Genomic DNA, 112,129 nt, shown 5'->3' on the forward strand with positions numbered 1-112,129 from the left:
GTAGTGACTGTCACGGCGATGCCGGTGAGGGTTCCGTGGCAGCGCCCGCGCTGGCCGGCAATCGCACGGTTACGGCCTCGAACCCGACAAATCTGGCGAAGATCATTCGGCAGGGGGGCTTTCCGCCAAGCACGCACGACAACCCCAGGCCTTTCGGCATGCCCCCGTTTCAGAACCTCACGGACCGAGAGGTTGCCGCGCTGATCACCTACATCCGCGCCAGCTGGGGCAATGAGGCGGCGCCGGTCTCCGCGGCCAATCTCCGATAATGCCTTGCCCCGATTTGGCTACATCGTCTCGGTCGGCCGTTCGGTGCCCATCATGCCGGCCAGCGCGGCGTCGAATTGACGCTGGACTTCGGCCGCCTCGGCGCTGAACTGCACCCCCACACCTTGTCGCCGGCGGTTCTGCGCGCCCTTGGGGTTGATCCACGCGACCTTACCGCTGATCGAATAGCGCTGCTTCTCGAAAGTCAGCAGCAGCAGGACTTCGTCGCCGAGCGCGAATTCCGCCGTCGTCGGCACGAAGAGGCCGCCGTGGCGTATGAATGGCATATAGGCCGCGTAGAGAGCCTCGCGATCCGGGATATTGAGGGTCAGCAGTCCCGGCTGACTGGGGGTCTGGCCTTTCTTATCACTCATGCGTGCTCGCCTGCTTGAATGTGGCTGCTCGTGACTGTACATGCAGACCGCGCCAGGACACGAGCAACGACTCGATGGCCAGCTGCGGCTGGGTGTAGCTCTTGATCGCCGCACGCGCGTCCAGTGCCAGGCGATAACCCGCTACGGCGCTGTCCGCGCTGCCGGCCACGGTGTCGCCCCCCGCCGCTGACGCTGGCTGGATGCTTTCGCGCGCGCGCTGCCATTGTCGCGTTGCGAGCCAGTTGAGGAAAGCCAGCGCCGCGTCGCGGTTTTCTGAAACTTTCTTCGCATAATCCGTTAGTTGAGACGGATTCTTCACGGCATCATTGATGACTTGCTCATAGAGCTTGCCGTTGTCGCTGTTCTGTTGTGCCAGGGCATTGAGCGGCTGGCCGGGAAACTGCAGGAGCGCGGTCTCGGTGTCTGCGCACCCCTGTTCTTGCAGCCACTGCCGGGCACTGGCTTCGTCCGGCATGGGCAACTGGCGGATCTGGGCGCGGCTGCGTACGGTTGGTGGCAAGCTCCTCGGCTGCTCGCTGAGCAGCAGGAAGATCGTCCCCACGGCGGGCTCTTCCAGCGTCTTGAGCAGGGCATTGGCGGCGTTGCGGTTGAGCGTTTCGGCCGGATGCAGACGCACGACGCGATGACCGGCGTAATGCCGGGCCAGCGACAGGCTATCGATGACTTCGCGCACGGCGTCCACCGTGATTTCCTGGCCGGCCCCCTGTGCGAGCAGCGCCATGGCATCCGGATGCCCTCGGCTGAGCCATTGCCGGCAGCCGCGGCAGTGGCCGCAGGCGCGTGCTTCTTCCGTCTTCCGGTCGCAGAGAAGCCAGGCCGTGAAGACATCAGCGAAATGCGTCAGACCGGTGCCGGTGGGCGCGCAGAGCAGCATCGTCTGCGGCAGACGATCAGCGCGTACTTCGGCCTGCATGCTGCTCAGCGCCTCCGCGTGCCACGGCAAGGGCTCGAGTGGCGGTGGTGGTAGCTCCATGGCCTTCTTGCTGTCTTCTTCAGCCATCCAGGCGCTCCTCCAGAATCCGCACGATCTGCGCCCACAATGCGTCGGGATCGCGGGCCGCGTCGAGCACGGCGTAGCGTGCGGGTTCCTGTTGCGCGCGTTCCAGATAGCGCTGTCGCACGCGCGTGGCGAAGGCCAGGTCTTCCTGTTCGAAGCGGTCGGCTTCCGAGCGCGCCGCCGCGCGTGCTCGCCCTGCCCCAGGATCAATGTCGAAGATGAGCACCAGGTCGGGTCTCAGATCAGCGCAGACCCAATCCTCCAGCGCCGTCAGTCGGTCATTCGTCACGCCGCGCCCACCGCCCTGGTAGGCATAGCTGGCGTCGACGAAGCGGTCGCTGACGACATCAATGCCGTCTTGCAGCGCCGGCAGGACGCGCTGGTTCAGATGCAGGCTTCGAGCGGCGAAGACGAGCAGTGCTTCCGCCATTGGATCGATGCTGCCGGCGGGCGAATCCAGCAGCAGCTCGCGGACGCGCTCGGCCTCGGGAGGGCCGCCGGGCTCGCGCGTACTCAGCACGCGACGGCCACGCTGCTCCAACCATTGCGTGATTCGAGGAAGCTGGGTGGATTTGCCCGCCCCCTCCCCGCCTTCGAGCACGATGAAACGACCGCGTGGGGTGCTCATTGGCCGCCCCCGCGCTGATAGCGGTCGACCGCGCGGTTGTGCTCGATCAGCGTGTCGGAGAAGACGTGGGTGCCGTCGTTGCGCGAGACGAAGTACAAGGCGGTGCCTTCGGCCGGCTGGGCCGTGGCATTGAGCGCCGCGCGCCCCGGCAGGCAGATGGGCGTTGGCGGCAGGCCACCACGCGTGTAGGTGTTGTAAGGCGTATCGGTGACGAGATCAACACGACGCAGACGACCGCTGCGCTCGGGGTCACGGCCGTACAGGACAGTGGGATCGGTTTGCAGCCGCATGCCGCGGTCCAGGCGGCGCTTAAAGACACCCGCCACGCGCGCGCGCTCAGCGACGGCGCCGGTCTCCTTTTCGACGATGGAGGCCAGTGTCAGCAGTTCGGCGGGCGAATCGATGGGCAGGTCGTCGCGACGCGCATCCCAGGCATCGGACAGAGCGCGCTGCATGGCCGCGTGGGCGCGCTTCAGGATCGACAGATCCGCAGTGCCGCGCGGGAAACGATAGGTCTCCGGCAGGAACCAGCCCTCCGCTGACTCCGCGTCGATTTCGAGGGCATCGCGTAGTGCGGCGTCGGCCTCGCCAGCCGACTCCGGCAACGTGTGGCGCACGGCTTCGTGGCGGCGCAGCGCTTCCAGGGCTTCGCTGAGACGCCAGCCTTCGATGAAAGTGATGTCGTACTGTACGACGCGGCCCGCGACGAGCATGTCCATGAGCTCGGAGAGCGTCACTGCTTCATCGAGGCGATATTCGCCGGAGTGGATTCGGCGTGCCTGACCGTCGAGGCGTCCCCACGCGCGCAGATAAAACGCGTCGCGCGAGTGCTCCAGCCAGCCTTGATCCCGCATGCGCCGCACGAAGGCTTGCCAGCTCTGCCCGCGCTCCAGCTCGAAGGTCGCTGGCAGCTGCGGCGGCGTGATCGACTGGTTCAGGGCGCGCCAGCCATCCGTGGCAATCGCGCCAACGCACAGCAGGGCTAGGACGAACAGCAACTTCAGGGCGCGCATGCCGGTTCAATCTCCTGGGAAAACGGGGGGCCGAGCGCTCGCAGAAGCGCAGCGGCAAGCCTAGCGCTGCCAGGTAGTGTCGTGCCATCGAGTCGCGCCACCGGCCAGATACCGATCAGGCTGTTGCTCAGCAGCAAAGCATCTGCGCGGGTCAGCAAGTTCTCGCCGAGGGCGGATTCCCGAAGGACGATCCCCTGCCCTTCGGCCAGCTCGCAGAGCCGCTCGCGCATCACACCCCGAACGCCGCAATCGACGATCGGCGGCGTGTGCAGCACACCGTCGACGTGCGCGAAGACATTGCTGCGCGTGCCGCAGACGAAGTGGCCGTCACCATCGCCGCACAGCCCTTCATCGGCGCCTGTGGCCGCCAGCTCCTCGGCAGCCAGAACCTGATCCAGACGATTGCAGTGCTTGATTCCGGCCATACGGGGATTGCGCGAAAGCGTGGCGGCCAGCCGCACGACGTCGACGCCCCGCTTCCAGTGCTCCGCCGGATAGTCGGGCAGCGCGTGCGCGTAGACAGCCAGATGCGGTGTGGTTTCCGGTTCCGGCCGATAACCGCGACCGACGCCGCCACGCCACGCGCAGATCTTGAGTGCGGCATCGGCTGGCAGTGCGGGCTCGGCCAGCGCCTGCTCGACGGCTTCCTTGCGCAGCGGAATGCCGATGGCCGCGGCGTCGGCGCATAGCCGCGCGATATGCTGCTCGCGCAGCGCGACTTGGCCGCCGTCCCGGCGCAGGGTCCGGAAGACGCCGTCGCCGTACTGCGCGGCGCGCAGCGTCAGTGGCAACGACGTAGCCGGCGCGCCGTCCAACCAGGCGCCGAGCAGGCTCATGCGCCCAGCCCGGCGAGCAGGCCACGCGCCTTGGCTTCGGTCTCGGCCAGCTCGGCATCGGGATCGGAGTCGGCGACGATGCCCGCGCCGGCGCGGAAGACCAGCTCATCGTCGCGAGCGAGCAGCGAGCGGATCAGGATGCTGCTGTCCATGCGCCCATTGCGTGAGACGTAGCCCAGGCTGCCCGTGTAGCTGCCCCGCCCCACAGTCTCGAGCTCGGCGATGATCTCCATGACGCGCACCTTTGGACAGCCCGTAATCGTGCCGCCCGGGAAGACCGCGCGCAGCACGCGCGCAGCGCCGACATCCGGGCTCAGCTCGCCGCGGATATTGGAGACCAGATGATGCACGCTGGCGTAATGCTCGAGTGCCAGCAACTCGTCCACGCACACGCTTCCGGGCCGGCAGATGCGACCGAGATCGTTGCGCTCCAGATCGATGAGCATGACGTGCTCGGCGCGTTCCTTGGGGTTGCGGCTGAGTTCGCCGCAGAGCGCGGCGTCTTCGTCCGCGTCGCGGCCGCGACGGCGGGTACCGGCTATGGGGCGCGTCTCGACCACCCCGTCGACAACGCGCACCAACCGCTCGGGCGAGGCACTGACGAGGCTGGCGCCATCCTGATGCAGCAATGCCGAGAAAGGCGCGGCGTTGTGCAGACGCATGGCCGCATGCAGTGCTGCGCCGCTGGCCGACTCGGCCAGGCGCAGTCGCCAACCACGCGACAGATTGACCTGGAAAGCGTCACCGGCGTGCAGATAGTCGAGCACCGCGGCCACGCCGTCTCGGTAATGCTGGGGTGCTTCAGCCTCGCTGCTGGCTAGCCCTTCCGCGTAGGGATGCACCGCTGCGCGCGGCTGACCGGTCTCGCGCGCTAGCGCCGCGGCCGTTGCCTGATCGGGCGCCACGCACCAGGCTTGTCCCGTGACCGCATCGACGACAATGGCCTGATCGACGGCCCACACCGTGATGTCCGGAAGCGCTTCCGGACCCGGCCGCGGCAGGCGCAGCTTGGGCTCGAAGCAGGCGGCGGCCTCGTAGCCGATATGAAAAACGTAACCGCCGACGAAGGGCAGCTCCGACGGCATGCCCGGTGCAGCGTGCAGGCTGTAAGCGTCGAGGCGAGCCAGCAACGCATCGGCCTCGGGTGTACCGGCCGCCGCGCTCCCGAGGCGACGCGGCTCTGCGAAGAGGATGTCGTAGCGGCCGGTGCGCTCGGCATGGGCGCCGCTGTTGAGCAGACAGAAGAAGCGCTGCGGATCCGCGGCGTGCAATGCCAGCAGATCGGGGGCGGCAGCGAGCGGCTGGATGACTGGAGCGGCCGGCGCCACAGGCGCCGTCTGCGCGTCAGTCAAACTGCTTGAAGAGCAGCGATCCGTTGGTGCCACCGAAGCCGAAGGAGTTGGAAAGCGCATGAGTGATTCGCGCCTGTCGCGCCTCATTCGGCACATAGTCGAGGTCGCAGTGCTCACCGGCCTCGTGGAAGTTGATCGTCGGCGGCATCACACCGTGCTTGATGGCCAGCACAGTGAAGATCGCCTCGATACCGCCGGCGGCGCCGAGCAGGTGCCCGGTCATGGATTTGGTGGAGCTCACCGCAAGCTTGCGCGCGTGCTCGCCGAAGGCGCCGTGCAGAGCGGCTGTTTCGGCGATATCGCCGGCATGCGTCGAAGTGCCATGGGCGTTGATGTATTCCACAGACTCTGCGTTGGTCGACGCGTCGCGCAACGTATTCTCCATCGCGCGTCGGGCGCCCTCCCCGCTCTCGGGTGGCAGCGTGATGTGATAGGCGTCCGATGACATGCCGAAGCCGGCCAGCTCGGCGTAGATGGGCGCGCCACGCGCCTGTGCCGATTCCAGTGATTCAATGACGATGACGCCGGCGCCGTCACCCAGCACGAAACCGTCGCGGTCCTTGTCCCACGGGCGCGAAGCCTCGATCGGGGCGTCGTTGCGCGTAGAAAGCGCCCGCGCCTGACAGAAGCCCGCCAGCCCCGCCGGCGAGGAACCTGCCTCGGCGCCACCGGCAATGAAGATGTCGGCATCGCCGTACTGAATCATGCGCATGCCGATACCGATGGCGTGCGCGGCCGTCGTGCAGGCGGACACCGCCGCCAGACTCGGACCGGTGATACCAAGATCGATGGAGATCTGCCCGCTCACCATATTGATGATGCTGCTGGGCACGAAGAAAGGCGACATGCGCCGGGGCCCCTTCTCGTGCAGCACGGCGCATTCGCGCTCGATGGTGCCGATGCCCCCGATGCCGGAGCCGACACAGATACCAATGCGCTCGCGATTCGCGTCGGTGATCTCCAAGCCACTGTCGGCCACGGCCTGCTTGGCCGCGGCCACCCCGTAATGGATGAAGGGATCCGTCTTGCGCAGCTCCTTCGGAGACATCCAGTCCTCGGCCACGAAATCGTCGGACACCAGCCCGGCGAATTGCGTGGTGTAGGCGGAGACATCGTACTTGTCGACCATACGGATGCCGCTGCGGCCAGCGCAGACGGCATCCCAGGCGGTTGGCACGCTGCTTCCGACCGGCGACACGATGCCGAGGCCGGAAACGACGACGCGAGACTTGGTCATGGCCTTACCTGCGGGGAGCGGAGCCGTCGAAACGGCTCAGGAAGCCTGGTTGGCGTTGCTCTTGATGTAGTTGATGACATCCTGGAAGGTCACGATCTTCTCGGCCTCTTCATCCGGGATGTCGATCTCGAACTCTTCTTCCAGCGCCATGACGAGTTCTACGGTGTCCAGCGAATCAGCGCCCAGGTCCTCGACGAAGGACGCGTCCGGGGTGATCTGGTCCTCGCTGACCGAGAGCTGTTCAGCGATGATTTTCTTGACCTTCTCTTCCAGGTTACTCATTGAGCCACTCCTCTGTGTTCGATTTGATGCGGTACGCGGTTGGGAAGCCGCTTACCGCGCGCTCCCGCTGAGGCCACCGGTGAATGCGGCGAACCGGCGGCAATTGTAGAAGATTGCCGCGCGTGGCATCCACCGCGCGGATCGCCCGTCGTGACGGGCTCTATGCCATGTGCATGCCACCGTTGACGTGCAGCGTTTCGCCGTTGATGAATGAAGCCTCCGGTCCGGCGAGAAAAGCCACCGCTGCGGCGATGTCTTCCACGGCCCCGAGACGGCCGGTCGGGATCTGCGCGAGCAGCGCCTCGCGCTGCGATTCATCGAGGGCGCGCGTCATGTCGGTCTCGATGAAGCCGGGGGCTACGACGTTGACGGTAATGCCACGGCCGCCCACTTCGCGCGCCAGCGATTTGCTCATGCCGATCAGACCGGCCTTGGCCGCGCAATAGTTGGCCTGGCCGGGGTTGCCCGCCGCGCCAACCACCGAGCCGACTGAGATAATGCGCCCGCCCTTGGCCTTCATCATGCCGCGCAGCACCGCACGCGCGCAGCCGAAAGCGGCGCTGAGGTTGGTATCGACCACCGCGTCCCAGTCATCGTCCTTCATGCGCATGGCCAGGCCGTCGCGCGTAATGCCGGCGTTGTTGACGAGAATGTCCACCGGCGGCAGCTCGCCAACGAGCTTGCGCACGGCCTCGCGATCGGTGACATCGAGCACACGGCCTTCGCCGCTGCTGCCCAGCGCTTCGCCGATGCCCGCCGCGCCCTTCTCGCTGGTGGCGGTGCCGACGACATAGGCGCCGTCGGCAGCCAGTCGCGCGCATATCGCCGCGCCGATGCCGCGGCTACCGCCCGTGACCAGGGCCGTGCGCCCTTCGAGTGCCTTCTGCATATTCGTCTCCTTCAGGATGCGTCCGCCGAGTCGGCGGAAAGCGTTGCCAAAGTTTGCGCGTCGCCCAGCGGCACGGCTGTGACACCCTTCATGCCGCGCTTGGCCAGCCCGCACAGAACCTTGCCGGGGCCGCACTCCACCAGCTGTGTCACGCCTTCATCAAGTAGTGCCTGCTGCGTCTGGGTCCAGCGCACTGCCTCGCAGAGCTGGCGCCGCAGCGCTTCGCGCACGCCCTCGACGTCGCTGCGCGGCTTGGCGTCGACGTTGTGCAGTACCGGCACGCGCGGCGCGCTCAGCACCGCGGCGTCGAGCTCGGCGCCGAAGGCCTCGGCGGCATCGCGCAGCAAGGGGCAGTGGGACGGTACCGACATCGCCAGGCGCTGCAACTTCTTCGCGCCGGCGGCCTTGCCTTCGGCTTCCAGCCAGTCCAGCGCCTCGGCGCGACCTGCCACCACCACTTGTCCCGGCGCGTTGAAGTTGACCGGGAAGAGATCGCCTTCATCGCGCTGCGCGCAGAGCGCACTCACTGCCTCGTCGTCGAGGCCGAGCACGGCGACCATGCCCGCTCCCGAAGGTGCGTGCTGCTGCATGGCCCGACCACGCGCAGCGACCAGACGCAGCGCATCGGCGAACTCCAGCGCCCCGGCGGCGACCAGGGCGCTGTACTCACCCAGCGAATGGCCAGCCATCAGCGCGGGCTCGAGCACGCCCTTCTCCTGGCCCAGCCGCCACAGCGCAATGGAGGCTGCGAGAATGGCGGGCTGCGTGTGCTCGGTACGCTCCAGCTGCTCAGCCGGGCCCTGCGCTATGAGCGCGCGCATATTCCAGCCCAGCGCGTCGCCGGCCTCTTCCAGCGTGCGTGCCACGATCGGCTGCGTGAAACCGTCGAGCATACCGACGCTCTGCGAACCCTGCCCCGGAAAAACCACTGCCTGCGCCACGTTGTCTTCTCCCCTCGTTGGCTGAATCTTCAGCTGCGCCACAGATGCCGCCGCAGCGCCTCTATCCCCAGCAGACCGGAGGCCCCCAACACACCCGCCAGATGCGCCTGATGCGCGATGGCCGCACCAACGCGCTCGGGGTCCGCAAACAACGGTCCGCTGAAGCTTTCGACCAGAATTTTGCCGACAAGATACAGCAGGCAGGCGGCGGCAATCCCGTCACCCGCTCTCGCCTGCGGCAACAGCCCGAGCAGGAAGAGCCCGTGCAGGACGCCGGAAAAGCCGGCGTAGCGGTTGATCTCCGGGGCCAGCGCGACCATGCCCGCAGACACGCTGAGACTTAGCACGAGCAGGACGAGCAACCAGCGCAGCGGCGACCAGCGCGCGTCGCAAAGCAGCGGCCAGATCGCCAGGCCGGCCACGTTCATGAGCAGGTGCCAGTCGCTCCAGTGGACGAAATGCGCCCCGACGAGCCGCCACGGCTGCGCGCTGAAGATTTTGTCGCTTTCCAACAGCAAGGCGTCCCGCAGGCCGGCAAGATGCAGCCCGATCATGAGCAGGGCGAGCCATAGCACCGGCGAGAGAAAAAAGCCGGTGTCGCCGGCACTCTTTGCTATTCTGCGCGTCCAATGCATTACCTATTACCCGGAGATTTCCAAGGTGTCTAGCCTCTCCCACCGTCTGCAGCAGCGCCGAAGGTCCGGCGGTTTCACGCTTATCGAGATCATGGTTGTGGTGGTCATTCTGGGCATCCTTGCGGCGGTCGTCGTCCCGCGCATCATGGATCGGCCGGACGACGCGCGGGTCGCCAAGGCGCGGCAGGACATTCGTGCACTGCAAAGCGCGCTGGAACTGTACCGCCTCGATAATTATCAATACCCGAGCACACAGCAGGGGCTCGAGGCGCTGGTGCGCGAACCGAGCGGCGACCCGCCGGCGCGCAACTGGAAACCCGGCGGCTACATCAACTCGCTGCCGAAGGACCCATGGGGTAACGAATACCTGTACGTGCAGCCGGGTGAACACGGCGATTACGACGTCTTGAGCTACGGCGCTGACGGGCGCGAAGGCGGTGAAGGCGTGAATGCCGATATCGGCAACTGGAACATCGAGTAGTTCATGTCCGCGCGCAACCGCGCGGCGGGTTTTACGCTGCTGGAGTTGATGGTCGTCCTGCTGATCATCGGCGTCATGACCAGTTTTGCGGTGCTATCCATCGGCGGGCGCACGCTTTCCGATCGTCTCGACAACGAGTCGGCCCGGCTGCAGCAGCTCTTCGTGCTGGCGCAGGACCAGGCGTTATTCAACCGCACCGAGCTGGGTTTCTTCACCGACGAAGAGCGTTACGGCTTTCTGGTGCCCGATGGCGAAGGCGGCTGGCAACCGCATTCCCGCAGCGGCCCACTGCGGGTGCGCAGCTTCAGCGAGCCCTTTCGCGGCGTTCTCTTCGTGGAAGGCCAGGCTGTAGCGCCACCGGATGGCGATGAGCTGGAGCCGAGCGTGTTGATCCTGTCCAGCGGCGACATGACCCCCTTCCGGCTGGAGATCCGCGCACCGGATGACGTCGGGCCGGCGATCATCCGCGGCGATGCCCTCGGTCGCATCGCCCGCGGCGAGCCGGAGACGCGGCAATGAACCGGCGCCCGGCACAACAGGGCTTCACATTGATCGAGGTAATGGCCGCAGTGGTCATCCTGGCCATGGCGCTGGCTGCCATCATCGCCGGCTTCTCGCGTCAGGCCCATCTGTCCTCCGAGTTGCGCGATCGCACGCTGGCGATGCTGGTCGCACGCAATCGCATGGCCGAGTACACGCTGGCGGCCGAGTTTCCGGATACCGGCGAGAGCGACGGCGAGCGCCGCTTCGCGGACAACGACTGGATATGGTTCGCCGAGGTCAGTGAGACCGAGGATCCGGCACTGCGGCGCATCGATGTGCGCATACGTCGCGAGGATGACGAGCGCGATCTGGCGACGTTGTCCGGCTTCGTTTCCGAGACCGGCCGCCGATGAGAGGGAACGACACGGCGCGAAACGGCGGCTTCACGCTGCTCGAGCTGGTCGTCGTGCTGGCGATTTTCGGCATCGTCGCCGTCATGGCCTACGGCGGGCTCAACAATGTGCTCAAGGCTCGGGTCGCTATTGAGGACAATCTGCAGCGCGTCTCGGAGCTGCAGCGCGCCTATCTGCGCATGCGCGAGGACTTCCAGCAATTGCAGCCGCGCGCTGTGCGCGACGAGTTCGGCGAGCCGCAGTCGGCCGTGCTCGGCCGCCGCGAAGAGGGCGTCGAGATCATCCATGGCGGCTGGCGCAACCCGGCCGGTCATCCGCGCAGCCAGCTGCAGCGCGTACGCTGGTTCGTCGAGGACGATCAGCTCATCCGCGGCCACTTTCGCTATCTGGACCGTGCGCCCCGCGCCGAGCCACAGCGGCTGCAAGTCCTCGACGATGTCGAGCGCATGACGCTGCGCTACCTGGACGGCAACCGCGAATGGCAGCCTGAATGGCCCCCGAATCTCCGGAGCAATCCGGATGCGCAGGGCGATCCGATGCCGCCGCTGGCGATTGAGGTAACGCTCGAAACCGGTCAATGGGGTGAGCTGACGCTGCTCTTTCCCAGCGGATCGACAGCGGCCGTGCAGGACGCGGCGGGCTCTTCGGGGGGGCTGGGCAACGGCGGACCCGGCGTGGGTCCCGGCACAGGGGTGGGGCCGGGACCCGGTCCCGGCGGCCTGGGCACCGGACCATGAAGGCGCCACATCGTCAACGCGGGGTAGCGCTCATCACCGCTCTGCTGGTGGTTTCTCTGGCGAGTATTGCGGCTGTGGCGGTAGCCACCGCCGGCTTCCAGGCGCTGTCGCGCACGCAGCTTCTGCTCGATAGCGAACGCGCCTGGTGGTACGCGCAGGGCATGGAGGCATGGGCGGTCAGCATTCTGCAACGCGAAGGCGCCCAAACCGAAATCGATCACCTGGGCGAGGTCTGGGCACGGCAGGTGCCTCCGCTGCCGGTCGAGGGCGGCGCCCTGCAGGGGCGGATCGAGGACGCGCAGGGCCGCTTCAATCTCAACAACTTCGCAGCCGCAGCCGGCGACGACGAGGAACTGCAACTGTTGACCGAGCGCTTTATTCGGTTGATGGCGTGTACGGGCGCCGGCGATGACTTCAGAGGGCGCGACATCGTCAACGCCCTCGTCGACTGGATGGACCCTGATGATCAGCAACGTTTCCCGGGCGGCGGCGAGGATCTGCTCTATTTAGGCAAGACTCCGCCCTACCGAACCGGTGCGCAGCCGCTGGCGGCGGCGAGCGAGTTGGCCGCCATCGAGGGTTTCGATAGCGACATGCTGCGTGCACTGCGAGATCACATCATTGCACTGCCCGAGGCCACGCCAATCAACGTCAACACCGCGACGCCGGAGGTGCTCTGCGCGCTTTCCGACAATTCGGACTACCGCAGCCGCATCGACGGCTTCGTCGCGCGCCGGGCCGAGGAACCCCTCGAAAGCGTCGGTGCGGCCTTCGCCGAGACCGGGCTGGTGCCGGGCGGCGTTCCGGAAATCCGCCAATCCGACCTGAGTGTGTCGAGCAGCTATTTCCTCACCGAAGCTGACGCCTTCATTGGCAATGGCACGGCGGTTCTTTATAGTCTCGTCGCGCGCCCGGCCCGCGGCGTGCCCTTCGTGCTGAGACGCAGCACGGCAAGACCCTAGTCCGCCTTGCGCCCAACCCTCTACATCCATCTTCGCGACGCGGAAGCGAATCCGGAATTCGCCTATCGCATCGATGCCGCCGCAACCGGCAGCGTGCAGCACGCGTCGCTCGAGACAATCGCGGCGCGGGCGCCCGGTGCGCGAGTAATCGCGATCGTTCCCGCACACACCCTGCATTTCCTGGAGGTAGACCTCCCGGTACGCAGCCGGGCGCGCGCTTTGGCCGCGGCTCCTTTCGCCTGCGAGGATCGGTTGGCTGAGGACATTGAGCGGCTGCATTTCGCGCATCTCGGTCGCGGCGAGGACACTCGCCACTGTTTCGCAGTGGTCTCGCATCAGCGCATGCGCGCCTGGATGGCACGGCTGCGGGACGCCGGCATCAGTCCCGACGCACTCATCCCCGAAGTGCTCTGCCTGCCGGTTCCGGACGAGGGCGAATGGTGCGCGCTGGCAGAATCGGAAGGCGATCGCCTGCTCATTCGTCAGGCCACCCACGCCGGTATCGTCGCCAGCCCGTCGAATCTGCCCACCATACTCGCGCTTTCCGGTGCCACAGCGCCCCAGCGCATTCGCCTGTTGCAGCTGGACAGTAGTCCCGAGATCGGTGTCGACGCGGAAGTGGAGTTGCTGCGCCAGCCCGAGTTCGGCGCAACGCTGGACGTCATGGTCCGGAACCTGCCGGATCCCGATGCAAGCTCACTGCTGCAGGGGATCTATGCGCCGCAGAGCGGCGTCGCGCGCTATTTCCGCCCTTGGCGACGCGTCGCGGCAGTAGCTGCGCTAGCGCTCCTTCTCGCCCTGGCGCTGCGCATCACCGATACCGTCCGAATGAACGCGATGGCCGAAGCACAGAAGGCCGAGAACATAGAGGCCTTCCAACGTCAGTTCCCCGGCTACAGCGATCCGCAGCACGAGCAGCTCGCCCGCTTTCTGGGTGCCGAAGCGCGCGCGGCCGAGGGCGGCGACAGTCAGCCCCGCATGCTGCCCCTGCTCGAATCCTATGCGCGCGCTGTCTCGGCGGTGGAGGGTCTGCAACTGATGGGCATGCAGTGGCGCGATGATGCGTTGACGCTGAATCTGCGCGGCGAGTCGCTCGAGAATCTCGAGTCGTTGCGTGCCTGGTACCGGGAAGACAACCGCGTTGCCATGGAAGTGCAGAACGCCGACGCGGGTAGCGAGGGGGTGCGTATCCGCATTCGTCTGACCCGGAGCACCGCATCGTGACGCTAAGCGACTTCCCCGGCATCGACGCCCTGGGCGAGCGCTGGAACGCGCTCCGTCAGGCGTTCGATCAGCGCGAAGTGCGTGAGCAACGCATCTTGCTGATAGGCGCGATTGCGCTGACCGTGACCATCTTCTATCTGGCGGTGTGGGAACCGATCAGCATGGCGCGCGCCGAAGCGGCTCGCGAGCTGGCCGATGCGCGCGACATCGCTCAAAGAATCGAGGACATCGCTGCCGTGCGCCCGCAGCAGGGTTCTTCTCAAGGGCGTGGTGGCGCCAGCAACCGCTCCCTGCTTGCGCGTGTCGACCAGCTCGTACGCAGCAGCGCGCTGGACCAGACACCGGAACGCATGACACCGGATGGCGACGATGCCGTGCGCATATGGTTCGAGGAAACCCCTTTCGAAGGCCTGCTGCGCTGGCTCGCAGATCTTGAGCAGCGCAGCGACATGCGGCTGGATAGTGCCGATATCGAGCGCGATGGTGAAGGCACGGCGAGCGCGCGGCTTCAGGTGGAGCGCAGCTCATGATCCGACGCCGCTGGCTCATCATCGCCGGGCTTCTGGCCGCGCTGGTCACCGCGGTGCTGGGCGCGCCGGCACCCTATCTTTTCGCCTGGTTCGCGCCGACGGATCTTCCCGTGACCGTCTCGGGAATGGATGGCACGCTGCGCCAGGGCAGCATTCGCGCGGTCTCCCACCAAGGACGCGTGGTGGCGCGCGATGTCGAATGGGGCTGGCGCCCGAGTTCGCTGCTGCGCCTGGGAACGGGCTGGAATCTCCGCTTCGCCGGTCCCGTGACCGGTGAAGCGGCTCTCGACGTATCGGTGACCGGGCGCCTTTCGCTTTCCAAGCTCCGCGCGGCTGGTGATCTTCCCGGCCTGATGGCGGCAGGCGGCTTCGGTGGCTTGCCTCTGCAAGGACAGATGGCCGCGCGCATCGACACCTTCGCGATCGACGGTGAAGGCCGGCCCAGCAGCCTGCAGGGCCACAGCGAATTGCTGGGACTGAGCTGGGCTGTAGGCAGGGAGCCGCTGGTCATTGGCGATTTCCGTGCCGAGCTCGCAACCTCCGAAGACGGCACCCTCGTCGCCACGATCAGTGCACCGGAGAGGAGCCCCGTGGAAGCCATCGGCGAAGCGCGCCTGCAGCCCGATGGGGTGTATCAGGCGGACGTCCGCGTACGTGCCCGCGACAACGCCAGCGAGCAGGTCCGGAGCATTCTCGGCATCATCGGTCGGCCCGATGCGCAGGGCTATTACCGCCTGCGCCAGCGCGGACGGCTATGAGCGAGGTCGAGGCCACCGAGGCGCCGCATGTCACGGTCGCTACGCTGGTCGAGCGTGACGGCCGCTGGCTCTTCGTGGAGGAGCGCGTCAACGGCGAGCCGGTGCTCAACCAGCCCGCCGGGCACTGGGAGAACGGCGAGAGTCTGATCGATGCTGCCGTGCGCGAGACTCAAGAAGAAAGCGCCTGGCAGGTCACGCCGGAGGCACTGATAGGCATTTACAGCTATCGCCCACCCGCTCTGCCCTACACCTTCCTGCGCATCGCCTTCCTGGCCACACCGCTCGCTTTTGACGCCGAGCAGCCGCTGGACGACGGCATTCTGCGCGCGCTGTGGCTGAGCCCCGAGGAATGCCGCGCCGCCAACGCACGCCACCGCAGCCCAATGGTGCAGCTCTGCCTGGACGACGCGCTGGCCGGCCGGCGGCTACCGCTAGAGGCGTTGCAGCACCTGAAGCAATGAGCGCCGGGCACGTCGTCGTCGGACTCTCCGGCGGGGTCGATTCGGCCGTCAGCGCGCATCTGCTGCAGGAAGCCGGATACCGAGTATCGGGCGTCTTCATGGTCAACTGGACCGCCGACGAGGCCGGCTACTGCAACGCCGCAGAGGATTTCGCCGCCGCGCGCGCCGTCGCGGAGGAACTGGAAATCCCACTGGAGCGCGTCGATTTCTCCGAAACCTATTACGAGGAGGTTTTTCGCGACTTTCTCGCAGCCTACGCGCGCGGGCGCACGCCGAATCCGGACATCCTCTGCAACCGGGCGATCAAGTTCGCCCCCTTCCTGGCGCACGCCCGGCGCCTGGGAGCGGACTTCGTTGCCACCGGGCACTACGCACGTCTCGAGGAAGCCACCGACGGCCCGCGCCTTTACCGTGGAATCGATGACGACAAGGATCAGAGCTACTTCCTCGCTTCGGTCCAGCGCGAGGCTTTCGACGGTGTGCGCTTCCCGCTCGGCGAGCTGCACAAGACCGAGGTACGCGCCATCGCGCGCCAGCTCGGGCTGCCCAACCATCAGCGCAAGGACTCCACGGGCATCTGTTTCATCGGCGAGCGCCGCATGCGCGACTTCCTCGCCGCGTATCTGCCGGCTCGCCCAGGCGAGATCGTGGATCTAAATGGTCGCGTGCTTGGCGAGCATCCCGGCGTGGCCTTCTTCACGGTGGGCCAGCGCCGCGGTCTGGCGCTGGGCGGCGTCACCGGCGCACGCGAGGCGCCCTGGTACGTCGTCGATCGCGACATCGCAACCAATCGACTGATTGTCGACCAGGACCCCCAGCACCCGCGTCTGATGGCGCGGAGGATTGATCTGTTGACACCGCACTGGATCCGTCGCCCGGCAGGTGCCGGCTCCGACACGCCGCTAGCGCTGGATGTGCGCATCCGGCACCGCCAGCGCCTGCAGCGCGCGGAACTGCTTGTGGGCAACGATGGTGCGCAGCTGGAATTCGCCGAGCCACAGCGCGCGGCCGCTGCCGGGCAGTACGCCGTCTTCTACGGCGCGGACGGGGAATGCTACGGCTGCGCAGAGCTCGAGTCGGCCCATCCCCTCGGCTGAGCCCACGACTTTGGTCGCATGCGTGCCCTGCCGAGGCCCGCGCATTCCCGGTCGCCTCGCGCCAGCGCGTATAATCCCGGCCCGCGGCGCGCATGAGACCGCAAGCGCGTCACGACAAACAACTGAACCCAGAAATGAAGAGGCTCGCGATGACGGATAGCTTCAATGTCCGCGCCACGCTTGACGTCGGCTCGAAGCAGTACCAGTACTACAACCTGAAGGCGCTGGAGGACAAGTTCCGAGTCTCCCGCCTGCCCTTCTCCTACAAGGTGCTGCTGGAGAATCTGCTGCGCAAGGAAGACGGCGAATCCGTCACGGTCGAGGACATCGAGACTTTCGCCTCCGCCGACCTGCGCAAGCTGCCCGCCAAAGAGATCGCCTTCACACCGGCGCGCGTGCTGCTGCAGGATTTCACCGGCGTGCCCTGCGTGGTCGACCTGGCCGCCATGCGCGACGCCATGACCAAGCTCGGAGGCGACGCCAAGAAGATCAACCCGCTCTGCCCCTCGGAGCTGGTCATCGACCACTCGGTGATGGTCGACCACTACGGCGCAGCCGATTCCTTCGATCTGAACGCCAAGCTGGAGTTCAACCGCAACAAGGAACGCTACGCTTTCCTGCGCTGGGGCCAGAACGCCCTCGACAACTTCAAGGTCGTGCCCCCGGATACCGGCATCGTCCACCAGGTCAACATCGAGTACCTGTCGCGCGTGGTCTTTGACAACGACGGCGTGCTCTATCCGGACAGCTGCTTCGGCACCGACTCGCACACGACGATGGTCAACGGTCTTGGCGTACTCGGCTGGGGCGTCGGCGGCATCGAGGCGGAAGCCGCCATGCTTGGCCAGCCCTCAACCATGCTCATGCCGGAAGTCATCGGCGTGCGCCTGACCGGCGCGCTGCCCGAGGGCGCCACCGCCACCGACCTCGTGCTCACCGTTACCGAGATGCTGCGCAAGCGCGGCGTGGTCGAGAAGTTCGTCGAGTTCTTCGGCGATGGCCTCAGCGAGCTGACGCTGGCCGACCGCGCCACCATCGCCAATATGGCGCCGGAGTACGGTGCGACCTGCGGCATCTTCCCCATCGACGAAGAAACGCTGAAGTATCTGCGCCTCACCGGCCGCACCGAGGATCAGGTCGAGGTCGTCAAGGCCTACGCGCAGGCACAGGGCATGTGGCGCGAGAAGGGTGAACCCGAGGCCGAGTACAGCGATGTGCTGCACCTCGAGCTCGGCAGCATCCAGCCCTCGCTGGCCGGTCCGAAGCGCCCGCAGGATCGCGTGCTCCTCTCCGACGTGCAGGCCAACTATCAGCAGGCCTTCGAAGCCGATCAGGCCGGCCGTCCCACCAAGGGTTCGGCCAAGGTCAACTACAAGGATCAGGACTTCCAGCTGGATGACGGTGACGTCGTCATCGCCGCCATCACCTCCTGCACCAACACCTCCAACCCGGCCGTGCTCATCGGCGCCGGCCTGCTGGCGCGCAATGCCCGGGCCAAGGGCATCACCGTCAAGCCCTGGGTGAAGACCTCGCTGGCCCCCGGCTCCAAGGTCGTGACCGACTATCTGGAGAAGTCCGGGCTGCTCGAGGACCTTGAGGCGCTGGGCTTCTACGTCGTCGGCTACGGCTGCACGACCTGCATCGGCAACTCCGGCCCGCTGCCCGAGCCGATCGCTGAAGCCGTCACCGCCAACAACCTGTCGGTCGCCTCCGTGCTTTCCGGCAACCGCAACTTCGAGGGCCGCGTCCACCAGGACGTGCGCATGAACTATCTCGCCAGTCCGCCGCTGGTCGTGGCCTACGCACTGGCCGGCAGCGTCGACATCGACCTCAACAAGGATCCGATCGGCGAGAACACGGACGGTCAGCCGGTCTACCTCAAGGACATCTGGCCGAAGTCGCAGGAGATCCAGGATCTCATCGCCAGCTCGCTGAACGCCGAGATGTTCACGACCAGCTACGGCAAGGTCTTCGACGGCGACGACCGCTGGCGCGGGCTCGACGTGCCGACCGGGGACCGCTACGAATGGCGGGACGACTCCACCTACGTGCAGAACCCTCCCTACTTCGAGGGCATGACCAAGGAAGTTCCCGGCCTGCCGGCGATCAAGTCTGCACGTGTGCTGGCGCTGCTGGGCGATTCGGTGACCACCGACCACATCTCCCCCGCCGGCGCCATCAAGCAGGATTCCCCGGCCGGAAAGTACCTCATGGAGAACGGCGTCAAGCCTGCCGACTTCAACAGCTACGGCTCGCGTCGCGGTAACCACGAGGTCATGATGCGCGGTACCTTCGCCAACGTCCGCATCCGCAACAAGATGGTACCGGGCGTCGAGGGCGGCTACACCAAGCACATCCCGAGCGGTGAGCAGATGGCCATCTATGATGCCGCCATGAAGTACCAGGCCGAAGGCACGCAGCTGGTCGTCATCGCCGGCAAGGAATACGGCACCGGCTCGTCGCGTGACTGGGCGGCCAAAGGCACGAATCTGCTCGGCGCCAAGGCCGTCATCGCCGAGTCCTTCGAGCGCATCCACCGCTCGAATCTGGTCGGCATGGGCGTTGTTCCGCTGACCTTCAAGGACGGCCAGAACGCCGAGAATCTCGGCCTGGACGGCAGTGAGCAGATCGATATCGAAGGGCTCGAGCAGGGCGCGAAGGAAGTCACCGTCAAGGCGCACAAGGACAACGGGGAAACCGTCACCTTCACCGCCCGCGTTCGAATCGACACGCCGAAGGAGTGGGAATACAACCGCCACGGCGGCGTGCTCAACTACGTGCTGCGCGAACTCGCAGCCTGATCGTCGACGCCCCGGCCCTTGGCGGCCGGGGCCGGAGCGTCCTGTATGACCAGCAAGATTCTCGTCACCGGGGCATCCCGCGGCATCGGACTCGAAATCGCCAGCGTGCTGGCCGATCAGCAGCAGGCGCTGGCACTTTCGGCGCGTGGTGCCGAGGTTGAGCAGCGCGCCACCGAGCTCGCGAAGGTCAGCAAGGAGACGGTGGTAGGGCTGCGTGCCGATCTGGGGCGACCCGACGATGCCATCGCATTGGCGGATCGCGCTGCCGAGCAGCTCGGCAGCCTCGACAGCTTGGTACTCAATGCCGGTCTGGTGCGTACGTCCAGCCTGGCGGAGACGAGCAATGCCGATATCGCTGCGCTATTCGATGTCAATGTCACGGCAACCATGCTGCTGGTCAAAGCGGCCCTACCCTGGCTGCGCAAATCCCAGAATGCGCGCATCGTCGTGCTGGCTCCGCCACCTACCAGCAACAAGCGCTGGCTGGGCGCTTTCGCGCCCTACGCCGTTTCCAAGCTGTCGCTGTCGCTGGCGGTGGTCGGGCTCGCCGAGGAACTCAAGCGCTACGGTATCGCCGTCAACGGGCTGTGGCCGCACACGCTGATTCTCACCGATGCGATCACGCACGCTCACAATGTCCAGGCCGAGAACTGCCGCACGCCGCGCATCGTTGCTGATGCGGTAAGCGCGCTGCTGGCACTGCCGCCGCGCAGCGAGAACGGTCGCTTCTTCCTTGATGAGGAGATCCTGCGCAGTCGAGGCGTCAGCGACTTCAGCCACTATGCAGTCGAGCCCGGCAAACCGCTGGCCAGCGATACCTTCATTTCCCAGGAGCAGGCCTCATGATTCGCGCGGTCTTCAATCAGAAGGGCGGTGTCGGCAAGACCACCATCGTCTGCAATCTCGCAGCCGTCGCTGCGGCGCGCGGTCTGCGCACGCTGGTAGTCGATCTGGATATGCAGGCCAATGCCACGCGCTACCTGCTGGGCAGTGACAAGCCGGAATCGGGCATCGCCGACTTCTTCGCCAGCACGCTGAACTTCTCTCTGGGTAGCGCATCCTTCGAGAGCTACATCACCCCCAGCCCCTTCGAGCGGCTGGACGTGGTAGCCGCGAGCGATGAGCTCGAGCATCTGCAGAACAAGCTTGAGGCCAAGCAGAAGGTACAGAAGCTACGCCAGGCGCTACGCAAGCTGCGCGGCTACGACCAGATCTTCATCGATACCCCGCCGGCACTGAACTTCTACAGCCGCTCGGCGCTGATTGCCGCTGACGAGGTATTGATTCCCTTCGACTGCGACGACTTCGCGCGCCAGGCGCTGTACGCCCTGCTGGAGAATATTGCCGAGCTGCGCGAGGACCACAACGAGGATCTCGCTGTGGGCGGCGTGATCGTCAACCAGTTCCAAGCTCGCGCACGATTGCCCCAGCGCATGGTGGAGACCTTGAAAAGCGAGGGGCTGCCGGTGCTGGAGCCGCTTCTGGCCAGCTCGGTGATCGTGCGAGAGTCGCACGAAGCGGCGACCCCCCTGCCCTGGTACGCCCCGCGGCACCGCATGACCGAGGGCTTCGGCGAGCTGTTCAGCGCGCTCTCGCGCAAGAAGCGCTGAGGCTCAGCTTTCGCGATCCTTGGCGGCGCGCCAGCGCGCCTCCATGGCGTCGAGGCGCGCCGGATCGCCCACCGACGGCAACGCCCCCGCCCCCTGCATGACATAGGCGAAGCGGCTATCGAAGCGTTCGCACGCCCCTTCCAGCGCGCGCTCGGCATCCAGATCAAGCCGCTGAGCGAGGCGGGCGATGACGAAGAGCACATCGCCGAGTTCGTCGCTGCAGCGCCTGGCGCGTTGCGCTCCGGCGTCCTGCGCGGCTTCGGCCAGTTCCTCGACTTCCTCGCGCAGCTTGGCGAAGACGCCGTCGAGGTCGGGCCAGTCGAAGCCCTCAGCGGCGGCCGTGCTCTGCGTGCGCTGCGCGCGTTCCCAGCTCGGATTCATGATTTCAGCTTGTTGTGCAGGTTCCACAGCATGCCGGCGGTTGCGCCCCAGACGATACGGTCCTCATAGGCAATCTCGAAGAAAGGCACGCGCAGGCCGTCGCGAGTCACGATGCGGCGGCGAAAACTCTCAGGCAGCAACAGGTGCGACAGCGGGATCTCGAAAATCTCGGCCACCTCGTTCTCGTCTGCACGGAGATCCGGGGGGTCGCTTACTAGTCCCACTACCGGCGTAATCAGATAACGCGTCAAGGTCGGGTAGTCGTCGAGATGGCCGATGATCTCGACGCGGTCACGGGGCAAGGCGATCTCTTCTTCGGTTTCGCGCAGCGCCGTGATGATGAGCTGGTCGTCCTGCGGCTCGAACCGCCCGCCCGGGAAGCTCACCTGGCCGCGGTGTGCGCGCAGATGATCCGCACGCCGGGTAAAGAGCACGGTAAGCCCGCTTTCGCGCTGCAGCAGAGGCACGAGCACGGCCGCCCGCTTGAAGCCTGACAGACGCTTGGGCGTGACCAGCCGGTCGAGCCCCAATGGCAGCTCAAGCTCGCAGAGCGGCCGCACCACATCCGGCGGCAAGGCTTCAGGTGCCGGCCCCAGAGCACCGCGGATGGTCGCCGCGCCACTCACCCCTGCTGGCCACCCGAATTCTTCTCGCGAAGTCCGGCTTTCAACCGCGCTGCGTGATTGCGCGTCAACTCGTGGAAGCGTGGCCCGAGGCCGATATCCTCGAAAATGGGATCGCCCTGCTCGTCGCGCTCGACCACACGATCACCGCGACGATAAGGAAAGCCTCCTTCCAGCTCGTCGAGCGCCGCAGTCAGCAGGTCGCTCAGCAGCTGCCCCGTCGTCCGGCCCGGAAACATCTCGGCGAGCGCCTCCAGACGTGCCGCGTCGTAAATCGGCAATCGCGCACAGTATTTTTCGGCGGTGAGCGGATCGCTGGCTTCAGCCTGCCACCCGTCGAGCAATTCCCTGATCTTCATCGGTCCTCCGTGCATGACCGCAGCGATCTTGCCGCGGAACCCGCAAAGCCTAGCAAAAGCTCCTGAACGATCGGCGAGCGCAACCGCGTGACGGTGTTTGCCGGCTCTGGCGATGCCGGCTATCGTGGTCGGCCCAGGCCGATGCGCGAGCCCGACTTGCCGTCCTCCACGATTCGCGAAGCGCCATTGCTGGCAGCTGCCGACACCACATCATCCCATAGTGGTGCCGCCCTTGCGGAGTCGCTGTCACAGCGCTTGGCAGCCGGACGTCGTCAGCTCATCGCACGCGCGGTCGGCTTGCACCGACAACGCGATCTGCGCGTGCTCGACGCCACGGCAGGCTTCGGTCGCGATGCCATGCTGCTCGCTGCGCTGGGCGCCGAAGTCGATTGCTGCGAGCGGCATCCGGCCGTCTACGCAAAGCTCCGCGAGGCCATCGTGCTTCTTCCGGAAGATGTCGCCACGCGTATGCACTGTCATGCGGTCGATGCCCGCGTGCTCTTCGCCGATGCACGCTGGGATGTCATCTTTCTGGATCCGATGTACACGCCGACGAAAAAGCAGGCGCTACCGCGCGCGGCAGCCCAGGCGCTGCGCGAGTTGGTGGGAGAAGACACCGACGCCGATACGCTTCTGGCGCCGGCGCGCGCGGTCGCGCTGCGACGGGTGGTCGTCAAGCGCGCCCTGCGCGCACCACCGTTGGCAGGATCGCGCCCAATGCAGAGCCTGCGCGGCAACAGCATCCGCTTCGATCTCTACGCACCGACAGCCGCCGAATCATGACGCTCCAACTTTATCTCGTACGCCACGCCAAGGCCGGATTCGCCGATACCGGCATCGAGGATTTCGAGCGCGCGCTCACCGACCGCGGTCGGCGCGACGCGGTACGCATGGCGCGGGAGGCTGCTCGGATGACGACGCAGACACAACCGACGCTGCTCAGCTCGCCCGCGGTCCGCGCCATCACGACCGCCCGTCGCTTCGCAGAAGCGCTCGATGTGGCCCCTCGAGCGATCCGCATAGATGCACGGCTGTACGAAGCCAGCGCGGGTGACTGGATACAGGTGTTGGGCGAGCAGCTCGACGCAACTTCACCGCTGCTCGCCTTCGGTCACAATCCGGGCATCTCCGAACTCGCCGGCTGGCTCTGCGCCGATATTCGAAATGTCTCGCTGCCTACCGCCGGCCTTCTCGGTCTGGAGTTGGCCATTCCGGATTGGTCCGGGATCGACCGCGACTGCGCGCATAGACCGCTGCTGCGGGCTCCGAAGGACCTCGCGCCCGAAGCCTAGCCCGGCGTCTCGAGCCGCTCCCCGGCCGCGCGCTGCTCGCGTGTCAGCGCCACGCGATCACGCACATAGCGGGGTGACAGCCCGTCGGCGCGCATCTGCTCGCCGCGCGCCACTCGAGCCAGTGCGATATCCAGCATGGCGTCGGCTGTCGGCAGTGCTTGCGGCGCGAAAGCGGCCCAGCCGCGCTGCGCGAGCGGCTCGACGCCAGACAGCGCCAGGGCGTTGCCCACCAGCGCGATGCCTTGTGGCTCGATTGCCGCCAACTCGTCGATGCTGGCGGTGAGCCCGCGCTCGACGATGGCCTGCAGCGGCTCGGGCCACGCCGGCTCGCCGACGTATTCACCGGAGTAGACCGCCTGCATGCGCGCATCCAGCAGCACGCGTACGCGCTGCACACCATCCCGGCCGAGAAACGCTGCGGCAGTGCACTCAAGGCTGTCCACCGCTACGACGGGCCGGTCCAGGGCCCACGCCAAGGCGCGCGCGAAAGCCATACCGTTGCGCAGTCCGGCAAAGCTGCCCGGACCGACGCCGATCGCCACCACGTCGAGAGCGCTGGCAGCGAGCCCGGCCTCTGCCAGCAAGCGAGAAGTCAGCGTCGAGAGCGCGCCCCGTTCTTGCGGATCGGACTTGCTTTCGCTTCGCCAGCGCTGCTCTCCATCGACAAGGCCGAGCACCAGCCGCGGCGTCGCGGTGTCGACGGCCAGCAGCTTCATACCGGCGCTTCCATGACGAGGGAGCGAGCGTAGGCCTGCGCCCCGGCGCTATCGGCGCAGCGCGGCATCTCGGGCAACGCGGCCAGCACCTTGCGGCCGTAACGCGCACCCTGGATGCGCGGATCCCCGAGCACGAGCAGGCCGCGATCCGCTTCGCTGCGAATCAGTCGACCCACGCCCTGGCGCAGGCTGAGAATGGCTTGCGGCAGCTGGTAATCCATGAAGGCATTGCCGCCGCGCTTGGCGATGCCGGCGCGGCGGGCCTGCACCACCGGATCGTCCGGCGGCGCGAAGGGAAGCTTGTCGATGACGACGATGCGCAATGCCTGTCCCGGGACATCGACCCCTTCCCAGAAGCTGGCGGCGCCGATCAGCACCGCTTTCTCGCTGCACGCAAAGCCCTCAAGCAAGCGTGCGCGGTCGTCCTCGTTCTGCACGAAGAGCTGGAAGTCGCCTGCGCGTCGCAACAGCGCCGCGGCCTCGCGCACCGCCCGATGCGTGGTCATCAGCAGGAAAGCGCCACCCTCGGCGGCCTGCAGCACCGGCAGGACAGCATCGAGAAGCGCGCGGGTATGGTTGTGGTCGCCCGGTGGCGGCAGATTGTCGGGCAGCCACAGCTGCATCTGCCGCGCGTAGTCAAAGACCGGCGGCAGTACTTCCTCGTGCGCGGCTTCGTCGATGCCGAGCTGGCCGCGGAAGAGCGAGAAATCGCCGTCCACGGACAGCGTGGCCGATACGTAGATCCAGGCGCCGGGGTGGCCACCGGCAGCACGAGCATAGGCCGCGCTGACATCGGCCGGGCTGGCGCAGAAGGCGGCTCCCTGCCCCGCTGGCTCCATCCAGCGAATCAGTTCTTCGGCCTCGTCGCCGCTCCCCCCGTCCTCGACATCCGCCGCCTCCTCCACGCTTTCCGCCGGGCCATCCATCTGCATCAGCCGGGCCAGCAGCGTGGCCTGCTCCGTGGCGCGCTCACCCAGGCGCCGCCCTTCCTCATCGTCGGCAATCGGCCCCAGGTTCTCGCCCACCTCCCTGAGCGCGCTCTGCAAAGCCTTCAGGCTATCGGCCACGCCGAAGCCCTGGACGAAATCGGCCCACGGCACGCGGCCATCGCTTTCCCTGCAGCAAGATTCCAGGTCGCGCAGGGTCATGGCCAGCCTATCCAGGGCTTCGCCCAGGGCGGGATGCTCCGGCCCGGCCCACTGACGCAGTTCGCGCAGCAACTCGGCAATCTGTCGGGTCGACAGCCGTTCGCCGAAGGCCTGGGCAGCCAGCTCGGGGAGTTGGTGCGCCTCGTCGATGATGACGGCCTCGGCGCCGGGCAACAATTCGTTGAAGCCAGCCTCTCGGATGGCGAAATCGGCGAAGAGCAGGTGGTGGTTGACCACGACGATGTCGGCTTCCAGCGCGCGGCGGCGCGCGGCGAAGACGAAGCAGTTGTCGTAATCGGGGCAGCGTGTTCCCAGGCAATTGTCGGCCGTGGAGGTCACGCGCGGTCGCAGCGGGTCGTCGTCCGCCATGCGCCCGTAGTCGGAGAGTTCGCCGCTTTCGGAGGCTTCCATGAACTGCCGCAGCGACAGGATCGCTGCGGTGTCCGGGCCCGGCTGCTCGGCAGCCTGCTTCAGCCGATAACGGCAGAGGTAGTTGGCGCGCCCCTTGAGCAGCGCGGTCCGCACGGGCTGGTCGAGCACGCGCAGCAAACGCGGCAAGTCGCGGTGATAGAGCTGATCCTGCAGATTCTTGGTGCCGGTGCTGACAACGGCGCGCTTGCCGGACAGCAGTACCGGAAGCAGGTAGGCCATGGTCTTGCCCGTGCCGGTACCCGCCTCAAGCAGCAGGGAATCGCCGCCGTCCAGAGCCCCAGCGACGGCCGCGGCCATGCGGCGCTGCGCGTCGCGCTCGCGGAATGCGGGAAGTACGCGGGCAAGCGCCCCACCGGTCACCAGATAATGGTCAACCTCGGCAGCGAGCTTCTCGGCACCCAGGGCTTCAGCCACCGCCGCCCTGGCGCATGCGCGCCTGCTCAGCGCGTTCGTGGGCCACTGCAGCACCGCTCTGATCGCCGCTGCCGCGCCGTGAATCGGCGATGACGCGCCAATTGCGCGCCTCCAGATAGGGATTCCCGCGCGCAAAGCCATTGGCGCGCGCCGCAGTGTTCTCTGCTTGATCATAGTGATCAGCAGCCAGATGCTGCTCGGCTAGCGCCGTCCACACGAAGGCATTGCGTGGCTCGATGCGCAGCGCCCGTTCCAGCAACGCGATGGCCGACGCGTGATCGCCACCGGCAGCGCTCTGCCTCGCCTGACCATGCAAGCTGATGACCGCCGGCCCGCTGACTTCAGCGACGCCGCGCGGATAGTCTTTCTGCAGCGACTCCGGCTCGGAGGCTGGCGGCGTATAGGCCGCGGTGTCGATCCCGCCACCCTCCTGCGTACCGGTTTCCAGGTCGTCCGCTTCGGTGCTGCCCGAGGGCACATCGTCGTCAGGGCGCGAGGTCGGCTCGCGCTCGGGAAAGCTGGCGCAGCCGGCCAGCAACAGTGCCGCTGCCAGGAGCCCAGCGTATCGCTTCATTACCAGAGCCGCTGGAACCATTCGCGTATTCCTCCGGAATCCTTGCCGGCGCATGGCGCCTGCTCTTCGGGGGCAAAGCCCTTGATGAAGGGAATCACCACCACCTGCTCACATCCTTCGCCAGCCAGCAGCCCGCTCTCGCGATCGAGCTGCTGCTCTTGCACGCTGTCAGGCATATAGGGCTCGTAGCTGGCAATTCCAATGGCGTCCATGGTAGCCGACCAGATAGGCAGCGCCCCGCTGGCGCCGGTCAGTCCGCTTCCCGCGTTGTCGTCGCGTCCAACCCAAACCACGCCGACGCGATCGCTGCCGAAGCCGGCAAACCAACTATCGCGGAAATCATCCGTGGTGCCGGTCTTGCCCGCCACACGGGTCGTTGCCGGCAGCTGGCGGTAGACGCCCTGCCCGGTGCCGAAGAGCGTGACCCGCTCCAGTGCCCAGTTGGTCAGATAGGTCGGGCCCTCCTCGAGGCCGCGCTCGACGCGCATGCCATAACGCGTCAGAGGCTCGCCATCCGCGTCGGTGACCTCGCGGATGCTGGTCAGCGGATATCGGTAACCGCCACTGGCCAGCGTTGTGTACATCTGCGTGACCTGCAGCGGCGACAGCGATACCGCGCCTAGCGCCAGCGACGGCACCGCCAGTGGCGGCGTTTCCAGTCCGGCGCTGGCCATGGCGCGAGCCACCGCTTCGGGCCCGATGTCGATACCGAGTCGAGCAGTCGCCAGATTGTAGGAGCGCGCCAGCGCCTCGTAGAGCCGGACCTCACCGTGCTCAACATCGGCGTCGAAGTTGCGCGGCTCCCAGATGTCGCCATTGGGCAGCGGATGACTGATCGCGCGATCCTCGATCATGCTGTAGAGGTTGTAGCGCTCGGGCTGCGCAAGCGCGGCGTAGTAGACGAAAGGCTTGGCCAGCGAGCCAATGGGCCGGCGCGCGTCCAGCGCGCGGTTGAAGCCACGGTAGCCGGCTTCGCGCCCGCCGATCAACGCCTGGATCTCGCCGCTCTCGGTGCGCGCAACAACACCCGCGGCCTCCAGGCTGTCGGCGGCGATGCCTCGGCGCGACTCGATACTGGCCAGACCGTCGGCGACATTGCGCTCCAACTCGGCCTGCACGCGCGGGACCAGCGTCGTGAATACCCGCAGGCCTTCGCTCTGCAGATCGGCCTCCTTGTAATCGGCCTGAAGCTGACGGCGCACCTGCTCGATAAAGGCTGGATAGCGGACCGGGCCGCGATCGTCGCCACCGGAGCGAATTCCCAGCGGTTGCTCAAGCGCACGCTCGTAGGCTGCCTCGTCGATCAAGCCGTTGTCGTGGAAGACCTCCAGAACGAGATCGCGCCGCTGCCGCGCACGCTCGGGATGTCGCCGAGGATTGTAGTAGGAAGCCCCCTTGGCCAAAGCAACCAGAAGCGCTGTCTCCGCGGCGTTCAGCTCCGCCACCGGCTTGTTGAAGTAGAAGCTCGCCGCCAGGCCAAAGCCATGAATCGCGCGCGAGCCGTCCTGGCCAAGAAAGATCTCGTTGATGTAGGCCTCGAGGATCTCTTCCTTGTCGTAGTGCAGCTCCAGCAGTACCGCCATGATCGCTTCCTTGATCTTGCGCTGGAGATTCTGGTCCAGCGTCAGGAAGAAGTTGCGAACGAGCTGCTGCGTGATCGTGCTGCCGCCCTGCACTACCCTGCCAGCGCGGAGGTTGGCGAGCATCGCGCGCCCGATGCCCCGCAGCGAGACACCGAAGTGCTTGTGGAAGTGCCGGTCCTCGACCGCAATCATTCCTTCGGCGAGCAAATCGGGCACCTCCTCACGCTTGAGCAGCAGGCGATCCTCGGCGCGCGCGGCGTGGATACTGCCGATGGCCTGCGGATCGATGCGTACCAGCGCGTGGCTGCTAGCCACCCCCGGCTCGGAAATCTCGCGAATGCCGTTGCCGTCGAAGCGCACGAATAACCGGCGTGATGGCTCGCGTCCATCCCAGTACTCGAACTCGCGACTGATCAGATCGACAGCGCGGCGTGACTGGCTGTAGCTGCCGGGCCGCTTCGGCTGCTCGAGCTTGCGGTATCCCAGACGGTCCAGTTCGCGGGCGAGTGCCTCGGCGTCAATCGCCAGCCCTGGGTAGAGCTCCATTGGCGCAGCATAGACTTTGGACGGAACGGCCCAGCGCACACCCGCGAAACGCTCGCGAATCTCGCGATCCAGATGCAGCAGGTAGAAGCTGCCCGCGATGAGCCCCAGCGCGAGGCTGACCAACAGAAAAAGGCGCAATCGAGCAGGCAAGACGGCTCCGGGAAGAGTGGCGGCGAAAAGCCGCTAGTGTAAAGCCTACTGGGGCCGCGCCCTTTCCCGGGCGATTGCCGCTGTCAGCGCTCGGCGCGGACCACTTCCTCGACTTGCTCCAGCGGGACATAGCGTACGTCGTGGCCCGTCACCATGAAAATGCTGTGCTCGGCCACATTGCGCGCGTGATCGCCGATACGCTCCAGCGCGCGCACGGCCCACATCAGGTCCACCGCTCGCTTGATGTTGCGCGGATCTTCCAGCATGTAGGTCATGTTCAGCCGGATGATCTCCTCGTGCTCGCGATCGACTTTGTCGTCCTCCCGAACCACCTGCAGGGCCGCCTCGGGGTCGAGTCGCGCGAAGGAATCCAGCGAGCCGCGCAGCATCTTCTGAACGTGCTGGCCCAGGTTTTCCGCCTCCGTGAAGGCATCGGCGTGCTTGCCGCGCGAGTCGGTAAGGCGCGTGGCCATGCGGTAGACCTTCTTCGCTTCATCACCGATGCGCTCCAGATCAACGATGACGCGCGAGACGGTCAGCACCAGCCGAAGATCGCTGGCTGTGGGCTGCCGGCGTGCGATGAGCTGAGTGATTGCCTGGTCGATGAAGACCTCAAGATGATTGACCTTGCGGTCCTCCGCCTTGACCTCCGACATGGCATTCGCCTTGCCCGAGGCCAGGGCCTCCACAGCGTCCGCGAGCACGCGCTCGACGATGCCGCCCATGGTGAGCACGCGCTCGCGCAGATCCTCGATCTCCGTATTGAACTGGTGCGAGATGTGACGGCCGAGAGAGGACTTGTCGATCATGGGGTGGCTCCGCGGGAGGGAATCGTTGTTTCAGTAGCTTTCAGTATGCCGGGGTGTGAGCGTGGGGCTTCTGCCGGGGGTGACTGCGTCCCTATCTTGCCGACTACAAGCCACCCGTGGCGAGACGGGCAGTGCCCGGGGAAGCCCCGGCCTGGACATCCATGGCCCGGGCGTGATGCGCGAAGAGCGATGCTGTTGCTACGACCAGCGAGTTCGCCTGCCATCCGTGGCGAAACGTGGATGGCCATGTCGCACCCCCGGCCCGGACTTCCTGTCCGGGCGCTCGACGCGCTGCGAAGCGCCACTGGCGCTTCGGTCGCGTCTCGCCCACTGGCAAATCGGTCGCTGGAGGCACGCGGCCTATTGAGGTTGGTGCTTCGTTGCACCGCCTCGCCAACGGCCGCCGCTGTCACAAAGTTCGGTCTTCCAGACCTCACTAAGTGACCCGGCCCGGGCCATCCATGGCCCGGGCGTGATGCGCGCTGCGATTTGCCACTGGCAAATCGGTCGCGCATCACCCAAACCTTCCCGTGATGTAGTCCTCGGTGGCTTTCTGGCCGGGGTTGGTGAAGATCTTGCGGGTATCGTCGAACTCGACGACCTTGCCGAGGTAGAGATAGGCCGTGTAGTCGGAAACGCGCGCGGCCTGCTGCATGTTGTGGGTGACGATGACGATGGTGTATTGCTTCTTGAGCTCGGTGATCAGCTCTTCCACCTTCGCCGTCGAGATGGGGTCGAGCGCTGAACACGGCTCGTCGAGCAGCAGCACCTCCGGCTCAATGGCGATGGCGCGGGCGATAACCAAACGCTGCTGCTGGCCGCCGGACATGCCGAAGGCGTTGTCGTCGAGGCGATCCTTCACCTCGTCCCATAGCGCGGCGCCACGCAGTGCGCGTTCCACCGACTCGGCCAGTGCGCGACGGTCGTTGACGCCCTGCAGTCGCAGGCCATAGGCAACATTTTCGAAGATCGACTTTGGGAAAGGGTTCGGCTTCTGGAAGACCATGCCGACGCGCCGGCGCAGCTCGGCGGCATCGACATCGGGACCCTGGATGCTATCGCCGTCTATGCGGATATCACCGGTGGTGCGGCAGATGTCGACCAGATCGTTCATGCGGTTAAAGCAACGCAGCAGCGTCGACTTGCCGCAGCCGGAAGGTCCGATGAAGGCTGTCACCTTGCCTTTCGGGATATCCAGTGTGATCCCATCGAGCGCCTGCGTATCGCCGTAAAAGAGATCCAGGTCGCGTACTTCGATGCAGGTCTTCTCGTCTGCCAGCGTGCGCTCGCTGCTCTCTCCGGTGAATTGGGGGGGCATCATCGATGGGGTGGCTGCTTCGGAAGCGGTCATGTCGAAATATCCGGCTAGTCGCTGTCGGCGCGATACTTCTCGCGCAGGCGGTTGCGAATGGCGATGGCGGTGAGATTGAGGCTAATGATGATGAACAACAGGATCAGCGAGGTGGCATAGACCAGCGGTCGAGCTGCCTCGACGTTGGGGCTCTGGAAGCCCACGTCGTAGATGTGGAAGCCCAAGTGCATGATCTTGCGGTCCAGATGCAGGAAGGGAAACTGCCCATCAATGGGCAGCGAGGGCGCCAGCTTGACGACCCCCACCAGCATCAGAGGCGCGACCTCCCCGGCGGCTCGTGCCACCGCCAGGATCAGCCCGGTCATCATCGCCGGGGCCGCCATGGGCAGAATGATGCGGCGCAGAGTCTCGGCCTTGGTCGCCCCCAGCGCGAGACTGCCTTCGCGCACGGCGCGCGGAATCCGTGTCAGGCCCTCCTCGGTCGCGACGATGACGACCGGCAGCGTCAGCAGAGCCAGCGTCAGCGAAGCCCAGAGCAGGCCGGGCGTACCGAATACCGGTTCCGGAGAGCGTTCCGGATAGAAGATGTCGTCGATGCTGCCGCCCATCGTGTAGACGAAGAATCCAAGGCCGAAGACGCCGAATACGATGGAGGGAACACCTGCCAGGTTGTAGACCGAGATGCGCACGATGCGCAGGAAGGTGCCCTGACGCGCGTACTCGCGCAGATAGATTGCGGCGATGACGCCGAAGGGCGTCACCACGATCGACATCAGCATCACCATCGTGATGGTGCCGAAGATGGCGGGGAAGATGCCCCCTTCGGTATTGGCCTCGCGCGGATAGCCAGTCACGAAGTCCTTGAAGCGCTCGACGTAGTAGAGCAGCTTGTCCCCCACCGACATGGCGTTGTTCGCCGACACCTGCACCAGCTTGGAGAGCTGCATGCGCTTTTCCTCCCCATCGGCAGTGCGCATAGTCAGTGCCGTGCGATTGAGTTCCTCCAGAAGTTTGTCGCGCTCTACACGCAGCTCCTGGTACTCGGCGTTCGCGGCCTCACGCTCGGCCTTGATCTCGGCCAGGCGCGCCTCGTACTCGGCCTCGCTCAGTTCGTCGCGGTTGTAGTCGAGCCCCTTCTCGTCGAGTCGCGTCTGCTCGATGCGGTAGTTGATCGCACCGATCTCGTAGCGATCGATCTGCTCCAGTTCCTGCACCTTGCGCCGGTTCTCGGCGAGAAGGGTCTTCAACTCATCGAGCGCGTCGTGGCCGGTGGCGATGACTTCGCCGTCGCGCCGCACGTCCACCAGATAGCCGTAGAAGTTGCCGTATTCGCGCCGCTCCAGCATGACCGCTGTGTCCGGCTTGCTGCGCTCGACGATGCGCGGTCCGAGCACCCACCGGAAATCACGCCCGTAGACGTCACGATTCCCGATCTTGAAGAGATAGCGCGTCAGTAACTCGTCCTCTCCGATGGACTCCGACAACCCGAGTTCCTTGGCCTGCACGGCCGTCAGGGTCTCGGTCTCGACGATCTCGCCGAGCAACGTGGTCGTCTCCTGGCTTCGCGCCTCGCGCACTTCGGCCTCGACCAGATCGGCGGGCCAGAAGTGGCCGAAGCCGCGGACGGCGATCAGCATGATCAGGCCGACCACCATGACCAGACTGATGGACAGGCCGCCCCCCACCATCCAGATCCAGGGGTCGCCGCTGGCGAACCAGTTTCGTGTCGTCGACATGGCGGTTCCCTAGAGGCTGCTGTATCGCTCGCGCAGGCGCTGGCGAACGATCTCGGAAATGGTGTTCACGACGAAGGTGAAGACCAGAAGCACAAGCGCCGCGAAGAAGAGCACGCGGAAATGCGTGCTGCCGACGGCGGTCTCTGGAAGCTCAACGGCAATATTCGCCGACAAGGTGCGCATACCTTCGAAGATGTTGAAGTTCACCACCGGGCTGTTGCCGGTGGCCATGAGCACGATCATCGTCTCGCCGACGGCGCGCCCGAATCCGATCATCACGGCCGAGAAGATGCCGGGGCTCGCCGTCAGCAGCACCACGCGGGTGACCGTCTGCCAGCGCGATGCGCCCAGGGCCAGCGATCCCTGCGTCAGATGCTTGGGCACCGTGAAGACCGCGTCCTCGGCAATCGAGAAGATCGTCGGAATGACTGCAAAACCCATGGCGATGCCCACCACCAGGGCGTTGCGCTGGTCGTAGGTAACCCCGATGTTGGTGAACCACTGGCGCATGTCGCCGCCGAAGAACCACAACTCGACCCACGGGCTCAGCGTGACCGCCACCCAGCCGGTCAGAAAGACCACCGGCACCAGCATCAGCGCTTCCCAGCCGTCCGGGATGCGCCTCAACACGGCTCGCGGCATCTGCCGCCAGAGCAGTGCGGCCAGCAGGAAGCCGAGCGGCAGCCCGAACAGCACCATGAAGACCATCGGGATGTTGGCTTCGACGAAGGGCGCCAGCCAGAGCCCGGCGAGAAAGCCGAGAATCACGGTCGGCAGAGCTTCCATCAGCTCAATGGTCGGCTTCACGGCACCCCGCATCCGCGGGTGCATGAAATAGGCCGTGTAGATCGCCGCAGCGATGGCGATCGGCGTGGCGAAGAGCATGGCGAAGAGCGCCGCCTTCAGCGTGCCAATGGTCAAGGGCACCATCGACAGCTTCGGCTCGAATGTATTGGAGCCGGAGGAGGCCTGCCAGACATACTCCGGCTCCTGCCGCCCCTCGTAGAGCACCTTCGACCAGAGCGCGCCGATCGAGAGGTCCGGATGCTCGTTCCACAGCTCGTAGAGCGTGAGCTCGCCGGCGCTGGTCTCGAAGAGCAATTGGTCGTCCACCGGTGACAGAGCGACCGCCACGATCGCGTCATCGCTGACCTTCTCGCGCAGCGTCGTACGCGAGGAAGTAGCGTAGTGCAGTTGCAATACCCCGTCCGCGTCGGCAGTGGCGAAGCCGCGGCGACCGTGATCGGCAGTGATTGCCGTGACCGGCGCATCGTGGGCATCGAAATCGCGCATATGCCGCAGCCGGAAAGTGTTGTCGGCCTCCCGGGTCAGTGTCCATTGCGCTAGGGCACCGTTCGAACCGCCCACGATCCAGGACTGCGAACCGTTGAGGAAAGCCATGCGCTCGATGGCGACATCACCCTCGAAGGCGCGCACCTCCCCAGCCAGCTGGGCCTGCTCGGGTCGATCGATATTGAAATAGAGCAGCCGACCGTCGTCGGTGGAGGCAATCAGATCCGACAGATTGGTACTGACCATGATCTGCGTGATGAATTGCGGCACCGGCCCCAGATCGTAGGACGTGACTTCGGCAGCGCCTGCCGGCCCGCCGAGGAATCCGCGGCTGGTCTTGACGCGCGCAAACACTAGACGGTTGTCTACGGTGAGCCCGGCAACGACTGCTCCCTCGGTACCTCCGGAGCCCTTCTGAACAGCCAGGCGTTGCAAGGCTTTGCCTTCGGGGTCGACCGTCAGCGGTTCTTCGCCGTAGGGGTACTTGAGCTCCGGAATGAGCACGCGCTCGTCATTCGGGAAGGTCAGCTCGTAATCATCCTCCACCACCACCGCGGTGCCATCCGAAAAACCATAGGCATGCGTACGCGTGCGTGGTTCGCCGCTGCGAAAGGCCGTAACACTCGCACCTTCGGCGCCGCTGACCTTGATCTGTTCGCGCAACTTGTTGTCAGCCAACCGCCAGAAGACGACCGTGCCGTCGCGGGTGAAGCGAGCGCCCAAGTCGCCGTAGCGCTCGAGCATCAGGGTCTGCGACTCCGCCTCAGTGTCTCCCGGCGCGCTCACCGTCTGCGGGTTATCGATGCTCGCGCTGCGCAAGATGGGCGCCACCTCGGAGAAGAGGTAGACGAAGATGAGGCCGAGGGCAATGACGACGGCACCGCCGCCAGCGCCGATCATCCACTTGACAGCTTTATCGGTTGCGTGCCGGCGCCTACGCCTGCGCATCAGCGCTTCCGCCGCTGGCAGATGAGTCGATCCCGCCCCTGTCGAATGCTGCGCCACGCGCGCCCCTTACGATTTCAAGGCTTTGAACAAGGTGGGCATCGCCCATTAGGACAATGCCCACCCACCCTATCGCTGCGTTGCGGCAGCGACTCTACCGCGATACGGACGGGCGCGACGCGCCGAGTCCGAAATCGTCTTCGATCGACCTCTTAGAGGCCGAGCTGCTCGCGCATACGCGCAGCGACCGGCGCCGGCAGCGGCACGTAGCCGTCCTTGGCGACGACTTCCTGACCCTGCTTGGAAAGCACCATCCGGAAGAACTCGCTCACCAGCGGCGAAACCTCTTCGTTGGGATGCTTGTTGACGTAGACGTAGAGCAGACGCGCCAATGGGTACTCGCCGGTGGCCGCGGACTCGCCGCTGATCTCCACGCAGTCGCCGTCGGTTTCCTCGGAGATCGCGATGGCCTTGACGCCCGAGGTCATGTAGCCGATGCCGGAATAACCGATGCCGTTCAGCGACTCGCTCACGCCCTGTACGACCGAGGCCGAGCCCGGCTGCTCGTTAATGCCGGCCTTGTAGTCGCCGCCGCAAAGGGCATTGTCCTTGAAGTAGCCGTAGGTGCCCGAAACCGCGTTACGCGAGTACAGCGCGAAGTCGCGATTATCCCAGGAGCCGTCTAGACCAACCTGGCCCCAGCGCGTGATGTCCTCCGGATGGCCGCAGCGACGCCCTTCCGAGAAGATCGCGTCGACCTGCGGGATCGACAGGCACTGCACGGGGTTGTCCTTGTTGACGTAGACCGCGAGCGCGTCGATGGCGACGCCCATCTTGGTGGGCGGGTAACCGTGCTTCTCCTCGAAGGACTGCACTTCGGAGGACTTCATCTCACGCGACATCGGCCCAAAGTTCGAGGTGCCCTGTGTCAACGCCGGCGGCGCGGTCGAGGAGCCTGCGCCCTGGATTTCGATGGTGACGTTGGGGTAGAACTCCTGGAACTCTTCGGCCCACAGCGTCATGAGGTTATTGAGCGTGTCCGAGCCAATGCTCACCACGCTGCCCGAGATGCCGGATACGGCTTCGTAGTCGGACAGATTCTCGTCAACCTGCGCGGCCGCGGGGAAACTCATGGCCACACCTAGGCCAGCGGCGATTGCGAACTTGCGCATTATCTGTAGCTCCTGATTCGGGAAAGGTGGGGCCCCATTCGTCGCCCCGTGCCGCGTATTGCATGACATCTTTGTTACATCTTGATGACAGCGCTTCAGAAAGCGAGCTGTGCACGCAGTGACAACAGATCAGGCTCGTCACCAACGAGCTCATCCTCGGCCATGCTGTAATTCAGCATGAAGCGCACATTGTTGTTCGGGTAGTAATTCACCCCGAAATCCATGGTCGTGAGTTCGGCGCCCGGTACGTTCTCGCGCTCGGCATACTGGTAGCGCGCTACCAGCTCGAAGGCGCCGATGGAGCCGCCGTCCGGCCGCGGCTTGCGCATGCGGCCCTGGCCAACGTCGTACAGACGCGGCGCCCCCGCACTGAGGGCATAACTGATCTGCCCGTAGTAGCTGTGAAAATCGTCGCTCGGCAGATTGTCGGCGTCGGCCGAGCCGGTCAGCCACTCCGCCTGAGCGGCCAGAGGGCCCAGCACGCCGGCCAGTTCCAGGTTGAGGCGCTCGACTTCGGCGCGCTCGCCAGTGATGTCGAAGAGCTGAAAGCGGCCGTCGTTGGAGCGACCGGCCGGCCGCAGGCGCACGCCGGCACCGTCGTCGTCGCTATTCTCCCACGCGAAGCTGGCGCCAATGTGCAGAGCGCGGTCGCGCTCCGCGAATGGGGCCGCGTAAACGCGCGTGACGGCGCCGAAGCCGTCGTCGGTGGCACGGCTGCCGCCGTCGGCAGCCTCGCGCAGGTTGTAGCCCGAGACCGCCCAACCAATATCGCCGCTGCGCCCGTGGTAACCGACACCGATGGCACGCGCGGTCATGGCATTGGAGACATGGCTGCGCTCGATCAGGGCGATGTCGTTGGAGCTCGTCAGTTCTTCGAAGCCCTGGAACTGCTTGAACTGGCCGATGATCAGGCGACCCGGCCCGAGTACGCGCGCCAGATAGGCATCCTTCAGGTCGGCGGCGTCGGTGGCGTTATCGAAAGTGATGTTGTAGCTCCAGTTGCGGACATGGCCGCTCACCCCGATACGCGCGCGACGGATAAAGGCACCCGAATCACGCTCGATGACGTCGCTGCTGTACATATTGGCGTCGGCGTGCACGCGTGCACTTAATCGCGCCGCGAAACTGCCGTCATCCGCGCTGATGGCAAGCTTTCCATCGGTGTCGATAGTGACTGCAGCCGCCGAGGTACTCATAAGCGCGAGCGCTGAAAAAGCGCCGATTTTCAGGCGCTGCCAATCCGAAGTGGTCATTATTTCTCCCTGAGTAAAGACCGAGTATTCACGCGTTATTTTGATACGTGTCACAAAAGTGTAACGATCTTTCAGTCGGCGTTTTCTCTCTTCCTGACCGACCTATTCCGCACGCGAGATTCGGTAGGACGGAAACCGGCAGATAAAGACACTGCCCTGCCCCGGCGTGCTCTCGACGTCCAACGTACCTTCGTGATGCTCGAGGGCGTGCTTGACGATGGCCAAGCCCAGGCCGGTGCCGCCACTGGCGCGCGAGCGTCCGACGTCGACGCGGTAGAAGCGCTCTGTCAGCCGCGGGATGACCTCCGGATCGATACCGATACCACTATCGGCCACACGCAGGACTGCTTCATCGCCGGATTCGACTGCCCAGCGCAGGTGGATGCGACCGCCCTCGGGGGTATAACGCACGGCATTGCTGAGAAGGTTGCCGACGATGCTCTGCAGCTCGCTCTGGCGGCCGTTGAGCATCAGTCCGGAATCGAGTTCGGCGTCGATCTCATGGGAGCCCGCCGAGAGTTGCCGCGCCTCCGCGAGGCTGCTTTCGATCACGTCCGGCATGTCCACGGCATCGCCGCGGGGAGCGGGCGTCTCAGCCTCGAGTCGCGCCAGCTTGAGCAGATCCTCAAGCAGTGTCTCCATGCGCGTTAGCTGGCGCCGCATCTCATCGAGGGGTGCCGCCCACGGCGCCAGCGGGCCGTCAGCCTTCACAGCCTCGGGTCGCATCATGTCGACGTAGCCGGCAAGCACGGTCAGCGGCGTACGCAGCTCGTGTGAGGCGTTGGCAACAAAATCGCGCCGCATGCGGTCCAGCCGCCTCGACTCGGAAACGTCGCGCGCGATGAGAAGCCGCTGGCCGTTGCCGTAGGGGATCAGGCGCAGGCTGAGTGTGGTCTGCGGGTCCATCGGCGAGGGCAGGTGCAGATCCTCGGCGTAATTCTGGCCGTCAACGTAGCGCGAGAAGCCCGGGTCGCGGATGAGGTTGTTGACCCGGTTGCCGATGTCTTGCGGCGAGCGCAGCCCGAACAGCGTTTGCGCAGCGCTATTGAACCAAGCGATCTCTCCGCGCGGTGAGACGACGACAGCGCCATCGGGCAGCGCGGCGGTGGACGCCTGAAACTCGCTGAGGATCGAGGCCAGCTTGCGCTTGCGACCGCGCGCGCGCCGCTGGGTTTCGTAAAGGGCTTCGAAGATCACGCCCCAGATGCCCGCGGAATCGGGTAGCTCGCTGCGCTGCGGCTGCTGACTCCAAAGCGCGAGGCAATAGAGCTGGCGCAGATGGAAACCCATCAGAAGCAGTAGCGCCGTGGCCATGCCCAAATGCGGCGCTTCCAGCGTCCAGCCGACGAGCCAGCCCAGCGCCAGACTCAGGAGCAGTCGGCGGAATTCGGTCAGCCACGCGCTGCGCATGCGGCGATTGGGCGCCGACCCGCTTGTCTCCCCCTGCGCCATCCGCCCTCCCCAGGCTCAGATCTTGTCCGAGAAACGATACCCCGTACCGCGCACCGTCTGAATCATGCCGTCACAGCCGAAGGGCGCCAGGGCCTTACGCAAGCGGCGAATGTGCACATCGACCGTGCGCTCCTCGACATAAACGTTCTGGCCCCAGACCCGATCGAGCACCTGCTCGCGCGTGTAGACGCGCTCCGGATGGCTGGCAAAGAAATGCAGCAGACGGTACTCGGTCGGGCCCAGACGGACCTGCTGGCCGTTAGCCGTCACGCGCTGGCTGGCGGTATTGACGCTGAGCCCCGCCACGTCGATGCACTCGCTGTCTCCGCCCGGCACCGCACGTCGCATCACGGCCTGGATCCGCGCGATCAGCTCCGGGAAAGAAAAGGGTTTCGTGACGTAGTCGTCGGCGCCGACGTTCAGACCACGCACGGTGTCATCCGACTCGGTGCGCGCCGTGACCATGATCAGCGGGATGTCGCGCGTGGTTGGCTGGGACTTCAGCTCACGCGCGTAGTCCACCCCCGAAGTGCCCGGCAGCATCCAGTCCAGCAGAATGAGATCGGGCCGTTCGTCCGCGACACTGATCCGCGCGACCTCCACATCCTCGGCCTCGATCACTTCATAGCCTTCCCGCTGCAGCGCGAAACGGATCATCTCGCGAATGCCCGCTTCGTCTTCAACTACCAGTATGCGATTGTCAGCCACGGTTATTACGCATTTATTGCCTGGCGGCGAGCGTATTGCGGTTAGGTGACAGTTTCGTGACAGCCGGCTAATCCAGCGCTGCGTCGAGCATCTCGCGCAGGTGCACGGATCGCGTCTTGGTGCGCAGTGTCGCCGCAGCCTCGCGCTGCCAATCCGCCCACGGCGCCTCCAGACGAGCAAAGCCGAGCAACGGCCGGCTCATACGTGCCGCCAGCTGCGGATTGCTGCCGTCGAGGCGCTCCAGGACCTCGGCAAAAAGCGTGTAGCCCGCCTCCGTGTGGAAATGCGCCAGATTCTCGCGCGCGAAGCTGCCTGCAACCGCACGCATCCGGTTCGGGTTCTGCCAGTCGAAATCCTCGTGCGCCAGCAAGCCGCGCAGCGCCTCGACATCGGTGTGCCGCGCCGCAGCGCTGACGGCAAACCAGCGGTCGAGCACCAGCGGTTGACTGCGCCAGCGTTCGTAGAAACTGGCCGAGGCGACCGCCAAGTCGCTGCTGTGGGTCTGCGACAGTGCCGTCAGCGCGCCCAGCGACAGCGTCATATTGGTCGCTTCCGTGCGCTGGCGCGCGAGCGCACGCGTGGAGTCGGCATCGATCAGCACCAGATAGTCGAGCGCCAGAACGGTCAGCGCGCGCTCCCCGGCTTGCTCATCACCGACTGGTTGGCGCTGCGCCCAGACCGACAGCGGCCCGCACAGCGCGCGCGCGATAGCCAGCTTCTGCTGTTCCAGGGCCTCCACGAAGCGCTGCGGATCAACGCGCGGATACTGCTCCCACAGCCAGGCGCTGCGCGGGGCCGCCAGCAACTGTGCGGTCAGCGCCTCGTCTTCGGGCGGGTTTGCCGCAATGCGCTGCAGTGTGTTGAGCAGCGGCTCCAGGACGGTCCCGTCGTCGCGCATGAGCGCAGCGTGCGCGCGCGCCTGCATCTGCTGCAACGCATCCCAGCGGGCAAAAGCATCGCGCTCCTGCACGGCGATGCGCTGCAGCTCCAGGGCATTGAAATCACTCTCGACGATCACCGGCGCCGAGAAGCCGAGCAGGGGCACCGGCAACAACGGCTGATCGCTGGGGACATCCAGCGTCAGTGTATCGGCTTCCATCAGCAGCATGTCCTCGCCGATGCGTGCGGGGTGCTCGGGTAGTGCGACTGGCTCCCCTGCCCCGTCGAGCAGGCGCAGACGCAGCGGGATGGGCAGTGGCTTCTTGTTAGCCTGCCCAGGCGTCGCCGGGGTGTGCTGGGAGAAGCGCAGCCGCATGCAGCCTGCCTCGGCGTCCCATTCGCGCGTCAGACTCAGCCGCGGCGTGCCGGCCTGACCGTACCAGGCCAGGAAGGGCGTGAGATCGACGCCCGAGGCCTCGGCCAGGGCGTTGACGAAATCCTCAATGGTCGCGGCGGTGCCGTCGTGGACGCTCAGGTAGCGACGCAGACCTTCGCGAAAGGCCTCCTCGCCGATGCACGTATGCAGCATGCGCACGATCTCGGCACCCTTCTCGTAGACCGTAGCCGTGTAGAAGTTATTGACTTCCTTGTAGGCCTCGGGTCGTACCGGATGCGCCGTCGGGCCTGCATCCTCGGGGAACTGCATCGCCCGCAGCATGCGCACCTGGTCGATGCGCTGTACCTCGGCGCCGAGCACGTCCTCGGAGAAGCGCTGATCGCGGAAGACGGTCAGCCCCTCCTTCAGCGACAGCTGGAACCAGTCGCGGCAGGTGACGCGGTTGCCGGTGTAGTTGTGGAAGTATTCGTGGGCGATGACGGCGGTGATGGCGTCGAAGGTGGCGTCGGTGGCGGTCTCCGGCGAAGCCAGCACCAGTGCCGAGTTGAAGATGTTCAGCCCTTTGTTCTCCATCGCGCCCATGTTGAAGGCGCGCGCAGCCACGACCATGTAGGTATCCAGATCGTAGGCCAGGCCGAAGGTCTCTTCGTCCCAGCGCATGGCACGCTTGAGCGCACCCATGGCGTGATCGACGAGGCCCTCATTGCCGTGATCGACATAGAACTCGAGCGCGATGTCGCGACCCTCGCTGGTCCGGTAGCTGTCGCGCACCACAGCCAGGTCACCGGCGACCATCGCGAAGAGATAGCAGGGTTTGGCGAAAGGGTCTTCCCAGACAGCGAAATGCAGTCCCTCGCCTTCCTCGCCACGCTCGACGCAGTCGCCGTTAGCGAGCAGCAGCGGGAAACGCACGCGCTCGGCGCTCAGCCGCACGCGGAAGCGGGCCAGCACGTCCGGTCGGTCGATGTAGGGCGTGATGCGCGAAAAGCCGTGCGCCTCGCACTGTGTGCAGTACATCGGTCCCGAGGCATAGAAGCCTTCGAGTGCCGTGTTGGCTTCGGGCTTGATGATGCAGCGCGTGGTTAGCTCGAAGCGCTCCGGCAGCTGCTCGACGTAGAAACCCTCGGCCTCGTGGCGGATACGCGCCTCGGATACCGCTTCGCCATCGACTTCCAGCGCGCGCAGATCCAGCTCGCGCGCGTCCAGCCAGAGCGGTGCCTCTGGGTCGGCGCCTTCGCATCGACGCACCTGCAGGCGGGCACGGACTTCGGTCTCGGTGTCGATGCGCACGTCGAGCTCGATCGCGTCGATGTCGTAATCGGGCGGACGATAGTCACTGCGCAGGATGCGCGTGTCCGTCGCGGTGGGAACCTGCCGGGCTTCGTCGGCCATGGCTCGGCCTCCTGTTGCGGTGAGTGGCGCGCGGCTATCAGTGCCGGCGCATGACAACGCTGCCCGCCGAATAGCCGGCACCGAAGCCGCTGAGCACCACGATATCGCCTGCGGCGATGTCGGCGCGGTGCTTGTGGAAAGCGATGACCGAGCCCGCCGAGCTGGTATTGGCGTACTCGTCGAGGATCACCGGCGCATCGTCGCGCGTGGCATCGCGGCCGAGCACGCGACGCGCGATGTACTCGTTCATGCCCAGATTCGCCTGATGCAGGTAGAAGCGGCGCACACTGTGCGGGTCGATGTCGAGGTCGCGCAGATGCCCGCCGATCAACTCCGACACCATGGGCACCACGTCCTTGAAGACCTTGCGCCCGTTCTGCACGAAGAGGCGATCGGCATCCGAACGCGGCGGATCCTCGGAACGATTCAGAAAGCCGGCGTTGTTGCGGATATTGTTCGAGAACTGGGTGCGCAGGCGCGTGCCCAGCACCTCGAAATCTCCCGGCTCCGGGCCGGTCTCGCTGCCGGTGACGAGCACAGCCGTGGCGGCATCGCCAAAGATGAAGTGCGAGTCGCGATCGCGGAAATTGAGGTGGCCACTGCAGATCTCCGGGCTCACCACCAGCACGGCGCGCGCGCTGCCATTGCGCACGGCATCGGCGGCGGTCTGGATGCCGAAGGCGGCCGAGGCGCAGGCGACATTCATGTCGTAGCCCCAGCCCTCGATACCAAGCGCTGCCTGCAGCTCGACGGCGACCGCCGGATAGGCGCGCTGCATATTCGAGCAGGCGACGATGACGCCATCGACATCCTCGGCCGCCATGCCGGCCTGCGCCAGCGCCTCGCGGCAGGCCGCCTCGCCGATCTCGCACATGACCGAGGGCTCGTCGTTGCCGCGTGTGCGCAACCGCGGCCGCATGCGCTCGGGATCGAGGACACCCTCGCGGTCCAGCACGTAGCGCGATTTGATGCCGGAGGCCTTCTCGATGAACTCGGCCGCGGATGGCACCAGCGGCTCGGTATCACCGCGGGCGATGGCATCGGCATGCTCGGAGTTGTAGTTCGCAACGTACTGATTGAAGCTCTCGACCAGCTCCTCGTTGCTAATGCTGTGCTCGGGCGTGTACAGCCCGCTTCCTCGGATCAGCACCGTCTGCGCCATGGGCTCGCTGCGCTCTGTCTTTGTTGGGGAATGATGAGGCGGCAGTGTAGCCGAGAGAAGCCCCTTAGCGGCGCGGCCACTCGGCCATCTGCATGGCCTCGCGCAGCGTACGCATAACAATGCCGGAACCGCGGAAGGTGACGTGCCCGCCCGGATACCAGTGCGGCGTGACCTGCCAGTGCGCGGCCAGCTTGGCCACTTCCGCCGGCGGCACCAGACGATCGGCCAGCCCACCGAAGACGTAGCGCCGCTGCACCGGCAGCGCGCAGGCCCGCGCCAGCGGTGAAACCGGCGTCAGCACCTCGCGCAATAGATCGGGATCGGCACCCTGCTGGGCAAAATACTTCTGGTGCAGGTCAGGCAGGTTCGGCCACAGCACGCTGGGCAGATCCGATACCGGGATGCCGGCGATGGCGAAATCCAGCTGCTCGAAGCCGGCGAGCAGCGCCGTGTTGTAACCACCCAGCGAGAATCCCAGCGCGCCGATGCGCTGCGCGCCGCGCGCGCGCAGCCAAGCCAGATGCCGGCGCAGGTCCCACAGCGTCTGGCACTCGGCGTGGAAGAGATCGCGCAGATCACCGTCGAGGAACTGGTCGCCTGTGCGCCGCCCGGCGCGACGCGGCCCGTGCAGCGGCAGCACAGGCATCAGCAGATTCAGGCCGTACTTCTCGTGCAGGACCTTGGGCGGAAACAGAGAGAAATCCAGCAGCGGATGCCCCATGCGATACCCGTGCACACAGAGCAGCCAGGGCCGATCCTCGCCTTCATGTTCGAAGACCCAGGCCGCCGTCTGGCGATTGGACTCGTAGGCCATGTAGTGATCGGCGCCCGGAATCTCCGGGTGCGCAGCGAAATCACTGTCGAAATGCAGCACGCGGAAGTCCTGCCCGAGCGCGCGGCGCGGCTGCCATTCGACGTGATCCGGAGGCTCGGGCCGCTGATGCAGGCCCGCAGCGTCGCGGTCGAAGCCCAGCCGCTGCACGGCAGCTCGCTGCGCTTTCAGCGCCTCGATGCAATCGTCGGCGTCACCGCCGCCGGGCACCGAGGCCGTGGCCGAGAAGTAGCCGAGCAGTGCCTCATCCAGAGCGGTGCGTGCATAGATGCCGATCTCCCGAGGCACCAGCGGCACATTGTCGACCTCGGGCATCAACCGCAGTCCTTCGCGGCCGGCAAGCACGAAGCTGCCCACGGAAAGCAAGGCGCCGAGGAAGGCGCCGTTGTCGAAGGTCCAAAAGAAGAGGCCCAGCAGCATGCCCAACAAGCCACCCACGGCCATCATGCGGGTAATGCGCGGATCGCCCGGCATCAGTAGCAGCGCCACGCCCGAACTCAGCAACAGCGCGCCGGGCCAGATGGTGAAGATCAGCCCCCAGCCGCTGCCGGCATTCAGCCAGCACAGGCCGGCGAAGACGGGCAGCAATGCCCAGAAATTGTAGCGTTGCGGTGCCAGCATCAATTCGCTCCCTTTGCCGCGCGCACCCAGAAGAGCAGGTCATCGATGACTGCGGCAAGCGCCTGCTGGCGCTTGGCGTCGCGCAGCAGGCCCGAATCATCGAAGGCATCGCCGGCACCTGGCAGCGCCAGCTGTGCGGGCACAACCAGCGCGCCGAGATTGCCCAGGATCTCGCGCACGTGGCGCAGGCCGCGCATACCGCCCAGTCCGCCGGGCGATGCTGCGATCAGCGCCATGGGCTTGCCGCCGAAGCAGCGCGCCGCCGGCAGTTCCTCATTCGGACGCGAGACCCAGTCGATGATGTTCTTGAGCAGCGGCGTGATCGAGCCGTTGTATTCCGGACAGGCGATCAGCACACCATCGGCTTCGGCGAAGGCGCGCTTGAGGCGTATGGCTGCGTCGGGCAACCCTTCGCGCGCCTCCAGATCCTGATCCATCAGCGGCAGCGCGCGCAGATCGTCAGGGCTCACCATCTCGGTTTCCCGACCGGTACCGTCAAGCAGACCGCGCGCAACACCAAGCAAACGCGTGTTGAAGGATTCGGCGCGCAGCGAGCCGCTGAGACACAGGAACTGATTCATTGCGGTGCTCCGAGCATTTGAATGCCGACCATGACGACGACGATGGCCACCCCCCAGCCCAGCCCCTGCAGGGCCGGCCACAGCGGCCAGCGACGACGCAGCGACTGGAAACAAAGGGCGCCCGCGCCTGCCACTACCAGCGCCAGCAGCGAAACAACGATGGTGCCTTCGAGGGTGTCCTGATAGCGCGGATACTCGCCGACATAGACGGAAAGCAGCAGGGCGACCACCGCCAAGGTAACCGTGAATGTCATCCCCAGGGCCAGCAACACCACGTTGAGGATCTGCAGCGCGCGCAGCATGGATCAGCCCTTGTCGTTTTCGTTATCGGCGCGGCGGCGGGTACGAAACCAACTCGCCGCGGGCAGGATCTCTGCGACGACCTTGGGCTGGCTGACGCCGGCGCGCAACATCAGCAACGCGAAACTGCGCGCGATTCGGTCGCGGTACTGGAAGACGTTGCCTACCATCGGGATACTGCGCTCATTGAGCATGGTCACCTTATCGCCTTCTTCCTCACCGAAGCGGAAGGCCAGCGTTACCTGCACATCAAGCGGCTCCCGCCGCTTGCGACGGGCTGCGAAGCGGGCGGATAGACTGCGCTTGTCGCCGCCTGCCTCATCCTCTTTTTTCTTCCGGGCCATAACGACCGTCTCCCATGCCCAACAGCGATGCCCTGATCTGCTTCAACCACGGCAAGGAAAGCGGGCCGTGGGGTACCAAGATCACGCGACTGGCCGAGATCGGCCGGGCGCGTGGCTTCGCCGTGATGTCTCCGGATTATACGCACACCATGGACCCGGACGAGCGCCTAGCCCAGCTCCTTGAAGCCGCGCCACAAGGCCGGCCACTGGTGCTGGTTGGCTCCAGCATGGGCGGCTACGTCGCCGCCCACGCCTGCGCCCGGCTGACCCCGGACGCACTCTTTCTGATGGCACCGGCGCTCTATTTCCCGGGCTGGGAAAGTGAGCCCGCCGGCATCCCCGCGCACTGCGAGGTATTGCACGGCGCCCAGGACGATATCGTGCCGCCGGCGGTGGCCGAGCGCTTCTGCGCCACGCGTGGCGCGCTCCTCCACATGCTCGACGCTGGTCACAGCCTCAATGAACGCCTCGAGGAAGTCGCACAGCGCTTCGATGCCTTCCTCGCCGCGCTCGACAGCGACTGACGCGCGCGTACCGGGTACGCGGGACGCGCGAAGTGCTCGCGCCGCCGCAAGATTCCGGTCTTCAACGGCTTCCGGGGGACGCTTCATGAAGGATTTCCAGATCGGCGAGATCATCAGCCTGCTCTCGCGCAGCGCTGCCTTTCTCGTTTTCCGCTTCCTGATCTATCTGGGCATCACGCTGGCCTACGTGCTCGGCGCTGGCGTCGGCGCCGGAACCGGCTGGCTGGTGGGCTCGATCGGCGACAACGCGGCCGGCTTCAGTGCCTGGGGCGGCCTGATTGGCTTCGGGCTGGTGGGGGCGGCGGTCTATCTGCTGCGCGAGTATCTGCTCTATCTGGTCAAGGCCGGACATATCGCCGTACTGGTCGAGCTGATGGCCGGACGCGAGGTCCCCGGCGGCCGTGGCCAGATCACCTACGCCCAGGAGATCGTGAAGAAGCGCTTCGGTGAATCCTCCGTACTCTTTGCCGTCGACCAGCTGATCAAGGGCGTTATCAATGCCTTCAATCGCGCCTTCTTCACCATCGCCAGCTTCCTGCCCATCCCGGGCAGCCAGGGCCTTGTCGGTTTCCTCAACACGGTGCTGCGCCTGTCGCTGACCTATCTTGACGAGGTCATCCTCGCCTACAACATTCGCACCGGCTCGGATGACCCTTGGGGCTCCAGCCGCAGCGCGCTCATTCTCTACGCGCAGAACTACAAGGCCTTCCTGAAGAACGCCTTCTTCCTTGCCTTCGTCATCTGGGGACTGACCTTCCTCGTCTTCCTGATCGCGCTGGCGCCGGCGGCGGGGCTGGTTGCGTTGTTCCCGGGCAGCGCAGGGGCGCTCAGTCTGGTCATCGCGCTCGTTTTCGCCTGGGCCATCAAGCAGGCCGTTATCGAGCCCTTCGGCATGGTGGCGCTGATGCAGGTCTTCGAGAAGGTAACCGCCGGCCAGACCCCCGACGCCGAATGGGAAGCCAAGCTGGAGAGCCTCAGCAGCAAGTTCGGCGAACTCACCAGCCGGGCGGGTGGATCGACGAGCAGCCCCGCAAGCCAGACCACGCAGGCGGGCGCAGAAAATCCTTCCTAGGCGATCAAGTTGAAGTGGCGGCCGCGTAGGCCGCCACGAACTCCGGCGGCTGGCGCTTCGGCCGGCCGCTGGCCATGTCGACGCAGGCCCACTGCGTGCGCGCGCGCAGTACTTCGCGCGCGTCCGCCGCCCGGAAGATGCGATAGCCGCGCCACATCGTGACGCGGCCGTCGTTTTCCTCAATCCAGGTGCCGACAATCAGCTCGTCACCTTCGAAGCTCGCGGCCAGGTAGTCCAACTCGTGGCGACGGGCGACGCAGCCGGTGCCGATACGCCGATAGGCATCCATGTCCAGGCCCAGCGCGCAGGTGTGCGACCAGGCGCATTGCTCCAACCAGCGCAGATAGCTGACGTTGTTGGTGTGCTCGAAGGCATCGATATCCTCGGCGCCGACGGTAACGCGAATGCAGTGGGGTTCGGCCACCGGCCAGGGAAGCGTTGCGGCTTGCATGTCCATGCCCGAAGTATGCGACAGACAGGGCTTGCCAGCATGGCGCGCGCGCCCTAGCGTTCGTCTCATGCCGAACCCTTTCCCGACCGCCGGCTGGCGCATCCACGCTGATCGCGGCGGCACCTTCACCGATCTCGTCGGTATCGCGCCCGACGGCACTCGCCATACGCAGAAGCTGCTCAGCCACGCGCCGGCGCGCTACGACGACGCCGTGCTGGCCGGCACGCGCGCATTGCTCGGGCTGCCTCCGGATGCCGCTATCGCCGAGGGTGCGGTGACAGAGCTGCGGCTGGGCACCACCGTCACCACCAATGCCTTGCTCGAAGGCCGTCAAGCGCCTTGCGCGCTCATCACCAATAGCGGCTTCGAGGATCTGCTGGCCATAGGCGACCAGTCGCGTCCCGACATCTTCGCACTGGCCATCCCGCCACGGCAGCAGCTCTGCCGTGAAGTGCACGGCGTCACGGCGCGTCGCGGTGCCGACGGCGCGCTGCTGGTGCCGCTCGACGAATCCGTGCTGCGCACCGTACTTGCCGAGCTGCGCGAAGACGGCGTCGACAGCCTCGCGGTGGCGCTGCTGCACGGCGCCCAGTACCCGCAGGAGGAACAGCGCATCGCCGCGATGGCTCGCGAAGCGGGCTTCGCACAATGCTGCTGCAGTCACGAGGTCTCGCCGGAGCCCGGATTGCTCGATCGTGCGCAGACCGCCGTCGTCGAGGCCGCGCTGATTCCGGTTCTCGCAAGCTATACCCGTGATCTCGCCGCTGCCCTGCCCGGCACGCGCATCCGCTTCATGCAATCCGACGGCCGCCTCGCAGAAGCTGCGCATCTGGCGGCGCGCAACAGCATCTTTTCCGGCCCGGCTGGCGGGGTCATCGGCGCCGGCAGCGTAGCCCGCGCCGCCGGCCTGGACGCGCTCATCGGCCTCGACATGGGCGGCACCTCCACCGATGTCTTCGAAAGCCGCGGCGACGCGCCCGTCCGCGACGCGGCCACCGTGGCCGGCCAGGTCGTGCGCGCACCGGCGCTGGATCTGCAGACGGTGGCCGCCGGTGGTGGTTCGCGCGTCTTCCACGACGGCCGGCGTATGCGGGTGGGTCCGGAATCGGCAGGCGCCGAGCCCGGCCCGGCCTGCTACGGCCGCGGTGGCAGTGGCACCGTGACCGATGCCAATCTGTTGCTCGGCCGGCTGGATACGACGAACTTCGCGCCGGTTTTCGGACCGAATGGCGACACGCCACTGGATACGCAAGCAGCTGCGGCGGCCTTTGACGCCTTGGCCTGTTGCGACGGCTCGGAGACCAAGCGCTTCGAAGCCGCACGCGGCGCGCTGCAGCTGGCCAACGAGCACATGGCTGCTGCCGTGCGCCGTATCAGCGTCGCGCGTGGTGTGGACATCGCCGATCACACCCTGGTCGCCTTCGGCGGCGCCGGCGCGCAGCACGCCTGTGACGTCGCCGAAGCGCTGGGCCTGCGCTCTGTGCTGGTGCCGGCCCAGGCCAGCGTGCTGTCGGCAGTGGGTGTCGGCCTGGCGGCCGTGGGGGTCACCAAGGAGACCGCCATCGATGCGCTACTGGACGATACGGCTGTGGCGCGCGCCCACGACGCCCTGCCCCGGCTACGCGCCGAGGCCGAGCGCCAACTGGCCGAGCAGGATAGCGCGCTGGCCGTAGCGGAAGCCGAGCTGCGTTTGCACTACACGCGCGGCGACACCGTCATCGAGCTGTCCTTCAATGAGAGCAGCGACGCCGAATCCCTGGCCGCGGATTTCGCACGCGCCCACGAGCAGCGCTACGGCTTCGCCGATGCCAGCCGCCCGATCCACGTCGCGGCCTTGCGGATGCGTGCGCGCGAACACGGAGCCGAAGCACCCGGCGATGGCCCCTCCGAGGTCACGCTGCGCGATGGCACGCAGCCGATGATGCACCTGGCCGACGGCCGCTGGCGCGACGTGCCGGTGCTCACCGCGCTCGGCACCGATCCCGTCGAGGGCCCGGCTCTGGTCCGCCTGGCCCAGTCGAGTTTCGTGCTGGCGCCAGGCTGGCGAGCATGGCGGGACACCCAGGGCATTCGCGCCGAGCGCGTCACCGCGGCGGCAGTGGATATCGCAGACAGCGCAGCGGCGCGCCTGGAGCTGTTCAACGCACGCTTCATGCATATCGCCAGCGAGATGGGCGAGGCACTGCGACGCAGCGCGCAGTCAGTCAACGTTCGCAACCGCCTGGATTATTCCTGTGCCATCTTCGACGCCGAGGGTCGGCTCATCGCCAACGCACCGCACATACCCGTGCATCTCGGCTCGATGAGTGCCTCGGTGCAGGCAGTGCGACCGCTGCACGGCGACCATCCGGAACCCGGCGAAGCGTGGTTGATCAACGACCCTTACAGCGGTGGCACGCATCTGCCCGACCTGACGCTGGTCATGCCTGTGTCACTGGAAGATTCGGGCACCGTATCGGCCTACGTCGCCGCCCGCGCTCATCACGCAGACATTGGCGGCATCAGCCCGGGCTCGATGCCCGCCGATAGCCGCAACATCGAAGAGGAAGGCATCCGTTTCACTGGCCTGCGGGCCGCAAGCGGCGGGCGCCTGCACGAGGCGACGCTGCACGCGGCGCTGGCCAAAGGTCAATGGCCCGCGCGCGATCCCGTGGCCAACCTCGCCGATCTGCGCGCCCAACTCGCCGCCTGCACGCGTGGCGTGCGCCTGCTGGAAGTCCTTGCCGCCGATACCGGTGTCGCACTGATTCACGAACAAATGCAGGCGGTACGCGACTACAGTGCCGGAGCGGTGGCAGACTTCATCGCCGGCCTGGCGCCGGGTGCGCACCACGTGATCCTCGACGATGGCCAGGAGGTGGCGCTGGAACTCAGTGTCGCGAAAGGCCGCCTGCGGCTCGACTTCAGCGCCTCCAGCGGCGTCGATGCGGGCAACACCAACGCACCGCGCCCGGTGCTGCGCGCGGCGGTGATGTATGCCCTGCGCTGCGTCATGGCACAGCCCTTGCCCCTTAACGACGGCTTCCTGGAGGCAGTCGATCTGATCGTGACGCCGGGCAGCCTGCTCAACCCGCGGCCGCCGGCGGCGGTGGTCGCAGGTAACGTCGAGACTTCCCAGGCCATCACTGATGCTCTGATGATGGCGCTGGGAGCGATGGCGGAATCACAGGGGACCATGAACAACATCAGCTTCGGCAATGCGCGCTTCCAGTACTACGAGACCCTGGCCGGGGGCAGCGGTGCCGGCCCGGACTTCGACGGCGCCGATGCCGTGCACAGCCATATGACGAACTCGCGCATCACCGACCCGGAGATCCTCGAGCGCCAGATGCCGTTGCGCGTTCGGTGCTTCGCGATTCGCCGTGGCAGCGGCGGCGGCGGCCGCCACCGGGGCGGAGACGGCCTCGTCCGCGAACTGGAGCTGCTGGAGGCCGTGGATCTCGCCATCATCAGCAATCGCCGCTGCCGCGGCGCCCGCGGCGCCGAGAGCGGTGGCAACGGGCTGCCGGGCGAGAATCTGCTGCTGCTGCCGGATGGGCATCGGGACACCCTGCCCCGCCGCGCACGCCGCGAGGTTCCGGCAGGCAGCCGCCTGTGCATCGCCACGCCGGGTGGCGGCGGCTGGGGAGAGCAGGATGGAGACTGAAGGACTCGGCCGCGGCGTCGACCGGCGCAGTCTGCTGCGCGGCATCGCTGCGGCCAGCACGGGCGCCGGCATGGTCCCGTTGCTGACGGCCTGCGGCGGGCGACCCGAGAGCGGCCGCGCCGACGGCGCGCTCTGGCGGAATTGGTCGGGGCGCGTGACAGCGCGCCCGGAACGCTTCTTCCACCCACCGGACGAGGATGCCCTTGTCGAGTTGCTGCGCGGTTACGGCGGCACCATCCGACCGGTGGGCGCCGGCCATAGCTTCTCGGCAGTAGCGGCCAGCGACGCAGCGATGGTGGATCTGTCACGGCTGCGCGGCCTGCACAGGCTCGACGCCAAAGCAGGCACTGCCCGCCTGGGCGCGGGCAGTAGCATCCACGATGCCGCCGCAGCACTCTTCGAGGCCGGTTGTGCCTTCCCCAATCAGGGCGATGTCGACCCGCAGCACATCGGCGGCGCCATCGCCACCGCCACGCACGGCACCGGCATCGGATTGCCGAGCTTCGCCGACATGGTGCACGGCCTGCGCCTGTGCACAGCCGAGGGGGAGTTTCTCGAGTTCGGGCCCGACGACCCGCGCCTGCCGGGCGCGGCGACGGCCGTGGGCGCGCTGGGCATCGTCACCGAGGCGACGCTGGCCGTGCAGCCGCGCTACCGACTGGCGATGCGCGAGACGACAATGCCGCTGGCCGAGGTCATGCAACAGGCGGAGCGGCTGCGCGAGCAGCATCGCCACTTTGAGTTCTTCGGCTTCTTTGGAGCGGATACGGCCTTGGTGAAGACGCTCGATCCCACCGACGCCGAGCCCAGCGGCGGAGGCCTGACGCCGCCCGTGAACACGGTGCTGCGCAGTGCCAGCGAGATCGTGCGCGCCTGGCCGGCCAGCGCCCGTGCCGTGCAGGAAACGTTGACCACCCTCGCCGGCACCACCGAGGCGGTCGACTGGGCGCACCGCATCTTCCCGTCGCCACGCGAGGTGCGCTTCAACGAGATGGAATACGCCGTGCCGCTGGAGCGCGGCCTGGAATGCCTGGAAGAGCTGCGAGCGGCCGTCGACAAGGCCGGCCACGGCGTGCTCTTCCCCTTCGAGTGCCGTTACGTCGCGGGGGAGACCTCCTGGCTGTCGCCATTCCACACTGCCCCGCGGATGGCGATCTCGGTGCACCAGTACTGGAAGCGCGACCCGGAGGCGCTCTTCGCCACCGCCGAGCCAGTGCTGCGGCGGTACGGCGGCCGGCCGCACTGGGGCAAGATTCACTCACTGGGCGCGCGCGAGTTGGCCGAGCTGTATCCGCGATGGGAGGACTTCCAGCGCCTGCGCCGCGAGCTGGACCCGCGTGGGCGCATGCTCAGCCCCTATCTTCGGCGGCTCTTCGCGCCGGAGCTTGTGTGAAGCGGCGTCGGCTCATCACCGGTGGATTGGCCGCTTCGGCGTTGATCGGCGGAGGCGCCTGGCTACGCCCGGCGGCGCGCGCTGAGCCGCACGATCGCTACTTTGCGGATCTGCAGACCCTGATGCAGCGCGACGGCCCCGGCACGGCCTGTTTGGTGCTGGACCTCGATCGGCTCAACCACAATCTCATCGCGCTGCGCGAGAACATGCCGGCCGGCAAGCACTATCGACTGGTCTCCAAGTCGCTGCCCTGTCCCGACCTCATCGAGCAGGTGCTGGTAACGATGCACTCGAACCGCATCATGTGCTTTCACCAGCCTTTCGCGAATCTTCTTGCCCGAGACTTTCCGGACAGTGATCTGCTGCTCGGCAAGCCCATGCCGGTACCGGCAGCCGAGCGCTTCTACCAGCGCCTCCATCCGGGCCGCTTCGATCCGCAGCGCCAGCTGCAGTGGCTGGTCGATACGCCTGCGCGACTGGCCGCCTACGCCGAGCTGGCGCGCGCCCAGAACCTGCGCATGCGTATCAGCATCGAGATCGACGTCGGTCTGCACCGGGGTGGCGTCGACAACGACAGCGACTTCGTTGCCATGCTGCGCATGCTGCGAGACAACAGCCGGCATCTAAGGCTGTCCGGGTTCATGGGATACGATCCGCACGTCGTCAAGCTGCCTGCGCCGCTGGGCAGCCCCGATGCCCTGCAACAGCTGGCGAATGCGCGCTATGAGCACTACATTCGTCTGCTGCGCCGGGAGGCGCCGGACCTCCTCACGCTGCAGCAGGACCTGCCCATGGTCTTCAACGGTGCCGGCAGCCCGAATTTCGTCCTCCACGACGAGCGCGCGCCCACCAATGACCTCGCCATCGGCAGCGCGCTGCTCAAGCCTTCAGATTTCGACCTGCCGACGCTGGAAGCCTTCCGGCCCGCGCTCTGGATCACCACGCCTGTGCTCAAGAGCAGCGCCGGCCCGGAGCTACCCGGCGTCGAATGGGCGCAATGGCCGGCGCGACTGTGGAACCCGAATCTCACTCGCAGCCACTTCATCTACGGCGGCAACTGGATGGCCGACGCGCACTCGCCCGCCGGCCTGGCGCCGAATCCCCTCTTTGGTCGGAGCAGCAACCAGGAAATGCTCACCAGCGCGCCGGCAGCCGACCTCGCCCCGGGAGACTGGGTCTTCCTCCGACCACGCCAATCGGAGGCCCTGATGCTGCAGTTCGGGCCGTTATACGTCGTCCAGGCTGGCGCACTGGTCGATCGCTGGCCGGTGTTCGTCCCCGCCTGAGCCGCGCCGCCGGCGCCTCGACAAGCGGTACACGGACTGCAAGAGCGTGCGACGAAGGGTACAATCCATACCAGATTGGTTGGAATTGACCCCCATGAAGCTCGGCAAGCTTACAGACTACGCCACCGTGATCCTTACGGAGATGGCACGCGCACCGGAGCAGCGGCGCTCTGCCGTTGATCTCGCCCAGCGCACGCATGTCGCCGCGCCGACCGTCTCCAAGCTGCTGCGCCAGTTAGCGCAGGCGGGCGTGGTCGAGGCCACGCGCGGCGCCCAGGGCGGCTATCGCCTGGCGCACGCCCCCGAGCGCATCAGCATCGCCGACGTCGTCAACGTGCTGGAGGGCCCCATCGCGATGACGTCCTGCACGGTGCACGGCGACGGCTGCCCCATCGACGACCACTGTGGCGTGCGTAGCAACTGGTGGCGCATCAACGCCGCCGTCGAGCGTGCACTGGCCTCGGTGACGCTGGCCGACATGTGCGCGCCGCTGCCGGCTGCCGAGTTCCCGCTGCGGCGCATGCCGCAGGCCCCCTCTTCCGCAACCGCTGGAGCCTGAGCCATGGCCACGACCCAAGAGCTCGAACAAATGCTGAAGACCCGCGAGTACAGCGCGGGCTTCGTCACGGATATCGAATCGGATACCGTCCCGCCGGGCCTTTCCGAGGATGTCATCAGCGCCATCTCGGCCAAGAAGGGCGAGCCGCAGTGGATGCTCGACTTCCGCCTCAAGGCCTATCGCCGCTGGCTGAAGATGGAAACACCCAGCTGGGCGCATCTGGACTATCCGCCCATCGACTATCAGGCCATCAGCTACTACAGCACGCCCAAGTCCATGGCTGACGGCCCGAAGTCGCTGGACGAGGTCGACCCCAAACTGCTGGAGACCTACGACAAGCTCGGCATTCCACTGGAGGAGCAGAAGATGCTCGCCGGCGTGGCGATGGATGTCGTCTTCGACTCGGTATCAGTGGCGACCACCTTCAAGGAGAAGCTGGCCGAGGCCGGCGTGATCTTCTGCCCGATCTCCGAGGCTGTGCAGGAATATCCGGAACTGGTGCGCAAGTACCTCGGCACGGTCGTTCCCTTCGGCGACAACTTCTTCGCCGCGCTGAACACGGCCGTGTTCACCGACGGCAGTTTCGTCTACGTACCCAAGGGTGTGACCTGCCCGATGGAGCTGTCGACCTACTTCCGCATCAACGAGCGCAATACCGGCCAGTTCGAGCGCACCCTCATCATCTGCGAGGAGGGGGCATCGGTCTCCTATCTTGAGGGCTGCACGGCGCCGCAGCGCGACGAGAACCAGCTGCACGCCGCGGTTGTCGAGCTGGTGGCGCTGGACGACGCCGACATCAAGTACTCGACGGTGCAGAACTGGTATCCCGGCGACGAGAACGGCAAGGGTGGCATCTACAACTTCGTCACCAAGCGCGGTGACTGCCGCGGCAAGCGCTCGCACATCTCCTGGACGCAGGTCGAGACCGGTTCGGCCATCACCTGGAAGTATCCGAGCTGCCTGCTCCGGGGCGACGATTCCCGCGGCGAGTTCTACTCGGTGGCCGTCACCAACGGCCGCCAGCAGGCCGATACCGGCACCAAGATGATGCACATCGGCAAGAACACCCGATCGACCATCGTCTCCAAGGGCATCTCCGCCGGTCGCTCCAACCAGTCCTATCGCGGACTGGTGCGCATGATCGAGTCCGCCGACGGCGCACGCAATCACACGCAGTGCGACTCGCTGCTCATCGGCGACCAGTGCGGCGCGCACACCTTCCCTTACACGGAAGTGCGCAACATGAGCGGCCAGCTGGAGCACGAGGCCACCACCTCGCGCATTGGCGAGGAGCAGCTCTATTACCTGACCAGCCGCGGCCTCTCGGAGGAGGACGCCGTGTCGATGATCGTCAACGGCTTCTGCCGCGACGTCTTCAAGGAGCTGCCCATGGAGTTCGCCGTCGAGGCCGGCAAGCTGCTCCAGGTTTCGCTCGAAGGCGCTGTGGGGTGATCGGTCTTGGAACCACAGATTTCACAGATTGCCGCAGCTTCTTCCGAGAAGCGTGATCCGGAAACCTTCGCAGTCATCGATGCGGCAATGGAGGCCCATCGCGAGCTCGGAAGCGGCTTTCTCGAAGCGGTCTACCAGGACGCGCTGGAACACGAGTTGACCATGCGTGAAATATCTTTTCGCAGTCAGGCTCCACTGCCGATTCATTACAAGGGCGCGCCCCTGCGGACGAACTACCGCGCCGATCTAATCTGCTTCGACAGCATCATTGTCGAGTTGAAGACTGTCGATCAGCTCGGTGCGCCCGATCAGGCGCAAGCCATCAATTACCTAAAAGCCACTGGCTTGAAGAAGGCGCTATTGCTCAACTTCAAGCCATCCAGTCTGCAATACCGGCGCATCGTTCATCGCCTTTAAATCTTTCCAATCTGCGAAATCTGCGGTTCTAACCATGCTCGAAATCAAGAATCTCCACGCCAGCATCCACGACGAGCCCATCCTCAAGGGCCTGGATCTGAGCATCAACGCCGGCGAGGTCCACGCCATCATGGGCCCCAACGGCGCCGGCAAGTCCACGCTCGGCCACGTGCTGGCCGGACGCGAGGGCTACGACGCCACCGAAGGTAGTGTCACGCTGGACGACCGCGATCTGCTCAAGATGGACACCGCCGAGCGCGCCTCGGCCGGGCTCTTCCTGGGCTTCCAATACCCGGTGGAAATCCCGGGCGTCAGCAATATCCAATTCCTGCGCGCAGCCTACAACGCTCAGCGCAAGGCTCGCGGCGAGGAAGAGCTCGACGCCATGGCCTTCCTCAAGCATGTGCGCCAGCACCTCGACACGGTCGGCATGGACAAGGACATGCTCCACCGGGGCGTGAACGAGGGCTTTTCTGGCGGCGAGAAGAAGCGCAACGAGATTCTGCAAATGCTTGTGCTCGGACCGCGCATGATCATCCTCGACGAGACCGACTCCGGCCTGGATATCGATGCGCTGAAGACCGTTGCGCAAGGCATCAACACCATGCGCGGCCCCGAGCGCGCCATCCTGCTCATCACGCACTATCAGCGCCTGCTCGACTACGTCGAGCCGGACCGCGTACATGTGCTGGCCGAGGGCCGCATCAGCAAGAGCGGTGGCCCGGATCTGGCGCGCGAGCTCGAGGCCCACGGCTACGCCGGCATCGAGAACAGCGCGGCATGAGCCTGACCGACCAACTCCAGCCTCTCTTCGAGCGCCTGCCAGAGGACAAGCGCGCGGCGCGCCGTGCTTTCTGGGATCGGCTCGTCGCGGAAGGCTTTCCAGGCACGAAGCATGAGCGCTGGCGCTTTACCGATCTCGCCGGCGCAGTGGCCGAGCCGCCGACGAGCCCGGGCCCGGCGCAGATCGAGCTGCCGAGCTTTGAGGGCTTGCGGCGCGTGGGCTTCATCAACGGACACACCCAGAGTGTCGATGACCGCGAGCGCCTCGAGGCGCCGGCAACGTCGGTGAGCGATCCCAGCGACCTGGTCAATGCCGCACTCGCCGCCTCGGGCTTGCAGTGGCAACCCGAGGGCGATGACACGGCACTGCATCTCTGCACGCGCAGCACCGAAGGTTCGGTGCATCTGCGCCATCGCATCCACGTTCCGACCGGCGCCCACGCCGTGCTCTACTGGGACGATCTCGCCGAGACGGATGCCGACTTCGGCACGCAGACGCTGGAGATCCAGCTCGACGACAACGCCCGGCTCGACGTGGCGCGCAGCCACCTCAACAACGCCGGTGGACCGCAGTTGCTGCGCAGCGAGGCGCGACTTGCGGCGGGAGCGACGTTGAACATGACGGGCTTTGACGCCGGCTCCGGCTTGAGCCGACACAACCTGCAGATCATGCTCGACGCGCCTGGGGCACGGGTCCTCCTCAATGGTGTTTACGCACCCTTCGCCAAGGGCCACATCGACACCTTCGCCAGTGTCGACCACGCCAGTCGCGAGACCGTCAGCCGCATGCACTTCCGCGGCCTCGGAATGGAAAAGGGCACTGGCCTGCTGACCGGGCGCGTGCACGTGCATCGCGACGCGCAGAGGGCCGACTCGGACCAGCAGCTCGCCGGGCTGTTGCTCTCGCCGAAGGCACGCATCAACGCCAAGCCTGAGCTGGAGATCTACGCCGACGACGTCGTCTGCGCGCACGGTAATGCCATCGGCCAGATTGACGAGAACGCCCTGCACTATCTGCAGACACGCGGCATTGACCGCGCCACGGCGCGCGCGATGCTAATCAGCGGCTTTGCGGCCGAGACCCTCGCCTTTCCCGCGAACGAGGGTGCACACGCGGATCTGCTCAAGGCGCTGGACAACGCGCTACAGCACGCCGACTGGAGCGAGACGCCGTGAATGCTCCCGATACCCTTACCGCCCCTATCGACGTAGCCGCCGTGCGCACGCAGTTCCCGGTGCTCGCCCAGCGCGTGCACGAGGACAAGCGCCTGGCCTACCTCGACAATGCCGCCACCACGCAGAAGCCCGAAGCGGTGCTGAAGGTGATCGACGGCTACTACCGCTTTGATAACAGCAATGTCCACCGCGGAGTGCACGCGCTGGCCGCGCGCGCCACGCAGGCCTACGAAGACGCCCGCGCCACCATCGCCCGCTTCTGCGGCCACACCCCGGAAGCCACGGTCTTCACACGCGGCACTACCGAGGCCATCAATCTGGTCGCCTACAGCTATCTGCTGCCCAAGCTCGAAGCGGGCGACGAGATCCTGCTCACCGAGATGGAGCACCACGCCAACATCGTGCCCTGGCAGCTCGTCGCCGAGCGCACGGGCGCGAAGATCGTGGTCGCGCCGGTGCGCGATGACGGCAGCCTGGATATCGACACCTGGCGGGAACGACTCGGCCCGCGCACACGCATGGCCGCCTTCGTGCACGTCTCGAACACCCTCGGCACGGTGAATCCGATCGCCGAAATGGTCGAGATGGCACGCGCCGCCGGCGTGCTCACCCTCATCGATGGCGCCCAGGCTGTTGCGCATATTCCACTGAATTTTCATGATCTTGGTGCAGACTTCTATAGCTTTTCCTCACACAAGCTCTACGGCCCGACCGGCTTCGGCGTGCTGCTGGCGAAGCCGGAGCATCTCGACGCCATGCCGCCCTGGCAGGGCGGCGGCGACATGATCGATACCGTCAGCTTCGAGGGCACGACCTTCGCCGAGCCGCCAGCGCGCTTCGAGGCCGGCACGCCGCATATCGCTGGCGCGATCGGCTGCGCAGCGGCCATCGACTGGGTGTCGGGGGTCGGCCTCGACGCCGCGCGCGCCCACGAGACGCATCTGCTCGAACAGACCATGAGCGCCATCGCCGATATTCCGGGCCTGCGCGTGCTGGGCACCGCGCCGGACAAGGCGGCGATCATCGCCTTCAACCTCGACGGGGCCCACGCCTCGGATATCAGCTCGCTGCTCGATATGCAGGGTGTGGCCGTGCGCGTCGGTCACCACTGCACGATGCCGCTGCACAGCCGCTTCGGTCTCACCGGCAGCGCGCGCGCCTCCTTCGCCATCTACAACGACGACGAAGACGTCGCCCAGTTCGCCGCGGCGCTGCGCAAGGCCGCCAAGATGCTGGGCTAAGGCACACATACACCGGCCCCGCCAGCCGGTGCAATCAGCCGACGCTGTCAGCCGTAGATCAGGCCATCGCTTCCAGGACTTCCGCCGCCGCGCGCTCGCCGGAGTTCAGCGCGCCCTCGATGTAGCCGCACCAGGCCTCCGCAGTCTCGGTACCGGCCCAGTGCACGGCGCCGCAGGGCTCGCGAAGCGCCGGGCCCAACCGGCTGAGGGTGCCCGGCGTGGGCACGCCGGTATAACAGCCGCGGCTCCAGGGATCGGCTATCCAGTCCTGGTCGACGTAGTCGAGCGGCTCCGCGGCTTGTGCACCGAATGCAGCGACGAGGCTGTCGATGACCGCGCAGCGACGGGCCTCGGCTTGGCCACTCCAGCGCACCGCCTCGGTGCCGTCGATGAAGCCCACTAGCGCACCGCAACTGCCGTCGGCCGGCGAGTTGTCGAAGACCGGGCTGAACACGGCCGAACTGCCGACGTACTCGCCGGACAGGCCCTGTTCGCGCCAGAAGGGACGCTCGTAGGCGATCTGGCACTTGATGACCGAGCCCATCGGCATGCGCTGGGCGAGCTGCTCACGCGCCGCGCTGATGCCCTGCATCGCGATGCGCCCGGACAGTGCCGGCGCCATGGCGACGATGAGCCGCCGCGCGCGATAGGTGACGCCGTCGGCGCGCACGCTGACGCCCTCCGCGTCCTGATCCACCGCCTGCACAGGTGTGGACAGGCGCAGCTGCGCCTGCAGGGGCTCGGCGAGATGGCGTGCCAACGCGTGCATGCCGCCATCGACGGTCGCGGCCTGTGCGCCGTCGGTGGTGCTGGTGAGTGCCTCGACGCTGCCATTGGCAGCCAGATAGTGCAGAAAGGCCAGCATGGAGAGCTGATCCGGTTCGACGCAAAACACCGCACGCGTCGCCACGTCAAAGAGTGCGCGGCCGCCCGCTGTAGGCAGATTCCGGTTGCGCCACTGCGCGACAGTGCACGCGTCCAACTGCTCGGCGTCTGCCGCAGTCCAGGGCGCGGCGGCGGACACACGCTGCTGCAGCCGCCGCAGGCGCCACAGCGCCCAGCCCATGCCCAGCAGTGCCCCCGGTGAGACCGGTGGAATCAGCCCGCGGTAGCGGCGCTGACGACCGCCAGCAGCGAGCAGCTTCTGGCCTTCGGTGTACTGCGGCAGCAAGGGACGCCCGGCCTCGCCGGCCAGCATCGAGAGTCGCTCGTGGCCGACCCCAACCCATTGCCCACCAAGATCGATAGTACGACCCGCAAGCTCGCCCGGCATGACACGACCGCCGACGCGATCGCGCGCCTCCAGCAGCAGCACCCGGCAGCCGGCGGAGCGAAGCCGCTGCGCCGCCGCCAGCCCCGCGAAGCCGGCACCCAGCACGATGACATCCGAATCGACATCGTTCATGACGTCGCCCCATCCGTTTGCGCCCGAAGCATCGCCACGGCAGCATCCAGACGCGCCTTCACGGCGTGCGCATCGCCGGTGGCCAGGAATTGCAGGATCAGCCCGTCCATCATCGCCACCATCGCTCCGGCGAGGACATCCAAGCTCGCTTCATCGTGCACCTGGGCGTCAGCGGCGCGAAGGGCGCACGCAAGCATGGCGATGTAGCCCTCGTACTGCCGGCGTGCCAGATCGGCCCCTGCCCCGCCATGCAGCGCGGCCAGCGTCAGCTCGTACTGAGCGCGCTGCAGCTCGGGATCGGCGCAGACGTGCGTCCAGTAGGCTTCGGCAAGGCGCTCCAGGGCTACGCCCAGCGACGGCGCGCCGCGACAGGCCTGCTCGATCGTCGCGCGAGTTCGCCCGTGTACCGCCTCCAGCACCGCCGCGAGCAAGGCCTGCTTGTCTGGAAAGAGGTAGTGCACCATCGCCGCATGCACGCCAGCCTCGGCTGCGATCGCGCGCGTGCTGGCAGCCGCAATGCCGCGACGCCCGATGACGCGCACGGCTGCGGCAAGCAGCGCTTCACGGCGCGCCTCGGCGTCGCCGCCGCCGGACGGACGCCCACGCCTTGGCTCGATTCGTTCCCTGGATTCCTTCTGCTGCATTTTATTCGTCATTTGCCGAATTATGGCGGGTGATCTTCCATGCCCGCAAGCGATAACACTCCCTCTATGAGGGCTAAGATCGCCGCATGCCCGATTCAGCTTTCATACGCAACGGATCGGTCGCGCTCGCGGCCGCTGTCGGTCTGGTGCTGGCAGGCCTCTCTGGCGCGTCGGCGCAGCTGCCATCCAATTGGCCGGAACTCGGCACGATCGAAGCAGATGGCGCTCGCGTTTCCGCACTGGCTATCGACCTGGAGACCGGCCGCACTCTCGCTCAGCGCAACCCGTCGGCGCGCCTGATTCCCGCCTCGCTCAGCAAGCTCTATACAGCGGCCGGCGCATTGCGTCACTGGGGACCGGAGCACCGCTTCGTGACGCGCCTGCTGGGCGCCGAGCCCACCGGCGATGGCCGTATCGACGGCGATCTGGTGATGCTCGGCGGCGCCGACCCGGATCTCGGCCGGGAAGAGCTCCGCACGATGGTCGCCGCCCTGCGCGCACGCGGCGTGGCGCATGTCAGCGGCGACCTCATCATCGACGAGAGCCTGCTCGGACGCATCGAGTGCCAAACGAGGGATCGCTGCGAGGCGCGCGCACAGAGCAGTTATGCCTTCGACGGGCCGCTTTCCGCCGCGGGCATCGATTACGGCAGCCTTGAGGTCACCATCCGCCCGAACGCCAAGACCGGTCAGGAAGCCACGGTCCGCCTGGCCCCGGCGCATCTGCCCGAGCCGCAGATTCGCGGTCATGTCCGCACTGTCCCGGCCGACGGTGCGCTGGCGCTTTGGCTGCGTCGAGAAACGCCGGATGCCGGCCCGCCCCTGCTCCACATCAGTGGCCAGATTCCACGCGGGCACGCACCGGTGAAACGCTCGCGCTCGGTGGGTGACGCGGCAGCTCATACCGGTCGCGTGCTGCGCCAGTTGCTGCGCGCCGGGGGCGTTCGCGTTTCCGGGGAAACGCGCGTGCGCAGCGAAGCCGATACCGCCATTGGCGAACTGCACGAGCTGGCGCGCGTTGAAAGTGCACCTCTGGCAGAGCAGCTGCGTCGCATGCAGCACTATTCGAATAACTACATGGCCGATCTGCTCACCCTGCACCTGGCGCACGAGCTTAATGGCGCGCCGCTGGCGCTATCCGAGGCAGCGGACCTGCTTATGGAAGGACGGAAAAGCGATACGGCGACCGAGACCGCCGCACTCCTGGACAGCGGCAGCGGGCTATCGGTGAGCAGCAAGCTATCGGCAAGGGATCTGGTAGATCTTCTGGTAACGACCTACGACGACCCGGCGCTGTTTCCGAGCTTTCTGGGCAGCCTGCCGGTGCCGGCGTTCTCCAACTCTGGTCAACTGCGCGGTGGCGATACGCTCTGGCAACGGCGCATCGCTGCCAAGACCGGCTGGCTCAGCGAGCCGGTGGGCGTGCGCGCGGTAGCCGGCTACGCGCGGACGCTTAGTGGTCGCTGGATCGCCTTCGCCATCGTGCTGAACGGCACAGAAAAAAGGCCGGCGCTTGCGCGCCGGCCCAGTCTTTCCGCGATCCGACAAGATGTCACCTCGCTGATTGCGGCCTACTAGCTACTGCCGCTATCAATCCTCGCTGTCGTCGTCAGTATCGTCATCCGTATCATCGTCGCTGTCTTCATCGCTGTCATCGTCATCGTCGCGCTCGATCTCGGTGGCGTGGAAGGTATCGGCGGTGACACCTTCGTAGCGCCCATCAACCTCTACCCGATCACCGACGCCGAGGGAGGCGAAGAAGCTGGCGGCGTCGCTGTCGTCGAATGCGGTGTTGCCGTCCACCTGTACCTGCACACCCGAAACATCCAGAGTGCCCGCAGCCTCATCGAAGCTGCGAACGATGCCATCGATCTTGTCGTCATCCCCGTCGTCGTCCTCGCGCTCGACACGAACTGCGCGCAGGGGGTTGCCACCGTCCGCCGGCTCGCGCGCAGCGATCTCGACGTAGTCGCCCTGGGCGAGATCACCGAGCTCGAAGCGCCGGTCATCATCGCGATCGTCACTGAGCCGCGCGCTCGCATCAACGGCCACGCGTACGCCGAAGATGTCGATGCCCATATCGTCGGCTGACTGCACTGGACCGGTCAGCTCAACCGAGCCAGCATCGTCGTCGCGGTCGCTGCCGAAGTCGTCATCGAAGGAGATCTCGCTCGCAAGCAGCGTGCCGTCTCCAATGACGATTCCTTCAACCTCGACCGCGGCATCGACCGCGATATTCTGCGGGCCGCCATCATCGAACTCGGTGCGACCGTCAAAGCGCACCGTCACGCCGCGCAACAGGAAACTGCTGGCGTCTATCACTTCGTCGATGCTGCCCTCCAGCTCCACCTCGGTGTTGTCCTCGTCGAGGAAGTCGCGGAAGGCGTCATCGTTCTCCTCGTCGACCTCGTCGGCGATAAGGACGCCGCTTTCGAGACTGCCTTCAACCTCGACGAGCAGCCCGTCCATGAGTGCCCCGTCGTCGTCGATGTCCAGCTCGGCCGCGGAATAGTCAACGCTCAACTCGCCGATACGGAAGCTCTGCGCGCCCTCGTCCAGGCCAGCCACGCGTCCGACCACCTCAACCTCATCGCGGTCGTCGTCGCGCCCGATGTAGCTGGCCGCGACACCCTCACCGACCGTGCGGCGGCCGCTGACTTCCAGCCGGTCACCGACGCTGATATCGGTCAGCGCGAGGCCGTCGAGCACCGTCGCCGGGACCACGCGTACGTGCTGGCCTGCGACCGTGAGCGTCTCTGCAACGCTGTCGACCGCACTTACCGGCCCCGAGATCGTGGCGTCATAACGTACGGTCTGCGCACGCAGCGTGCCGTCGTCGTCGCGCGTGGCCTCGACCTCGACGATCTGCCCGACACGAAGCGCCTCTTCAGACCCGCCCGCATCGCGGATGACGAAATTGGCGTCATCGGTGACGAAGCGCCGCTCACCGACACGAACGCTGCCGAAGCCGGTGACCGCACCGCGCACGAAGACCTTGGAGGTCACTCCGGTGCCGTTGACGTCGCCGAGGGCCGGATTGGTATCCCCGCCCCCGCCGCAGGCCGCGACTGCCAGGCCGAGGGCAGCCGGCGCGAGCATGCGTCGAATGATGTCTGCTGTGCTGATCATGCGTAAGGTCCTCCTTCAGGGGGGGTCATGTCGAAGTAATACAGGCCAACGCCGGTGAAGCGATCCTGGCCGGGGTCTTCGGCGCTCGTCGCGCCGATATCGTTGTTGAGGGATTCGAGCCACTGCTGCCCCTGCTCCCGGACGAGAGCTTCAAGGCGTTGGCATCCGGCCTCGTCGAGGCCGCGGAAGACGAGCTTTCGCTCGATACGTGGTTCATCACCGCGCAGGTTGTGATCGATGGTGTCGACCAGCGCGGCCGCGTTCTCGCCGAGGAAAGGAATCCGGTCGGCCTCATCACCACCGCCCGGAATGAAACCGCGTTTGCAGAGCCGTACGGACTCCTGGCGTCGCTCGACGATCTCCATGCGCTGCAGCTCGCGCAGCAGCGTCTGCCACGGCAGATCGCAGCCCACCGCACGCACCAGGGCCCTGAAGCTCCCCGACTCGCCTTCCACGAGAAGCTCGCGCGGCTGGCCGTCCGCATCCGTCCAGTCCGCACCACGCAGCCAGTACGTAACCACGCGATTGAGCGGGTGACGTCCGCCGAGCCGCTCGTCAGAGCCTTCGCCGTCAAGGTCGACCAGGCGCGCCACCTCGGCGCGTGTCAGGCCGGTCAGCGTGGCAACCCGGGATTTATTGGTCGGGCGACCACCGATGCCGTAGGCCTCACGGGCGACATCCACGAAGGCCTTCTTTGCGATGTCGTGGAAATCGCGCGTGGTCAGTCCGTGCCGCATGGCAATCCGCGCAACGGGGCGCAGAAGCTGGTAAAGACTGTTCGCTAGTAGCGTCTTTATTTCCATATTTGGTATATTTACTACCAATATTGAATTTCGTCAAGGCACGCGTCATACCGACGATGAAATCGACCAAAGTTGCGGTGACGATCGGCGCTCTTGCCGATAGGCTTGCCGCACATCCGAACGAAGAGATCGATCCATGGCGAAGGCTGCGCAGCGCATTCCGGTCACCCTTCTCGAAGGCGACGGTATCGGTCCCGAGATCGTCGCGGCGAGTTGCCGGGTTCTCGACGCGCTCGGCGCACCTTTCGACTGGGAACCCCAGCCCGCCGGTCTGAGCGCTGTCGACAGCCACGGCGACCCGCTGCCGCAGGCAACGCTGGATAGCATCCGGCGCAACGGCCTGGCGCTGAAGGGGCCGCTGACCACCCCGGTGGGTAAGGGCATCCGATCGATCAACGTCCGTCTGCGCGAGGAGTTCCAGCTCTACGCCAATTTGCGACCCGCGCGTACCATCGTCGAGGGCGGCCGCTTCGCGGACATCGATCTGGTGCTGGTGCGCGAGAACCTCGAGGGTTTCTACGTCGGCTACGAGCACTACATTCCGGTTGGCGGCGATCCCAAGGCCGTGGCCGAGAGCGCCGGCATCAATACCCGTGAGGGCTGCCGCCGCATCGCCGAGTGGACCTTCGACTATGCCGCACGCCACGGCCGCAAGAAGGTCACCATCGTCCACAAAGCCAACATCCTCAAGCTGCTGACCGGACTCTTCCTGGAAACGGCGATGGAGGTCGGCAAGCGCTACGAAGGCCAGATCGCCATCGAGGAACGCATCGTCGACAACTGCGCCATGCAGCTGGTCATGAACCCCTGGCAGTTCGACGTGCTGCTGACCACGAATCTCTTCGGCGACATCCTCTCCGACCAGATCGCCGGGCTCATCGGCGGCCTCGGCATGGCCCCCGGCGGCAATATCGGCAAGGACGCTGCCATCTTCGAGGCCGTGCACGGCTCGGCGCCGGACATCGCCGGCAAGGGCCTCGCCAACCCCAGCGCACTGCTGCTGGCCGCCGCGATGATGCTGGAGCACGTCGACGAGCACGAGCGCGCCGAACGCCTGCGCACCGCACTGCACACCACCATCAACACCGACGGCATCCGCACCGGCGACCTCGGCGGCAAGGCCAGCACCGAGCAATTCGCCGACGGCCTGATCGCGCGGCTCTGACAGCGGTGACGCGCGACTGAATCGATGCTCAGGCGATAGCGACCAGCTCTCGCACCAGCAACTGCGCCGCCGTCTCCCCACGGAAACGATTCACGCTGAGCTGATAGACCAGTGCAACCCGCGCGCCGGGTGCGGCCATGCGCTCGGCACCGCCGAAATCGATGCCGGCCACCGTCACGCCGGCGGCGTCGAAGCGATAGCGGACATGGTCGCTGCCGACGATGCGCGCGTCGCGTACGACGAATAGCCCGTCGAAGACCGGCTCGGGGAAGGCCTGCCCCCACGGCCCGGCCGCTTCCAGGGCCAGGGCCGTATCCAGATTCAGTTCTTCGGCACCGAGCGCGCCGTCGGTCTCGAAGCGCGCCTCCAAATCGGCTTCGCTCAGCTGCTCGCGGCAAACCTTGTCGAAGACTTCGGCGAAGACCTCAAGCCGGCTGCGTTGAAGGCTGAGCCCGGCAGCCATGGCGTGACCGCCGAACTTGTCGATCAGCTCGGGCTGAGCTCGGTCCACTGCCGCGATGGCGTCACGGATGTGCAAGCCGGGGATCGAGCGCGCCGAGCCCTTGAGCACGCCCTCTTCGCTGCTCGGCGCAAAGGCGATGACGGGCCGGTGCGCGCTCTGCTTGGCGCGCGAGGCAACCAGACCGACCACCCCTTCGTGCCAACCATCCTCGTAGAGGCAGATGCCTACAGCGTCCTCGATCACACGGGCGGTCTCGCTGCCGGCGACCATATCCGCCTCGATGTCCCGACGGGAACGATTCAGCGCGTCCAGTTCACCGGCCATGGCCAGGGCGGCCTCCGGCTCGTCGCAGAGCAGGCAGGCAACCCCCTGCCCCATGTTCTCGAGCCGGCCAGCGGCGTTCAGGCGCGGGCCCACCACGAAGCCCAGCGTGGCGGCATCGGCGTTCTCGGCCTCCCGGCCGGCGATCTGCAGCAGCGCATTGATGCCGGCGCTGGCCCGCCCGGCACGAATCCGGGCCAGACCTTGGGCGACAAAGACACGGTTGTTGTGATCCAGCGGCACGACGTCCGCCACCGTGCCCAGCGCCACAAGATCGAGCAGACCGGCCAGCGCCAGCCGGTCGCGCCCCAGTCGGGCGCGTAGTGCGGCGAGCAGATAGAAGGCCACGCCGACGCCGGCAAGCGCCTTGCTCGGAAAACCGTCGCCGGGAAGATTCGGATTGACGATGGCGTCGGCCGCCGGAAGCTCCGGGCCGGGCAGATGATGGTCGGTGACGATGACCTGCATGCCCAGGGCCTGGGCGTGCGCGACGCCCGTGACATTGGCGATGCCGCAGTCCACCGTAACCAGCACTTCGGCTTCCCGGGCGTGAGCCGCATCGACCAATGCCGGCGACAGGCCATAGCCCATCGTGAAGCGATCGGGAATGACGTGATCCAGATGCTTGGCACCCAGAGCGCGCAGACCGCGCAGCAGCAGCGCCGTGCTGGTGGCGCCGTCGGCATCGTAGTCGCCGGCAATGCAGATGCGGCGGCCCGCGGAGACGGCCTCGGCGAGCAAATCGGCAGCCGCATCGAGGCCACCCAGGCCATCCGGCGGCAGCAGACGGCTCAACCCATAGTCGGCCTGCGCAGACTCGGCGACGCCACGTCCCGCGTAGACCCGCCGCACCACCGGATGCAGCGATCCCGGCAGCGCCCCGGCGCCGTCAGCATTGCGGCGCAGTAGCGGCAGATGCGCTGCGGCGTCGCCACTCACGCCATCTTCTTGGCCAGCAGGTCGGCGATGGCGCCGCGCTCGGCGGGCACCTTGACGATGTGATCCAGCGCACCGCGCATGGCGATCTCGGGATCCTTCAGGCCGTGGCCGGTCAGTGTGCAGACAACGGTGCTGCCGTCCGCGATCTTGCCGCGCTTGATGTCGCGCAACGCGCCCGCCAGCGAAGCCGCCGAGGCCGGCTCGCAGAAGACGCCTTCGCGCTCGGCGAGCTTGGCCTGCGTATCGAGAATCTCCTCGTCGGAAAGCTCGTCGAACCAGCCGCCGGATTCCTTCTGGACCACATGTGCCGGCTCCCACGACTGCGGATCGCCAATACGGATGGCGGTAGCCACCGTATCGGGATCAGCCACCGGCCCGCCGCGCATGAAGGGCGCGCTACCGGAGGCCTGAAAGCCCAGCATGACGGGCCGGCGATCCGTCATCGCCGGATGCGGTGCACGGCAATCGCCGGCGCAAAAGGCGCAGGCGGGCGTGCCCTGCCCGATGGCTTCGGTATAGCCAATCCAGTGCGCGGTGATGTTGCCCGCGTTGCCGACCGGGAGACAGTGATAATCGGGGGCCGCGCCGAGCGCGTCCACGATCTCGAAGGCCGCCGTCTTCTGCCCCTGCAGGCGATAGGGATTGATCGAGTTGACGATGGTCACCGGGCTGGTCTCGCCGACTTCCTTGACCAGGCGCATGCCGGCGTCGAAATTGCCTTCGATCTGCACGATGACCGCGCCGTGCATGACCGCCTGCGCCAACTTGCCGGCGGCGATCTTGCCGTCGGGCACCACCACCAGCGCGGTGATGCCGGCGCGCGCGGCGTAGGCAGCAGCAGCAGCCGAAGTATTGCCGGTGGAGGCGCAGATCACCGCCCGCGCGCCCTCGTCGACGGCCTGCGTCACGGCCACCGTCATGCCGCGATCCTTGAAGGAGCCGGTGGGGTTCAGGCCCTCGTACTTGACCAGGATGCGCCCGCCGAAGCCGACGTCGCGCACCAGGTTATCCAGTTCGATAAGCGGCGTGTTGCCCTCGCCGAGGCTGATGGCGCGTGCCTCCGCCGAGATCGGGAGCCGGTTGCGATAAGCCTCGACGAGGCCGGTGTAACGATGGGGCATGAGTGTCTTTATTCCGGTTTCAGGAGCATCGCATACTGCTTGAATAAATAACTATAATTATATGAATTTTATGAAAATATTCGAAGTATGCGTTCAATGATAAAGCGCTCTGGATTTCAGTCGCCCGGGTGCTCGACGCGCAGACGGGTGACTTCGCCGTGGACGAAGCCCAGCTGCTTGATGGCATCCAGCGCCTCGATGACCTGCGACTCGCTGACCACCGAGGTGATCATGGCAATGACCGCATCCTTACCACCGCGCGGCTCGCGCTGATAGATGGCTTCGACGCTGATGGCGTGATCCGCCAGTATCGAGGTAATCGCGCGCAGTACGCCGGTCTCGTCAGCGACCTGCAGCCGCAGATAATGACTGCTGCGTGTCTCGGCGAGACTGCGCACGGGCATTGGTCGGATGGCGCCATCACCACTGGACAGCGCCGGCACGCGCGAACGACCACCGTCGCGAGCAATGTCGATGATATCGGCCCAGACCGCCGAGGCAGTGGCGTCGCCGCCTGCTCCGGGCCCGAAGTAGCCAGTGTCGCCCACCGCGTCGCCGCTGATGACGACGGTATTGAGCACGCCATCCACCTTGGCGAGCAGCTCGGTCTCGGGCAGCAGCGTCGGCTGCACGCGCAGCTCGACGGCATCACCGCGCCACTTGGCGATGCCGAGATGCTTGATGCGATAGCCGAGCTGGCGCGCCAGATCGATGTCCTTGGTGACGATGCCGCGAATGCCCTCGCAGGTGACTGCATCGAAGCTCAGCGGCATGCCGAAGGCGATGGCGGCGAGGATGGCGAGCTTGTGCGCGGCGTCGATGCCGTCGACATCGAAGCTGGGGTCGGCCTCGGCGTAGCCCAGACGCTGCGCGTCGGCCAGCACCTCGTCGAAGGCCACGCCCTCATCGGCCATGCGCGTCAGAATGTAGTTGCCGGTGCCGTTGATGATGCCGCTGAGGCCGTCGATGCGGTTGCCCGCGAGCCCCTCGCGCAGCGCCTTGATGACCGGGATACCACCGGCCACGGCGGCCTCGAAGGCCACCGGCACGCCGGCGGCGGCGGCGCGCTCGAAGAGGGCGTTGCCGCGTTCGGCGATCAGTGCCTTGTTGGCCGTGACCACCGGCTTGCCGGCGTCAATGGCGGCCTGCAGCAGCGCTTCGGCCGGATCGAGGCCGCCGATCAACTCGACGACGACGTCGACGTCGTCAGCACGGACCACCGCCATCGGATCGGTTTCGATGCGGATATCGCTCAGGTCGCAGTCGCGCTGGCGCGAGGTATCGCGCGCACTGGCGGCCGTGATGACGACCCGGCGGCCAGTGCGCTCGGTAATCAGCGCCGCATTGCGCTGCGCCAGCCGCACTACGCCCTGCCCGACCGTGCCCAGGCCCAGCAGCCCGAGCCGAAGCGGCTCCGCCATCAACCCACCTCCCGAAACATTTTCTTGATGCCGCGAAGCGCCTGGCGCGTGCGGTGCTCGTTCTCGATCAGCGAGATGCGCACGTACTCATCGCCGTATTCGCCGAAACCAACGCCGGGCGAGACGGCGACCTTGGCCTCGGAGAGCAGCTTCTTCGAGAATTCCAGCGAGCCCATGGCGCGGAAGGGCTCCGGAATGCGCGCCCAGACAAACATCGTCGCCTTGGGCTTTTCGACCGGCCAGCCCAGGGCATTGAGGCCGTCACAGAGCACATCGCGTCGCGCGCGATAGATATCAGTGATTTCGGCGACGCAATCCTGCGGCCCTTCCAGCGCGGTAATGGCCGCCACCTGGATAGGTGTGAACATGCCGTAATCCAGATAGCTCTTGATGCGCGCCAGCGCGGCGATCAGCTCGCGGTTGCCGGCCATGAAGCCGACGCGCCAGCCCGGCATGTTGTAGGACTTGGACAGCGTGAAGGATTCCACCGCCACGTCCTTGGCGCCCGGCACTTCCAGGATCGAGGGCGCGCGATAGCCGTCGAAGACGATGTCGGCATAGGCCAGATCGTGGACGATCCACATCTCGTGCTCGCGCGCGATGGCGACGGCCTTCTCGAAGAACTCGCGTTCCACGCACTGCGTGGTCGGATTCGACGGAAAGTTCAGGATCAGCATCTTCGGCTTGGGCCACAGCTCGCGGATGGCACGCTGCAGCTCTTCGAAGAAGTCCACGTCCGGCCCGATGCGCACGTGCCGGATGTCGGCGCCGGCGATGACCACGCTGTAAGGATGAATCGGATAGGCCGGGTTCGGCACCAGCACGGTATCGCCGGGGCCCAGGGTGGCCAGCGCCAGATGCGCCAGGCCTTCCTTGGAGCCAATGGTGGCGATGGCCTCGTTCTCGGGGTCGATCTCGACGCCGAAGTGCTGCTGATACCAGGTCGCGATGGCGCGGCGCAGTCGCGGCACACCACGCGACACCGAATAGCGATGCGTATCGGGCCGCTGCGCAGCCTCCACCATCTTGTCGACGATGTGCTTCGGCGTCGGCCCGTCCGGGTTGCCCATGCCGAAATCGATGATGTCCTCGCCGCGGGCTCGGGCCGCCTTCTTCAGATCGCCAACGATGTTGAAGACGTAGGGAGGCAGTCGCTGGATGCGCGGGAACTCGGTCTGCACGGCGGACTCGGAAATGGCGAGGAACGGCGCGCCGGCGCTGGGCCGACGCGGAAAGCCCGACATTCTACCCGTCGGCGGGCAACAGGCGTAGAGGGTCCACCGGCTTGCCGGCCTTGCGGATCTCGAAATGCAGCATCGACTTCTGCGCGGGGCCACTGCCGACCTCGGCGATCACTTCGCCAGCCGCCACCTCGTCGCCCTCCTCGGCCAGCCGTCGCCGGTTGTAGCCGTAGGCGCTGAGGTAGGTCTCGTTGTGCTTGATGATGATCAACTCGCCATAGCCCTTCAGCGCGCTGCCGCTGTAGACCACGCGACCGCCCGCCGCAGCCCGCACGCGGGCACCTTCCGCGGCGCCGATATCCAGCCCCTTCGATGACGGTAGCTCGAAGCCGCGCACGATTTCGCCCTTCAGCGGCCACTGCCAGTCGCCGACGGATCGCTCGGGCTCCTGCCGGCTCGGTGGCTGCGAGCTCGGCCGCGACGTCGTGCTGCGATCCCCGCCACGCGTCTTGCCGCCGTCATCGCTGCCGCGACCGCTGTCGGCGGTGCGCGTAGCGGGTGCCCCCCCATCGGGCGGGCTCAGGCGGAGCTTCTGTCCCGGCTTGATCAGGTAGTTGCGGCCGATGCCATTCCATCGCGCCAGATCGCGATAATCCACATCGTGCCGCAACGCGATGGAATACAGCGTATCGCCCGAGCGAACTTCGTATTGACCGTCCCGCGACCCGCCTTCCCAGCGCAGGGCCGACGCGCAAGCCGTGAGCAGCAGCGCGACTAACCCTAGCGCGAGGAAGCGCATCAGCGCAGCGCAACCACCAGCGCCACGGCCACGGTGGCGGCCACCATCAGCCAGCCGATGCGCTCCAGATGTCGCTCCAGCCAGGGCGTGGCCGCGGGTCCGAGCAGCCGCACCAGCCCGGCGACCAGTCCGAAGCGCAGGCCGCGGCCGACGACGGCACCGAGCACGAAGACGGGCAGCGCCATGCTGACGCTGCCTGCGGCGATGGTGAAGACCTTGAAGGGAATGGGTGTGAAGCCGGCCAGGAACATGGCCCAGAAGCCCCATTCACGGAACCAGACCGTGGCCTGTTCGAAGCCCTGCATGTAGCCCGCGCTTTCCAGCCAGGGACGCGCTGCCTCCATCATGCCCAGGCCGATGGCATAGCCCAGCAGCCCGCCCAGCACCGAAGTCACCGTCGTCAGCAGCGCCAGGCGCCACCAGCGCTGTGGTTGCGCCAGCGTCATCGGTGCCAGCATGACGTCGGGCGGAATCGGAAAGAAGGAGCTTTCCGCAAAGCTCACCGCGCCCAACCAGAAGGGCGCGCGCCGGTGCGCGCTGGCCGCCAGCATCCAATCGTAGATACGGCGGAAGATGCCGATCCGGGGGCGATCCGTTTCCAGAATGAGGGGATCCTCGCTCACGCCTTACCCCCCAGCAGCGGCACGAAGGCCACGGGCTGCAGCTCCCGCTGTTGCACACGACCATCGGACTGTTTGTCGGCGACGATAAGCTTCTGCCCACCGCTGCCGCCCAGCGGCATGACCAGCCGCCCACCTGCGCGCAGCTGCGAGATCAGGGCCTGAGGGAGCTGGGCCGAACCGGCGGTCACGATAATGCCGTCATAAGGCGCATGGCCGGGCCAACCGCCGGTGCCATCACCGTACTGACATACGACGTTGCCGTAGCCAAGCCTTTTCAAAGTCTCTCGCGCCTGCAGGCTGAGCGCGCGAATGCGCTCGACACTGAAGACATTGCCGACGAGTTCGGCGAGCACCGCCGCCTGATAGCCACAGCCCGTACCGATCTCCAGCACGCGCTTCGGCTTGGCCTCCATCAGCAGCTGCGTCATGATCCCGACGATCAACGGCTGCGAGATCGTCTGCCCCTGCCCGATGGGCAGCGCGGTGTTCTCGTAGGCGCGCCAGCGCATGCCTTCCGAGACGAACTCGTGGCGGGGAATGTGCCCGATGGCCCGCAACACGCGCTCATCGGTCACGCCCTGCTTGCGCAGATCCTCGACCAGCCGGCGGCGCGCCGAATCCGGCAGCAGAGGCGCACGCGACCCCGCTCCGGCCGCCATCACAGCAGCGACTCCACCCAGCTAGCCGTTCCTTCCATGGCCTCGTAGCGGGTCAGGTCGGTCACGATGGGCGTGATGGCCACGGCCTTGCGGGCAATGGCGTCGAAATCCGTGCCGGCGCCGCAGTCAGCTTCCGGTCCGGCCGCCCCCACCCAGTAGATCGGCCGACCGCGCGGGTCGGTATCCGGAACCATGGCCTCGGCGAGATGCCGGCGACCGAGTCGCACGACCTCGATGCCCGTGAGTTCGTCGAAGGGCACATCGGGAACGTTGACGTTGAGAATGGTGTCCGCCGGCAGCGGCTCGCGCAGCAGCTTGGCGACCAGCAGTCGCGCCACTCGCGCCGCCGTGGCGTAGTGCTCAGGCTCGAACTCGGTGCAGGACATCGCGATAGCGGGCGCGCCCAGAAAACGCCCTTCCATGGCCGCCGCCACAGTGCCCGAATACAGCACGTCGTCGCCGAGATTGGCGCCGTTGTTGATACCCGAGACCACCAACGCCGGCTTCTTGTCGAGCAGACCGGTCAGCGCCAAATGCACGCAGTCGGTGGGGGTCCCCTCGACGCACCAGACGCCATCTTCCTGCCGCTGCGCACGCAAGGGGTGCGAAAGCGTCAGCGAATTGCTGGCGCCGCTACGGTTGCGATCCGGCGCGACAATGTCGAGCGTGTACTCCTTGCCCAACTCGGCCGCCAACGCGCGCAGCCCCGGCGCGTTGTAGCCGTCGTCGTTGGAGAGCAGGAGGCGGGTCCGGGAACCGCTGGCGGAGGATGAGGATTGGGTAGACGCTTCAGACACTGCGCACTCGTTGTGGTCGACCATGGGCCGCGGATAGCATCGTGTTCGGCGGCGCGGTCGCGCCGCCGGAATCCAGGCCCGCAGCGCTCCGCCCGGCGCCACGGGCTGCCCCGATTGTAGCGCGAGCCATGCCCCAAAAGCCGAGCCCACCCGACGACCGGAATCGCGACGACAGCGACGACGACGCCTCGGCCTTCGCCGAGGCGATGCGTGGCGTCGTCCGGCACCAGCCGCGACGCATCGCCGAGCAGGCGCCACCGCCCGATGCACGGCCGCGACAGCGCGAGGCCGATGAGGCGGAAGCGCTGCGCGAAAGTCTGGAGCACACGCCGGAGGATGTGCTTATCGCCGCTGGCGACATCCTCGAGTACCGTGCGCCCGGCGTGCCCGAATCGGTCTTCCGGCGACTCAAGCGCGGGCAGTACCGCATCAGCGACGAGCTGGATCTGCACGGCATGAATCTACGCGAAGCCAAGCAGGCCGTACGCGGCTTCCTACTGGAATGCCGCGAGGCCGACCTGCGCTGTGTGCGCATCGTTCACGGCAAGGGGCTGCGCTCTGGGCAGGAAGGCCCCGTGCTCAAGCGCAGCCTCGACGGCTGGCTGCGCCACCGCAGCGACGTGCTCGCCTTTACCAGCGCCAAGCCGGCGCAGGGTGGCGCCGGCGCCGCCATCGTGCTGCTGCGTCAATCGGCGCGCTGAGCACGAGCCACCAGCACCACCGCGTGCGCGCTGATGGCGCGCTTCTCGCCGACAGCGTCCACGCCTTCCTTGGTGGTCGCCTTGACCGAGACCCGGTCAATATCGAGCGCCAGATCCTCGGCGATGCGCGCTCGCATGGCATCGATATGCGGCGCCAACCTCGGTACCTGCGCGATCACGCTGAGATCGACATTGCCCGGCGCGTAGCCGGCCTCGCCGATGAGGCGGCGCACCTCGCGCAGGAAACTGCGACTGTCGGCGTCGGCCCAGCGCGCATCGCTGTCCGGAAAATGCTGGCCGATGTCGCCGAGGGCAACGGCCCCCAGCAGCGCATCGCAGAGCGCGTGCAGCGCTACATCGCCGTCGGAATGCGCTACCACCGCATGTTCGCAGGCGATGAAGACGCCGCCTACGCATAGCCCCTGGCCGGCGCTCAGCCGATGCAGGTCGTAGCCGTGGCCGATGCGCCAGTCCGTCATGCGCGCTCCAGTAGCCAGGCCGCCAGCGGCCAATCATCCGGCGTCGTCAGCTTGATATTGCGGGCGTCACCGCGCACCAGGCGCGGGTGGTAACCCGCGCGCTCCATGGCCTGCGCCTCGTCGCTGCAGACCGCTCCCGCGGCCCTCGCAGACTCGATGGCCGTGGCCAGCACACCTAGGGGAAAGCATTGCGGCGTCTGCGCGCGCCAGAGCGCGGCGCGGTCCAGCGTGTCGGCCACCACATCGCCGTTGGCGCGCTTGACGGTATCGCTCATCGGTAGCGCGAGCAGGCCACCATCCGGTCCATCGGCCTCACTCAGCAGCCGCGTCAACGCCTCCGACGGCAGGCACGGGCGCGCGCCGTCATGCACCAGCACGTGCGCTTGCTCGTCCGCCCCGGCCGTACGCAACGCCGCCAGGCCCGCGGCCACCGAATCCATGCGCTCGGCGCCGCCATCGACTCGAATCAGGCCCTTGGAATCCTCGATGCCGGCGTCATCGAGGCTGGCATCGGCCGGCAGCACGACGGCAATCCCCGCAATACGCGTCGAAGCGCGCAGCGCCTGCAGGCTCCAGGCCAGTAGGCTCCTGCCGGCGAGTGGCCGGAACTGCTTGGGAACGCCATCGCCCATGCGGCTACCACTGCCCGCGGCAACGACCACTGCCCAGCAGTCCCCCGCCTCACTCATTGCGACGCCTTCAGGGCTCGTTGACGACGAGGAAGAACTCTTCCGATTCGCGCACCAGACCGAGCTGGCGCCGCGCCAGCGCTTCCAGCGCATCGGCGTCGGCGCCTTTCAGCGCATCGATCTCGGCGGCGACGGCGGCGTTGCGCGCCTTGGCCTCATCAATGTCCTCACGCAGCTGCTCGGCCTGCACGTGCATGCGGTGAACATCCGCGAGACTACCCACGCCGACCCACAGCCGGTACTGCAATCCCAGCAGCATCAGACCCAGCACAATGGCCAGCGCGTGTTTCATGCGCCGATGCTACCCCAAAGACACCGGAAATGCCGAGGTTCCAGGGTAATGCGCCTGCCGGCCCAGCTCGCGCTCGATGCGCAGCAGCTGGTTGTACTTGGCCATGCGGTCCGAGCGGCACAGCGAACCGGTCTTGATCTGTGTGGCCACGGTACCCACCGCGATATCGGCGATGGTGGCGTCCTCGGTTTCGCCCGAGCGGTGCGAGACCACCGAGGAATAACCAGCGTGATTCGCCAGATTGATGGCGTCCAGCGTCTCGGAGAGCGTGCCGATCTGATTTGGCTTGATGAGGATGCTGTTGCCGATGCCCTTGTCGATGCCTTCGGCCAGAATCTTGGTATTGGTGACGAAGAGGTCGTCGCCCACCAGCTGCACGCGATCGGCGAGCTTGTCGCTGAGCAGCTTCCAACCCTTCCAGTCGTCCTCGGCGCAGCCGTCCTCGATGGAGATCACCGGATAACGGTCGCAGAGATCGGCCAGATAGTCGACGAAGCCCGCGGCATCGTAGCTGGCGCCCTCGCCCTTCAGGTGGTACTTACCGCCCGAATAAATCTCGCTGGAGGCCACATCCAGACCGAGCCAGATGTCCTTGCCCGGCTTGTAGCCGGCGACCTCGATGGCTTCGAGCAGGCACTCGAGAGCGTCGTTGTTGGACGCCAGATCCGGGGCGAAACCGCCCTCGTCGCCGACCGCCGTGCTCAAGCCGCGGCTGCCAAGCACCTTCTTCAGCGCGTGGAAGGTCTCGGCGCCCCAGCGCAACGCCTCGGAGAAGCTGGGCGCGCCGGCCGGCAGAATCATGAATTCCTGAATGTCGACATTGTTGTCGGCGTGGGCGCCGCCGTTAATGACATTCATCATCGGCACCGGCAGGCCGACCGCCTGCAGCCCGCCGATATGCCGGAACAGGGAACGGCCCGACTCGAAGGCGGCGGCGTGCGCAGTGGCGAGACTCACCGCCAGAATGGCGTTGGCGCCCAGACGATCCTTGTTGTCGGTGCCGTCGAGCGCAATCATCGTGGCGTCGACCAGCAATTGGTCCTGGGCATCGAGGCCGGTGACCGCCTTGGCGATCTCGCCCTCGACATTCTTCACAGCCTGGCGCACGCCCTTACCGCCATAGCGGACGTTCTTGCCGCTGCCGCCGTCGCGCAGTTCCACCGCCTCGCGAACGCCGGTGGAGGCGCCGCTGGGCGCGCAGGCGCGACCGCGCGCACCGGAGGCCAGCGTTACCTCGGCCTCGACGGTGGGGTTACCGCGCGAATCGATGATTTCCAGGCCGGTCACGGCCACGATATTGGACATTGAATGCTCCCTTGTGAAGAAAGAGTTGGGAAGCGCAGTTTTCGAAGTGTTCTAAAGATTATTAATAGCTTATTAGCTATTTTTCATCATTTACATGAACCCACGAAATCTGCGGTCAGCTAAGCGAGGGTCTGCTCGAGCAGCGGCGCGGACTTGACCACCCTGTCGAGCGCCACGAGCGTCTCCAGCAACTCGCCGATGCGTGCCAGCGGCAGCGAATTCGGGCCGTCGCAAAGCGCTTCCTCCGGCTTGGGATGCGTCTCCATGAACAGACCGGAGACGCCGGCCGCCACGGCCGCGCGGGCGAGCACGGGAATGTGCTCGCGCTGGCCGCCCGAGCTGCCGCCCTGCCCGCCCGGAAGCTGCACGCTGTGCGTGCCGTCGAAGACCACCGGCGCGAAGTCGCGCATCACGGCCAGACCGCGCATGTCGACGACCAGGTTGTTGTAACCGAAGGAGAAGCCGCGCTCGCAGAGCAGGAAGTTGTGATCAGCGACAGCCGTCATCTTGTCGATGACCTTGCCCATCTCCCAGGGGCTCATGAACTGGCCCTTCTTGACGTTGACGGGTCGACCAGTGCGCGCCACGCGCTGCATGAAGTTGGTCTGCCGGCAGAGGAAGGCGGGCGTCTGAATGACGTCGATGACCTCGGCCAGCTGTTCCAGCGGCGTGTCCTCGTGGACATCGGTGAGCACCGGCACGCCGATCTCGTCCTTCACCTTCTGCATGATGCGCAGGCCTTCCTCCAGACCGGGCCCGCGGTAGCTGGTATGTGACGTGCGGTTGGCCTTGTCGAAGCTGCCCTTGAAGATATAGAGGATGCCCAGCTTCTCGGCGATGGGCTTGATATGGGCGGCGACTTCCAGCGCCAGCGCTTCCGATTCCAGGGTATCGGGGCCGGCTATCAGGAAAAGCGGCTGATCGATGCCGATATCACGCCCGCAGAGCTTCATGCGGCCCCCTGCGCGTCGGTGGCTGCCTGCGCAGCCTCGACGACCTGATGCGAGTTGCGGTAGTCACGCGCGGCGCTGATGAAGCTGGAGAACAGCGGATGGCCTTCGCGCGGCGTCGACGAGAACTCGGGGTGGAACTGGCAGCCGATGAACCAGGGATGCTCGGCCAGCTCGACAACCTCGGCGAGGTGATCTTCCGGCGTCTCTCCGGAAATCCGCATGCCGGCCTTCTCCAGTCTTTCGCGATAAGTGTTGTTGAACTCGAAGCGGTGCCGGTGACGTTCCTCGATGAGCTCGGAGTTGTAGATGGCGCGCGCCCGCGAGCCGGCCGCCAGGCGCGCGCGCTGCGCGCCCAGTCGCATGGTGCCGCCCTTGGCAGACTCCAGGGTGCGCTGCTGCACCGAGCCTTCCGGGTCGTGCCATTCGGTTACCAAGGCGATGACCGGATGCGGGCAGTCCGGGTCGATCTCCGTGGAATGCGCGCCTTCGAGGCCGCAGACGTGGCGGGCGTACTCGATGACGGCCACCTGCATGCCCAGGCAGATCCCCAGGTAAGGAATGCCGTTCTCGCGGGCGTAGCGGCAGGCCGTGATCTTGCCCTCGATACCGCGTTCGCCGAAGCCGCCGGGTACGAGGATGGCGTCGCAGCCCTGCAATACGCGCTCGCCCTGGCGGGCAATGGTCTCGGCTTCGATGTAGCGGATACGCACCTTGGCGCCAGTGTGCCGACCGGCGTGCTCCAGCGCTTCGTTGAGTGACATGTAGGCATCCGCCAGATCGACGTACTTGCCAACCATGGCAACCTCGACCTCGCCGTCCTGCTCCTCGCGCGAGGTCACGACACGATCCCAGGCGGCGAGATCGGACTTGCGCGCAGGCAGACCGAAGTGCTCGATGACCAGATCGTCCAGCCCTTGCTGATGCAGCCAGGCCGGAATCTTGTAGATGTCGTCCAGATCCACCGCCGAGATGACCGAGCGTTCTTCGACATTCGTGAACATGGCGATCTTGCGCCGCTCAGTGTCCGGCAGCGGGCGGTCGCTGCGGCAGAGCAGAACATCTGGCTGGATACCGATGGAGCGCAACTCCTTGACGGAGTGCTGTGTCGGCTTGGTCTTCATCTCGCCGGAAGTTCTGACGTAGGGCAGCAGCGTCAGATGCATGTACATCGCCCGCTTACGCCCGACGCGAACACCCAGCTGACGGATCGCCTCCAGAAAAGGCAGAGACTCGATGTCACCGACGGTGCCACCAATCTCGGCGAGGCAGATATCGGCACCCTCGCCGCCACGTTCGATGGCCATCTGGATTTCGTCGGTGACGTGCGGAATCACCTGCACCGTCGAGCCGAGATAGTCGCCGCGACGCTCCTTCTCCAGCACGTTGCGGTAGATCTGCCCCGTCGTGACATTCGATAGCTTGCTGGTTTTGCCGTGCAGGAAGCGCTCGTAGTGGCCAAGGTCGAGGTCGGTCTCGGCGCCGTCGCGGGTGACGAAGACCTCGCCGTGCTGGAAGGGGCTCATCGTGCCCGCGTCCACATTGAGATAAGGGTCCAGCTTGATGATCTGGACCTTCAGTCCGCGCGTTTCCAGTACCGCCGCCAGCGAGGCCGCGGCGATACCCTTACCTAGTGAGGAAACCACCCCACCGGTGACGAAGAGATAATGCGGCTGTTTGACGTCAGTCATGGTGGCGGCGATGGGCAGAGGGCATCCGACTATTGTAGCCCGAGCGCTGCGGCTCATCCGCCAGCTTTTCGAGTGCGTTCCGCGGCCGACCGACACAACCCGCAAGCGCGTGTCGTGCCGGTCAGCGATACGCGCTGCTTACTCTGCGGGCGGACGGCCGATGGCGCAACTCGCGTGGACGTTCAGAGTGGCAGCAGCGGACAGCAGGCCACCCGAGAAGTCCAGACGCAGGCCATTGGCTTCGGCGCTCTCGGCCCCGAGCTCCGGCGTCGACAGCAACCGCACCTCCTCGTCACCAATGACACCGAGCAGCGAAAGCTTCAGCGGCAAGCCATTGCTGGCGCCGAAACGCTCCAGCTCCGTGCAATTCTCGCCGTTGATATCGCAGCTCACGGTCGCCACCTCGACGTTGGAGAGCAGCTCCAGGCTGAGCAGGCTGCTGCTGCGGCTGACCAGGAAGGCGGCCGGCTCGCCGACAACGAAGGGCTGCCTATCCGCATCGGACACCGTGACCGAGACGGTGGAAGCAAGCAGCAGGCCCAGTGGAATCTCCAGCGTCCCGAAGGTCTCGTCGTTGCCATCAATAACGGCCCCCGGCTGTTCCAGGCTGCAGCCGATGCAGAGGGTTGAGGCGTCACTGACGACAATCGCACCGGGGGCGAAGAACTCGCTCGTACAGACCTCGCTGCGCGGACTGACCGACAGCGTCGCGCTCGCCGATGCAGGGTTCACTCCCGGGCTGTCAGTCAACTCACCAAGAATCGTCGTGCTCCCGATTCCGCTGGCCTCGAAACGATTGGCCGCCTCAGGATCCGGATTGTCGGCGATGCTCGTATCGTTACTGCTCCAATCAACCTCGAAATTTGACGGGGTGAGCTGGCGCAGCTGCCCGTCCGAGAACTGGCCGAAGATAGCGAAGTTCGTTTGCGTCCCCTGCAGGAAGCTGTAGCTGTCGTCGTCGCTGCGCGGCTCGCCGATGGGTTGAATGTGCGAGACGGCTTCCAGCACCGCTTCGCTCACGGTTAGCGCCACATCGTCCTTGAAGCCCTCGAAGCGCGCCTCAATGGTCGACTGTCCTGCCACCACGCCAGAGACGCGTCCGGTATCGACGCTCGCAACATTCGTATTGCTGCTGCTCCAGTCGGCGCGATCGGTCACCTCCTCGATCACCTGCAGCACACCGTCCTCGGCATCCGGCGTGCCCGGCGGCACGGTTGTCGAGATCTCGGCGAAGGCGCGCAGGTCCAACTCAGTGCCGGCAGGCGTCGAAACATTCCCGGCGGGCTCGATATAGACCCTTTCGATCGTGGTTTCCGAGGCGAAGCCGGGGCTTCGCACTGAACCGTCCCCACATCCCGCGAGCATTGCGAGCGACGCCACCAGAAGCGCGCTCGGCATCCTTGCCGTCCATCTGATCATCTCCATGTCTCCCTGAACCTTCGAATGGGGCCGGCCTACGGCCCGGGCAGGGGCGCACGGGAACAGCCCGTGAGCCTCTAGCGGAATATAAGCGCTTTATGCATCGAGCAGAGTAGGATTTCACTGACACCGTGCGTCGGTGCCCTGCCTTCTCTCAGCGCAGCAGATCTGCTGGCGCCTCGCCCTGGCAGGGGCGACAGACCCCTCGCTCACAGACGAAGGCATCGATCATGGGAGCGGGAGTCACATCGAAGACGGGATTCCACACGCGTGTGCCTTCGGGCGCGATCCGCTTTCCAGCGATGCTGCATAACTCTTCCCCGTCGCGTTCTTCGATGGGAATGGCGTGACCGTCCGCGCAATCTGCGTCAACGGTGCCGCTGGGGGCCACCACCATCACCTTCACGCCGAATGCGCGCGCGCAGGCCGCCAGGGTCAGGGTGCCAATCTTGTTGGCGGTATCACCATTGGCCGCGACACGATCGGCGCCGACGATGACCCAGTCCAGTGCGCCGGAAGCCATCAACTGGCCGCAAGCCGCGTCGGCAATCATCGTTGCCGGTATGCCGTCGGAGGCGAGTTCCCAGGCCGTCAGTCGCGCGCCCTGCAGCCAGGGGCGCGTTTCAGTGTGATAGACGGCCGATAGCTGCCCTGCCCCCCAGGCAGTGCGGATGACGCCCAGTGCCGTACCGTGCCCGCCGGTGGCGAGTGCACCGGTATTGCAATGCGTCAGCACGCGCGCGTCGCGGCCCAGCAGCGTGGCACCGTGCTCGGCCATGCGCTGGTTCTGGAGCAGATCCTCGGCGTGAATGGCGCGCGCCTCCTCGGTCAGGCGGTCAGCCGGGACATCGCCGAGCGCCTGCAGACGCGCCAGCGCCCAATGCAGATTCACTGCCGTCGGGCGCGCTGCGGCCAACCGCTGCGCCGCGACCTCACGGTCCGTGCCCGCGGCGGCAGCCATGGCCAGGCCGTAGGCCGCGGCGATGCCGATCGCCGGCGCGCCGCGCACGACCATGGCGCGGATGGCGTCGGCGGCCTCGTCGGCCGTGCGACAGGCTACCCATTGCTCCGCGGCCGGCAGCGCGCGCTGGTCGAGCAGTTGCAGTACGCCATCGACGAAGGCGATGGCCCGGACTGGGTGGGCGGTGTCAGGCATACGGTAGATCGGCGCGAAGAAGACCAAGCGCGCAGCGTGGCGCCGGAATCGGCATTCTACGCGCCTCGAACATGCCCTTCGGAGCCTTTCATGCAGGACATCGATCTGCTCGTGCGCCCGCGCTGGCTGATTCCGGTGCAGCCCGAGGGCGCAGCGCTGGAGGCGCACGCCTTGGCTGTACACGAGGGCCGCATCCTCGCCGTACTGCCCGCGGCCGAAGCCGAGCGCCTCTACCGGCCAGCGCAGACCATCGATCTCGCCGATCACGCCGTACTCCCCGGCTTCATCAATCTGCATACGCACGCGGCCATGAGTCTGATGCGCGGCATGGCCGACGATCTGCCGCTCATGCGCTGGCTGAGTGAGCACATCTGGCCTGCCGAGGGTGCCTCGGTAAGCGAGGAATACGTCGCCGACGGTCTGCGCCTGGCCTGCGCGGAATTCATTCGCGGCGGCCAGACCTGCTTCAACGATATGTACTTCTTCCCGGAGACGGCCGCCGAGATCGTCGGCGAGGCCGGCCTGCGCGCCGCCCTCGGTCTCATCGTCATCGACTTCCCGACGCCCTACGCCAGCGACGCCGACGACTATCTGCACAAGGCGCTCGCCTGCCATGACCGCATCAAGCACCGTGGTGACCTGTATCCCGTCTTCGCGCCGCACGGGCCCTACACCGTCTCGGACGCACCGCTGAAACGCATCCGCGCCTATGCCAACGAGCTGGGCGTGCCCATCCACATGCATGTCCACGAGACGGCCGACGAAGTCCAGCAGCAGCTACGCTCCAGCGGCCAGCGTCCGCTGGAGCGGCTGGAGGCGCTGGACCTGCTGGGCAATGACTTCATCGCCGTGCACATGACCCAGCTGACCGATGAGGAGATCGCCTTGGTCGCGCGCTACGGCGTCAGCGTTGCACACTGCCCGCAATCGAATCTCAAGCTGGCCAGTGGCTTCTGCCCGGTGGCGAAGCTTCTGGAAGCCGGCGTCAACGTCGGCATCGGCACCGACGGTGCGGCGAGCAACAATGATCTCGACATGCTGGAGGAGATGCGTACCGCCGCCCTGCTCGCCAAGGCCGTGGCCGGCCAGCCCTCGGCCGTGGCCGCGCCGCGCGCGCTGCACATGGCGACACTGGCCGGCGCGCGCGCGCTGGGCGTCAACCACGAGCTCGGCTCGCTGGAGGCCGGCAAGGCCGCCGACTTCATCGCCATCGATCTCTCCGACGCAGCGACGCAGCCGGTCTACAATCCCATCGCACAGATCGTCTACAGCGCTGCGCGCCACCAGATCACCGACACTTTCGTCGCCGGCCAGCCGCTGATGCGCAATCGGCAGCTGCTCAGCGTCGACGCCGAGGCCGCCATCGCCCGCGCCGCGTACTGGCAACAACGTCTGCAGCCCTTCGCCGCCCACGACTCCGGATCCGACATCCAATGAGCAACGCCGACGCCTCCGAGCTCGCCCGCTTCGACCAGATCGCCGCGCAATGGTGGGACCCGCACGGCCCCATGGCGGCGTTGCACCACATCAATCCGGTGCGGCTGCGCTACATCAATCAGCGCACCGGCGGCCTCAAGGGCCTGCGCGTGCTCGATATCGGTTGCGGCGCCGGCCTGCTGGCCGAAGCCCTGGCCGCTGCCGGCGCCGAGGTCACCGCCATCGATCTGGCCGAAGAGGCCGTAGGCGCGGCGCGCCAGCATGCCGAGCTGCAGGGAATGGCCATCGACTATCGGGTCTGCCCGGCGGAGGAGCTGGCCGCCGAGATGCCGCAGGCCTTCGACCTCGTCTGCTGTCTGGAGATGCTGGAGCATGTGCCGGATCCGGAGGCCATCGTGACGGCCTGCGCGCAGCTCGTGCGCCCCGGCGGCGATGTCGTCTTCAGCACCATCAACCGCAACCCCAAGGCCTTCGCGCTGGCCATCTTCGCCGCCGAGCAGATCCTGCGGCTGATCCCGCCGGGCACACACGACTACGCCAAGCTCATCAAGCCGTCAGAACTCTGCGAGTGGGCGCGTGCGGCCGGCCTCAAGGTCGAGGAAATGCGCGGCCTGCACTACAACCCCCTGCTGAAGACCGGTCGCATGACGCGCGACGTCTCGGTGAACTACTTCCTGCACAGCCGCCGCCCGGCATGAGTTCCCCCACCTTCCTGCTCTTCGATCTCGACGGCACGCTGGTCGACACCGCCCCCGAGCTGGCCGCCGCCGTCAACGCGCTGCGCGTGGCGGACGGCTTCGCGCCGCTGGACTTCGACACGCTGCGACCGGTCTGCTCGCAGGGCGCCATCGGTCTGCTCGGCCGCGCCTACGGCGTCACGCCCGACGACGCCGCCTTCCCGCGTCTGCGCGAGCGCTTCCTGGAAGCCTACGGCGCCGATTTCGCGCCGCATTCGCTGCCCTTCGCCGGCATCGAGACCCTGCTGGAAGGTTGCGAAGCCCTCGGCGTGGCCTGGGGCATCGTCACCAACAAGCCGCGCGCCTACGCCCTGCCCATCCTCGACGCGCTGGACTGGCACGACCGCTGCGCCGTGCTGGTTGCCGGTGACGACGCCGCGCGGCCGAAGCCGGCCCCCGATCCGGTGCTGCTGGCCTGCGAGAGCCTGCAGCGCGCGCCAGCCGATGGCCTCTACGTAGGCGACGATCCGCGCGATGTCGCGGCCGCGCGTGCCGCCAGCATGCCGGTGGCCGCCGTGTCCTGGGGCTATATCGAGGAGGCGCCCCCCATCGCCGAGTGGGGAGCGGACTGGGTCTGCCACAGCCCCGTGGAAGTCTCGGCACTACTCCCCGCTCCCGCCTGATGTGGCATCGCGACGCCCTGGACGCGCTGGCCGCGCCGTTGGTGGGCGCGCGCCTGCTACTGACCGATCGCAGCCTGTGGGCACCGGCAGCACTGCCCGTGACTCTCGGCCTGATCTGGTCCCTGCTGTCGCTCGGGCTCGCCGCCAGCACCGGCCTGGCCGGCTCGATCTTCATCGTGCTGCTGTCGGTGACCCTGGCCGCCGCGCTGATTGGCGCCATCGTTCTGGTGCATCTGATGCTCGCGCTGTGCGCGCCGCTCTTCGACTGGCTTTCCGAGCGCACGGAGCGCGCCCTCGGCTATCAGGTCGGACCCAGCGGTGACGGCTGGATACAGCGCAGCTGGCGGGGCACGGCCATCGGCTTCCGGCTCTTCTTCCTGAAGCTGGCGCTGCTGCTGGTGGTGCTCATCGTCAGCTTCATGCCGCCACTGGGTACGGTGGTGAGCTGGGTGCTGATCGGCTTCACGCTATCCGTGGATTTCCTCGACTACCCGATGACGCGCCGCCGCTGGTCGGCGGCCCACAAGCGCGCCTGGCTCGGTCGCCACTGGGCGGCGGTCATCGTCTTCTCGCTGCTGATCTATCTGCTGCTGATCATTCCCGGCGCCGGCGGCCTGCTGCTGGCGCCGGCCATCATCGGCGGCACCTGGCTGGTCTGCTCGCGCGATCGCACGCCCTTCGCTCCCGAAGAAGCTGCCGTAGGTCGGGCTTCAGCCCGACACAGCGTCGCGCAAGAAGGCCGAATGTCGGGCTAAAGCCCCACCCACATAACCCTCAACCGGATGACGCCCAAGATGTCGCAAGCCCCCCTGCCCGCGCTGGCGCCTGATTCCCTCGCCGGCCGCGTCATTCTTGTTACCGGCGCCGGCGCCGGTCTCGGCCGCGCCACGGCGCTGCGCTGTGCACGAGCCGGCGCGCGAGTCGTGCTGCTCGGCCGCACGATCGCCAAGCTCGAAGCCACAGCCGAAGCCATCGCCGAGATCGATCATGCCGAGGAGCCCGCGGTCTATCCCATGGATCTCGCCGGCGCCAGTGACCGCGATTTCCACGAGGCTATCGACACCATCGTCGGGCAGCTCGGCGCCCTGCACAGCATCGTCCACGCCGCGGCGCAGTGGGTGGATTTCCGCCCCATGCAGGAGGTGTCGCCGCAGGACTGGGCGGGCATCATCGCCGCCAACCTCACTGCCCCCTGGGCGCTGACCCGCATCGCACTACCCCACCTACAGGCGGCCGGCGACGGTTGCGTGATCTTCTGCGACTGCCCGCCGGAGGACGGCAAGGCCCGCGCCTACTACGGCGCCTTCGGAGTTGCCAAGGCCGGCCTGCGCACGCTGGCGTCGGACTGGGCGGCGGAGAAACCGGGCGTGCGTCTGCACTGCTTCGACCCCGGTCCCATGCGCACGACCATGCGCCTGCTCGGCTACCCCGGAACCCCGCCCGAGACGCTGCCCGAGCCCGATGTTTCGGCCAAAACGCTCAGCGCCCTGCTTTGCCCGGCTTCCGGCGCGGATGCGGCGATTTGCGGGCAGCTTTTCTGGTCGGCAGATCAACCGCCAGCTGCAAGGCATTGAGCTCCTCCGGCGTTGCCTCGCGCCAGCCGGCGGAGCGGATGCCGCGGCCGAGGGCGACGGGGCCATAGCCGACGCGGATCAGACGCGCGACCTCGCAGTCCTGCGATTCCCAGAGCCGGCGCACGAGCCGGTTGCGGCCCTCGTGGACCGTGACCTCGAACCACTGGTTGCTGCTGCCACCTTCACCCGGAGGCGCGCCGATGGAGGCCAGCGCATCGAAGCGCGCGAAGCCGTCCTCCAGCTCCACACCTTCCAGTAGCCTCTGGCAGAGCGCTTCATCCACCGACCCATGCACGCGCACGGCGTAGCTGCGCGGCAGCTCGTGCCGCGGATGCATCAGCCGGCTGGCCAGTTCGCCATTGTTGGTGAAGAGCAGCAGGCCGGAAGTATTGATATCCAGCCGGCCGACGGCGATCCAGCGCCCCTGCTCCAGCTTGGGCAGTTTGCGGAAGACGGTGCGCCGGCCCTCGGGGTCGGACTCGGTGACGATCTCGCCGACGCGCTTCTTGTAGAGCAGCACGCGCGTGGCCGCCGGGGCGGCATTGGGCCGTGGCCGACGGATGTGCCGGCCATCGACGCTGATGCGGTCCTCCGGCGCAACCTGCGTGCCGGGGACGGCAACCACACCATTGACGCTGACGCGGCCTTCTCCGATCCAGGCGTCAGCCTCGCGGCGCGAGGCCACGCCGGCTTCGGCCAGCGCCTTCTGCAGTCGCTGCTTCAATGCAGTTGCTCCGGTGGGTCTACGGGGGGCACGGAGGGCTGTGCCGGTGCGCCGGCGGTCTCGGATCCGGCTTGCTCGAGGTCCGCCTCGCCTTGCGCCGCCTCTTCCTGGTCGCCCGCGCTCTGGTCGCCGGCATCGAGACGGATGCCGCGCTTTTCGGCAAGCTGCAGCAGGGCGGCCTCGAGTTGCTCGGGATCCTTGACCTCGGGCAGCGGCGGCAGCTCATCCAGGCTCTTCAGACCGAGGTCGTCGAGCAATTGCGGCGTGGTGACCAGCAGCGCCGGCCGACCGGGTACTTCCTTGACGCCGGCCTCGCGGATCCAGCCGCGATCGGTGAGCGTGCGCAGGATGTTGCTCGACACGGTGACGCCGCGCACCTCCTCGATATCCGAGCGCGTCACCGGCTGGCGGTAGCAGATGATGGCCAGGGTCTCCAGCAGCGCGCGCGACAGCTTCGGCGGGCGCTCGGCCCACAGTCGGTGCACCCAGTCGGCATAGCTATCGACGACGCGGATGCGCCAGCCGCTGGCAACCTCGTCCAGCGACAACGCGGTGCCCTCGTAGCGCTGCTGCAGGCTTTCCAGTGCAGCGCGCAGCACCTTGCGGTCGCCGGCACCGTCCTCAGTGAGCAGGCGCTGCAGCGCGTCCAGCGACAGCGGCTGATCGGAAGCCAGCAGCAGCGCCTCCAGGATATTGGGCAGATCGTTGTCGATGGCCTGCGGCGTGTCGCTCACGAAAGCTCCGCTGACTGCTGGGTGGATGCCGCCGGACTGAGGTACAGCGGCCCGAAGGCCTCGCGCTGCTCGACCGCCAGCAGCTCGCCGCGACACAGCTCCAGGATGGCCAGCACCGAGACGACGACACCGTCGCGACCCTCGGCCGGGTCCAGCAGCTGCTCGAAGCGCATGCGCCGGGCGCCGCGCAAGCGCTCCAGGATGCGCCCCATGCGCTCGCGAACCGACAGCGGCTCGTGGGCAACCTCATGCGCGCCGCGCAGCTCGGCGCGGGAGAGCACATCGGCCAGTGCGCCGAGCAGTCCACGCAGCGTCGGCACGGGCAACGCCAGCGCCGGCGGCTGCGCGGTGGGGCGCGCCTGCGCGGCGTGCATTTCGCGGCCCATGCGCGGCATGCCGTCGAGGGTCTCGGCGGCAGACTTGAAGCGCTCGTACTCCTGCAGGCGCTGCAGCAGCGCGCTGCGCGGGTCCTCCTCGTCCTCGGCCTCGTCGTTGCTGGGCCGCGGCAGCAGCACGCGCGACTTGATCTCGGCCAGCCAGGCGGCCATCAGCAGATATTCGGCGGCCAGCTCCAGCTTGAGCTGCTGCATCAGCGCGATGTACTCCATGTACTGGCGCGTGATCTGCAGGATCGGGATCTCGCGGATATCCAGATTCTGCCGCCGGATCAGATAGAGCAGCAAATCCAGCGGCCCCTCGAAGGCATCAAGGAAGATCTCCAGCGCGTCGGGTGGAATGTAGAGATCATCGGGCAGCCGCGCCAGCGGCTCGCCCTTGATGCGCACGCGCAGCGCCGGCTCGGCCTCGGCCTCGGCGGGCTGGCTTGCCTCGGCTGCCGGCGCGGTCTCGCTCATGCCGGGATGAAGCCCAGGGCGTGGTGCACGCGCTCGATGGTGGCCGCCGCGCGTGCGTTGGCCTTGGCCGCGCCGTCGCGCAGCACTTCGCGCAGCGCGGCCTCGTCACCGCGGATCTCGGCGTAGCGCTGCTGGACGGGTTCCAGCGTGGCGATGACCGCGTCCGCCACCGCTTTCTTGAAATTGCCGTAGCCGCCACCGTCGTAGTCGCGCTCGATGGTCTCGAAGGAGTCGCCGGTACAGGCAGCCAGGATCGACATCAGATTCGAGACCCCCGGCTTGTTCTCCTGGTCGAAGCGGATGGCGCCGTCCATGTCGGTGACCGCGCGCTTGATCTTGCGCTCGATGCGCTTGGGCTCGTCGAGCAGATAGACCGCGTTGGTCTCGGCGTCCTCGGATTTCGACATCTTCGCCTCCGGCGTCTGCAGGCCCATGATGCGCGCCCCGATCGGCGGCGTCATCGTCTCGGGCACGACGAAGGTCTCACCGTGGCTGCGGTTGAAGCGCTGCGCGATGGTGCGCGTCAGCTCCAGATGCTGGCGCTGATCGTCGCCCACCGGCACCTTCCTGGCGTCGTAGAGGAGGATATCGGCGGCCATCAGCACCGGGTAGCAGAACAGCCCGGCATTGACGTTGTCGGCGTGCTTGGCAGCCTTGTCCTTGAACTGGGTCATGCGCGACAGCTCGCCGTACTGCGTGTAGCAGTTCAGCACCCAGGCGAGCTGCGAATGCGCCGGTACATGCGACTGCACGAAGAGGACATTCTTGTCCGGGTCCAGGCCGCAGGCCAGGTAGAGCGCAATGAACTCGTAGCAGCGCTCCAGACGCTCGGCCGGATCCTGGCGCACCGAAATGGCGTGCAGGTCCACCAGCATGTAATGCGTATCGTAATCGGCGTTCAGCGGCAGCCAGTTGCGGATCGCGCCCAGATAATTGCCGATGGTCAGCCGGCCAGAGGGCTGAATGCCGGACAGAACCACTGGCCGCTTGTCTGCTGGGGCGTCGCTACTCATTGCTGGGGCTCGATAAGGGACTGGTTGCGCGCGAACGAGATCGGGCGCAGCGGGCGGATTATACGATCCGCTCCTCCCAGGCGGCCGCCCCGCGGCCTGCGCGGGTGATCACCGGCAATTCCTCGCTCCAGTCGATGACCGTTGTCGGCTCAACGCCGCAGTCGCCGCCCTCGATGACCACGTCCACCGCGCGGTCGAGCTGCTCGCGTGCGTCGTCCGGATGCGCCACCGGCGTGTCGTCGGGCGGCAGGATCAGCGTGCAGGAGGAAATCGCGTCGCCCAGCTCGTCGAGCATTGCCGCGACGATGTTCGAGTCCGGCACCCGCAGCCCGATGGTCTTGCGCTTTTCGTGCAGCAGGCGGCGCGGCGCCTGCTTGGTGGCGCGCAGGATGAAGGTATAGGGCCCGGGCGTGGAGGCCTTGAGCGCGCGGTACTGCCGGTTGTCGACGCGGGCGTAGCGCGCGATCTCGGACAGATCGCGGCAGACCAGCGTGAAGAGGTGATTCTTGTCGAACTGGCGGATGCGACTGATGCGCTCGGCCGCGGCCTTGTGGTCGAGGATGCTGCCCAGTGCGTAACAGCTGTCGGTGGGATAGGCCATGACCGCGCCGGCGCGCAGATGCTCCACCGCGCGGCGGATCAGCCGCGGTTGCGGATTGTCGGGATGAATGCTCAGAAACTCGGCCACACCAAACCTCCGGCCAGCAGGACTGCGGTGCACACCGCAGCCGCGCATGGTACGCCGGCAGACGGCCGAGGGCAGCCTGTGACCGCTATACTCGGGGGATGAAACAGCTGCTTGACCTCGTCCCCGCGGCCGCCTTCTTCCTGGGCTGGCTGACCTACGACATCTACGTCGCCACCGGGGCGGTCATCGTCGCGCTCTTCGCGGTGGTCGCGGCCTACTGGCTGCTGTATCGCCGCCTGCACAAGATGCATCTCTTCGCCGCCGTGGCGGCCGGCGTCTTCGGGAGCCTGACGCTGCTGCTGCGTGATCCGGTCTTCATCCAGTACAAGCCCTCGCTGGTCTACACCTGCTTCGCCATCGTCCTCGCGGGCAGCCACTTCGTGGGCGATCGCGTGCTGCTGCAGCGCCTGCCGCAGAAGGCGCTGGTCATGCCCGAGCTGCTCTGGCGCCGCCTCAACGCCGCCTGGGCGCTGTTCTTCCTGGGCATTGCTGCCCTCAACATGATCGTGGTGCACACGCAGACCGAGGCGGTCTGGGTACATTTCCGGACCTGGGGCTACAGCGTGCTGACGATGAGTTTCCTGGCGGCCTGCCTGCCCTTCGTGTCGCGCTATCTGCAGCAGGACGAAACCTCGGAGGACGGCGCGTGAGCGGCACCCTGCTCTACACCATCATCGGCCACGATGTGCCCGACTCAACCGCGCTGCGCACGGAGCTGCGACCGCGGCACCTGGAGCATCTGCGCGCGCTGCAGGAGGAAGGCCGCCTGATCGCCGCCGGGCCGCGCCCGGCAGTGGATTCGGTGGACCCCGACGCCGCCGGATACGCCGGCAGCATCGTCATCGCCGCCTTCGACAATATTGACGACGCCCGCGCCTGGGCCGATGCCGACCCCTACGCCATCGGCGGCGTCTTCGAGCGCGTCGAGGTACTGCCCTTCGTCAAGGTGCTGCCGTGAGCGATGTGCCCGACAACAGCGAGCGCCTCAGCCGCATCAAGGGCGCGCTGCGACAGGCCTTCGCGCCCGAGGAACTGCGCGTCGAGGACGAGTCGCATCTGCACGTCGGCCACGCCGGCGCGCAATCCGGCCGCGGGCACTTCCGCGTGCGCATCACCGCCGAAGCCTTCCGCGACCAGAAACTGCTCGCCCGCCACCGCGCCATTTATGACGCGCTGGGTGACATGATGCAGACCGATATCCACGCCCTGGCCATCCACGCCCGGGCGCCCGGAGAAAGCGCGGGCGTCTGAGGGTGAGCATCCGCGTCCGCAAGCGGCGCGCGCTGCACAATCTCCTGGGACTGCTCGCCGTGTCGGCAGGCGCTCTGCTGATCGGCCTGCTCAGTGACGCAGGCGGCGCGACCATCGGGCTTTCCGCCTCAGCCGGTGGACTCTGGGGGCTGCTGCACTGGCGGCAGCTGCGCGCGCGCATCCGCCGCGCCGGCGATCCGCACGCCCCCAACCGCGTTTTCGTGCGCTTCCTGTCGATCTTCGAGGCCGTGTTCACCGCCGCCGCCTGGAGTCTGCCGCTGCTCGCGGTCGTTGTCGGCCTGTTGGCGTTGCTCGCCACCCTCGACCGGCTGGCCGGCGGCTGGGGGCTCGCCGTCGCCGGTGCCTTCGGCGTGGCGGCGGCCGGCGTCTCGGCGGCGATGCTGCGCCGCCACGAGCGGAGCCACGGCGCTGTCTACTACCAGTACGCCACCGAGCACTGGGGTGGCGGCGAGTCATTACTCTTCCAGCACGGAACCGTCGTTCGCGCGCTGGCGCCGGAGGGCATGGTGCGCGTCGAGGGCTCCCTGTGGCGGGCGCGCAGCAGCGACGGACGTCATTTCGCAGAGGGCGCTGTTGTCGAAGTCATCGATCGGGACGGCCTCTGTCTGCTGGTCGCTCCGGCCGCAGATGCCGATTGAGTCGGCGCGCCATCGATCTTCGCTCCGGCGGACCAGCTCGCCAGCGTTCCACGCCGCCTCGAGTTAGCGCCGAAGCGGCCCGGTCAAGGTGTGGTTGGGTAAAGCTGGTGCGCACTCGACCCAGCGGATCAGCAATTCACACTCGAGGGTCGCCATGCCCAGAACGGCTCTGCCCCGGGGCGCTTCTAGGCGCAACGCTGTGGCTGAAGGATCGCCGCCGCCCGCATGTATATAATGCGAATACTTCGTATTTCTTTCTCCTGGGGCGAGCGCTTTCCTTCAATGGATGCGGGCAAGACACCGACCGTCGGCCGGATTCGCCACGATCACCACGGATGGCCGCGCCACGGCGCGCGCGATGCAAAGCAGCCGAGGTCTTCGGGTACGTCAGCGCCATCGCGCCGCACGCGGGCAGCGGACGTGTCGACTAGCGGCGGCTCGGCCCGACAACGACCACGCGGCGTCGTCTCCGGTCGCTATCGGCTGGCGGTCGCCTCGCGCAGCCTTGCCGCCGGCATCGGCGGCTACGGCTGCGCGGCCGCCTTTGCTGCTGCGCTGGCAGTGGCCTTGCCGCTAGCGCGCAGCGAAGCAGTGCTCTGGGGCACGATGCTCTCCTTCGCGGTATGGAGCTTGGCGGCGATCTGGGCCTTCGCCGCGCGCAGCGCCGGCCAGGCCTGGCTCGGCATCCTGCTGCCCGCTTCCGTCTTTGGCGCCGTAGTGCTGCTCGCGCCGGGGACGACATGAAGGAGGGCTTCCGCCAGGCCATGGCTTGGCTGCACACCTGGTCCGGCCTCGTCGTCGGCTGGCTGCTGTTCGCGATCTTCGTTACCGGCACCCTGGCCTACTTCCGGCCGGAGATCACGCAATGGATGCAGCCGGAGCTGCCCCGGGAGGGCAGCACCGAGCAGCACACCGAGGCCGCCGAGCGCTATCTCCGGGAGGTCGCCCCCGTGGCGCAAAGCTGGATCATCTCGCTTCCGGATGGGCGCGAGCCGCAACTGCGCGTCTTCTGGCGCGAACTCGGCGCCAGTGGCCGCTTCGAGCGCGAACTGCTCGATCCCCTCAGCGGCGAGCCGACCAGCGCGCGCGACACCATGGGCGGCAATTTCTTCTACCGCTTCCACTTCGAACTGGCCATGCCCAACCCGTGGGGGCGCTACCTGGTTGGCCTCTGCGCGATGTTCATGCTGGTGGCGATCATCACCGGCATCGTCACCCACAAAAAGATCTTCAAGGAGTTCTTCACCTTTCGACCGCGCAAGGGGCAGCGATCCTGGCTGGATTTTCACAACGTCAGCAGCGTGCTGGCTCTGCCCTTTCACCTGATGATCACCTACACCGGGCTGATCACCCTGATGCTGCTGTACATGCCATCGGCCGTGGAGCTTGCTTACGATGGTGACCGCGGCGCCCTCTTTTCCGAGGCTTTCCCGCAGCAAGAGCTCGAGCCGGCCGAGGTGCGCGCGCCCTTGGCGCCGCTGGCGCCGATAGTGGCGCAGGCCGAAGCGCGCTGGGGCCAAGACGCCAGCATCAGCCGAATCGATGTGCAGTACCCTGGCGATCAAAACGCCTCAGTGACACTGCAGCGCGGCCCCGGCCAGGGGCTTTCGCACGAAACCGACAAAGTGCGCTTCGACGGGGTCAGCGGTGAGCTGCTCGGCGACAGCGGCGCGCTGGCGCCCGCGGCGTCCACGCGCCAATTTCTCTACGGCCTGCATGTCGCGCGCTTCGCGCCGGAACTCCTGCGCTGGCTCTTCTTTGTCTCCGGGCTGACCGGTTGCCTGATGATCGCCACAGGTCTGGTGCTGTGGACGGTCAAACGTCGGCCGCAGCACCTGAAGTCCGGTCGCCTACCCTTCGGGCACGCGCTGGTCGAAGGCCTCAACGTCGCCGTCGTCGCCGGACTGCCTCTGGCAATCGCCGTCTTCTTCCATGCCAATCGGCTGCTGCCCGTGGGCATTGCGCAGCGCGCGGACTGGGAGGTCCGCGTTTTCCTGGCGTGCTGGCTCGCGGCGCTGATCCACGCCCTGCTGCGCGCGCCGCGACAGGCCTGGATCGAGCAGCTTGTCGCCGGGGCCATCGGCTACCTCCTGTTGCCGATGGTCAATCTGCTGACGACTGGCGACCATCTACCCGCTGCGCTGATGCGCGGCGACGGCGTGGCTGTCGGCTTCGACCTCACCGCGCTTGCCTGCGGTACCGCCCTCGCCCTCGTCGCGCGCGCCGTGTATCGCCGCGGCAAGACAGTGCCCGCGCAAGAGCCGAGGCAGGCAGACGGGCCGTCAACTGCCATGACCAACGCCGACGCACAGACGGGCTGATGGCACCGATGCTGCTGCCAGCGCTTGTCGCGAGCTTCTGTCTGAGCCATGCCGGCATGGCCGCATTGAGCCTGGGCATGGCGCGGCACCACCAGCAACTGCATGGTCGCCGGCCGTCAGCGACGCGCGCCCGCGCGCTGCGCACATCGGGATGGCTATTGCTGGCGCTGGCACTGGTCCCGGCCACCCATCGCTACGGGCCCGGCATCGGCACGGTGGCCTGGCTTGGCAGTCTGAGCGCAGCAGCCTGGCTGCAGGTTCTGCTGTTGAGTTATCGGGTTCGCTGGACCGCCCGGCTGGCAGGCATCAGCGGGCTGGGCGGCGCGACCGCACTAGCCGGGCTCTGCGTTGCTTCGGTTGCCTAGTTGCGAGCCCAGCGGTGCCGGCGTGGAATCCACGACGGGCGCTGCGACGCGATCAGCGGTTGCCCCAGATTCTGGCCACCGCCCGATCGCTACCGAGCGTTCCTACCACGAGGCAGAGCCCGCTTACACTCGCGAAAACCAGCGTTGACAGCAAGCCGAATAACTCACCCAAGGCAAGCGAGAAATAGAGCGCGACTGCGGCGAGCACAAGGAACAAGACGCCGACGACAATGAGAATCTTGCGATGTATCGGCCGATACTCGTAAGTGCCCTCACCGCTTTCTAAGCCTTGCAGCAGCGGCTGGAGGATGACTTTGAGGCGCTTCTTCATGCGGATAGCCAGTGGGGGGAATCGCGATTCGGGCCGTTCGATGCGGCGACCCGGTCAGGACAACGCGTTATTGTTTCACAGCCTTGAGCACGCCAAGAATCCGCCCGCATGGCCGACAACGAAAACGCCGCCTCCGAAGCCAGGACACCACGCTGGCGACGCTGGCTCATCGAGGCGCTGGTCGTCGTGCTCCTCGTCGCGGGGATCCGAATCTGGATGCAGCGGGGCATGGTGGATGGCGAAGCGCCCGCGCTTGCCGCCATCACCCTCGACGGCGTACCGGTGCAGCTCGCTGATTACCCCGACGGCCCCGTCCTCCTGCACTTCTGGGCGATCTGGTGCGGCGTCTGCGAGCTGACGCAGTCCGGCATCGAGGCGCTTGCCGACGACCGTGCCGTGCTAACGGTGGCGCTGCGCTCGGGCGGCGCCGAAGCGGTACGTGCGCACATGAAGCGCGAGGGCCTGAGCCATCCCGTAGTGCTCGATGACAGCGGAAGGCTGGCCGACCGCTTCGGCGTCAGCGGCGTTCCGGCCTCCTTCATCATCGATAGCACCGGCCGCATCCGTTATCGCAACACCGGCCTGACACCCGCCTGGGAGCTGCGCCTGCGCATGGCCTGGCTGGAATGGTGGGGCTAAGCGAACCAGCGCAACTTCACTCTAACGCGCTTCGACGGTGCGGTACCCCTGCCACCATTCCGCCACGGCGATGCCAGCGACCACCCAGAATGCGCCGTTGACGAGACCGGCTGCGATATCGCTGAGGTAGTGCACGCCGATGATGAGGCGACTCATCGCCACCAGAACCACGAGCATCGCGGCCATGAGCACGACTTCCAGGCGCAGCCTCGGATTGGCCGCCGTACGCGCCAGGGCGTAGGCGACGAAGCCGTAGACCGCCATCGCTCCGGTGGTGTGCCCACTCGGAAAGGAGGGCGTCGCGGCCTCGACAAAGGTGACGACCTCCGGCCGCGGCCGGTCGATGACGTACTTGCCCAGCAGCGTCGCGATCTGGGAACCGGCCACGCTCAGCAGCAGCCCCACAAGCAGGCCCTGCCGGCGCAGTGCAAGCAGGAAGGCACCGGCAACCAGACCGGCCACTGTCAGGCTTTGCGGGTCGCCGAAGACCGTCAGCCACGCGAACAGCGCGACGAAGCGCGCCTCGCGCAGCCAGCCCAGGCTGCCGTGAATGCGCTCGTCCAGCCGCTGCAACTCGCTGTCCTCACGCAATTCGTCGATGAGTTCGCCGCCCAAGCCGAGCAGATGCAGGCTCAGCAGTGCCAGCGCCGTCAGCGGCAGGCCTGAGAAGTGCCGTGTATCGAAGCGCGCGCGCAGCCACCCCCCGATGCGCGGCCAGCGCGTCTCAATGGCCCCCGCCGGCACATCCAGGCGTAACGACGCGACCCCGGCGCACAGTCGCACCCACATGCAGTGGCGGCGGCGCCACAGCGCGACAACAGCCCATCGCGCGCCGAGTAGCACCCCGATAAGCCCCAGTAGAAGGGTCCAGAAATGCACCGGCTTCTCCCGCCTAGGGGCTCAGCGGCTTAGGTAACAAGCGCGTCAGGCGGCAAAGGCCTGCTCGGCGGCCGGACGCTCGGCGATGCGGTCGTACCAGGCGCGCAGATTCGTCTGCTCGTCCGCGATGGCGAACTTGGCGATGCGGAAGAAGCGGATCGAGCACCACGCCGTGATGTCGGCGATGCTGAATGCCTCGCCAGCGATGTAGGGGCGCTCGCCGAGTTCGCGGTCGAGGCGCTTCATGCGCTTGTCCGCAAGCACGCGCTGCTTCTCGCCGTACTCCGGCACCTGATCCTCCAGCGCTTCCATGGCCGGATGCGTGTGCCGGAAGGCCATGGCCATGGGCATCATCAGTTCGAACTCCATCATGCGGTTGTGCATGTCGATGCGTGCCTGTTCGAGGCCGTCGCGTCCCAGCAACGGCGGCTCGGGATGCAGCGACTCGATATAGCGGCAGATGGATACCGTCTCGCAGAGGCTGCTGCCATCGTCTAGCAACAACGCGGGCGTGCGCCCATTGGGCGCGATGGCGCGATACTCGGGCGTCTTGTGCTCGCCCTTCATCAGGTCGATCACCACCTTTTCGATCTCGACGCCCTTCTCGGCGAGAAAGAAATGAACGCGCGCGGGGCTGATGGCCTTCGGCGTGGTGTAAAGCTTCATTGCGGGATCTCCGTGAGCGATAAGGGCGTATTGCATTGGACAAACGCCATGGTGCCGCAGCGCGTAAGCAAGCGTCGCCGCCAGCCTATCCATTCGGTCGAGCCCGTCGACTCTAGGCAACCTGCTCCCCGGCAATGCGCGCTGGCGAGGTGCACCGATTGCTGCAGCAACTGCGCTGCCATGGGACCGCCTAAGCAGGCTTGGAAACGCAATGTGCACCGTGTTTGTACCCGGGCTCGCTCCACGTAGAATCGTCTCGGGAACGATCAGGAAATCAGCCCGGCTTACTCGGGCGGGGGTAACAAGGATCAGCCTCAATACCGAATACTTCCCGTTGCCTCCAACGCACGAAGAGGCGATCTCCGTGTCTGCAGTACTCGCTGCGGCGCGCCGGCATATCAAGGCCGATATCGCCTTTCTGGCGGAGTTTCGCGGCGAATCCGAGATTATCCGCAAGCTGGATGGCAATGGCGCCGCGGTCGGCCTGCACGAAGGATCGGTCCTTCCTCTCGTGGAAACCTACTGCTATCACGTTGTCAACGGCAGCGTGCCGCGACTCGTTCCGGACAGCAGCGCGGACGAACGGGTTCGGGACCTTCCGACCACGCAGCGGCTCAATATCGGCGCCTACCTCGGCACCCCCATCCGTTTCGGTGACGGGCGCGTCTACGGAATGCTCTGCTGCATCAGCCATGAGGCTGATCCCTCCATCCAGGATCGCGACATCAAACTGATCGAGATCCTCGCCGAGATCATCGGCGAGCAACTCGCGCTCGAGGAGGACCGATCCGCCGCAACCCACGATATGCGCGCGAGAATCCGGGGAATCATTGATCACACCGGCTTGCGCATGGTCTTCCAGCCCATCGTCGATCTTGGCAGCCGTGAGGTGGTCGGCTATGAATCGCTGGCACGCTTCGACGCCGAGCCCCACCGCCCACCCAATAAATGGTTTGCCGAAGCCTGGCAGGTCGGCCTCGGCATCCAACTCGAGATTCTTGCGGTCCGGGCGGCTTTAGCACGCCTCTCTGATCTGCCATCCCCCTTCTACCTCTCGGTCAACGTTTCGCCGGCAACACTGCAGTCGGAGATGTTCTCGGAAGCAATCGCGGGCGCGGATTCCCGGCGCATCGTCGTGGAAGTGACGGAGCACGATGCCATCGACGAATACCTGCCACTCCTGCAAGCTGTAAGCCGCTTGAACGCCGAGGGATTTCGGCTCGCTATCGACGATGTTGGCACCGGCTACTCCGGCCTGTCGCATATCGTGCAGGTGCGGCCCGGCATTCTGAAGCTGGACATGTCGCTGACGCGTGGCGTGCACACGGACCCCGGCAAGCAGGCCCTCGCTGCCGCCACCGCGGCATTTGCCGCCCGTATGCAAATGCAGGTCATCGCGGAAGGCATTGAATCCGCGGAAGACGCGATGGCACTGCAAGTGCTTGGCATACCTTTCGGCCAGGGCTTCCTCTACGGCCACCCGTCGGAGCTTCCCGAAATGTCCAGCGAATGACCCGGATTAAGCGGCGGTGATCATCAGCGCGCTTGTGGCGCAGCCCGGACATGGCGTGGCAGCCCTGCTCGCAGCCGGCATCGGGCTGATCTTCCTGCGTGCCGATGTCCGTGGCGGCGCCAGTCGCGCGCTCTCGCTCTGTCTCATCGCCATCGCTGCCGCCCTAGTCCTGATCGTGCTGAGTCTGGAGCGCAGCGGTAGCGCGGCGTGGTGGTTGATGCTTCTACGGCAGATTGTCGAGGTCATCGCGATTCTTGCCGGCATCGAATGGGGGCGGCGCATCGGCGCGACCACCCCCTCGCGCCTGACCAGCGTCGCCGGCTGGCTGTTCCGGGCGGCGCAGTTGCTCGCCGTTGTCTACGGCGGCCTGCTGGTCGGCTATCTGCTGATCGCGCCGGAGCAGGCGGTGACACGGCCCAGCGGCCTCGTGGAGGTGCGCGGCCTGGAATTCGCGATCTTCGCCCCGGTCCTGGGCAGTGCCATTCTGCTGGCCGCTATCGCGATCCTGCTGCTGCGGCTCTCGCCCATCGACCGCGCCGAGTTGCTGCGCATTCGCGCCCTGTTCTGGGCGGCACCTTGGTTGCTGGCGGCGCTGGTCGCCACCCGCGCGGCAGTGCCCTATCTGCTCACTGTGGGTCTGCTGATCTTCCTGCTCGGCGCAGTGCGTTATCTGATGCTGCAAAGCGAGCGCGGGCTCGCCATGAGCCAATTCGTCGCGCCGAAGATCGCCGGCATGGTCCGCAAGCGCGGGCTGCAGCCGGTCATGCGACGGGAGCGCCGCGAGATCACCGCGATCATGTGCGATCTGCGCGGTTTCACCGCCTTCGCCGCGCGCTCAGAGCCCGACGTGGTAGTGGATCTTCTGGAAGCTTTTTACCAACGTGCAGGGGCTATCGCCGCGACCTACGACGCCACCGTCAAGGATCACGCAGGCGACGGCCTGCTGATCCTCGTGGGTGCACCCGACGCCGTCGCACAGCCGGGCGCGGTGGCTGCGCGCATTGCTCTAAAGCTGATGACGAGCTTCCGCACCGAAGCCGATGAAGACGCATTGCCGGGGCTGGGCATCGGCATTGCCAGCGGCGCCGCCACGGTCGGTGCGGTCCGAGGCGCCGGACGGCTCGAGTACGTGGCGATCGGCGATCCCGTGAATCTGGCGGCACGCCTCTGCGGTCACGCCGCCGACGGCGAAGTACTCTGCGACGATGCCACGCGGGCGCAGCTCGACGATGCGCCGGATATCGCCACCGTGAGTGCTACGCCCGTTCAGCTAAAGGGCTTCGAGGAAGCCGTCACGCCCTATAGGCTGCAGGGGCAATAGGCGCTGCGCGCGCGACCTGCGGATCAGACGCTAAGCTGGCCACTCCATATTCCCGAAGGAAGACGTCATGTCCGTGGCAGGCAAGCACATCGTGCTGACCGGCGCATCCAGCGGTATCGGCGAGTCTGCCGCGCTTCGACTGGCCGAACTGGGCGCGCGGCTATGCCTGGTCGCAAGACGCGAACCCGAGCTGCTGCGCGTGCGCGACGCCGTTCTCGAGGCCGGTGGCGAAGCCGACATCTACCCCGCCGACCTGAGCGATCAGGAGGCCGTCGGCGCGCTGGCGCAGCGCCTGCTCGACGAACAGCCGCGCATCGACGTGCTGATCAACAACGCCGGGCGCTCCATCCGCCGGCCGGTCGCCGAGTCGCTGGACCGCTTCCACGACTACACGCGCACCATGCAGCTCAACTACTTCGCGCCGGTGCAGCTGACCCTCGCCCTGCTGCCGCGCTTCTACGCGCAGGGCGCCGGGCACATCATCAACGTCTCCAGCATGGCAGCGCTGATCCCTACGCCGCGCTTCTCGGCCTACACCGGCAGCAAGTGCGCCCTCGACGGCTTCTCGCGAACGCTGGCCGCCGAGCACGTCGGCCGCGGCATCGCCGTCACCACCATCAACTATCCGCTGGTGAAGACGCCGATGACTGCGCCCACGCGCATCTATCGCTATCTGCCGCAGATGGACCGGCGCAAGGCTGCGGAATGGATGGTGGAAGCCATCGCGCGGCGCCCGGTGCGCATGACCACCTACACCGGCCGCACCTGGGGCACGGCCACCGCCGCGCTGCCCGGTCCCACCGTACGCGCCACGGGCCGCATCTTCCGCACCGTAGGCGAGGCCCTGCGCCGGCGGGCCGAGCGCGACAGCCAGGCCTGAGGCAGCCACCGTGGCCGAATCCGGCCCCCGAACGCAGGGGCGACGACTCGCCCTGATCGCGGCGCTGCGCCTGCGCGGTGCGCAGTTCGCGCTGCTGCGGGACGGCGGACGAACGCAGACGCTGTTCGGCAAGCCTCCGACCGGTTTCGTCAGCGCCTGCGACGAGATTCTCGAGCAGAAGGGCATACGCCGGACATGGCTCGCCCAGGCTGGTAGAGGCGCGCGCGCCCGGCTCCTCTTCGCGGAAGACCTGCCCGAGGGCGTGCGCCAGCGCATCCGCAACGTCTGGACGCCGCCGCGCCGGCCCACCACCGCGGGCTCCGGCAAGCGCGCCTGAGCACGACGACGGCTTTGCGGCGGCCGGCGCATCGGCTAAGCAGGCAACATGAGCAAGCCCGGCTTGTGTGCTGCAACGTACATACAGCGGTTCCCGACTTGCTTAGCTTGACTCCTTCTCGCCGCTGCCGGAGTCAGAAGTCATGCCCATCCATCTCAAGCCCGTAGGCCTAGGTCTAGCCGGACTTCTTCTACTTCTCAGCGGTTGTGGCGGTGGTGGCGGCGGCAACGGCCCGCCCGGCCCGGACGCTTTCAGTTTCGTTGATCAGCCAGGAGTGACTCCCAATAGCGTAGTTACCTCCGAAGCCGTCACCATCACGGGCATGCGAGGCACGCTACCCGTCACGGTCGACGGCGGGCGGTACTCCATAGGCTGCACGACAGAGTATGTCGCTACCGCTGGCAGCATCGACAATGATCAGACGGTCTGCCTGCGCCACACCTCCGCGAGTGGCGGCGATATCCGGACAGAAACGACGCTGACCGTCGGCGAGGTATCCGCTGGCTTCAATTCGGTGACGCAGCTGGATACTGAAACCCTTGGGCTGCTCAGCTACCTCGACGGCAACGGCGAACTCCTGGTCTTGGACCCGACCGGCATCCCAACAGCAGCCGATGCCCGTCTCGCCGATAGCGGCATCGCACCGCTGCCGGCGGGAGAGCCATGCGTGGCCTGCTTCGGGCAGGCACGCGCCTACCCCGCAGGCGAGCTCTCCGGCTCGACCTTCAGCGGTGTGCACTTCGCGAGGCTCGCCTACATCAAGCGCGCCGTCGGCAACGACAGCGGTGGACAGGTCTTTCGACTGGAGACCACGCCCGGTCCGGCGACGCCCGTACCTCACCGAATCTCGTCAATCGGCGACGCCTGTCGCATCACCCCCACGCAAACCGATGACTGGTTCGACGTGGATGCTGCCGCCGTTGTCATCGAACGCGCCGGCCCGGACGAGAAGTGCAGCCAAACCGAGGACAACGCGGCCACGGTCATTCGGCTGAGCTCGCCTACCTCCGACCCTGGCACCAACCTTTCACTGGCACTGAATACGAAGAACCCCCTGCACGCACGCCGTGATGCCAGCGGGGCGATCACGGGTTATCTGTCCTTCGAAATCGATCAAAGCAACCCTGCTGATCCGGTTTCCGAGTTGGTCCTTCGGGATCTCGACTTCGGTCGCGTCGCGCGTCTGGCAACCCTCGCGCCCCTGGACATCACAGCTGCTTCGCAGATCGAGCAGATCGGGCTGAGCGGCCTATTCATCAGCATGACCCCTACCGGTGAGAGTCTGCAGCTCTTTCGGCTGAATGCCGACGCGAGCTTGTCACCGTCGCTGCACACCTTCCAGGGCTTCAATGCCGACAGCCCCTTGCGCAAGCACTTGAGCGACGCGAACCATCTCTATTTCGCCGATGCCAATCGCCTCATGCGCCTGCCTCTGGATGCCGACGGAACATCAAGCGCGCGCCTTCTGACGACACTGGACAGCGCCCTCAAGATCGAAGGCGAACGTCGACTCGATCCGGACAGCAGCCCTGCACGTGTCGTCTTCGAAGCCGTCGATGAAAGCTTCACGGTGGAAAGCGGTGTCTTCTCCGTCGCCGCCAATGCCGACGACGCCCCCGTCACCGTACTGGCCCAGTACCCGGACTCCGACGGCGGCGAAGCCAAGCTCCAGGCCGTTGTTGCCGGCAGCGCCTATATCAACATCACCGAATTCGGCGTGCTGGTTCCGGAGGATGCCCTGCGTATCGCCACCGACGGCAGCAACAGCGACCTCATCGACAGTGGTTACTGGGCCGGGAGCAGCCGGCAGACCAGCTTCGATCTCGCCGACATCGGTGCAATCCCGCCCGAATTCATCTTCCTGGTCACACGCACGCAGGGTGAATTCACCGCTGACGACACCCTTCAGTCCGTCGACCCCGAGACCGGGGAGCGGCTCAAGACGCAAGGGACCGCCGACGACGCGGCTACCTTCCAGTCCGTCAGGGCTTCCGGCTTCGGTCGCTACCTGCTGGCGCGCGGCGAAATCAGTCGCTTCGGCACCCCGGATCACGACGTCTACTTCCTGGACGCCGAGAATGCGGACTCCTTCACCCCGCTCGCCGTGACCCGCGACACCAACGACATCCCGCTGAACCTGCGCGCCGACTTCTAAGCCGCAGCCGCCTACCCGGCCACAGCGCCGGGCAGGCGGCTCGCTCAGTCCGCACAGCCGTTGAGCATGTCCGCGCAGAAGCGCTGGTGACCCTGACGGTCCGGGAAGCTGCGCGCCGACTCGAAGTGATAGCTCAGGCGATCCCGGTAACGCGCGTCGTCGAGCAGCCGCGCGTCGGCGTTGTCGTAACCGGTTTCGCCGGGCTGCTTGAGCCAGCGGTCGAACCAGGCGACGGTGTAGTAGTCGGCCATGGGCAGGCCCCAGCCGCCCTGGCATTCGCCGTCGACGACCTCCGGACACCAGGAAGTCGCCGGGAACAGCGGCAGCAGCGACCACTCATAGTGCGAGGAGCCCTTGATGGTGAAGGCAAAGCTCGGCACGCCGGCATCGCGCCAATGTTCAAAGCCGCGCTTGTAGGCCTGCTCGGGCGGCGGCTGCACATAGGGAATCGGCGCGGCGCCGTAGTCCGAGAAATGCATCATCGCCGGCACGCGCGGCACTACTTCCGGCTCCCCGCCAGCCAGCGTGCCACTGATCAGCTCGAAGAGCTCGCGATACAGCGGCACGTCCAGATGCTCGAGTTGACCATAGGCGCCAAACTCGCCCTGCGGGTCGACCATGCCGTCCCAGGCGACCACCGCCTTGACCGGATTTGTGTCGGACAGCTGCCCCGGCCAGGGCGCGGTGCCGCCCTCGCCCAGCGCCTGCACCACCGCCACGCTGTATCCGCCAGTGGAATGCCCAGCCAGGCCGATGCGTTGGCCGTCGGTAACGGCCGCGAAAGGATTGTGCGGCGCGGTTTCGGTGGGATAGACATCGCCGCAGGCCGCATCGTGCGGGTAAGGCGTGTCCGGTGAGGACTGCAGGAAGTCGATGGCGTCGACCATCTCGCGGTAGAAGACGGTCGGGTCGAGATCGGTGCCGGGCTGACCGCCGGGGGCCGTGAAGTCGGAGCGTCCCTGCCCGCGAACGTCGAAAGTGAGCGCCACATAGCCGGCTTCGACCAGCGACTGCGCCGCCCACCAGTGCACCGTCTGCGGCGCCTGGATGGAGCCGGTCTGGATGACCACGGCCGGCAGCGGCTCGGTCGCCCCCTGCGGCTTCCAGACGCGCGCATTCAGACGCGTGCAATCGCGGTCGTAGAAGACCAGATCCTGCACCGTGCCGGTCTCGTTATAGAAGGGATCGACATCGGCCCAGTCGAAGGGATCGCCCGTGCAGGGGCCGGCGTAGGTCGCGCATAGCGGCGTCGCCGGAGAGCCGAAGGACAGCGAAAGGGCGGCCTGCGGGTCATCGCCGATGCGCCCCACTAGATCCTGCAACCAGGCGAGATCGAGCAGGTCGCTGATCTGCCCGCCACCAAGCGAGGCCAGCGCCCAGCTCGGATCCGCCGCCAGTCGCTCTAGGTAGCTCGCTGTGTTGGCGCCGCTGCGCGCGACCAGCCGCTCGACGAATGCGGGGTTGGCGACCTGCTCGGTTGGCGCCTCAAGCACGCGGGCGTAGTTCTCGGCCTCGCGCGCCGTCCAGGCCGGCGACGGGAAGCTCGGCTCCGCGCTTTCGCTGCTTTCGTCGTCCTGGTCATCGCTGTGCTGCTCAGGTGCGCTGCTGCTACCGCCACAGGCAGCCAGCGCTAAAACGACGAACACGCAGAGTATGGCGCTGCGAAAAAGATCAGCCGACATGCATCCCCCCACTGATAAGTGGCGCGGAGCTTAGCGCGCGCAGCACAGCGACAAAAGGTGACGATGCGCTCAGGTTTCGGCCTCACCGCTAAGCAACTCGCCACGCACCCGCGGCAGGTGCTCCGGATAGCGCGCCTGCAGGAAGGCGATTAGCCCCTCGCGGATCTCACAGCGCAGATCCCAGAGGATGCTGGAGTCTGTGGCGCTCATCAGGAAGCGCAGTTGCTGACTGCGCTCGCCGGACTCGACGGTCTGCACGTTCTCGGTGACACCATCCCAAAGAGCGGAGGCGCGTAGTAGACGCCCGAACTCATCGCGCAGGGGCTGCATGGGAACCTTGTAGTCGAGCGAGATGGTCACCGTACCCATCATCTCGGTGTTGTTTCTCGACCAGTTCTGGAAGGGGTTGTCGATGAACCATTGCAGCGGCACGATCAGCCGCCGCAGATCCCAGACGCGCAGCACGACGTAAGTGGCCGTGATCTCCTCCACCCAACACCACTCGTCCTGCACGCGCAGCACATCGCCGATGCGGAAGGGCTGCGTCAGCGCAATCTGCACGCCTGCCAGTAGATTGCTCAGCACCGGGCGCGCGGCAAAACCGAGGATGATGCCGCCGACACCGGCCGAGGCCAGCAGGCTGGTACCCAGCTGCTGCACCGGACGGATCGTCATCAACGCCGCGCCCACCCCCACGATCACGATCAGGATGTTCAACCCCCGGATCAGCACGCGCGTCTGCGTCTCGACCTTGCGAGCGTAGCGCCAGTCGTGCTTCATGGACGGGTTCATCGCCACGATGACTTCGCCGATCGCCGACGAACAACGCACGGCCGCCCATGTGAGCGAAAGAATCAGCAGCAGCGTCAGTATCCGCTGCAGTACCGTCATACTGGGCAGATCTTCCGGCGCCGCGGCGAGACCAAAGTGCAAGGCCAGAAGCGCCAGCGCTACCCCCAGCGCACGGGCGGCAGCATCGAGGAAGATGCGCGCCACGGCCTCGGGCCGCGTCACTCGTCGAACAATCGCCAGCATCACCCGATAGGCGACGTGCGCAACAGCAACTGCCAGCAGCGCCGAAAGTCCCGGCCACAGCCAGACGGCAAGTACCTCAGCCAGCGCATCCTGCATCCCTTCTCCCCAGCTCAGCGGCGGTCCGCGTATCGGGCCGGGCAGTGATCGTCTACCCTCCCACTAGCAACCGCAGACTGGCACAAATGGACACGGACGTGCGCCGCTGCCCGCCAGACAGCGAGAGAGTCGCTCCTGTGGCCCTTTACCGCTGAACTCGGGAGGGCGTCAGCGCCTTGAAGCGGTCACCACGACCAGAGCAGCGAGACCACGGCTTGGCAGTACATGTAACCGCCACCCGCGGCCCGGGTATCGAGCCCGCCCGTATTCATACATCCACCGCGGCCATCGAGCCCGAAGTGGTCGTTGAACCACCCGCGCCAGACCAGATCCGCCGTGTAGATCCCCTTGCGTTCCCCGCGATTGACGGTCTGGACGCCGCCACCGGCCTCTATGGAGAAAAACCAGCGCTCCTGAAAGACTGGTCGGCGGTAGGTAACAAGAAGCAGATGCTCGTCGAGCCTTTCCGGCGCGAAGAAACCGACGGAATCGAAGTCAGCGCGCAGTAGCCGTGTGCGCGTCTGCACCAGCCAGCGATCGCTGAAGGCCGGCTCGTGAATCAGCCGGAGGACGTAGACAGCGCGATCATTGCCGTCGCCCAGCGCCTGCTGGGTGTAGCCACCCACGACGGTGAAGCCGGCAAAGGGACCGATGTCCAGCGACCCGCCGACACTTACAATATCCCAGTGGTTATCGATCCCGGCAAGGGTATCGATCAGGCCACGGCTGGCCGAGAGCTCAACGTAGAAGGGCCTGTCGGGCATATGCGACAAGGTGGCCGTGCCCAGCGTCGGCGACCATGCCTGCCCGTCAAGCAGGCTCGCCGAGGCTTCCAGCTGCGTTGTCGCGCTGAAGGCGTGCTCGACACGGCCACGGGCGACCCGGAAGCTGGTGTGGTCGTCGGACTCGCTGAGACGCCAGTGGCCGACGCCCGCGCCGAGGACGGTGTCCGGGGCGTCCGCAAGCGGACGCGACAGATCCGCGAAGACGCGCTGCTGCGTGCTGTCGTCCGAATCGTCGCTGAGCCAGTAGCTGCTCTCAGCCTGCAGCTGCGCGTACCCCGATTGAGCTGCCACCAAGCATGCGAAGGCGAGAAGCTTCGGCGCCAACATCACCACGACTTCCTGAAGTTGAAGAACTCGCCGAAGTAGCCGGCGAGACTGGCGGGCGTGAGTACCAGCTGATAGGCGATGAGATAGCCGAGAAAGCCCAGATAGTTACGCCGCACATTGAGACCGGCGGCGCGGAAGATGCGGCGCTGGTGCGCAAACATGATCGCGCTGATCGCCAGCGCCAGAGGCAGTAGAAGCAGCGTCATGATCCCGACGACGGCATAGAACTGGAAGAAGACCGCAGCCAGGATGCCGGGCACGAACACCGTCAGGAAGATCAGGTCCAGGAAAGGAAAGAGCAGATTGAGATAGATGAAGGGCAGATTCAGCCGCGGACGGATCAGCACCTGCGGAAAACGCTTGAAGGCCTCGATGAGGCCACGCGCCCAGCGCCGGCGCTGCCGGTAGTAGGCCCCGAGCGTCGTCGGTACATTCGTGAAGGCAAAGGCATTCTCGGCGTAGCCGACACGGTAATCGTGATCGATCAGCGCCCAGGTCAGCACGATGTCCTCGCCCACCGTCTCGGCCCAGCCACCGATCTCCTGCAGGGCCTCGCGCTCGTAGATGGAAAAGGCGCCCTGCGCCACCAGCGTGCCCTGGAAGAGCGACTGGATTCGCTTAACCACGGCGATCCCCTGAAAGTAGTCCCACTCCTGAAGGCGCGTGAGCAGGTTCTGCCGCGAATTGCGCGCGAGCACGGTACCGGCGGTTGCGCGCGTATTGATCGGGCTGTGGATGTGATTCAGGGCAAGGTTGCGCAGCGCATCGCGGAAAAGATAGGTGTCGCCGTCCAGCGTCACGACGTGTTCGTGACGCGCTTCGGCCAAGCCGGCGTTCAGAGCACTCGCCTTTCCGCCGTTGCGGGGCATGCGCAGCAGACGCAGGCTGCGTCCGATTTGCCGGGGCTGGCCGCTGATGATGGCCTGCACCCGCTCCACCGTGCGGTCGCTGGAGCCATCGTCGATGACAATGACCTCGACCTCTGCCGCGTAACGCTGCGCGGCGATCGAACCCAGCGTGTCACCAATATGCCGCTCTTCGTTGTAGGCCGCGATGAGCACGGTGAGCGGTGGCAGATCGTGGAACTGGCTGAAGCGCGGCCGCCGATCCAACAGCAGACCACCCAGCAGAAAGGCATTCGCGAAACCGGGAATAAGCGCGATCCCCGCGATAATGAAGCCGGCGAAGATCGGGCCGGTCAGCGCCGAAAGATCGCCGAACCAGGGCCGGGCGATCCAGGCGCTCAGCAAGCACCAACCGGCGGCAAAGGCCAGCGCGAACGCAAGCTTCCAGCGCACGTTCACATACAGCCCCCGGCGCACCCGCTTGCCCGCACCGATTTCGGGCTCGCGGCACGCCTCGTCCCCGCTCGATGCAGGAGCGTTGCGGGATGGAGCGCCGGCGCCAGACATGCCGAACCACCGTGCGAAAGAGAAGAGGCCACCAGTTTGGCCCCTCTGCAGCTTGGCTGTGGCGCGGGCTGATAAGCGGCAACTTTAAGTCCGCGGGGCGGTACTGGCCTTCGCTACTTCCACGAACTGCTGTGCCGCATGCGGAAGCGCGCCACCGGCCGAGCAGTGCGCTGACTATTCGCGGCCGATATCGCCGCCGTAGATCAATGCCGCCAGGACGCTACTGCCACCGGCTCCGCTAGCCAAGCCGATGGCGATGCCGGTGGCCAGGTCATCCAGCAGCAATAGGCCGAGCGCAGTGCCGAGCCCCAGGCCGGCGCCGGTTCCCGCACCAGCCACACCCAACGCGCGGCGACTGCGTTGCTCTGCCGTCGCAGCTCTAGGACCCCTGTCGCATGAATCGGTCATGGCCTTGTGCGCTTGCTCGACATCCAGCCGCGAGATCACCAGTGGCGGCAGCACGTGTCAAGACGATGCCTGCGCGCACCGCACGTCGCGTTGGGAC

At 66.4% G+C, this 112,129-nt stretch carries 114 protein-coding genes (1 of these 114 only partly in view); 48 read left to right on the top strand and 66 right to left on the bottom strand.

The window, feature by feature from the left end; all coding sequences use genetic code 11:
* Window positions 1-269, top strand: the 3' portion of a protein-coding gene (locus U743_RS06805; protein WP_198021960.1) for a c-type cytochrome. 34 nt of this gene lie to the left of the window's left edge; only the last 269 of its 303 coding nucleotides appear in the window; its start codon lies off the left edge, out of view; it ends in the stop codon at window positions 267-269.
* A gap of 18 nt (window positions 270-287) precedes the next feature.
* Here U743_RS06805 and U743_RS06810 read toward each other — a convergent pair whose 3' ends face one another.
* From U743_RS06810 to rrtA, 11 genes are all read right to left on the bottom strand, one after another.
* Window positions 288-641, bottom strand: a complete 354-nt coding sequence (locus U743_RS06810) for a PilZ domain-containing protein (protein WP_043766681.1) — start codon at window positions 639-641, stop codon at window positions 288-290.
* A complete protein-coding gene (locus tag U743_RS18005) occupies window positions 634-1,662 on the bottom strand; it encodes a DNA polymerase III subunit delta' (RefSeq protein ID WP_052367621.1) in 1,029 nt (342 codons plus the stop codon). Before U743_RS18005 ends, U743_RS06810 begins: the two co-directional genes overlap by 8 nt.
* Window positions 1,655-2,287, bottom strand: coding sequence for a dTMP kinase (gene tmk / locus U743_RS06820; RefSeq protein WP_043766684.1), 633 nt, complete (start codon window positions 2,285-2,287; stop codon window positions 1,655-1,657). The genes U743_RS18005 and tmk overlap by 8 nt, the downstream gene beginning before the upstream one ends.
* On the bottom strand, window positions 2,284-3,300 hold the full coding sequence (gene mltG, locus U743_RS06825; RefSeq protein WP_043766687.1) for an endolytic transglycosylase MltG: 1,017 nt from the start codon (window positions 3,298-3,300) through the stop codon (window positions 2,284-2,286). The genes tmk and mltG overlap by 4 nt, the downstream gene beginning before the upstream one ends.
* Window positions 3,288-4,136: an aminodeoxychorismate lyase gene (gene pabC / locus U743_RS06830; protein ID WP_052367623.1), complete on the bottom strand. Its 849-nt coding sequence runs from the start codon at window positions 4,134-4,136 to the stop codon at window positions 3,288-3,290. The genes mltG and pabC overlap by 13 nt, the downstream gene beginning before the upstream one ends.
* Window positions 4,133-5,464, bottom strand: coding sequence for a chorismate-binding protein (locus tag U743_RS06835; RefSeq protein ID WP_232226739.1), 1,332 nt, complete (start codon window positions 5,462-5,464; stop codon window positions 4,133-4,135). Before U743_RS06835 ends, pabC begins: the two co-directional genes overlap by 4 nt.
* A gap of 16 nt (window positions 5,465-5,480) precedes the next feature.
* Window positions 5,481-6,725 (bottom strand): beta-ketoacyl-ACP synthase II, encoded by a 1,245-nt coding sequence (fabF, locus tag U743_RS06840; RefSeq protein WP_043766690.1) that lies wholly within the window; start codon window positions 6,723-6,725, stop codon window positions 5,481-5,483.
* A gap of 36 nt (window positions 6,726-6,761) precedes the next feature.
* Window positions 6,762-7,007 carry an acyl carrier protein gene (gene acpP, locus U743_RS06845; RefSeq protein ID WP_043766693.1) on the bottom strand — a complete coding sequence of 82 codons (246 nt, stop codon included), beginning with the start codon at window positions 7,005-7,007 and terminating at the stop codon, window positions 6,762-6,764.
* 160 nt (window positions 7,008-7,167) lie between these two features.
* Entirely contained in the window at window positions 7,168-7,896 is a 729-nt protein-coding gene (gene fabG / locus U743_RS06850; RefSeq protein WP_043766696.1) for a 3-oxoacyl-ACP reductase FabG, read from the bottom strand.
* 11 nt (window positions 7,897-7,907) lie between these two features.
* Window positions 7,908-8,837: an ACP S-malonyltransferase gene (gene fabD, locus U743_RS06855; protein ID WP_043766699.1), complete on the bottom strand. Its 930-nt coding sequence runs from the start codon at window positions 8,835-8,837 to the stop codon at window positions 7,908-7,910.
* Between the two features lie 29 nt (window positions 8,838-8,866).
* Window positions 8,867-9,391, bottom strand: coding sequence for a rhombosortase (rrtA, locus tag U743_RS18010; RefSeq protein ID WP_198021961.1), 525 nt, complete (start codon window positions 9,389-9,391; stop codon window positions 8,867-8,869).
* 127 nt (window positions 9,392-9,518) lie between these two features.
* Here rrtA and gspG point away from each other — a divergent pair, with 127 nt between their 5' ends.
* From gspG to U743_RS06925, 13 genes are all read left to right on the top strand, one after another.
* On the top strand, window positions 9,519-9,953 hold the full coding sequence (gene gspG, locus U743_RS06865) for a type II secretion system major pseudopilin GspG (RefSeq protein ID WP_043771484.1): 435 nt from the start codon (window positions 9,519-9,521) through the stop codon (window positions 9,951-9,953).
* Between the two features lie 3 nt (window positions 9,954-9,956).
* Entirely contained in the window at window positions 9,957-10,472 is a 516-nt protein-coding gene (gene gspH / locus U743_RS18015; RefSeq protein ID WP_052367627.1) for a type II secretion system minor pseudopilin GspH, read from the top strand.
* Window positions 10,469-10,849 carry a type II secretion system minor pseudopilin GspI gene (gspI, locus tag U743_RS06875; protein WP_043766702.1) on the top strand — a complete coding sequence of 127 codons (381 nt, stop codon included), beginning with the start codon at window positions 10,469-10,471 and terminating at the stop codon, window positions 10,847-10,849. The genes gspH and gspI overlap by 4 nt, the downstream gene beginning before the upstream one ends.
* Window positions 10,846-11,586, top strand: a complete 741-nt coding sequence (gene gspJ / locus U743_RS06880) for a type II secretion system minor pseudopilin GspJ (RefSeq protein WP_052367628.1) — start codon at window positions 10,846-10,848, stop codon at window positions 11,584-11,586. Before gspI ends, gspJ begins: the two co-directional genes overlap by 4 nt.
* The gene (gspK, locus tag U743_RS06885; RefSeq protein ID WP_052367629.1) at window positions 11,583-12,548 is read left to right on the top strand and encodes a type II secretion system minor pseudopilin GspK; all 966 of its coding nucleotides are present in this window, start codon (window positions 11,583-11,585) and stop codon (window positions 12,546-12,548) included. The genes gspJ and gspK overlap by 4 nt, the downstream gene beginning before the upstream one ends.
* Before the next feature lie 6 nt (window positions 12,549-12,554).
* Window positions 12,555-13,772, top strand: a complete 1,218-nt coding sequence (gene gspL, locus U743_RS06890) for a type II secretion system protein GspL (RefSeq protein WP_043766705.1) — start codon at window positions 12,555-12,557, stop codon at window positions 13,770-13,772.
* Complete coding sequence (gene gspM, locus U743_RS06895) at window positions 13,769-14,302, top strand: type II secretion system protein GspM (RefSeq protein WP_043766708.1); 534 nt, start codon at window positions 13,769-13,771, stop codon at window positions 14,300-14,302. The genes gspL and gspM overlap by 4 nt, the downstream gene beginning before the upstream one ends.
* Complete coding sequence (gene gspN / locus U743_RS06900) at window positions 14,299-15,060, top strand: type II secretion system protein N (RefSeq protein WP_043766710.1); 762 nt, start codon at window positions 14,299-14,301, stop codon at window positions 15,058-15,060. Before gspM ends, gspN begins: the two co-directional genes overlap by 4 nt.
* The gene (locus U743_RS06905; RefSeq protein ID WP_043766713.1) at window positions 15,057-15,521 is read left to right on the top strand and encodes an NUDIX hydrolase; all 465 of its coding nucleotides are present in this window, start codon (window positions 15,057-15,059) and stop codon (window positions 15,519-15,521) included. Before gspN ends, U743_RS06905 begins: the two co-directional genes overlap by 4 nt.
* Entirely contained in the window at window positions 15,518-16,618 is a 1,101-nt protein-coding gene (mnmA, locus tag U743_RS06910; RefSeq protein ID WP_043766714.1) for a tRNA 2-thiouridine(34) synthase MnmA, read from the top strand. Before U743_RS06905 ends, mnmA begins: the two co-directional genes overlap by 4 nt.
* 149 nt (window positions 16,619-16,767) lie before the next feature.
* A complete protein-coding gene (gene acnA / locus U743_RS06915) occupies window positions 16,768-19,419 on the top strand; it encodes an aconitate hydratase AcnA (protein ID WP_043766717.1) in 2,652 nt (883 codons plus the stop codon).
* Window positions 19,420-19,464: 45 nt separating this feature from the next.
* Window positions 19,465-20,265, top strand: coding sequence for an SDR family NAD(P)-dependent oxidoreductase (locus tag U743_RS06920; RefSeq protein ID WP_043766720.1), 801 nt, complete (start codon window positions 19,465-19,467; stop codon window positions 20,263-20,265).
* Window positions 20,262-21,029 carry a ParA family protein gene (locus tag U743_RS06925; protein ID WP_043766723.1) on the top strand — a complete coding sequence of 256 codons (768 nt, stop codon included), beginning with the start codon at window positions 20,262-20,264 and terminating at the stop codon, window positions 21,027-21,029. The genes U743_RS06920 and U743_RS06925 overlap by 4 nt, the downstream gene beginning before the upstream one ends.
* A 3-nt stretch (window positions 21,030-21,032) precedes the next feature.
* Here U743_RS06925 and U743_RS06930 read toward each other — a convergent pair whose 3' ends face one another.
* From U743_RS06930 to U743_RS06940, 3 genes are read right to left on the bottom strand one after another with little or no spacing between them, the layout of a single operon-like run.
* Window positions 21,033-21,410, bottom strand: coding sequence for a MazG nucleotide pyrophosphohydrolase domain-containing protein (locus U743_RS06930; RefSeq protein WP_043766726.1), 378 nt, complete (start codon window positions 21,408-21,410; stop codon window positions 21,033-21,035).
* On the bottom strand, window positions 21,407-22,036 hold the full coding sequence (locus U743_RS06935) for a CoA pyrophosphatase (protein WP_052367631.1): 630 nt from the start codon (window positions 22,034-22,036) through the stop codon (window positions 21,407-21,409). The genes U743_RS06930 and U743_RS06935 overlap by 4 nt, the downstream gene beginning before the upstream one ends.
* On the bottom strand, window positions 22,033-22,392 hold the full coding sequence (locus U743_RS06940) for a hypothetical protein (RefSeq protein WP_043766728.1): 360 nt from the start codon (window positions 22,390-22,392) through the stop codon (window positions 22,033-22,035). The genes U743_RS06935 and U743_RS06940 overlap by 4 nt, the downstream gene beginning before the upstream one ends.
* A gap of 141 nt (window positions 22,393-22,533) precedes the next feature.
* On the opposite strand from U743_RS06940, the gene U743_RS06945 reads away from it, so the two are divergent.
* Entirely contained in the window at window positions 22,534-23,175 is a 642-nt protein-coding gene (locus U743_RS06945; protein WP_052367633.1) for a class I SAM-dependent methyltransferase, read from the top strand.
* Window positions 23,172-23,684 (top strand): SixA phosphatase family protein, encoded by a 513-nt coding sequence (locus U743_RS06950; RefSeq protein ID WP_043766731.1) that lies wholly within the window; start codon window positions 23,172-23,174, stop codon window positions 23,682-23,684. The genes U743_RS06945 and U743_RS06950 overlap by 4 nt, the downstream gene beginning before the upstream one ends.
* On the opposite strand, the gene tsaB is transcribed toward U743_RS06950, so the two are convergent.
* From tsaB to U743_RS07040, 18 genes are all read right to left on the bottom strand, one after another.
* Window positions 23,681-24,400: a tRNA (adenosine(37)-N6)-threonylcarbamoyltransferase complex dimerization subunit type 1 TsaB gene (tsaB, locus tag U743_RS06955; protein ID WP_043766735.1), complete on the bottom strand. Its 720-nt coding sequence runs from the start codon at window positions 24,398-24,400 to the stop codon at window positions 23,681-23,683. The two genes, U743_RS06950 and tsaB, sit on opposite strands and share 4 nt — an antisense overlap.
* Window positions 24,397-26,394, bottom strand: a complete 1,998-nt coding sequence (locus U743_RS06960) for an ATP-dependent DNA helicase (RefSeq protein WP_052367635.1) — start codon at window positions 26,392-26,394, stop codon at window positions 24,397-24,399. Before U743_RS06960 ends, tsaB begins: the two co-directional genes overlap by 4 nt.
* Complete coding sequence (locus U743_RS18020; protein ID WP_052367637.1) at window positions 26,387-26,968, bottom strand: tetratricopeptide repeat protein; 582 nt, start codon at window positions 26,966-26,968, stop codon at window positions 26,387-26,389. Before U743_RS18020 ends, U743_RS06960 begins: the two co-directional genes overlap by 8 nt.
* Window positions 26,968-29,247, bottom strand: a complete 2,280-nt coding sequence (gene mrcB / locus U743_RS06970; protein ID WP_043766738.1) for a penicillin-binding protein 1B — start codon at window positions 29,245-29,247, stop codon at window positions 26,968-26,970. Before mrcB ends, U743_RS18020 begins: the two co-directional genes overlap by 1 nt.
* Window positions 29,248-29,330: 83 nt before the next feature.
* Window positions 29,331-30,056 carry a phosphate signaling complex protein PhoU gene (gene phoU / locus U743_RS06975; protein WP_198021963.1) on the bottom strand — a complete coding sequence of 242 codons (726 nt, stop codon included), beginning with the start codon at window positions 30,054-30,056 and terminating at the stop codon, window positions 29,331-29,333.
* A gap of 514 nt (window positions 30,057-30,570) precedes the next feature.
* Window positions 30,571-31,407: a phosphate ABC transporter ATP-binding protein PstB gene (gene pstB / locus U743_RS06980; protein ID WP_043766741.1), complete on the bottom strand. Its 837-nt coding sequence runs from the start codon at window positions 31,405-31,407 to the stop codon at window positions 30,571-30,573.
* Window positions 31,408-31,421: 14 nt separating this feature from the next.
* Complete coding sequence (gene pstA / locus U743_RS06985; protein ID WP_043766744.1) at window positions 31,422-33,104, bottom strand: phosphate ABC transporter permease PstA; 1,683 nt, start codon at window positions 33,102-33,104, stop codon at window positions 31,422-31,424.
* Between the two features lie 9 nt (window positions 33,105-33,113).
* Window positions 33,114-35,297: an ABC transporter permease subunit gene (locus U743_RS06990; protein WP_198021964.1), complete on the bottom strand. Its 2,184-nt coding sequence runs from the start codon at window positions 35,295-35,297 to the stop codon at window positions 33,114-33,116.
* Window positions 35,298-35,554: 257 nt separating this feature from the next.
* Window positions 35,555-36,514 carry a PstS family phosphate ABC transporter substrate-binding protein gene (locus U743_RS06995; protein ID WP_043766751.1) on the bottom strand — a complete coding sequence of 320 codons (960 nt, stop codon included), beginning with the start codon at window positions 36,512-36,514 and terminating at the stop codon, window positions 35,555-35,557.
* A 95-nt stretch (window positions 36,515-36,609) separates the two neighbouring features.
* A complete protein-coding gene (locus tag U743_RS07000) occupies window positions 36,610-37,767 on the bottom strand; it encodes an OprO/OprP family phosphate-selective porin (RefSeq protein WP_043766754.1) in 1,158 nt (385 codons plus the stop codon).
* A gap of 102 nt (window positions 37,768-37,869) precedes the next feature.
* A complete protein-coding gene (gene phoR, locus U743_RS07005; RefSeq protein ID WP_084191416.1) occupies window positions 37,870-39,219 on the bottom strand; it encodes a phosphate regulon sensor histidine kinase PhoR in 1,350 nt (449 codons plus the stop codon).
* A gap of 15 nt (window positions 39,220-39,234) precedes the next feature.
* Window positions 39,235-39,927, bottom strand: a complete 693-nt coding sequence (phoB, locus tag U743_RS07010; RefSeq protein WP_043766762.1) for a phosphate regulon transcriptional regulator PhoB — start codon at window positions 39,925-39,927, stop codon at window positions 39,235-39,237.
* 67 nt (window positions 39,928-39,994) lie between these two features.
* Entirely contained in the window at window positions 39,995-42,595 is a 2,601-nt protein-coding gene (pepN, locus tag U743_RS07015; protein WP_052367639.1) for an aminopeptidase N, read from the bottom strand.
* 37 nt (window positions 42,596-42,632) lie between these two features.
* On the bottom strand, window positions 42,633-43,757 hold the full coding sequence (locus tag U743_RS07020; protein WP_043766766.1) for a beta-ketoacyl-ACP synthase III: 1,125 nt from the start codon (window positions 43,755-43,757) through the stop codon (window positions 42,633-42,635).
* 64 nt (window positions 43,758-43,821) lie between these two features.
* Complete coding sequence (locus U743_RS07025) at window positions 43,822-45,210, bottom strand: alpha/beta hydrolase family protein (RefSeq protein ID WP_052367640.1); 1,389 nt, start codon at window positions 45,208-45,210, stop codon at window positions 43,822-43,824.
* The gene (locus tag U743_RS07030; RefSeq protein ID WP_043766770.1) at window positions 45,210-45,791 is read right to left on the bottom strand and encodes an NADPH-dependent FMN reductase; all 582 of its coding nucleotides are present in this window, start codon (window positions 45,789-45,791) and stop codon (window positions 45,210-45,212) included. The genes U743_RS07025 and U743_RS07030 overlap by 1 nt, the downstream gene beginning before the upstream one ends.
* Complete coding sequence (locus U743_RS07035; protein ID WP_043766775.1) at window positions 45,788-46,093, bottom strand: hypothetical protein; 306 nt, start codon at window positions 46,091-46,093, stop codon at window positions 45,788-45,790. The genes U743_RS07030 and U743_RS07035 overlap by 4 nt, the downstream gene beginning before the upstream one ends.
* Before the next feature lie 3 nt (window positions 46,094-46,096).
* Window positions 46,097-46,435 carry a hypothetical protein gene (locus U743_RS07040; protein WP_043766781.1) on the bottom strand — a complete coding sequence of 113 codons (339 nt, stop codon included), beginning with the start codon at window positions 46,433-46,435 and terminating at the stop codon, window positions 46,097-46,099.
* A gap of 14 nt (window positions 46,436-46,449) precedes the next feature.
* Here U743_RS07040 and U743_RS07045 point away from each other — a divergent pair, with 14 nt between their 5' ends.
* Window positions 46,450-46,959, top strand: a complete 510-nt coding sequence (locus tag U743_RS07045) for an alpha/beta fold hydrolase (protein WP_043766785.1) — start codon at window positions 46,450-46,452, stop codon at window positions 46,957-46,959.
* An 85-nt stretch (window positions 46,960-47,044) separates the two neighbouring features.
* Window positions 47,045-48,031 carry a hypothetical protein gene (locus U743_RS07050; RefSeq protein WP_052367643.1) on the top strand — a complete coding sequence of 329 codons (987 nt, stop codon included), beginning with the start codon at window positions 47,045-47,047 and terminating at the stop codon, window positions 48,029-48,031.
* A 4-nt stretch (window positions 48,032-48,035) separates the two neighbouring features.
* Here U743_RS07050 and U743_RS07055 read toward each other — a convergent pair whose 3' ends face one another.
* A complete protein-coding gene (locus U743_RS07055) occupies window positions 48,036-48,551 on the bottom strand; it encodes an acyl-CoA thioesterase (protein ID WP_232226740.1) in 516 nt (171 codons plus the stop codon).
* Here U743_RS07055 and U743_RS07060 point away from each other — a divergent pair.
* The 9 genes from U743_RS07060 to U743_RS07100 all read left to right on the top strand — a co-directional run bounded on the left by U743_RS07060 (window position 48,550) and on the right by U743_RS07100 (window position 60,435).
* Entirely contained in the window at window positions 48,550-52,128 is a 3,579-nt protein-coding gene (locus U743_RS07060) for a hydantoinase B/oxoprolinase family protein (RefSeq protein WP_052367645.1), read from the top strand. The two genes, U743_RS07055 and U743_RS07060, sit on opposite strands and share 2 nt — an antisense overlap.
* Window positions 52,118-53,521 carry a D-arabinono-1,4-lactone oxidase gene (locus tag U743_RS07065; protein ID WP_052367647.1) on the top strand — a complete coding sequence of 468 codons (1,404 nt, stop codon included), beginning with the start codon at window positions 52,118-52,120 and terminating at the stop codon, window positions 53,519-53,521. The genes U743_RS07060 and U743_RS07065 overlap by 11 nt, the downstream gene beginning before the upstream one ends.
* Window positions 53,518-54,807, top strand: a complete 1,290-nt coding sequence (locus U743_RS07070) for an alanine racemase (protein WP_043766788.1) — start codon at window positions 53,518-53,520, stop codon at window positions 54,805-54,807. Before U743_RS07065 ends, U743_RS07070 begins: the two co-directional genes overlap by 4 nt.
* Window positions 54,808-54,901: 94 nt before the next feature.
* The gene (locus U743_RS07075) at window positions 54,902-55,366 is read left to right on the top strand and encodes an SUF system Fe-S cluster assembly regulator (protein ID WP_043766790.1); all 465 of its coding nucleotides are present in this window, start codon (window positions 54,902-54,904) and stop codon (window positions 55,364-55,366) included.
* Between the two features lie 3 nt (window positions 55,367-55,369).
* On the top strand, window positions 55,370-56,818 hold the full coding sequence (sufB, locus tag U743_RS07080; protein WP_043766794.1) for a Fe-S cluster assembly protein SufB: 1,449 nt from the start codon (window positions 55,370-55,372) through the stop codon (window positions 56,816-56,818).
* Window positions 56,819-56,824: 6 nt separating this feature from the next.
* Window positions 56,825-57,235, top strand: coding sequence for a GxxExxY protein (locus tag U743_RS07085; RefSeq protein ID WP_084191420.1), 411 nt, complete (start codon window positions 56,825-56,827; stop codon window positions 57,233-57,235).
* Window positions 57,236-57,269: 34 nt separating this feature from the next.
* Window positions 57,270-58,019 (top strand): Fe-S cluster assembly ATPase SufC, encoded by a 750-nt coding sequence (gene sufC / locus U743_RS07090; protein ID WP_043766798.1) that lies wholly within the window; start codon window positions 57,270-57,272, stop codon window positions 58,017-58,019.
* The gene (locus U743_RS18025; protein WP_052367649.1) at window positions 58,016-59,194 is read left to right on the top strand and encodes a SufB/SufD family protein; all 1,179 of its coding nucleotides are present in this window, start codon (window positions 58,016-58,018) and stop codon (window positions 59,192-59,194) included. Before sufC ends, U743_RS18025 begins: the two co-directional genes overlap by 4 nt.
* Window positions 59,191-60,435, top strand: a complete 1,245-nt coding sequence (locus U743_RS07100; protein WP_043766800.1) for an aminotransferase class V-fold PLP-dependent enzyme — start codon at window positions 59,191-59,193, stop codon at window positions 60,433-60,435. The genes U743_RS18025 and U743_RS07100 overlap by 4 nt, the downstream gene beginning before the upstream one ends.
* 58 nt (window positions 60,436-60,493) lie before the next feature.
* Here U743_RS07100 and U743_RS07105 read toward each other — a convergent pair whose 3' ends face one another.
* Window positions 60,494-61,840 (bottom strand): flavin monoamine oxidase family protein, encoded by a 1,347-nt coding sequence (locus U743_RS07105; RefSeq protein WP_043766803.1) that lies wholly within the window; start codon window positions 61,838-61,840, stop codon window positions 60,494-60,496.
* A complete protein-coding gene (locus U743_RS07110; protein ID WP_052367651.1) occupies window positions 61,837-62,484 on the bottom strand; it encodes a TetR/AcrR family transcriptional regulator in 648 nt (215 codons plus the stop codon). The genes U743_RS07105 and U743_RS07110 overlap by 4 nt, the downstream gene beginning before the upstream one ends.
* A gap of 86 nt (window positions 62,485-62,570) precedes the next feature.
* On the opposite strand from U743_RS07110, the gene dacB reads away from it, so the two are divergent.
* Window positions 62,571-64,061 (top strand): D-alanyl-D-alanine carboxypeptidase/D-alanyl-D-alanine endopeptidase, encoded by a 1,491-nt coding sequence (gene dacB / locus U743_RS07115; RefSeq protein ID WP_043766805.1) that lies wholly within the window; start codon window positions 62,571-62,573, stop codon window positions 64,059-64,061.
* A gap of 12 nt (window positions 64,062-64,073) precedes the next feature.
* Here the strand turns inward: dacB and U743_RS07120 are convergent, their stop codons facing one another.
* Together U743_RS07120 and U743_RS07125 are read right to left on the bottom strand one after the other, a co-directional pair.
* Entirely contained in the window at window positions 64,074-65,612 is a 1,539-nt protein-coding gene (locus U743_RS07120) for a DUF5666 domain-containing protein (RefSeq protein WP_043766807.1), read from the bottom strand.
* Window positions 65,609-66,415, bottom strand: a complete 807-nt coding sequence (locus U743_RS07125) for a DUF6502 family protein (RefSeq protein ID WP_269530621.1) — start codon at window positions 66,413-66,415, stop codon at window positions 65,609-65,611. Before U743_RS07125 ends, U743_RS07120 begins: the two co-directional genes overlap by 4 nt.
* A 136-nt stretch (window positions 66,416-66,551) precedes the next feature.
* Between U743_RS07125 and U743_RS07130 the strand changes: the two genes are divergently transcribed.
* On the top strand, window positions 66,552-67,580 hold the full coding sequence (locus tag U743_RS07130) for an isocitrate/isopropylmalate dehydrogenase family protein (RefSeq protein WP_043766813.1): 1,029 nt from the start codon (window positions 66,552-66,554) through the stop codon (window positions 67,578-67,580).
* Between the two features lie 28 nt (window positions 67,581-67,608).
* Here U743_RS07130 and recJ read toward each other — a convergent pair whose 3' ends face one another.
* From recJ to surE, 8 genes are all read right to left on the bottom strand, one after another.
* The gene (gene recJ / locus U743_RS07135; protein ID WP_198022136.1) at window positions 67,609-69,279 is read right to left on the bottom strand and encodes a single-stranded-DNA-specific exonuclease RecJ; all 1,671 of its coding nucleotides are present in this window, start codon (window positions 69,277-69,279) and stop codon (window positions 67,609-67,611) included.
* 20 nt (window positions 69,280-69,299) lie between these two features.
* Complete coding sequence (gene thrC, locus U743_RS07140; protein ID WP_043766816.1) at window positions 69,300-70,424, bottom strand: threonine synthase; 1,125 nt, start codon at window positions 70,422-70,424, stop codon at window positions 69,300-69,302.
* Window positions 70,425-70,540: 116 nt separating this feature from the next.
* Window positions 70,541-71,845 (bottom strand): homoserine dehydrogenase, encoded by a 1,305-nt coding sequence (locus U743_RS07145; RefSeq protein WP_043766820.1) that lies wholly within the window; start codon window positions 71,843-71,845, stop codon window positions 70,541-70,543.
* Complete coding sequence (gene alaC, locus U743_RS07150; RefSeq protein ID WP_052368402.1) at window positions 71,845-73,026, bottom strand: alanine transaminase; 1,182 nt, start codon at window positions 73,024-73,026, stop codon at window positions 71,845-71,847. Before alaC ends, U743_RS07145 begins: the two co-directional genes overlap by 1 nt.
* Before the next feature lie 64 nt (window positions 73,027-73,090).
* On the bottom strand, window positions 73,091-73,825 hold the full coding sequence (locus U743_RS07155; protein WP_043766824.1) for a peptidoglycan DD-metalloendopeptidase family protein: 735 nt from the start codon (window positions 73,823-73,825) through the stop codon (window positions 73,091-73,093).
* Window positions 73,825-74,406: a YqaA family protein gene (locus tag U743_RS07160; protein WP_043771530.1), complete on the bottom strand. Its 582-nt coding sequence runs from the start codon at window positions 74,404-74,406 to the stop codon at window positions 73,825-73,827. The genes U743_RS07155 and U743_RS07160 overlap by 1 nt, the downstream gene beginning before the upstream one ends.
* A 38-nt stretch (window positions 74,407-74,444) precedes the next feature.
* Entirely contained in the window at window positions 74,445-75,107 is a 663-nt protein-coding gene (locus U743_RS07165) for a protein-L-isoaspartate(D-aspartate) O-methyltransferase (RefSeq protein ID WP_043766828.1), read from the bottom strand.
* Window positions 75,107-75,904: a 5'/3'-nucleotidase SurE gene (gene surE, locus U743_RS07170; RefSeq protein WP_052368403.1), complete on the bottom strand. Its 798-nt coding sequence runs from the start codon at window positions 75,902-75,904 to the stop codon at window positions 75,107-75,109. Before surE ends, U743_RS07165 begins: the two co-directional genes overlap by 1 nt.
* A 128-nt stretch (window positions 75,905-76,032) precedes the next feature.
* Between surE and U743_RS07175 the strand changes: the two genes are divergently transcribed.
* On the top strand, window positions 76,033-76,605 hold the full coding sequence (locus tag U743_RS07175) for a Smr/MutS family protein (RefSeq protein WP_052367653.1): 573 nt from the start codon (window positions 76,033-76,035) through the stop codon (window positions 76,603-76,605).
* On the opposite strand, the gene ispF is transcribed toward U743_RS07175, so the two are convergent.
* The 8 genes from ispF to mtnA form a co-directional block, all read right to left on the bottom strand.
* On the bottom strand, window positions 76,590-77,084 hold the full coding sequence (gene ispF / locus U743_RS07180) for a 2-C-methyl-D-erythritol 2,4-cyclodiphosphate synthase (protein ID WP_043766834.1): 495 nt from the start codon (window positions 77,082-77,084) through the stop codon (window positions 76,590-76,592). The genes U743_RS07175 and ispF overlap by 16 nt on opposite strands.
* Window positions 77,081-77,773, bottom strand: coding sequence for a 2-C-methyl-D-erythritol 4-phosphate cytidylyltransferase (gene ispD, locus U743_RS07185; protein ID WP_043766837.1), 693 nt, complete (start codon window positions 77,771-77,773; stop codon window positions 77,081-77,083). The genes ispF and ispD overlap by 4 nt, the downstream gene beginning before the upstream one ends.
* 10 nt (window positions 77,774-77,783) lie before the next feature.
* On the bottom strand, window positions 77,784-78,065 hold the full coding sequence (locus U743_RS07190) for an FtsB family cell division protein (protein WP_043766840.1): 282 nt from the start codon (window positions 78,063-78,065) through the stop codon (window positions 77,784-77,786).
* A 9-nt stretch (window positions 78,066-78,074) separates the two neighbouring features.
* On the bottom strand, window positions 78,075-79,370 hold the full coding sequence (gene eno, locus U743_RS07195; protein ID WP_043766842.1) for a phosphopyruvate hydratase: 1,296 nt from the start codon (window positions 79,368-79,370) through the stop codon (window positions 78,075-78,077).
* A gap of 119 nt (window positions 79,371-79,489) precedes the next feature.
* Entirely contained in the window at window positions 79,490-80,323 is an 834-nt protein-coding gene (gene kdsA / locus U743_RS07200) for a 3-deoxy-8-phosphooctulonate synthase (protein WP_043766845.1), read from the bottom strand.
* Window positions 80,320-82,011, bottom strand: coding sequence for a CTP synthase (locus tag U743_RS07205; protein ID WP_043766850.1), 1,692 nt, complete (start codon window positions 82,009-82,011; stop codon window positions 80,320-80,322). Before U743_RS07205 ends, kdsA begins: the two co-directional genes overlap by 4 nt.
* A 138-nt stretch (window positions 82,012-82,149) precedes the next feature.
* Window positions 82,150-83,349 (bottom strand): Ig-like domain-containing protein, encoded by a 1,200-nt coding sequence (locus U743_RS07210; protein WP_156966358.1) that lies wholly within the window; start codon window positions 83,347-83,349, stop codon window positions 82,150-82,152.
* 235 nt (window positions 83,350-83,584) lie between these two features.
* A complete protein-coding gene (mtnA, locus tag U743_RS07215; RefSeq protein ID WP_052368404.1) occupies window positions 83,585-84,586 on the bottom strand; it encodes an S-methyl-5-thioribose-1-phosphate isomerase in 1,002 nt (333 codons plus the stop codon).
* 90 nt (window positions 84,587-84,676) lie between these two features.
* Between mtnA and U743_RS07220 the strand changes: the two genes are divergently transcribed.
* From U743_RS07220 to U743_RS07240, 5 genes are read left to right on the top strand one after another with little or no spacing between them, the layout of a single operon-like run.
* Complete coding sequence (locus U743_RS07220) at window positions 84,677-86,023, top strand: TRZ/ATZ family hydrolase (protein ID WP_052367654.1); 1,347 nt, start codon at window positions 84,677-84,679, stop codon at window positions 86,021-86,023.
* Window positions 86,020-86,721, top strand: a complete 702-nt coding sequence (gene ubiG, locus U743_RS07225; protein ID WP_043766858.1) for a bifunctional 2-polyprenyl-6-hydroxyphenol methylase/3-demethylubiquinol 3-O-methyltransferase UbiG — start codon at window positions 86,020-86,022, stop codon at window positions 86,719-86,721. Before U743_RS07220 ends, ubiG begins: the two co-directional genes overlap by 4 nt.
* Window positions 86,718-87,383 carry a phosphoglycolate phosphatase gene (gene gph / locus U743_RS07230; RefSeq protein ID WP_043766861.1) on the top strand — a complete coding sequence of 222 codons (666 nt, stop codon included), beginning with the start codon at window positions 86,718-86,720 and terminating at the stop codon, window positions 87,381-87,383. The genes ubiG and gph overlap by 4 nt, the downstream gene beginning before the upstream one ends.
* On the top strand, window positions 87,383-88,138 hold the full coding sequence (locus U743_RS07235) for an EI24 domain-containing protein (protein WP_043766864.1): 756 nt from the start codon (window positions 87,383-87,385) through the stop codon (window positions 88,136-88,138). The genes gph and U743_RS07235 overlap by 1 nt, the downstream gene beginning before the upstream one ends.
* 39 nt (window positions 88,139-88,177) lie before the next feature.
* Entirely contained in the window at window positions 88,178-88,957 is a 780-nt protein-coding gene (locus U743_RS07240; RefSeq protein ID WP_198021966.1) for an SDR family NAD(P)-dependent oxidoreductase, read from the top strand.
* Here U743_RS07240 and U743_RS07245 read toward each other — a convergent pair.
* From U743_RS07245 to U743_RS07265, 5 genes are read right to left on the bottom strand one after another with little or no spacing between them, the layout of a single operon-like run.
* A complete protein-coding gene (locus U743_RS07245; protein ID WP_043766870.1) occupies window positions 88,863-89,681 on the bottom strand; it encodes a pseudouridine synthase in 819 nt (272 codons plus the stop codon). The genes U743_RS07240 and U743_RS07245 overlap by 95 nt on opposite strands.
* A complete protein-coding gene (gene scpB, locus U743_RS18700) occupies window positions 89,678-90,415 on the bottom strand; it encodes an SMC-Scp complex subunit ScpB (RefSeq protein WP_232226741.1) in 738 nt (245 codons plus the stop codon). Before scpB ends, U743_RS07245 begins: the two co-directional genes overlap by 4 nt.
* A complete protein-coding gene (locus U743_RS07255; RefSeq protein ID WP_043766873.1) occupies window positions 90,412-91,269 on the bottom strand; it encodes a segregation and condensation protein A in 858 nt (285 codons plus the stop codon). The genes scpB and U743_RS07255 overlap by 4 nt, the downstream gene beginning before the upstream one ends.
* Window positions 91,266-92,282: a tryptophan--tRNA ligase gene (trpS, locus tag U743_RS07260; protein WP_043766877.1), complete on the bottom strand. Its 1,017-nt coding sequence runs from the start codon at window positions 92,280-92,282 to the stop codon at window positions 91,266-91,268. The genes U743_RS07255 and trpS overlap by 4 nt, the downstream gene beginning before the upstream one ends.
* Before the next feature lie 58 nt (window positions 92,283-92,340).
* On the bottom strand, window positions 92,341-92,970 hold the full coding sequence (locus U743_RS07265) for an L-threonylcarbamoyladenylate synthase (RefSeq protein WP_043766880.1): 630 nt from the start codon (window positions 92,968-92,970) through the stop codon (window positions 92,341-92,343).
* Window positions 92,971-93,068: 98 nt separating this feature from the next.
* Here U743_RS07265 and U743_RS07270 point away from each other — a divergent pair, with 98 nt between their 5' ends.
* The 7 genes from U743_RS07270 to U743_RS07300 all read left to right on the top strand — a co-directional run bounded on the left by U743_RS07270 (window position 93,069) and on the right by U743_RS07300 (window position 97,566).
* Entirely contained in the window at window positions 93,069-93,620 is a 552-nt protein-coding gene (locus U743_RS07270) for an inner membrane-spanning protein YciB (protein WP_043766882.1), read from the top strand.
* Window positions 93,617-93,928: a YciI family protein gene (locus tag U743_RS07275; protein WP_408607354.1), complete on the top strand. Its 312-nt coding sequence runs from the start codon at window positions 93,617-93,619 to the stop codon at window positions 93,926-93,928. The genes U743_RS07270 and U743_RS07275 overlap by 4 nt, the downstream gene beginning before the upstream one ends.
* Window positions 93,925-94,221 (top strand): BolA family protein, encoded by a 297-nt coding sequence (locus tag U743_RS07280; protein WP_043766885.1) that lies wholly within the window; start codon window positions 93,925-93,927, stop codon window positions 94,219-94,221. The genes U743_RS07275 and U743_RS07280 overlap by 4 nt, the downstream gene beginning before the upstream one ends.
* Window positions 94,222-94,223: 2 nt before the next feature.
* Entirely contained in the window at window positions 94,224-94,880 is a 657-nt protein-coding gene (locus U743_RS07285) for an NfeD family protein (RefSeq protein WP_052367657.1), read from the top strand.
* A 420-nt stretch (window positions 94,881-95,300) separates the two neighbouring features.
* The gene (locus tag U743_RS07290) at window positions 95,301-95,624 is read left to right on the top strand and encodes a DUF3649 domain-containing protein (RefSeq protein ID WP_052367658.1); all 324 of its coding nucleotides are present in this window, start codon (window positions 95,301-95,303) and stop codon (window positions 95,622-95,624) included.
* Complete coding sequence (locus U743_RS07295) at window positions 95,621-97,201, top strand: PepSY-associated TM helix domain-containing protein (protein ID WP_043766888.1); 1,581 nt, start codon at window positions 95,621-95,623, stop codon at window positions 97,199-97,201. Before U743_RS07290 ends, U743_RS07295 begins: the two co-directional genes overlap by 4 nt.
* Complete coding sequence (locus U743_RS07300; RefSeq protein ID WP_198021967.1) at window positions 97,201-97,566, top strand: DUF3325 domain-containing protein; 366 nt, start codon at window positions 97,201-97,203, stop codon at window positions 97,564-97,566. Before U743_RS07295 ends, U743_RS07300 begins: the two co-directional genes overlap by 1 nt.
* 52 nt (window positions 97,567-97,618) lie before the next feature.
* Here U743_RS07300 and U743_RS07305 read toward each other — a convergent pair whose 3' ends face one another.
* Complete coding sequence (locus tag U743_RS07305; protein WP_043766891.1) at window positions 97,619-97,897, bottom strand: hypothetical protein; 279 nt, start codon at window positions 97,895-97,897, stop codon at window positions 97,619-97,621.
* A 108-nt stretch (window positions 97,898-98,005) separates the two neighbouring features.
* On the opposite strand from U743_RS07305, the gene U743_RS07310 reads away from it, so the two are divergent.
* A complete protein-coding gene (locus U743_RS07310) occupies window positions 98,006-98,536 on the top strand; it encodes a redoxin family protein (protein WP_043766894.1) in 531 nt (176 codons plus the stop codon).
* A 21-nt stretch (window positions 98,537-98,557) separates the two neighbouring features.
* Here the strand turns inward: U743_RS07310 and U743_RS07315 are convergent, their stop codons facing one another.
* The gene (locus U743_RS07315; RefSeq protein ID WP_052367660.1) at window positions 98,558-99,415 is read right to left on the bottom strand and encodes a phosphatase PAP2 family protein; all 858 of its coding nucleotides are present in this window, start codon (window positions 99,413-99,415) and stop codon (window positions 98,558-98,560) included.
* 45 nt (window positions 99,416-99,460) lie between these two features.
* Complete coding sequence (locus U743_RS07320) at window positions 99,461-100,081, bottom strand: glutathione S-transferase family protein (RefSeq protein ID WP_043766898.1); 621 nt, start codon at window positions 100,079-100,081, stop codon at window positions 99,461-99,463.
* A 211-nt stretch (window positions 100,082-100,292) separates the two neighbouring features.
* Here U743_RS07320 and U743_RS07325 point away from each other — a divergent pair, with 211 nt between their 5' ends.
* The 5 genes from U743_RS07325 (at window position 100,293) to U743_RS07345 (ending at window position 106,287) form a co-directional block, all read left to right on the top strand.
* Entirely contained in the window at window positions 100,293-101,594 is a 1,302-nt protein-coding gene (locus U743_RS07325) for a sensor domain-containing phosphodiesterase (RefSeq protein ID WP_084191428.1), read from the top strand.
* A gap of 16 nt (window positions 101,595-101,610) precedes the next feature.
* A complete protein-coding gene (locus tag U743_RS18030; RefSeq protein ID WP_052367664.1) occupies window positions 101,611-102,915 on the top strand; it encodes an adenylate/guanylate cyclase domain-containing protein in 1,305 nt (434 codons plus the stop codon).
* Window positions 102,916-102,982: 67 nt separating this feature from the next.
* Window positions 102,983-103,795, top strand: a complete 813-nt coding sequence (locus tag U743_RS07335; RefSeq protein WP_043766901.1) for an SDR family NAD(P)-dependent oxidoreductase — start codon at window positions 102,983-102,985, stop codon at window positions 103,793-103,795.
* A 10-nt stretch (window positions 103,796-103,805) separates the two neighbouring features.
* Window positions 103,806-104,132, top strand: a complete 327-nt coding sequence (locus U743_RS07340) for a DUF3634 family protein (RefSeq protein WP_052367666.1) — start codon at window positions 103,806-103,808, stop codon at window positions 104,130-104,132.
* A gap of 274 nt (window positions 104,133-104,406) precedes the next feature.
* The gene (locus U743_RS07345) at window positions 104,407-106,287 is read left to right on the top strand and encodes a hypothetical protein (protein WP_156966360.1); all 1,881 of its coding nucleotides are present in this window, start codon (window positions 104,407-104,409) and stop codon (window positions 106,285-106,287) included.
* A gap of 44 nt (window positions 106,288-106,331) precedes the next feature.
* Here U743_RS07345 and U743_RS07350 read toward each other — a convergent pair whose 3' ends face one another.
* The 5 genes from U743_RS07350 to U743_RS19050 all read right to left on the bottom strand — a co-directional run bounded on the left by U743_RS07350 (window position 106,332) and on the right by U743_RS19050 (window position 111,963).
* The gene (locus U743_RS07350; RefSeq protein WP_043766910.1) at window positions 106,332-107,969 is read right to left on the bottom strand and encodes an alpha/beta hydrolase family protein; all 1,638 of its coding nucleotides are present in this window, start codon (window positions 107,967-107,969) and stop codon (window positions 106,332-106,334) included.
* Window positions 107,970-108,038: 69 nt separating this feature from the next.
* Window positions 108,039-109,100: a mechanosensitive ion channel family protein gene (locus U743_RS07355; RefSeq protein WP_043766913.1), complete on the bottom strand. Its 1,062-nt coding sequence runs from the start codon at window positions 109,098-109,100 to the stop codon at window positions 108,039-108,041.
* A gap of 185 nt (window positions 109,101-109,285) precedes the next feature.
* A complete protein-coding gene (locus U743_RS07360; RefSeq protein ID WP_156966361.1) occupies window positions 109,286-110,176 on the bottom strand; it encodes a hypothetical protein in 891 nt (296 codons plus the stop codon).
* 35 nt (window positions 110,177-110,211) lie between these two features.
* The gene (locus tag U743_RS07365; RefSeq protein WP_198021969.1) at window positions 110,212-111,516 is read right to left on the bottom strand and encodes a glycosyltransferase; all 1,305 of its coding nucleotides are present in this window, start codon (window positions 111,514-111,516) and stop codon (window positions 110,212-110,214) included.
* A gap of 282 nt (window positions 111,517-111,798) precedes the next feature.
* Entirely contained in the window at window positions 111,799-111,963 is a 165-nt protein-coding gene (locus tag U743_RS19050; protein ID WP_156966362.1) for a hypothetical protein, read from the bottom strand.
* Between the last annotated feature and the right edge of the window lie 166 nt (window positions 111,964-112,129).

Origin of the sequence: Algiphilus aromaticivorans DG1253 (genome assembly GCF_000733765.1) — a bacterium.
Lineage (GTDB): Bacteria > Pseudomonadota > Gammaproteobacteria > Nevskiales > Nevskiaceae > Algiphilus > Algiphilus aromaticivorans.

What these genes read in the sequence shown, in the direction of transcription:
- pabC (WP_052367623.1), bottom strand. Translation starts at nt 4,136, where the DNA reads ATGAGCCTGCTCGGCGCCTGGTTGGACGGCGCGCCGGCTACGTCGTTG.
- U743_RS07145 (WP_043766820.1), bottom strand. Translation starts at nt 71,845, where the DNA reads ATGGCGGAGCCGCTTCGGCTCGGGCTGCTGGGCCTGGGCACGGTCGGG.
- phoU (WP_198021963.1), bottom strand. Translation starts at nt 30,056, where the DNA reads ATGATCGACAAGTCCTCTCTCGGCCGTCACATCTCGCACCAGTTCAAT.
- U743_RS07060 (WP_052367645.1), top strand. Translation starts at nt 48,550, where the DNA reads ATGCCGAACCCTTTCCCGACCGCCGGCTGGCGCATCCACGCTGATCGC.
- U743_RS07350 (WP_043766910.1), bottom strand. Translation starts at nt 107,969, where the DNA reads ATGTCGGCTGATCTTTTTCGCAGCGCCATACTCTGCGTGTTCGTCGTT.
- U743_RS07335 (WP_043766901.1), top strand. Translation starts at nt 102,983, where the DNA reads ATGTCCGTGGCAGGCAAGCACATCGTGCTGACCGGCGCATCCAGCGGT.
- gspJ (WP_052367628.1), top strand. Translation starts at nt 10,846, where the DNA reads ATGAGAGGGAACGACACGGCGCGAAACGGCGGCTTCACGCTGCTCGAG.
- gspN (WP_043766710.1), top strand. Translation starts at nt 14,299, where the DNA reads ATGATCCGACGCCGCTGGCTCATCATCGCCGGGCTTCTGGCCGCGCTG.
- U743_RS07130 (WP_043766813.1), top strand. Translation starts at nt 66,552, where the DNA reads ATGGCGAAGGCTGCGCAGCGCATTCCGGTCACCCTTCTCGAAGGCGAC.
- pepN (WP_052367639.1), bottom strand. Translation starts at nt 42,595, where the DNA reads ATGGCCGACGAAGCCCGGCAGGTTCCCACCGCGACGGACACGCGCATC.
- U743_RS07310 (WP_043766894.1), top strand. Translation starts at nt 98,006, where the DNA reads ATGGCCGACAACGAAAACGCCGCCTCCGAAGCCAGGACACCACGCTGG.
- U743_RS07325 (WP_084191428.1), top strand. Translation starts at nt 100,293, where the DNA reads ATGTGCACCGTGTTTGTACCCGGGCTCGCTCCACGTAGAATCGTCTCG.
- sufC (WP_043766798.1), top strand. Translation starts at nt 57,270, where the DNA reads ATGCTCGAAATCAAGAATCTCCACGCCAGCATCCACGACGAGCCCATC.
- U743_RS07055 (WP_232226740.1), bottom strand. Translation starts at nt 48,551, where the DNA reads ATGAGACGAACGCTAGGGCGCGCGCGCCATGCTGGCAAGCCCTGTCTG.
- fabF (WP_043766690.1), bottom strand. Translation starts at nt 6,725, where the DNA reads ATGACCAAGTCTCGCGTCGTCGTTTCCGGCCTCGGCATCGTGTCGCCG.
- U743_RS07040 (WP_043766781.1), bottom strand. Translation starts at nt 46,435, where the DNA reads ATGGCCCGGAAGAAAAAAGAGGATGAGGCAGGCGGCGACAAGCGCAGT.
- U743_RS07270 (WP_043766882.1), top strand. Translation starts at nt 93,069, where the DNA reads ATGAAACAGCTGCTTGACCTCGTCCCCGCGGCCGCCTTCTTCCTGGGC.
- U743_RS07065 (WP_052367647.1), top strand. Translation starts at nt 52,118, where the DNA reads ATGGAGACTGAAGGACTCGGCCGCGGCGTCGACCGGCGCAGTCTGCTG.
- ispF (WP_043766834.1), bottom strand. Translation starts at nt 77,084, where the DNA reads ATGACGGACTGGCGCATCGGCCACGGCTACGACCTGCATCGGCTGAGC.
- U743_RS06995 (WP_043766751.1), bottom strand. Translation starts at nt 36,514, where the DNA reads ATGCGCAAGTTCGCAATCGCCGCTGGCCTAGGTGTGGCCATGAGTTTC.
- U743_RS06940 (WP_043766728.1), bottom strand. Translation starts at nt 22,392, where the DNA reads ATGAAGATCAGGGAATTGCTCGACGGGTGGCAGGCTGAAGCCAGCGAT.
- U743_RS07000 (WP_043766754.1), bottom strand. Translation starts at nt 37,767, where the DNA reads ATGACCACTTCGGATTGGCAGCGCCTGAAAATCGGCGCTTTTTCAGCG.
- U743_RS07355 (WP_043766913.1), bottom strand. Translation starts at nt 109,100, where the DNA reads ATGCAGGATGCGCTGGCTGAGGTACTTGCCGTCTGGCTGTGGCCGGGA.
- U743_RS07255 (WP_043766873.1), bottom strand. Translation starts at nt 91,269, where the DNA reads ATGAGCGAGACCGCGCCGGCAGCCGAGGCAAGCCAGCCCGCCGAGGCC.
- phoR (WP_084191416.1), bottom strand. Translation starts at nt 39,219, where the DNA reads ATGGCGCAGGGGGAGACAAGCGGGTCGGCGCCCAATCGCCGCATGCGC.
- rrtA (WP_198021961.1), bottom strand. Translation starts at nt 9,391, where the DNA reads ATGATCGGGCTGCATCTTGCCGGCCTGCGGGACGCCTTGCTGTTGGAA.
- U743_RS07320 (WP_043766898.1), bottom strand. Translation starts at nt 100,081, where the DNA reads ATGAAGCTTTACACCACGCCGAAGGCCATCAGCCCCGCGCGCGTTCAT.
- fabG (WP_043766696.1), bottom strand. Translation starts at nt 7,896, where the DNA reads ATGCAGAAGGCACTCGAAGGGCGCACGGCCCTGGTCACGGGCGGTAGC.
- U743_RS07305 (WP_043766891.1), bottom strand. Translation starts at nt 97,897, where the DNA reads ATGAAGAAGCGCCTCAAAGTCATCCTCCAGCCGCTGCTGCAAGGCTTA.
- U743_RS18005 (WP_052367621.1), bottom strand. Translation starts at nt 1,662, where the DNA reads ATGGCTGAAGAAGACAGCAAGAAGGCCATGGAGCTACCACCACCGCCA.
- U743_RS06990 (WP_198021964.1), bottom strand. Translation starts at nt 35,297, where the DNA reads ATGATCGGCGCTGGCGGCGGTGCCGTCGTCATTGCCCTCGGCCTCATC.
- mnmA (WP_043766714.1), top strand. Translation starts at nt 15,518, where the DNA reads ATGAGCGCCGGGCACGTCGTCGTCGGACTCTCCGGCGGGGTCGATTCG.
- U743_RS06945 (WP_052367633.1), top strand. Translation starts at nt 22,534, where the DNA reads ATGCGCGAGCCCGACTTGCCGTCCTCCACGATTCGCGAAGCGCCATTG.
- kdsA (WP_043766845.1), bottom strand. Translation starts at nt 80,323, where the DNA reads ATGAAGCTCTGCGGGCGTGATATCGGCATCGATCAGCCGCTTTTCCTG.
- gspK (WP_052367629.1), top strand. Translation starts at nt 11,583, where the DNA reads ATGAAGGCGCCACATCGTCAACGCGGGGTAGCGCTCATCACCGCTCTG.
- U743_RS06905 (WP_043766713.1), top strand. Translation starts at nt 15,057, where the DNA reads ATGAGCGAGGTCGAGGCCACCGAGGCGCCGCATGTCACGGTCGCTACG.
- U743_RS18025 (WP_052367649.1), top strand. Translation starts at nt 58,016, where the DNA reads ATGAGCCTGACCGACCAACTCCAGCCTCTCTTCGAGCGCCTGCCAGAG.
- U743_RS07050 (WP_052367643.1), top strand. Translation starts at nt 47,045, where the DNA reads ATGAAGGATTTCCAGATCGGCGAGATCATCAGCCTGCTCTCGCGCAGC.
- gspI (WP_043766702.1), top strand. Translation starts at nt 10,469, where the DNA reads ATGAACCGGCGCCCGGCACAACAGGGCTTCACATTGATCGAGGTAATG.
- tmk (WP_043766684.1), bottom strand. Translation starts at nt 2,287, where the DNA reads ATGAGCACCCCACGCGGTCGTTTCATCGTGCTCGAAGGCGGGGAGGGG.
- mtnA (WP_052368404.1), bottom strand. Translation starts at nt 84,586, where the DNA reads ATGCCTGACACCGCCCACCCAGTCCGGGCCATCGCCTTCGTCGATGGC.
- U743_RS07030 (WP_043766770.1), bottom strand. Translation starts at nt 45,791, where the DNA reads ATGAATCAGTTCCTGTGTCTCAGCGGCTCGCTGCGCGCCGAATCCTTC.
- U743_RS07300 (WP_198021967.1), top strand. Translation starts at nt 97,201, where the DNA reads ATGGCACCGATGCTGCTGCCAGCGCTTGTCGCGAGCTTCTGTCTGAGC.
- U743_RS07020 (WP_043766766.1), bottom strand. Translation starts at nt 43,757, where the DNA reads ATGGCGCAGACGGTGCTGATCCGAGGAAGCGGGCTGTACACGCCCGAG.
- U743_RS07025 (WP_052367640.1), bottom strand. Translation starts at nt 45,210, where the DNA reads ATGCTGGCACCGCAACGCTACAATTTCTGGGCATTGCTGCCCGTCTTC.
- U743_RS07035 (WP_043766775.1), bottom strand. Translation starts at nt 46,093, where the DNA reads ATGCTGCGCGCGCTGCAGATCCTCAACGTGGTGTTGCTGGCCCTGGGG.
- dacB (WP_043766805.1), top strand. Translation starts at nt 62,571, where the DNA reads ATGCCCGATTCAGCTTTCATACGCAACGGATCGGTCGCGCTCGCGGCC.
- U743_RS07110 (WP_052367651.1), bottom strand. Translation starts at nt 62,484, where the DNA reads ATGCAGCAGAAGGAATCCAGGGAACGAATCGAGCCAAGGCGTGGGCGT.
- U743_RS18020 (WP_052367637.1), bottom strand. Translation starts at nt 26,968, where the DNA reads ATGAAGCGATACGCTGGGCTCCTGGCAGCGGCACTGTTGCTGGCCGGC.
- U743_RS07105 (WP_043766803.1), bottom strand. Translation starts at nt 61,840, where the DNA reads ATGAACGATGTCGATTCGGATGTCATCGTGCTGGGTGCCGGCTTCGCG.
- U743_RS07075 (WP_043766790.1), top strand. Translation starts at nt 54,902, where the DNA reads ATGAAGCTCGGCAAGCTTACAGACTACGCCACCGTGATCCTTACGGAG.
- U743_RS07240 (WP_198021966.1), top strand. Translation starts at nt 88,178, where the DNA reads ATGTCGCAAGCCCCCCTGCCCGCGCTGGCGCCTGATTCCCTCGCCGGC.
- U743_RS07295 (WP_043766888.1), top strand. Translation starts at nt 95,621, where the DNA reads ATGAAGGAGGGCTTCCGCCAGGCCATGGCTTGGCTGCACACCTGGTCC.
- gspH (WP_052367627.1), top strand. Translation starts at nt 9,957, where the DNA reads ATGTCCGCGCGCAACCGCGCGGCGGGTTTTACGCTGCTGGAGTTGATG.
- ubiG (WP_043766858.1), top strand. Translation starts at nt 86,020, where the DNA reads ATGAGCAACGCCGACGCCTCCGAGCTCGCCCGCTTCGACCAGATCGCC.
- tsaB (WP_043766735.1), bottom strand. Translation starts at nt 24,400, where the DNA reads ATGAAGCTGCTGGCCGTCGACACCGCGACGCCGCGGCTGGTGCTCGGC.
- U743_RS07190 (WP_043766840.1), bottom strand. Translation starts at nt 78,065, where the DNA reads ATGAAACACGCGCTGGCCATTGTGCTGGGTCTGATGCTGCTGGGATTG.
- sufB (WP_043766794.1), top strand. Translation starts at nt 55,370, where the DNA reads ATGGCCACGACCCAAGAGCTCGAACAAATGCTGAAGACCCGCGAGTAC.
- U743_RS07175 (WP_052367653.1), top strand. Translation starts at nt 76,033, where the DNA reads ATGCCCCAAAAGCCGAGCCCACCCGACGACCGGAATCGCGACGACAGC.
- eno (WP_043766842.1), bottom strand. Translation starts at nt 79,370, where the DNA reads ATGTCCAATATCGTGGCCGTGACCGGCCTGGAAATCATCGATTCGCGC.
- U743_RS06925 (WP_043766723.1), top strand. Translation starts at nt 20,262, where the DNA reads ATGATTCGCGCGGTCTTCAATCAGAAGGGCGGTGTCGGCAAGACCACC.
- U743_RS07120 (WP_043766807.1), bottom strand. Translation starts at nt 65,612, where the DNA reads ATGATCAGCACAGCAGACATCATTCGACGCATGCTCGCGCCGGCTGCC.
- U743_RS07235 (WP_043766864.1), top strand. Translation starts at nt 87,383, where the DNA reads ATGTGGCATCGCGACGCCCTGGACGCGCTGGCCGCGCCGTTGGTGGGC.
- pstA (WP_043766744.1), bottom strand. Translation starts at nt 33,104, where the DNA reads ATGTCGACGACACGAAACTGGTTCGCCAGCGGCGACCCCTGGATCTGG.
- acpP (WP_043766693.1), bottom strand. Translation starts at nt 7,007, where the DNA reads ATGAGTAACCTGGAAGAGAAGGTCAAGAAAATCATCGCTGAACAGCTC.
- U743_RS07045 (WP_043766785.1), top strand. Translation starts at nt 46,450, where the DNA reads ATGCCCAACAGCGATGCCCTGATCTGCTTCAACCACGGCAAGGAAAGC.
- acnA (WP_043766717.1), top strand. Translation starts at nt 16,768, where the DNA reads ATGACGGATAGCTTCAATGTCCGCGCCACGCTTGACGTCGGCTCGAAG.
- gph (WP_043766861.1), top strand. Translation starts at nt 86,718, where the DNA reads ATGAGTTCCCCCACCTTCCTGCTCTTCGATCTCGACGGCACGCTGGTC.
- U743_RS06930 (WP_043766726.1), bottom strand. Translation starts at nt 21,410, where the DNA reads ATGAATCCGAGCTGGGAACGCGCGCAGCGCACGCAGAGCACGGCCGCC.
- trpS (WP_043766877.1), bottom strand. Translation starts at nt 92,282, where the DNA reads ATGAGTAGCGACGCCCCAGCAGACAAGCGGCCAGTGGTTCTGTCCGGC.
- U743_RS06920 (WP_043766720.1), top strand. Translation starts at nt 19,465, where the DNA reads ATGACCAGCAAGATTCTCGTCACCGGGGCATCCCGCGGCATCGGACTC.
- U743_RS07155 (WP_043766824.1), bottom strand. Translation starts at nt 73,825, where the DNA reads ATGCGCTTCCTCGCGCTAGGGTTAGTCGCGCTGCTGCTCACGGCTTGC.
- U743_RS07220 (WP_052367654.1), top strand. Translation starts at nt 84,677, where the DNA reads ATGCAGGACATCGATCTGCTCGTGCGCCCGCGCTGGCTGATTCCGGTG.
- U743_RS06950 (WP_043766731.1), top strand. Translation starts at nt 23,172, where the DNA reads ATGACGCTCCAACTTTATCTCGTACGCCACGCCAAGGCCGGATTCGCC.
- U743_RS07205 (WP_043766850.1), bottom strand. Translation starts at nt 82,011, where the DNA reads ATGACTGACGTCAAACAGCCGCATTATCTCTTCGTCACCGGTGGGGTG.
- pstB (WP_043766741.1), bottom strand. Translation starts at nt 31,407, where the DNA reads ATGACCGCTTCCGAAGCAGCCACCCCATCGATGATGCCCCCCCAATTC.
- U743_RS07165 (WP_043766828.1), bottom strand. Translation starts at nt 75,107, where the DNA reads ATGGCGGCCGGAGCGGGGTCGCGTGCGCCTCTGCTGCCGGATTCGGCG.
- ispD (WP_043766837.1), bottom strand. Translation starts at nt 77,773, where the DNA reads ATGAGTGAGGCGGGGGACTGCTGGGCAGTGGTCGTTGCCGCGGGCAGT.
- mltG (WP_043766687.1), bottom strand. Translation starts at nt 3,300, where the DNA reads ATGCGCGCCCTGAAGTTGCTGTTCGTCCTAGCCCTGCTGTGCGTTGGC.
- U743_RS07125 (WP_269530621.1), bottom strand. Translation starts at nt 66,415, where the DNA reads ATGGAAATAAAGACGCTACTAGCGAACAGTCTTTACCAGCTTCTGCGC.
- U743_RS06810 (WP_043766681.1), bottom strand. Translation starts at nt 641, where the DNA reads ATGAGTGATAAGAAAGGCCAGACCCCCAGTCAGCCGGGACTGCTGACC.
- thrC (WP_043766816.1), bottom strand. Translation starts at nt 70,424, where the DNA reads ATGCCCCATCGTTACACCGGCCTCGTCGAGGCTTATCGCAACCGGCTC.